This window comes from Rheinheimera baltica (assembly GCF_030731985.1).
Classification (GTDB): domain Bacteria; phylum Pseudomonadota; class Gammaproteobacteria; order Enterobacterales; family Alteromonadaceae; genus Alishewanella; species Alishewanella baltica.
In genome coordinates this window covers 57,672-173,014 of the sequence record NZ_JAPJDY010000006.1, presented here as the reverse complement: position 1 = coordinate 173,014, position 115,343 = coordinate 57,672, and the positions used below count along the sequence as shown (strand labels likewise).

At 45.3% G+C, this 115,343-nt stretch carries 104 protein-coding genes, 2 tRNA genes and 2 pseudogenes (1 of these 108 only partly in view); 36 read left to right on the top strand and 72 right to left on the bottom strand.

What is annotated here, in order from left to right:
- On the bottom strand, nucleotides 1-6 hold the beginning of the coding sequence (locus ORJ00_RS11785) for an acyl-CoA thioesterase (protein ID WP_027672929.1). It extends 393 nt beyond the left edge of the window; only the first 6 of its 399 coding nucleotides appear in the window; it begins with the start codon at nucleotides 4-6; its stop codon lies beyond the left edge, outside the window.
- A 204-nt stretch (nucleotides 7-210) separates the two neighbouring features.
- On the opposite strand from ORJ00_RS11785, the gene ORJ00_RS11780 reads away from it, so the two are divergent.
- On the top strand, nucleotides 211-2,001 hold the full coding sequence (locus tag ORJ00_RS11780; protein ID WP_306125627.1) for a M61 family metallopeptidase: 1,791 nt from the start codon (nucleotides 211-213) through the stop codon (nucleotides 1,999-2,001).
- Here the strand turns inward: ORJ00_RS11780 and ORJ00_RS11775 are convergent.
- The 3 genes from ORJ00_RS11775 to ORJ00_RS11765 all read right to left on the bottom strand — a co-directional run bounded on the left by ORJ00_RS11775 (nucleotide 1,985) and on the right by ORJ00_RS11765 (nucleotide 3,961).
- Nucleotides 1,985-2,806, bottom strand: coding sequence for a M23 family metallopeptidase (locus ORJ00_RS11775; protein WP_306125628.1), 822 nt, complete (start codon nucleotides 2,804-2,806; stop codon nucleotides 1,985-1,987). The genes ORJ00_RS11780 and ORJ00_RS11775 overlap by 17 nt on opposite strands.
- The gene (locus ORJ00_RS11770; protein ID WP_306139948.1) at nucleotides 2,769-3,626 is read right to left on the bottom strand and encodes a 6-carboxytetrahydropterin synthase; all 858 of its coding nucleotides are present in this window, start codon (nucleotides 3,624-3,626) and stop codon (nucleotides 2,769-2,771) included. The genes ORJ00_RS11775 and ORJ00_RS11770 overlap by 38 nt, the downstream gene beginning before the upstream one ends.
- Nucleotides 3,627-3,703: 77 nt before the next feature.
- The gene (locus tag ORJ00_RS11765; protein WP_027672925.1) at nucleotides 3,704-3,961 is read right to left on the bottom strand and encodes a hypothetical protein; all 258 of its coding nucleotides are present in this window, start codon (nucleotides 3,959-3,961) and stop codon (nucleotides 3,704-3,706) included.
- 145 nt (nucleotides 3,962-4,106) lie between these two features.
- On the opposite strand from ORJ00_RS11765, the gene fabA reads away from it, so the two are divergent.
- A complete protein-coding gene (gene fabA / locus ORJ00_RS11760) occupies nucleotides 4,107-4,619 on the top strand; it encodes a bifunctional 3-hydroxydecanoyl-ACP dehydratase/trans-2-decenoyl-ACP isomerase (protein ID WP_027672924.1) in 513 nt (170 codons plus the stop codon).
- Between the two features lie 79 nt (nucleotides 4,620-4,698).
- On the opposite strand, the gene rmf is transcribed toward fabA, so the two are convergent.
- The 5 genes from rmf to rlmKL all read right to left on the bottom strand — a co-directional run bounded on the left by rmf (nucleotide 4,699) and on the right by rlmKL (nucleotide 11,189).
- On the bottom strand, nucleotides 4,699-4,881 hold the full coding sequence (rmf, locus tag ORJ00_RS11755; RefSeq protein ID WP_027672923.1) for a ribosome modulation factor: 183 nt from the start codon (nucleotides 4,879-4,881) through the stop codon (nucleotides 4,699-4,701).
- Between the two features lie 262 nt (nucleotides 4,882-5,143).
- Nucleotides 5,144-6,910 carry a DUF3466 family protein gene (locus ORJ00_RS11750; RefSeq protein ID WP_306125630.1) on the bottom strand — a complete coding sequence of 589 codons (1,767 nt, stop codon included), beginning with the start codon at nucleotides 6,908-6,910 and terminating at the stop codon, nucleotides 5,144-5,146.
- A gap of 23 nt (nucleotides 6,911-6,933) precedes the next feature.
- Nucleotides 6,934-8,835 (bottom strand): ATP-binding cassette ATPase Uup, encoded by a 1,902-nt coding sequence (uup, locus tag ORJ00_RS11745; protein ID WP_306139946.1) that lies wholly within the window; start codon nucleotides 8,833-8,835, stop codon nucleotides 6,934-6,936.
- A complete protein-coding gene (locus ORJ00_RS11740; protein ID WP_027672920.1) occupies nucleotides 8,835-9,071 on the bottom strand; it encodes a glutaredoxin family protein in 237 nt (78 codons plus the stop codon). Before ORJ00_RS11740 ends, uup begins: the two co-directional genes overlap by 1 nt.
- A gap of 3 nt (nucleotides 9,072-9,074) precedes the next feature.
- The gene (gene rlmKL, locus ORJ00_RS11735) at nucleotides 9,075-11,189 is read right to left on the bottom strand and encodes a bifunctional 23S rRNA (guanine(2069)-N(7))-methyltransferase RlmK/23S rRNA (guanine(2445)-N(2))-methyltransferase RlmL (protein WP_306125632.1); all 2,115 of its coding nucleotides are present in this window, start codon (nucleotides 11,187-11,189) and stop codon (nucleotides 9,075-9,077) included.
- 204 nt (nucleotides 11,190-11,393) lie between these two features.
- Here rlmKL and ORJ00_RS11730 point away from each other — a divergent pair.
- The 3 genes from ORJ00_RS11730 (at nucleotide 11,394) to ORJ00_RS11720 (ending at nucleotide 13,369) form a co-directional block, all read left to right on the top strand.
- Nucleotides 11,394-11,470 (top strand) — tRNA-Met (locus tag ORJ00_RS11730).
- Between the two features lie 66 nt (nucleotides 11,471-11,536).
- Nucleotides 11,537-11,613 (top strand) — tRNA-Met (locus tag ORJ00_RS11725).
- 286 nt (nucleotides 11,614-11,899) lie between these two features.
- Complete coding sequence (locus tag ORJ00_RS11720) at nucleotides 11,900-13,369, top strand: protein adenylyltransferase SelO (RefSeq protein ID WP_306139945.1); 1,470 nt, start codon at nucleotides 11,900-11,902, stop codon at nucleotides 13,367-13,369.
- 33 nt (nucleotides 13,370-13,402) lie between these two features.
- Here the strand turns inward: ORJ00_RS11720 and ppsA are convergent, their stop codons facing one another.
- Nucleotides 13,403-15,778: a phosphoenolpyruvate synthase gene (ppsA, locus tag ORJ00_RS11715; RefSeq protein ID WP_306139943.1), complete on the bottom strand. Its 2,376-nt coding sequence runs from the start codon at nucleotides 15,776-15,778 to the stop codon at nucleotides 13,403-13,405.
- 135 nt (nucleotides 15,779-15,913) lie between these two features.
- Between ppsA and ppsR the strand changes: the two genes are divergently transcribed.
- Nucleotides 15,914-16,723, top strand: coding sequence for a posphoenolpyruvate synthetase regulatory kinase/phosphorylase PpsR (gene ppsR / locus ORJ00_RS11710; RefSeq protein WP_306126702.1), 810 nt, complete (start codon nucleotides 15,914-15,916; stop codon nucleotides 16,721-16,723).
- Here the strand turns inward: ppsR and ORJ00_RS11705 are convergent.
- The 3 genes from ORJ00_RS11705 to ORJ00_RS11695 form a co-directional block, all read right to left on the bottom strand.
- Nucleotides 16,720-17,787 (bottom strand): 2-dehydropantoate 2-reductase, encoded by a 1,068-nt coding sequence (locus tag ORJ00_RS11705; RefSeq protein WP_306126701.1) that lies wholly within the window; start codon nucleotides 17,785-17,787, stop codon nucleotides 16,720-16,722. The genes ppsR and ORJ00_RS11705 overlap by 4 nt on opposite strands.
- A gap of 23 nt (nucleotides 17,788-17,810) precedes the next feature.
- A complete protein-coding gene (locus ORJ00_RS11700) occupies nucleotides 17,811-19,160 on the bottom strand; it encodes a class II 3-deoxy-7-phosphoheptulonate synthase (RefSeq protein WP_027672914.1) in 1,350 nt (449 codons plus the stop codon).
- 138 nt (nucleotides 19,161-19,298) lie between these two features.
- Entirely contained in the window at nucleotides 19,299-19,772 is a 474-nt protein-coding gene (locus ORJ00_RS11695; protein WP_027672913.1) for a low molecular weight protein-tyrosine-phosphatase, read from the bottom strand.
- Between the two features lie 127 nt (nucleotides 19,773-19,899).
- Between ORJ00_RS11695 and ORJ00_RS11690 the strand changes: the two genes are divergently transcribed.
- A complete protein-coding gene (locus tag ORJ00_RS11690; RefSeq protein WP_306126700.1) occupies nucleotides 19,900-20,577 on the top strand; it encodes a helix-turn-helix transcriptional regulator in 678 nt (225 codons plus the stop codon).
- Here the strand turns inward: ORJ00_RS11690 and ORJ00_RS11685 are convergent.
- From ORJ00_RS11685 to ORJ00_RS11665, 5 genes are read right to left on the bottom strand one after another with little or no spacing between them, the layout of a single operon-like run.
- Nucleotides 20,544-21,338, bottom strand: a complete 795-nt coding sequence (locus tag ORJ00_RS11685; RefSeq protein WP_306139942.1) for a CsgG/HfaB family protein — start codon at nucleotides 21,336-21,338, stop codon at nucleotides 20,544-20,546. The genes ORJ00_RS11690 and ORJ00_RS11685 overlap by 34 nt on opposite strands.
- A gap of 2 nt (nucleotides 21,339-21,340) precedes the next feature.
- Nucleotides 21,341-21,727: a curli assembly protein CsgF gene (locus ORJ00_RS11680; protein WP_027672910.1), complete on the bottom strand. Its 387-nt coding sequence runs from the start codon at nucleotides 21,725-21,727 to the stop codon at nucleotides 21,341-21,343.
- Nucleotides 21,728-21,741: 14 nt separating this feature from the next.
- Entirely contained in the window at nucleotides 21,742-22,128 is a 387-nt protein-coding gene (locus ORJ00_RS11675; protein WP_306139940.1) for a curli production assembly/transport protein CsgE, read from the bottom strand.
- A 44-nt stretch (nucleotides 22,129-22,172) separates the two neighbouring features.
- Nucleotides 22,173-23,651, bottom strand: coding sequence for a hypothetical protein (locus ORJ00_RS11670; RefSeq protein WP_306139938.1), 1,479 nt, complete (start codon nucleotides 23,649-23,651; stop codon nucleotides 22,173-22,175).
- A gap of 21 nt (nucleotides 23,652-23,672) precedes the next feature.
- On the bottom strand, nucleotides 23,673-24,074 hold the full coding sequence (locus ORJ00_RS11665; RefSeq protein WP_027672907.1) for a minor curlin subunit CsgB, nucleation component of curlin monomers: 402 nt from the start codon (nucleotides 24,072-24,074) through the stop codon (nucleotides 23,673-23,675).
- 284 nt (nucleotides 24,075-24,358) lie between these two features.
- On the opposite strand from ORJ00_RS11665, the gene ORJ00_RS11660 reads away from it, so the two are divergent.
- The 4 genes from ORJ00_RS11660 to ORJ00_RS11645 all read left to right on the top strand — a co-directional run bounded on the left by ORJ00_RS11660 (nucleotide 24,359) and on the right by ORJ00_RS11645 (nucleotide 30,748).
- Complete coding sequence (locus ORJ00_RS11660; RefSeq protein ID WP_306139937.1) at nucleotides 24,359-26,836, top strand: S8 family serine peptidase; 2,478 nt, start codon at nucleotides 24,359-24,361, stop codon at nucleotides 26,834-26,836.
- Between the two features lie 128 nt (nucleotides 26,837-26,964).
- Nucleotides 26,965-27,873, top strand: coding sequence for an AAA family ATPase (locus ORJ00_RS11655; RefSeq protein WP_305974522.1), 909 nt, complete (start codon nucleotides 26,965-26,967; stop codon nucleotides 27,871-27,873).
- On the top strand, nucleotides 27,861-28,811 hold the full coding sequence (locus ORJ00_RS11650; RefSeq protein ID WP_027672904.1) for a DUF58 domain-containing protein: 951 nt from the start codon (nucleotides 27,861-27,863) through the stop codon (nucleotides 28,809-28,811). Before ORJ00_RS11655 ends, ORJ00_RS11650 begins: the two co-directional genes overlap by 13 nt.
- Nucleotides 28,805-30,748, top strand: a complete 1,944-nt coding sequence (locus ORJ00_RS11645; protein ID WP_306139936.1) for a transglutaminase TgpA family protein — start codon at nucleotides 28,805-28,807, stop codon at nucleotides 30,746-30,748. Before ORJ00_RS11650 ends, ORJ00_RS11645 begins: the two co-directional genes overlap by 7 nt.
- Here the strand turns inward: ORJ00_RS11645 and ORJ00_RS11640 are convergent.
- The 3 genes from ORJ00_RS11640 to ORJ00_RS11630 all read right to left on the bottom strand — a co-directional run bounded on the left by ORJ00_RS11640 (nucleotide 30,713) and on the right by ORJ00_RS11630 (nucleotide 35,568).
- Nucleotides 30,713-30,961, bottom strand: a complete 249-nt coding sequence (locus ORJ00_RS11640) for a TIGR02647 family protein (protein ID WP_027672902.1) — start codon at nucleotides 30,959-30,961, stop codon at nucleotides 30,713-30,715. The genes ORJ00_RS11645 and ORJ00_RS11640 overlap by 36 nt on opposite strands.
- Nucleotides 30,962-31,065: 104 nt before the next feature.
- Nucleotides 31,066-34,347 (bottom strand): S41 family peptidase, encoded by a 3,282-nt coding sequence (locus ORJ00_RS11635; protein WP_306139934.1) that lies wholly within the window; start codon nucleotides 34,345-34,347, stop codon nucleotides 31,066-31,068.
- Between the two features lie 90 nt (nucleotides 34,348-34,437).
- The gene (locus tag ORJ00_RS11630; RefSeq protein WP_306139933.1) at nucleotides 34,438-35,568 is read right to left on the bottom strand and encodes a pyridoxal-phosphate-dependent aminotransferase family protein; all 1,131 of its coding nucleotides are present in this window, start codon (nucleotides 35,566-35,568) and stop codon (nucleotides 34,438-34,440) included.
- 168 nt (nucleotides 35,569-35,736) lie between these two features.
- Here ORJ00_RS11630 and ORJ00_RS11625 point away from each other — a divergent pair, with 168 nt between their 5' ends.
- Nucleotides 35,737-36,078: a zinc ribbon domain-containing protein YjdM gene (locus ORJ00_RS11625; protein WP_306139932.1), complete on the top strand. Its 342-nt coding sequence runs from the start codon at nucleotides 35,737-35,739 to the stop codon at nucleotides 36,076-36,078.
- Between the two features lie 55 nt (nucleotides 36,079-36,133).
- Here ORJ00_RS11625 and htpX read toward each other — a convergent pair whose 3' ends face one another.
- Complete coding sequence (gene htpX, locus ORJ00_RS11620) at nucleotides 36,134-36,997, bottom strand: protease HtpX (RefSeq protein ID WP_027672897.1); 864 nt, start codon at nucleotides 36,995-36,997, stop codon at nucleotides 36,134-36,136.
- A gap of 144 nt (nucleotides 36,998-37,141) precedes the next feature.
- Here htpX and pepE point away from each other — a divergent pair, with 144 nt between their 5' ends.
- Nucleotides 37,142-37,846: a dipeptidase PepE gene (gene pepE, locus ORJ00_RS11615; protein ID WP_306139930.1), complete on the top strand. Its 705-nt coding sequence runs from the start codon at nucleotides 37,142-37,144 to the stop codon at nucleotides 37,844-37,846.
- Here the strand turns inward: pepE and bioD are convergent.
- Genes bioD through bioB form a run of 4 tightly spaced genes read right to left on the bottom strand, consistent with a single transcriptional unit; the run spans nucleotide 37,826 to nucleotide 41,491 of the window.
- Nucleotides 37,826-38,509 (bottom strand): dethiobiotin synthase, encoded by a 684-nt coding sequence (bioD, locus tag ORJ00_RS11610; RefSeq protein ID WP_306139928.1) that lies wholly within the window; start codon nucleotides 38,507-38,509, stop codon nucleotides 37,826-37,828. The genes pepE and bioD overlap by 21 nt on opposite strands.
- On the bottom strand, nucleotides 38,502-39,302 hold the full coding sequence (locus tag ORJ00_RS11605; RefSeq protein ID WP_306139927.1) for a methyltransferase domain-containing protein: 801 nt from the start codon (nucleotides 39,300-39,302) through the stop codon (nucleotides 38,502-38,504). The genes bioD and ORJ00_RS11605 overlap by 8 nt, the downstream gene beginning before the upstream one ends.
- Nucleotides 39,299-40,450, bottom strand: a complete 1,152-nt coding sequence (locus ORJ00_RS11600) for an aminotransferase class I/II-fold pyridoxal phosphate-dependent enzyme (protein WP_306139924.1) — start codon at nucleotides 40,448-40,450, stop codon at nucleotides 39,299-39,301. Before ORJ00_RS11600 ends, ORJ00_RS11605 begins: the two co-directional genes overlap by 4 nt.
- Nucleotides 40,451-41,491: a biotin synthase BioB gene (bioB, locus tag ORJ00_RS11595; RefSeq protein WP_027672892.1), complete on the bottom strand. Its 1,041-nt coding sequence runs from the start codon at nucleotides 41,489-41,491 to the stop codon at nucleotides 40,451-40,453. It abuts the gene before it with no gap.
- Between the two features lie 106 nt (nucleotides 41,492-41,597).
- On the opposite strand from bioB, the gene bioA reads away from it, so the two are divergent.
- Complete coding sequence (bioA, locus tag ORJ00_RS11590) at nucleotides 41,598-42,869, top strand: adenosylmethionine--8-amino-7-oxononanoate transaminase (protein ID WP_027672891.1); 1,272 nt, start codon at nucleotides 41,598-41,600, stop codon at nucleotides 42,867-42,869.
- On the opposite strand, the gene ORJ00_RS11585 is transcribed toward bioA, so the two are convergent.
- Nucleotides 42,866-43,249: a hypothetical protein gene (locus tag ORJ00_RS11585; protein WP_306126686.1), complete on the bottom strand. Its 384-nt coding sequence runs from the start codon at nucleotides 43,247-43,249 to the stop codon at nucleotides 42,866-42,868. The two genes, bioA and ORJ00_RS11585, sit on opposite strands and share 4 nt — an antisense overlap.
- A 92-nt stretch (nucleotides 43,250-43,341) precedes the next feature.
- Between ORJ00_RS11585 and asnS the strand changes: the two genes are divergently transcribed.
- On the top strand, nucleotides 43,342-44,742 hold the full coding sequence (asnS, locus tag ORJ00_RS11580) for an asparagine--tRNA ligase (RefSeq protein WP_306139922.1): 1,401 nt from the start codon (nucleotides 43,342-43,344) through the stop codon (nucleotides 44,740-44,742).
- Nucleotides 44,743-44,849: 107 nt separating this feature from the next.
- Here the strand turns inward: asnS and ORJ00_RS11575 are convergent, their stop codons facing one another.
- The 4 genes from ORJ00_RS11575 to ORJ00_RS11560 all read right to left on the bottom strand — a co-directional run bounded on the left by ORJ00_RS11575 (nucleotide 44,850) and on the right by ORJ00_RS11560 (nucleotide 50,441).
- On the bottom strand, nucleotides 44,850-45,407 hold the full coding sequence (locus tag ORJ00_RS11575; RefSeq protein ID WP_306137924.1) for an NAD(P)H nitroreductase: 558 nt from the start codon (nucleotides 45,405-45,407) through the stop codon (nucleotides 44,850-44,852).
- A gap of 115 nt (nucleotides 45,408-45,522) precedes the next feature.
- Nucleotides 45,523-46,935 carry a glycogen synthase gene (locus ORJ00_RS11570; RefSeq protein WP_306139920.1) on the bottom strand — a complete coding sequence of 471 codons (1,413 nt, stop codon included), beginning with the start codon at nucleotides 46,933-46,935 and terminating at the stop codon, nucleotides 45,523-45,525.
- Between the two features lie 25 nt (nucleotides 46,936-46,960).
- Nucleotides 46,961-48,193: a glucose-1-phosphate adenylyltransferase gene (glgC, locus tag ORJ00_RS11565; RefSeq protein ID WP_306126682.1), complete on the bottom strand. Its 1,233-nt coding sequence runs from the start codon at nucleotides 48,191-48,193 to the stop codon at nucleotides 46,961-46,963.
- 229 nt (nucleotides 48,194-48,422) lie between these two features.
- Nucleotides 48,423-50,441, bottom strand: a complete 2,019-nt coding sequence (locus ORJ00_RS11560) for an NADPH-dependent 2,4-dienoyl-CoA reductase (RefSeq protein WP_306126681.1) — start codon at nucleotides 50,439-50,441, stop codon at nucleotides 48,423-48,425.
- 186 nt (nucleotides 50,442-50,627) lie between these two features.
- Here ORJ00_RS11560 and sppA point away from each other — a divergent pair, with 186 nt between their 5' ends.
- A complete protein-coding gene (sppA, locus tag ORJ00_RS11555; protein ID WP_306139919.1) occupies nucleotides 50,628-52,508 on the top strand; it encodes a signal peptide peptidase SppA in 1,881 nt (626 codons plus the stop codon).
- 75 nt (nucleotides 52,509-52,583) lie between these two features.
- Nucleotides 52,584-53,600 carry an asparaginase gene (ansA, locus tag ORJ00_RS11550; protein ID WP_027670671.1) on the top strand — a complete coding sequence of 339 codons (1,017 nt, stop codon included), beginning with the start codon at nucleotides 52,584-52,586 and terminating at the stop codon, nucleotides 53,598-53,600.
- 72 nt (nucleotides 53,601-53,672) lie between these two features.
- Here ansA and ORJ00_RS11545 read toward each other — a convergent pair whose 3' ends face one another.
- The 7 genes from ORJ00_RS11545 to msrB form a co-directional block, all read right to left on the bottom strand.
- Nucleotides 53,673-56,384, bottom strand: coding sequence for a DUF349 domain-containing protein (locus tag ORJ00_RS11545; RefSeq protein WP_306139917.1), 2,712 nt, complete (start codon nucleotides 56,382-56,384; stop codon nucleotides 53,673-53,675).
- Nucleotides 56,374-56,655: a YeaC family protein gene (locus ORJ00_RS11540; protein WP_306139915.1), complete on the bottom strand. Its 282-nt coding sequence runs from the start codon at nucleotides 56,653-56,655 to the stop codon at nucleotides 56,374-56,376. The genes ORJ00_RS11545 and ORJ00_RS11540 overlap by 11 nt, the downstream gene beginning before the upstream one ends.
- 2 nt (nucleotides 56,656-56,657) lie before the next feature.
- A complete protein-coding gene (locus ORJ00_RS11535) occupies nucleotides 56,658-56,984 on the bottom strand; it encodes a hypothetical protein (RefSeq protein ID WP_027670668.1) in 327 nt (108 codons plus the stop codon).
- 36 nt (nucleotides 56,985-57,020) lie between these two features.
- Nucleotides 57,021-58,619 carry a penicillin binding protein PBP4B gene (gene pbp4b / locus ORJ00_RS11530; protein ID WP_306139914.1) on the bottom strand — a complete coding sequence of 533 codons (1,599 nt, stop codon included), beginning with the start codon at nucleotides 58,617-58,619 and terminating at the stop codon, nucleotides 57,021-57,023.
- 74 nt (nucleotides 58,620-58,693) lie between these two features.
- Nucleotides 58,694-59,821, bottom strand: a complete 1,128-nt coding sequence (locus tag ORJ00_RS11525) for a M14 family metallopeptidase (protein ID WP_305974564.1) — start codon at nucleotides 59,819-59,821, stop codon at nucleotides 58,694-58,696.
- Nucleotides 59,822-59,974: 153 nt separating this feature from the next.
- Nucleotides 59,975-61,426 carry a glyceraldehyde-3-phosphate dehydrogenase gene (locus tag ORJ00_RS11520; RefSeq protein WP_027670665.1) on the bottom strand — a complete coding sequence of 484 codons (1,452 nt, stop codon included), beginning with the start codon at nucleotides 61,424-61,426 and terminating at the stop codon, nucleotides 59,975-59,977.
- A 127-nt stretch (nucleotides 61,427-61,553) separates the two neighbouring features.
- Nucleotides 61,554-61,940: a peptide-methionine (R)-S-oxide reductase MsrB gene (msrB, locus tag ORJ00_RS11515; RefSeq protein WP_027670664.1), complete on the bottom strand. Its 387-nt coding sequence runs from the start codon at nucleotides 61,938-61,940 to the stop codon at nucleotides 61,554-61,556.
- 156 nt (nucleotides 61,941-62,096) lie between these two features.
- On the opposite strand from msrB, the gene ORJ00_RS11510 reads away from it, so the two are divergent.
- The gene (locus ORJ00_RS11510; protein WP_306139912.1) at nucleotides 62,097-63,872 is read left to right on the top strand and encodes an alkaline phosphatase D family protein; all 1,776 of its coding nucleotides are present in this window, start codon (nucleotides 62,097-62,099) and stop codon (nucleotides 63,870-63,872) included.
- A 61-nt stretch (nucleotides 63,873-63,933) separates the two neighbouring features.
- On the opposite strand, the gene ORJ00_RS11505 is transcribed toward ORJ00_RS11510, so the two are convergent.
- The 14 genes from ORJ00_RS11505 to malQ form a co-directional block, all read right to left on the bottom strand.
- A complete protein-coding gene (locus ORJ00_RS11505; protein ID WP_156885939.1) occupies nucleotides 63,934-64,449 on the bottom strand; it encodes a hypothetical protein in 516 nt (171 codons plus the stop codon).
- Between the two features lie 84 nt (nucleotides 64,450-64,533).
- Nucleotides 64,534-65,073, bottom strand: a complete 540-nt coding sequence (locus tag ORJ00_RS11500; RefSeq protein ID WP_027670661.1) for a GNAT family N-acetyltransferase — start codon at nucleotides 65,071-65,073, stop codon at nucleotides 64,534-64,536.
- Nucleotide 65,074: 1 nt separating this feature from the next.
- Nucleotides 65,075-65,521 carry a hypothetical protein gene (locus tag ORJ00_RS11495; RefSeq protein ID WP_240474847.1) on the bottom strand — a complete coding sequence of 149 codons (447 nt, stop codon included), beginning with the start codon at nucleotides 65,519-65,521 and terminating at the stop codon, nucleotides 65,075-65,077.
- Between the two features lie 29 nt (nucleotides 65,522-65,550).
- Complete coding sequence (locus tag ORJ00_RS11490; protein ID WP_306126672.1) at nucleotides 65,551-65,958, bottom strand: GFA family protein; 408 nt, start codon at nucleotides 65,956-65,958, stop codon at nucleotides 65,551-65,553.
- Between the two features lie 19 nt (nucleotides 65,959-65,977).
- The gene (locus ORJ00_RS11485; RefSeq protein WP_305974574.1) at nucleotides 65,978-66,427 is read right to left on the bottom strand and encodes a GNAT family N-acetyltransferase; all 450 of its coding nucleotides are present in this window, start codon (nucleotides 66,425-66,427) and stop codon (nucleotides 65,978-65,980) included.
- Between the two features lie 42 nt (nucleotides 66,428-66,469).
- Nucleotides 66,470-66,892, bottom strand: coding sequence for a hypothetical protein (locus ORJ00_RS11480; protein ID WP_156885938.1), 423 nt, complete (start codon nucleotides 66,890-66,892; stop codon nucleotides 66,470-66,472).
- Nucleotides 66,893-66,947: 55 nt separating this feature from the next.
- Nucleotides 66,948-67,766 carry an alpha/beta fold hydrolase gene (locus tag ORJ00_RS11475; protein WP_306139910.1) on the bottom strand — a complete coding sequence of 273 codons (819 nt, stop codon included), beginning with the start codon at nucleotides 67,764-67,766 and terminating at the stop codon, nucleotides 66,948-66,950.
- Between the two features lie 99 nt (nucleotides 67,767-67,865).
- Nucleotides 67,866-68,270, bottom strand: coding sequence for a DoxX-like family protein (locus ORJ00_RS11470; RefSeq protein ID WP_306126705.1), 405 nt, complete (start codon nucleotides 68,268-68,270; stop codon nucleotides 67,866-67,868).
- Nucleotides 68,271-68,302: 32 nt separating this feature from the next.
- Entirely contained in the window at nucleotides 68,303-68,572 is a 270-nt protein-coding gene (locus tag ORJ00_RS11465) for a hypothetical protein (protein ID WP_306139909.1), read from the bottom strand.
- A 137-nt stretch (nucleotides 68,573-68,709) separates the two neighbouring features.
- On the bottom strand, nucleotides 68,710-69,912 hold the full coding sequence (gene purT / locus ORJ00_RS11460) for a formate-dependent phosphoribosylglycinamide formyltransferase (RefSeq protein ID WP_306139908.1): 1,203 nt from the start codon (nucleotides 69,910-69,912) through the stop codon (nucleotides 68,710-68,712).
- A complete protein-coding gene (gene gnd / locus ORJ00_RS11455) occupies nucleotides 69,909-71,438 on the bottom strand; it encodes an NADP-dependent phosphogluconate dehydrogenase (protein WP_306139907.1) in 1,530 nt (509 codons plus the stop codon). The genes purT and gnd overlap by 4 nt, the downstream gene beginning before the upstream one ends.
- A 94-nt stretch (nucleotides 71,439-71,532) precedes the next feature.
- Nucleotides 71,533-73,593 carry a glycogen debranching protein GlgX gene (gene glgX, locus ORJ00_RS11450; protein WP_306139906.1) on the bottom strand — a complete coding sequence of 687 codons (2,061 nt, stop codon included), beginning with the start codon at nucleotides 73,591-73,593 and terminating at the stop codon, nucleotides 71,533-71,535.
- Between the two features lie 39 nt (nucleotides 73,594-73,632).
- Nucleotides 73,633-75,816 carry a 1,4-alpha-glucan branching protein GlgB gene (gene glgB, locus ORJ00_RS11445; RefSeq protein ID WP_306139905.1) on the bottom strand — a complete coding sequence of 728 codons (2,184 nt, stop codon included), beginning with the start codon at nucleotides 75,814-75,816 and terminating at the stop codon, nucleotides 73,633-73,635.
- A gap of 78 nt (nucleotides 75,817-75,894) precedes the next feature.
- On the bottom strand, nucleotides 75,895-78,075 hold the full coding sequence (gene malQ, locus ORJ00_RS11440) for a 4-alpha-glucanotransferase (RefSeq protein WP_306139904.1): 2,181 nt from the start codon (nucleotides 78,073-78,075) through the stop codon (nucleotides 75,895-75,897).
- 197 nt (nucleotides 78,076-78,272) lie between these two features.
- Between malQ and gap the strand changes: the two genes are divergently transcribed.
- Both gap and ORJ00_RS11430 read left to right on the top strand, forming a co-directional pair.
- Entirely contained in the window at nucleotides 78,273-79,283 is a 1,011-nt protein-coding gene (gene gap, locus ORJ00_RS11435; protein WP_027670646.1) for a type I glyceraldehyde-3-phosphate dehydrogenase, read from the top strand.
- A gap of 92 nt (nucleotides 79,284-79,375) precedes the next feature.
- Nucleotides 79,376-80,221 carry a D-hexose-6-phosphate mutarotase gene (locus ORJ00_RS11430; RefSeq protein WP_306139903.1) on the top strand — a complete coding sequence of 282 codons (846 nt, stop codon included), beginning with the start codon at nucleotides 79,376-79,378 and terminating at the stop codon, nucleotides 80,219-80,221.
- Here the strand turns inward: ORJ00_RS11430 and ORJ00_RS11425 are convergent.
- Both ORJ00_RS11425 and ORJ00_RS11420 read right to left on the bottom strand, forming a co-directional pair.
- Nucleotides 80,215-80,409, bottom strand: a complete 195-nt coding sequence (locus ORJ00_RS11425) for a hypothetical protein (RefSeq protein ID WP_027670644.1) — start codon at nucleotides 80,407-80,409, stop codon at nucleotides 80,215-80,217. The two genes, ORJ00_RS11430 and ORJ00_RS11425, sit on opposite strands and share 7 nt — an antisense overlap.
- Nucleotides 80,410-80,484: 75 nt before the next feature.
- Nucleotides 80,485-80,904, bottom strand: coding sequence for a hypothetical protein (locus tag ORJ00_RS11420; protein WP_305974605.1), 420 nt, complete (start codon nucleotides 80,902-80,904; stop codon nucleotides 80,485-80,487).
- A 249-nt stretch (nucleotides 80,905-81,153) separates the two neighbouring features.
- Between ORJ00_RS11420 and ccoN the strand changes: the two genes are divergently transcribed.
- The 11 genes and pseudogenes from ccoN to ttcA all read left to right on the top strand — a co-directional run bounded on the left by ccoN (nucleotide 81,154) and on the right by ttcA (nucleotide 90,947).
- The gene (gene ccoN / locus ORJ00_RS11415; protein ID WP_027670643.1) at nucleotides 81,154-82,581 is read left to right on the top strand and encodes a cytochrome-c oxidase, cbb3-type subunit I; all 1,428 of its coding nucleotides are present in this window, start codon (nucleotides 81,154-81,156) and stop codon (nucleotides 82,579-82,581) included.
- A gap of 9 nt (nucleotides 82,582-82,590) precedes the next feature.
- The gene (ccoO, locus tag ORJ00_RS11410; RefSeq protein ID WP_027670642.1) at nucleotides 82,591-83,202 is read left to right on the top strand and encodes a cytochrome-c oxidase, cbb3-type subunit II; all 612 of its coding nucleotides are present in this window, start codon (nucleotides 82,591-82,593) and stop codon (nucleotides 83,200-83,202) included.
- Between the two features lie 5 nt (nucleotides 83,203-83,207).
- Complete coding sequence (locus ORJ00_RS11405; protein WP_027670641.1) at nucleotides 83,208-83,387, top strand: cbb3-type cytochrome oxidase subunit 3; 180 nt, start codon at nucleotides 83,208-83,210, stop codon at nucleotides 83,385-83,387.
- Entirely contained in the window at nucleotides 83,380-84,360 is a 981-nt protein-coding gene (ccoP, locus tag ORJ00_RS11400; RefSeq protein ID WP_027670640.1) for a cytochrome-c oxidase, cbb3-type subunit III, read from the top strand. The genes ORJ00_RS11405 and ccoP overlap by 8 nt, the downstream gene beginning before the upstream one ends.
- A 68-nt stretch (nucleotides 84,361-84,428) precedes the next feature.
- The gene (locus ORJ00_RS11395) at nucleotides 84,429-84,914 is read left to right on the top strand and encodes a FixH family protein (RefSeq protein ID WP_305974607.1); all 486 of its coding nucleotides are present in this window, start codon (nucleotides 84,429-84,431) and stop codon (nucleotides 84,912-84,914) included.
- Nucleotides 84,915-84,926: 12 nt separating this feature from the next.
- A complete protein-coding gene (locus ORJ00_RS11390; protein WP_306139902.1) occupies nucleotides 84,927-87,308 on the top strand; it encodes a heavy metal translocating P-type ATPase in 2,382 nt (793 codons plus the stop codon).
- Entirely contained in the window at nucleotides 87,305-87,493 is a 189-nt protein-coding gene (gene ccoS, locus ORJ00_RS11385) for a cbb3-type cytochrome oxidase assembly protein CcoS (protein WP_370304645.1), read from the top strand. The genes ORJ00_RS11390 and ccoS overlap by 4 nt, the downstream gene beginning before the upstream one ends.
- Nucleotides 87,438-88,157 (top strand): sulfite exporter TauE/SafE family protein, encoded by a 720-nt coding sequence (locus tag ORJ00_RS11380; protein WP_306139901.1) that lies wholly within the window; start codon nucleotides 87,438-87,440, stop codon nucleotides 88,155-88,157. Before ccoS ends, ORJ00_RS11380 begins: the two co-directional genes overlap by 56 nt.
- Nucleotides 88,158-88,198: 41 nt before the next feature.
- Nucleotides 88,199-88,915 (top strand): annotated as a pseudogene (fnr, locus tag ORJ00_RS11375) (fumarate/nitrate reduction transcriptional regulator Fnr); the annotation flags it as partial.
- A gap of 95 nt (nucleotides 88,916-89,010) precedes the next feature.
- A complete protein-coding gene (uspE, locus tag ORJ00_RS11370) occupies nucleotides 89,011-89,943 on the top strand; it encodes a universal stress protein UspE (RefSeq protein ID WP_305974612.1) in 933 nt (310 codons plus the stop codon).
- Between the two features lie 80 nt (nucleotides 89,944-90,023).
- On the top strand, nucleotides 90,024-90,947 hold the full coding sequence (ttcA, locus tag ORJ00_RS11365) for a tRNA 2-thiocytidine(32) synthetase TtcA (protein WP_027670633.1): 924 nt from the start codon (nucleotides 90,024-90,026) through the stop codon (nucleotides 90,945-90,947).
- Between the two features lie 26 nt (nucleotides 90,948-90,973).
- Here ttcA and ORJ00_RS11360 read toward each other — a convergent pair whose 3' ends face one another.
- Both ORJ00_RS11360 and ORJ00_RS11355 read right to left on the bottom strand, forming a co-directional pair.
- Entirely contained in the window at nucleotides 90,974-91,621 is a 648-nt protein-coding gene (locus tag ORJ00_RS11360) for a DUF2987 domain-containing protein (RefSeq protein ID WP_306139900.1), read from the bottom strand.
- A 1-nt stretch (nucleotide 91,622) separates the two neighbouring features.
- Complete coding sequence (locus ORJ00_RS11355) at nucleotides 91,623-92,486, bottom strand: glucosaminidase domain-containing protein (RefSeq protein ID WP_027670631.1); 864 nt, start codon at nucleotides 92,484-92,486, stop codon at nucleotides 91,623-91,625.
- A 243-nt stretch (nucleotides 92,487-92,729) separates the two neighbouring features.
- Between ORJ00_RS11355 and ORJ00_RS11350 the strand changes: the two genes are divergently transcribed.
- Nucleotides 92,730-93,947 carry a pyridoxal phosphate-dependent aminotransferase gene (locus ORJ00_RS11350; protein WP_306139899.1) on the top strand — a complete coding sequence of 406 codons (1,218 nt, stop codon included), beginning with the start codon at nucleotides 92,730-92,732 and terminating at the stop codon, nucleotides 93,945-93,947.
- A 180-nt stretch (nucleotides 93,948-94,127) separates the two neighbouring features.
- Here the strand turns inward: ORJ00_RS11350 and ORJ00_RS11345 are convergent, their stop codons facing one another.
- Nucleotides 94,128-95,030, bottom strand: a complete 903-nt coding sequence (locus tag ORJ00_RS11345) for a cation diffusion facilitator family transporter (protein WP_027670629.1) — start codon at nucleotides 95,028-95,030, stop codon at nucleotides 94,128-94,130.
- Between the two features lie 164 nt (nucleotides 95,031-95,194).
- Here ORJ00_RS11345 and ORJ00_RS11340 point away from each other — a divergent pair, with 164 nt between their 5' ends.
- Nucleotides 95,195-96,592 carry an alanine/glycine:cation symporter family protein gene (locus ORJ00_RS11340; RefSeq protein WP_027670628.1) on the top strand — a complete coding sequence of 466 codons (1,398 nt, stop codon included), beginning with the start codon at nucleotides 95,195-95,197 and terminating at the stop codon, nucleotides 96,590-96,592.
- Between the two features lie 7 nt (nucleotides 96,593-96,599).
- On the opposite strand, the gene ORJ00_RS11335 is transcribed toward ORJ00_RS11340, so the two are convergent.
- Nucleotides 96,600-96,908 (bottom strand): YebG family protein, encoded by a 309-nt coding sequence (locus ORJ00_RS11335; RefSeq protein WP_370298079.1) that lies wholly within the window; start codon nucleotides 96,906-96,908, stop codon nucleotides 96,600-96,602.
- Between the two features lie 204 nt (nucleotides 96,909-97,112).
- Here ORJ00_RS11335 and ORJ00_RS11330 point away from each other — a divergent pair, with 204 nt between their 5' ends.
- The gene (locus ORJ00_RS11330; RefSeq protein ID WP_306139898.1) at nucleotides 97,113-98,399 is read left to right on the top strand and encodes an anti-phage deoxyguanosine triphosphatase; all 1,287 of its coding nucleotides are present in this window, start codon (nucleotides 97,113-97,115) and stop codon (nucleotides 98,397-98,399) included.
- Nucleotides 98,400-98,424: 25 nt separating this feature from the next.
- Nucleotides 98,425-99,468, top strand: coding sequence for a patatin-like phospholipase family protein (locus ORJ00_RS11325; protein ID WP_306139897.1), 1,044 nt, complete (start codon nucleotides 98,425-98,427; stop codon nucleotides 99,466-99,468).
- Nucleotides 99,469-99,554: 86 nt separating this feature from the next.
- On the opposite strand, the gene ORJ00_RS11320 is transcribed toward ORJ00_RS11325, so the two are convergent.
- Nucleotides 99,555-100,844: a cyanophycinase gene (locus tag ORJ00_RS11320; protein WP_306139896.1), complete on the bottom strand. Its 1,290-nt coding sequence runs from the start codon at nucleotides 100,842-100,844 to the stop codon at nucleotides 99,555-99,557.
- 176 nt (nucleotides 100,845-101,020) lie between these two features.
- Between ORJ00_RS11320 and ORJ00_RS11315 the strand changes: the two genes are divergently transcribed.
- On the top strand, nucleotides 101,021-101,413 hold the full coding sequence (locus tag ORJ00_RS11315) for an MAPEG family protein (protein ID WP_306139895.1): 393 nt from the start codon (nucleotides 101,021-101,023) through the stop codon (nucleotides 101,411-101,413).
- A gap of 152 nt (nucleotides 101,414-101,565) precedes the next feature.
- Here the strand turns inward: ORJ00_RS11315 and ORJ00_RS11310 are convergent, their stop codons facing one another.
- From ORJ00_RS11310 to ORJ00_RS11250, 13 genes and pseudogenes are all read right to left on the bottom strand, one after another.
- Nucleotides 101,566-101,970 (bottom strand): DUF6911 family protein, encoded by a 405-nt coding sequence (locus ORJ00_RS11310; RefSeq protein ID WP_306139894.1) that lies wholly within the window; start codon nucleotides 101,968-101,970, stop codon nucleotides 101,566-101,568.
- Between the two features lie 144 nt (nucleotides 101,971-102,114).
- The gene (locus tag ORJ00_RS11305; RefSeq protein ID WP_306139893.1) at nucleotides 102,115-102,531 is read right to left on the bottom strand and encodes a hypothetical protein; all 417 of its coding nucleotides are present in this window, start codon (nucleotides 102,529-102,531) and stop codon (nucleotides 102,115-102,117) included.
- Nucleotides 102,524-102,766, bottom strand: coding sequence for a hypothetical protein (locus ORJ00_RS11300; protein ID WP_306139892.1), 243 nt, complete (start codon nucleotides 102,764-102,766; stop codon nucleotides 102,524-102,526). The genes ORJ00_RS11305 and ORJ00_RS11300 overlap by 8 nt, the downstream gene beginning before the upstream one ends.
- A 12-nt stretch (nucleotides 102,767-102,778) precedes the next feature.
- Entirely contained in the window at nucleotides 102,779-103,108 is a 330-nt protein-coding gene (locus ORJ00_RS11295; RefSeq protein ID WP_306139891.1) for a hypothetical protein, read from the bottom strand.
- 7 nt (nucleotides 103,109-103,115) lie between these two features.
- Nucleotides 103,116-104,277 (bottom strand): annotated as a pseudogene (locus ORJ00_RS11290) (IS3 family transposase).
- A 54-nt stretch (nucleotides 104,278-104,331) separates the two neighbouring features.
- Nucleotides 104,332-105,444 carry an RHS repeat-associated core domain-containing protein gene (locus ORJ00_RS11285; protein WP_502221311.1) on the bottom strand — a complete coding sequence of 371 codons (1,113 nt, stop codon included), beginning with the start codon at nucleotides 105,442-105,444 and terminating at the stop codon, nucleotides 104,332-104,334.
- 51 nt (nucleotides 105,445-105,495) lie between these two features.
- Nucleotides 105,496-106,185, bottom strand: coding sequence for a GAD-like domain-containing protein (locus ORJ00_RS11280; RefSeq protein ID WP_306139889.1), 690 nt, complete (start codon nucleotides 106,183-106,185; stop codon nucleotides 105,496-105,498).
- Nucleotides 106,185-110,555: a polymorphic toxin type 15 domain-containing protein gene (locus tag ORJ00_RS11275; RefSeq protein ID WP_306139888.1), complete on the bottom strand. Its 4,371-nt coding sequence runs from the start codon at nucleotides 110,553-110,555 to the stop codon at nucleotides 106,185-106,187. Before ORJ00_RS11275 ends, ORJ00_RS11280 begins: the two co-directional genes overlap by 1 nt.
- Nucleotides 110,556-110,559: 4 nt before the next feature.
- On the bottom strand, nucleotides 110,560-111,534 hold the full coding sequence (locus tag ORJ00_RS11270; RefSeq protein ID WP_306139887.1) for a hypothetical protein: 975 nt from the start codon (nucleotides 111,532-111,534) through the stop codon (nucleotides 110,560-110,562).
- Entirely contained in the window at nucleotides 111,531-112,577 is a 1,047-nt protein-coding gene (locus ORJ00_RS11265) for a hypothetical protein (protein WP_306139886.1), read from the bottom strand. The genes ORJ00_RS11270 and ORJ00_RS11265 overlap by 4 nt, the downstream gene beginning before the upstream one ends.
- A gap of 5 nt (nucleotides 112,578-112,582) precedes the next feature.
- Entirely contained in the window at nucleotides 112,583-112,876 is a 294-nt protein-coding gene (locus tag ORJ00_RS11260; RefSeq protein WP_205310509.1) for a PAAR domain-containing protein, read from the bottom strand.
- Nucleotides 112,877-112,914: 38 nt separating this feature from the next.
- Nucleotides 112,915-114,729 (bottom strand): type VI secretion system tip protein TssI/VgrG, encoded by a 1,815-nt coding sequence (gene tssI / locus ORJ00_RS11255; RefSeq protein ID WP_306126649.1) that lies wholly within the window; start codon nucleotides 114,727-114,729, stop codon nucleotides 112,915-112,917.
- Between the two features lie 87 nt (nucleotides 114,730-114,816).
- Complete coding sequence (locus tag ORJ00_RS11250) at nucleotides 114,817-115,296, bottom strand: Hcp family type VI secretion system effector (RefSeq protein ID WP_305973541.1); 480 nt, start codon at nucleotides 115,294-115,296, stop codon at nucleotides 114,817-114,819.
- Between the last annotated feature and the right edge of the window lie 47 nt (nucleotides 115,297-115,343).

The following is a 115,343-nucleotide window of genomic DNA, read 5'->3' as shown; positions in this document are numbered from 1 at the left end:
GCTCATTGTTGTTCTCACTAATGCTTAAAGGCTGCGGATTTTATAAGACTGACCTTTATTTGCAACCGCTACAAGTGTTAATAGCGTCATAGCCTTCTTTTTTATTAATACTTTTGCATGTAGTTAGAAATGCAGATCCGTGCCTTGTCGTTTTCCTTAACTTATTTTAACGGCATAATAGTTATCAAAATGCGAAGCCAAGGCCACATTATGAATTATGTAAACTATCAGTTGGATGTATCTGACATAACTGCTCATCTAATAACAGTCACACTGAGTTTCAAACCTACACAAGCAGTGCATGAGCTCACATTACCAGCGTGGATCCCTGGTAGCTACATGATCCGTGATTTTGCCCGCAACATTGTCTCAATCAACGCATATGATGATGTGGGCTCACTGAAACTGACACAACTGGATAAACAACGTTGGCAGCTAAGTTGTAATAACCACATCATCTACGTGCGCTATCAGGTATATGCCAATGATTTATCTGTCCGCGCAGCCTATATTGATGATGAAGTTGCGGTATTAAACCCAGCCTGCCTTTGCCTGTGCGTTAGCGAACTACAAACATTAGTGCACCATGTAGATGTTATAAAGCCACAAGCAGACGTAGCGGCAAGCTGGCGCTTGGCCACCGGTTTGTCGCGTGCAAGCGACACTCCCTTTGTTGGCTTTGGGCGTTACTACGCTGATAACTATCAAATACTAATTGATAGCCCCTTGCTACTTGGCGTTTTTACCCTATGTGAATTCAGCATCAACGACATTAACCATTATTTGGTAGTAACAGGTTCAAACCTGACCGATTTAACCCGCTTCACCGACGATTTAACCAAAATATGTCAACAACAGCTAAATGTGTTTGGCGCCCTACCCGATGATTTAGACAGTTACTGGTTTTTACTCTGGGTAACAGAAGACGGCTATGGTGGTCTGGAACATTTGAATTCAACACTCTTACTTTGCAGTAGGTTTGATTTACCCACACCTGGCGTAGAATTAGTCGATGAAAACTACCAGAATCTGCTGGCACTTTGCAGCCATGAGTATTTTCATACCTGGTGGGTGAAACGCCTTAAGCCTGCCTGCTTTATGCAATATCAACTTGCAAATGAACAATACACATCACAGCTGTGGTTATATGAAGGTTTTACATCTTACTTTGATGACCTTGCGTTGGTTCACTCGGGACTAATAACTGCGGAAAGTTACATTAAAACGGTAGAAAAACTTATCTCCAGAGTCACGCGTAACCCAAGTGATCAAGTACAAAGCTTAGTAGATAGCAGTTTTACCGCCTGGACTAAATTTTATAAGCAAGACGAAAATGCGGTAAATGCGGTTGTCAGTTATTATGCTAAAGGGGCGTTACTAGCCCTTTGTCTGGAAGCCGCATTACGCCAACGAGGCCTTTCATTGCAGCACGTTGTGCGACAACTATGGCAACGCTTTATCGCAACCGGTACGCCAGATAATGCGTTAAGTGTTGTATTAAATGAGTTGGGATTATCTGAACTGGCAAGCCAATCTGAACAGTGGTTGCATGAAGCCAAGCCATTACCCCTGGCTGATACGCTGGCGAATTTAGGGTTAAAAGTGACGTTAAGGCCGATGCAGCACGGCGATGATTTTGGTGGCGAAATACTAAAAAAATCTTATGGGCCAGCTAACCTTCCGTTTATCGGTGCATTAACTAAAACAGTTAATGGCCAGCTCACCATTAGCCAGGTTTATCACGGCGGTGCGGCGCATCAGGCCGGTTTAATGGTAGGCGATCAACTAATAGCGTTAGATAACCGCAAAATCACCAACAACAACTTTAACCAACTGTTACAACGCTATGAAATTAATAGTGAGACAATCTTACACTTGTTCAGGAAAGATCGTTTATTACAGTGTTCCCTGCAGCTTTGTCAGTCAAACGCACAGGTGGCTATAGTTAATATTTCGGACCAAACGCTATGTGATAACTGGTTAACTATGGATATGGAGTAAGCGGTAAACCAGGTAGCAAGGCCGGATCAAGCCGCTCTTGCTGCCAGTTTATACGCCAATCTAAATGGGGGCCGGTTACCCTGCCCGTCGCTCCAACCTCAGCAATTTTTTGTCCTTGCACCACCATATCACCGACGGCGACATGAAACTTACTCAGGTGCATAAAAGTAGAATTAATGCCAAAACCATGATCAACAATGAGTGTTAAGCCAGAATAGTACAAATCTTTTGCCAGTAACACCGTTCCGCTTAGCGGGGCAATAACAGGAGCGCCAATTGGTGCCGCAACATCAAGACCATAATGCGGGTTACGTGGTTCACCGTTAAATATACGCTGACTACCATAAACACCCGAAATTCGGCCTTGTGCTGGCATTACTGGCTTATCAAAGATATACGGCAAGGTAGATACTGTTTCACGTGCTTTACGTACTTGCACATTATCTTGCTGAATCCGTTCGCTAACATCACTAGGGGGGGTAACGTATTTTTGTGCTACCCCGTTTACCCGCTGGATATCATATTGGCGAGCACTAATAGTAAGTTCAATAACCTGCTCTTCACCAGCGGATTTAATTTTTAATTGATGAGTGAGTTTGGCATCTCGGCCTACACCAAAGACAAAACGACCATCAGCACTAACTATAAGCGCTGCGTCATTAAAATAGACTTCACTGCCAGGGGCTGTTTTTCCCACCAACAAGCTGCCTTGCGTTAACGCACCTATCAGCTCTACTTCAGGTTTTGCTGCAAGAGCACCACTAACACTAACTAAAAGCGATAGCGCCTTTACCCACCCCTTCATAAGCTACAACCTTATATTGTTTCAGATTATCCTGTTGTTTAAGCTCCGCGACAATATAATCAGCTAAACACTCAACAGTGGTATCACACGGCACAATTTCGCAATGTGTTTTGGGCATCGTTAATTCAAACCAGCCTTGCGCAGCCTGATAGCGGAAACTATAGTCGTCGCAACCCGCAGTTATATATTGCAACTCATTAACTGCACAGCAATCTTCAGCGGTACCTAAATAAATATCCTGCCAACGCTCGCTCCAATATTTATTAAGTCGGGGTGACAACATACCATCAGCATAAATCTGAATAGTTGAACGATGGCCATGTGCAATACGCTGACAATTGCCATCATGTTTCTTCAAACCATGGCTATAGTGGTAGTAAAATCCATTGCTCGCTTCAGGGCGTAAGTTAATAACCAGCTTTTGTACATTTGTGGGTAATAACGGCTTTATGCTGTCTTGCAGGAACTCAGTAACGCTTTGTTCATTGATCACTTTAGTAGGAATAGCCACAACGGCTTGTTCCGGTGCGGCCATTTGAATAACGCCACGGTCACTTTGAAATTTAAGCACATTAGTTTGTTCTGTCGCTTGAAGTGATAAAGCGGCAGAGTGAGCCGGAACGGCCAATTTGTGATCGACCAGCTGATCAATGGCCTGTTTGATAACTTTTTTAACCTTACCAAAATCCAGCACCATTGACGTTTGATCCAGCGCGCCATGCAATTCAACATCGGCAATATAGCTTTCGCCTAACATACCCCGTGTTTCGCATAGGTAAGAAAAATCAATAACGGTTAAGTCCCGTACAAACAAAATCATCAGTGGCTCTCTATTACAGTAAACAGCCAGTATTATAACGCTGAACATACCATAACAACACCTTAGCCGACGCTAATTTACCGTTTATGCTCTGTCAACCAACTGTTTAAAATGCCTATTTGGCCGCATTTATGTGCCGCATACATCAGTCGTATTGCATTGCTTAGTAAAGTACTGTCATTCCACTCCGTTTTTTGCTGAATTTCCTCATAACAGCTTAACGCTTCTGGGGTTAAATAGCCGCGCAGCTCTTTTTTACCAGACTGTTTTTGCCGCTCACGGTAACGTTGTTGTTTTTCTGCATTGCTCAGCGCTTTTCCACTTGAATTTGTCATGTTTCACTCTTTAGTAATAACACGGCCATAAACTTAGCCAAGACGGCACTTTTCGACGTAAAAATGGCTGTTTGTACAAATCGGACTTGTCTAGCGTACAAGTGTTCGCTAAAGTGAGCCGGAATTTTCACTGGATTAAACATACATGACTCAGAATAGCTTTACAAAAGAAGATTTAATTGCCTGCGGCAACGGCGACTTGTTTGGCGAGGGCAACAGTCAACTGCCATCAGATAATATGCTGATGATGGACCGCATTGTTCACATCTCAGAAGAAGGCGGCCTTTATGGTAAAGGACAAATTATCGCTGAGCTCGATATTACCCCAGAGCTGTGGTTCTTTGCTTGTCACTTCAAAGGTGATCCGGTAATGCCGGGTTGTTTAGGGCTTGATGCTATGTGGCAATTGGTAGGCTTTTTCTTAGGCTGGTCAGGTGGTCCGGGTAAAGGACGCGCGCTTGGCGTTGGCGAAGTAAAGTTTACCGGTCAAATTCTTCCAACGGCGAAAAAAGTAACTTATACCATCAACATGAAACGCGTTATTAAGCGGAAACTGTTTATGGGTATTGCCGACGGTATTGTTAGCGTTGATGGCCGCGACATTTATGCCGCAACAGATTTAAAAGTCGGTTTGTTTCAGGACACCTCTAGCTTCTGATATTTTCGTAGAATTTAATGGCAAAAGCCCCGCAGAGTTATCTTGACGGGGCTTTTTATCCTATGAAAATGATGGGAAATTACTGACCTTTATTAAACAACCCTACATGGCGGTCTTCAATGGCTTCGCGCCAGCCTCCTAACCATTGTGAGCGCGTATCTAAACCTTGATATGGGCAAATTTCTTTTGAACGTCCAGTTACACCGGCACGATAACCTTGAGCATGAGCACGTTCCAGACGATCACGTTTTTGTCTTTTCATACGGCAGTCTTCCTCAACTTTGCTTGATAATAATAACCACAAAATTGCTTGCGGCTACCCTATAATTGATAGCTGACTACACTAAAAGGTTCAATCCTTTACCGAAAAATTAATCGCTTGACAAAGGCTAACGAGCTGATGTTGTTTAAGATTTGATGACAAAATTATTTATATCTAATTACACTAATAGAATGTTTTTTTATAGCGAATATTAACAACGAGTTGAAAAGCAGAAAAAAAGCTGCCGAAGCAGCTTTTTTAATTAATATTTACGACGCCGCCACCAGATTAAAGCTCCACCAAACAAGAAGGTCCAAACGCCTAGGCTACCACCTTTTCGCTCGTATTCAGACTCACCAGTGTTACAAACATCCACCTCTCCATTAGCAATTGGCTGCAATGTTACCACCGTAGTGACAACTTCCTTTTCTGGATTACCCTGCGCATCGACAACAACATTGCCCAGTAAGTCTCTAGTGTCTCGATTAACCAGGGCGGTGGCAACTATAGTACCATTGCTGTTGATATCACGGCCTTCAACTATGGTATAGGGAGAGTTACAACCTATCAGAGTATTCAGATCGACAAAATTATCACTGCCTACGTCATACATAAAACCATGGATACGTCGGGTTGTTGTGCCAGACGCAATGACTTCGGCGCTACCTACAATAACATTGTCATCGTTTATGGCACGCGGCACAGTACCTGAGCTGTCAAAAAAACCAGTAACAAACGAAGTCGTATTAGTACTGTAATCGTAATAAAACATTTTGTTGCGTGTGTTACCATTTATTACTTTAGAGGCGTAACCTACAGCAATATTATTATTATTGATGCCAACCGATGTACTCGTTAACCAACTGTCAGCATCCACCATTGGCAATGCTTCATTCTCAACAAATAATGTGGCATGCGTAGTGCGGTAAACTTCGTTGGTAAAATAAGGTTTATCTTCATCAGTGTATGACGATACACCAACAGCAATACCTGAGTTGTTAACTGCAAGTGCTTGGCTAAAGTAATTAATAGCCAAAGCGCCTTCTTTGCTATGCTCTAACTGAGTATTTTTTTCACCCAAAAAACCCAAGACAGTAGGCGCTGAAATGTTGCTGCCCTCTATTTGCCAAATCAAGCCACGCTGAGTATAACCAAAAGATGTCAGCGGCTGCCCCCTGGTACCAGGCGTTCTGAGATCAGATGTATATTGTCCATAGAAACATGAATTTATCGGCTGTGATTCCCCGTTACAATTAGTCTCTAAAAGTTCGCTGGCTTCATCTACCAAGCCAATGCTGCCATAACCTGCAATAAAGCCACTATTACTAATAGCCCTTGCACTGCTCATCCCACCACCAAAGTCCTGATAAGGCGGTGGCAAAACAAGCGGTTCACCAGATACAACGGCAACACCTGATAAATACGGTAAATCAGGCACCCATATTTCTACTGTTTCCGGCTCGGTAGTCGCATCATCTTCTGCCACGGGTGTAAAACTTTGCTTGGTAAATGTTGACGTCGCCATGCCCACTGCGATTCCAGCACTGTTAATATCATAGATATATTCACTGTTTGCACGCGCCATAGCGGTGTCACGCAACGTAAAATTTTGGGCTTGCTCTGTGCCGGTTTTTACATAACCAATAGCATTACCAATAACCTGCAAAGCCAGATTATTCGATAATAAAATTGACTGAATATCCGCCGTGATATTACCGCTGTTAATATCCGCTAATTGCTCATCAGTAAAAAATGCTTGAATAATTGAATTTTCAAAATCAATAGCATCCAAATCAACCGGGTAATTAAAATAGGTATAGTCGTAAAGCGGCGCACCTGAACTCGTTGTCCCCCGCTGAACTTTGATTGCGCCATTAAACACGGTATCGCCGCTATCATTAATGCCTGAGGCATAAGTTGACTTTAACTCCGGCACATTGCCAACTTCTACGACGTTATAAACTGCCGCTTGTACAGAACACAGACTTAACAGCGGCAATAACGCCAGGCTGATGCGAGATAACTTCATTCGGGGCCCCTAAATTCTACTTCTTATGCGTCTAATTCTTCCCAGCGCGCGTACGCTTGCGCCAGCTTCGACTCGGTCTGTTGTAATTGGTTCAACGTGTCTTGAGTTTGCTCTGCATTTTGCTTAAAAAACTCAGCACTGTTAACCAAAGCTTGCATGGCTTCAAGTGAGGTTTCGAGCTGCTCTATTAGTGCGGGTAGCAGTTCCAGTTCACGTTTTTCTTTGTATGATAACTTCTTAGAGCTAACAACAGAAGCCTGCACCGGTGTTTCTTCTGTAATGCTTTGTGCTTGTTTTGTCACTTTTTGTGCAGTCACAACTGCTGGAGCCTGCCGTTGTTGATAAGCAATAACGTCGTCGTATCCACCGGCAATTTCAACAATGCGGCCCGCACCGGCAAACAGCAGTGAACTGGTAACCGTATTATTAACAAATTCCCTGTCGTGGCTGACTAGTAATACTGTGCCCTGGTACTGCTGCAAAATATCTTCCAGCAGTTCCAGCGTTTCGACATCCAAATCGTTTGTTGGCTCATCGAGAATTAACAAGTTACTTGGCCGGGCAAATAATTTTGCTAACAATAAACGATTTTTTTCCCCACCTGACAGGGCTTTAACCGGAGTGCGCGCTCTGGCTGGAGGAAACAAAAAGTCTTGCAAGTAACTTAACACATGGCGGGTTTTACCGTTTTGGGTGATCTCTTGCTTACCTTCAGCCACGTTATCCTGCACGGTGGCATTTAAATCCAGTGCCATACGATGTTGATCAAAATAGGCGACTTCAATATTAGTGCCGCGCTTTATATCACCACTGTCGTGTTTATAATCACCCAGCAGCAGTTTAATCAACGTAGATTTGCCTACCCCATTAGGACCGACCAATGCGATACGATCGCCCCGCATGACCAGCAAATCAAGCTTATCAATAATCGTTTTACCGTTAAAACCACAGCTGATGGCCTTGGTTTCAAATACCAATTTACCGGAGCGGTCGGCCTGCTCAATATTAAAATCAACCTTACCAAGCGTTTCTACCCGCTCTGCTCTTTCACGACGTAATGCTTTAAGTGCTCTTACCCGGCCTTCGTTACGCGTACGGCGGGCTTTAATGCCTTGACGGATCCACACTTCTTCTTCAGCCAACTTTTTATCAAACAAGGCATTATGCTGTTGCTCGTCTTCCAGCATTTTTTGTTTGCGATCCAGATATTCCTGATAATTGCCCGGGTGTGATGTCAATTGTCCGCGATCTAAATCGATGATGCGGGTGGCTAGTGCACGAATAAATGCCCTGTCGTGCGAAATAAAGATTATGGCGCCGGAGAAGTTTAGTAAAAACTGCTCAAGCCATTGTATTGCCGCAACGTCTAAGTGGTTAGTCGGTTCGTCCAGTAATAAAATGTCAGGCTTAGCAATAAGCGCACGGGCTAAAGCTGCTTTTCGCAACCAACCACCCGATAAGGTTGCTAAGCTAGCGTTGCCGTCCATTTCAAACTGTTGACATAAATCAACCACACGACTTTCCAAGCCCCAGCCATCACGGGTGTCCATTTCGCTTTGTAGTTGTTCAAATAAACGATAGTCAGCGTCAGTCGCGCCTTCTAAATTTTCTGACAAAGTATAAAATTGCTGTGCCTTTTGGGCTAAATCACCAGCACCTTCGCGAATAAAATCCGCTATTTTCACATCCATCTTCGCTGGCGGATCTTGCTCTAAACGGCTTAGCACCACACCGGTATTCACCACTATCTGGCCATCATCTAAATTTTGTTGACCGGTCAGCAGTTTTAAAAAGGAGGATTTGCCGGCGCCGTTGCGTCCTACCAGACACACCCGCTCACCACTAAATAAACTAAAATCGACATGGTCTAAAATGGGGTGCGTACCAAATGCCAGGCATGCCTGCTGAAAACGTAATAATTCCACTAACTTACTTCCTTAAGCCATGTTACCAGCTGTGCCGCGTCAAACGGCCAGCATAATTCATTGTCACCTGAGCGTAATACCGGGATCATCACACGATAACGCTCAAAGGCTTGTTCATCTTCAACAATATCCACAACCTTAAATGGCTGCGTTAAATCCGCTTGCAGGAGTAACTGCTCAGCTTGCTCACATAAGTGACAGCCCCAGGTACTGTATAAAACTAACTCGGCGCGCATGGCTTACCGGGTTAACTCAAAACACACATGGATATTGGGGTTGCGCTTAAAATCTTCTGGCAAGGTAGCCGCTGAGATGTCTTTAACCTGCCAACCTGCATCGTTAAGTGTTTGCGTATCAATTTTAAACCGACGTTTATTGTTAGAGAAAATCACCTTGCCACCCGGTGCCAGACGCGGTGTTAACATATTAAGTAAATTAACGTGGTCTCGTTGCACATCCCAGCTGTCTTGCATACGCTTAGAGTTTGAGAACGTTGGCGGGTCAACAAATATTAAATCAAACTGTGCACGGCAACGACTTAACCATTGCAAGCAGTCGGCCTGTTCAAATTGGTACTGCTTACCATTCAGGCCATTAATGGTGAAATTACGTTTAGCCCAATCAAGGTAGGTATTTGACATGTCGACCGTTGTGACACTTGTTGCGCCTCCAATAGCGGCATGTACCGAAGCACTGCCAGTGTAAGCAAATAAATTTAATACCGTTTTGCTTTTTGCCTGTTGCTGGATCATACGACGGGTAATGCGGTGATCTAAAAATAAACCGGTATCCAAATAATCGCGCAAATTAACCAGGAACTTAGCGCCGTATTCACTTACTTCTTTATACTGTCCGGCTTTAGCTATGGCTTGGTACTGCGAGCTGCCTTTTTGCTTTTCACGGACTTTTAATATCATCTTGTCAGAACTGATGCCTAGCACCGCAGGTACCTGGTTTACTACATCGAATAAACGCTTTTGCGACACTTGCTCATCCACAGTCGAAGGAGCAGCGTACTCATGCACCACGACTTCACCGTCGTACCAATCAACAGCCACATTGTATTCAGGAATATCGGCATCATATAAGCGATAACAATTTAGGCCTTCCTTTTTCGCCCACTTTTGCAGTTGCTTAAGGTTTTTTGCTAACCGGTTACCAAAAGAGCTACTTTCACTGTAAAACAGTGAAGGTGCGTCGCTACTGACCGCCACTTGTTTCTCTGTTAAATCAAACAACGTGAATTCGCAATCCAACGGGCCATTGGTAAATTTATAGCTCTTGGTTTTAGACAAGCGCAAAGCACGAAGCAAATCGGTGTTTGAAGTAATAATGGCTAAGCGCCAGCCCTGATAATGCTGTTTTAACGCCAGTGAAAATTTACTGTACAGCGGTATCAATGACGGTAAATCGCCTAAACGCTCACCATACGGAGGGTTTGTGACTATTACACCGGCTGTTGCGGTAACGGCAGTTTTTAGAGCAGTTGCATCGGCATAATCAAATTGCACAACAGAGGCAACACCGGCACGTGCGGCGTTTTGTTTTGCTTTTGCCAGGCTGCGTTCATCCGAGTCTGAGCCCCAAAACTGAACAGTCGCAGGCAATGTCAGCTCAGCATCCTTGGCATCTTGCTTTAGTTGTTGCCAGATAGCTTCACGATGGCCTGGCCAACCGGCAAAAGCGAATTTCTCCCGGCTTAAACCAGGCGCCTTATTCAAAGCAATTAATGCCGCTTCAACCACAATAGTGCCACTGCCACAGAAAGGGTCAAACAAGGGTTGGTTAACCTGCCAGCCAGAGCGTTTCAACAAAGCAGCAGCCAGGTGTTCTTTTAAAGGTGCGTCTCCCTGCCCGCTTCTATAACCACGTTGATGCAAAGAGGGGCCCGAGAAGTCCTGTAGAAAGTGGAAATGGTTTTTATCTAACCGCACCTGAAACCGCACGTCTGGATCCATACGGTTTACATCAGGCCGGTTGCCGGTTTCTTCGCGAAACTGGTCAACAATAGCATCTTTTAAACGAATAGCGCCGAATTGGGTGTTGTCTATCTTCGGGTGCTTACCGACACAATCCACCGCCAAACTATTGCGTAACGACATTTGTTGCGGCCAGTCTATTTTACAGGCTACTTGATAAATATCGCTATCTGCAGTTATTGGCTCAGACTGAATTAAGCGCAGAATGCGGGTAGCCAGGCGTGACCATAGACACAGCTGATAGCCGGTGCGTAAGTCAGCACTAAAGCGTACCACCCCCATGGTAACTTTTAACACTTCACCACCGTGTTGACGAACTTCATCCGCCAACAACTCTTCTACCCCTTTAGACGTTAACGCCCAGAATTCCAGCATGCTACCCAACCCTTATCAAAAATGGTCGCTAGTATAGCAGAATGTACTATTTATAAGGTTGAGTTTTTACAATACAGCGAAATTGCTTTATTAAACCGCACTTTGCTTATTAAAGAAGCACTTGAACCAAAGGGAGAAAATAAAAGTAGCTAAAGGCTTGCAAGCCTAAAGTAAAAACACTAAGATGCGCCCCGCAATGACGGACGCGGGATGGAGCAGCCTGGTAGCTCGTCGGGCTCATAACCCGAAGGTCGTCGGTTCAAATCCGGCTCCCGCAACCAACTTTAAAGTTGAAACGGCATTGCAAACAAATACTTAACACACTCTGCTCGGTGTTAAGTTACGGACGCGGGATGGAGCAGCCTGGTAGCTCGTCGGGCTCATAACCCGAAGGTCGTCGGTTCAAATCCGGCTCCCGCAACCAACTAAGCCGACTAATAAAGTCGGTTTTTTTGTGCCTTAAATTCAATACCCCGAAGGTCGTCGGTTCACTCTTCACAAACATCAGGGCTCCCGCAACCAACTAAGCCAACTAATAAAGTCGGTTTTTTTGTGCCTTAAATTCAATACCCCGAAGGTCGTCGGTTCACTCTTCACAAAAGCAGGGCTCCCGCAACCAACATTTAAGCCAGCATTTTGCTGGTTTTTTTGTATCTAAAATCCCCTGTCTGTACACTACCGCGTAATACGTTCAATTGTGGCACTAAAATATGAAGCACTTTTCTGTACAGCATAGCCTGGCCGAACTTGGTCAACCGTTTTCAACTGCTTGCTTACCAACCCCAGTGGCCGCGCCGCAGTGGCTGGCGTTCAACGTTGAACTGGCAACGCAATTACGTTTACCGGAACAGTACTGGCGAAGTGATGAAGGTTTAGCCGTATTTAGTGGAAATGTGATTGCAGACTGGGCAAACCCAGTTGCACATGCGTATGCCGGACATCAATTTGGCCACTTTGTACCGCAGCTTGGCGATGGCCGTGCGTTATTGCTTGCTGAAGTGATTGCCATCGATGAACAGCGTTACGACATACAGTTAAAAGGGGCTGGACGCACACCGTATTCGCGTGGCGGCGATGGCCGCGCCCCGCTCGGTCCGGTACTGCGGGAATACCTAGTCAGTGAAGCAATGTATGCGCTTGGAGTGCCAACAACCAGAGCACTGGCAGCAGTGCTTACCGGTGATTGGTTACAGCGCGATAAAGCAGAGCCAGGCGCCATTATTACCCGCATCGCGAAAAGCCATATTCGAATTGGCAGTTTTCAGTTTATTGCGGCAAAAGGGGATATTGCTCAGCTTAAAACGTTCGCAGACTACGTTATAAAACGGCATTATCCTGAAAGTGCTGCGGCAGAAAATCCTTACCTGACGTTATTAACCAGCGTAATCACTGCGCAGGCACAGCTCATTGCCAAATGGATGAGCATCGGCTTTATTCATGGCGTCATGAATACTGACAATATGAGTATTGCCGGTGAAACCATCGATTATGGTCCCTGCGCTTTTATGGATGCGTTTAATCCGGCGCAAGTTTACAGCTATATCGACAGACAAGGCCGTTATGCCTGGGGCAATCAGCCGAAAATGGCGAGCTGGAACCTGACCCGCTTTGCTGAAACCTTGCTACCACTATTAAGCGCTGAGCCAGAGCAGGCGATAGAACTCGCCACAGCCGCACTGCTGCAGTTTAATGCCGAAAACGAAGCAGCGTTTTTACAGCTGATGGGCGAAAAAATTGGCCTTAAGTCAGCAACAAAAGACGACGAAGTGCTGATCAGAGACTTACTTAATCTGATGAGCGGCAACAGCACAGACTTTAGCCAGACATTTCGCCTTTTAAGCCTGTCAGTGGCCAATACAACGCAGGGTGCTGCACAGCTGTTTGCCGACAGCAGCAACTGGCAGCAGTGGGCTAACCGCTGGCAGACGAGACTGGCTACGCAAGGTTTAGCGCTAAATGAGGTGCAACAACAGATGGATGCCACTAACCCGGCGCTTATCCCGCGTAATCATCAGATAGCCAAAGCGATTGAGCTGGCCAACACTGAAGGTGATTTATCATTGTTTAACAGGCTGCACAAGGCTCTGCAAACGCCTTTCACACTCAGTGGCGAAAATGCCGATTTGGCACAGCCACCAATGCCCGAGCAGTGTATCAGCAACACGTTTTGCGGCACCTGATAAAAAAGCCCCGCGATTTGCGGGGCTTTACATTTACTTACCGTATTTCTCGGCCAGATATAGCCAGGTTTCAAGTACCGTATCCGGGTTTAGCGAAACGCTATCTATACCCTGTTGCATTAACCACGCCGCGAAGTCTTCATGATCTGAAGGCCCCTGCCCGCAAATACCAATATACTTACCTTTGGCTTTACAGGTTTTAATGGCCATCTCTAACAATTTGTAAATGGCGGGGTTACGCTCATCAAACAGATGTGCGATAAGGCCGCTATCACGGTCTAAACCTAGCGTTAACTGCGTTAAATCGTTTGAGCCGATTGAGAAACCATCAAAGTATTCAAGAAACTCTTCTGCCAATAATGCATTGGACGGTAACTCACACATCATAATAACGCGCAAACCATTTTCACCGCGCTTTAAGCCATGCTCGGCAAGTAAATCAATTACGCTACTTGCTTCGCCAAGCGTGCGAACAAACGGGATCATCACTTCAACGTTAGTAAAGCCCATAACGTTTCGAACCCGCTTTAACGCCTCAACTTCAAGCGCAAAGCAGTCGCGGAAGTCTTTAGAGATATAACGAGACGCGCCACGAAAGCCAATCATCGGGTTTTCTTCGTGCGGTTCGTACTGACGTCCACCCACTAAGTTCGCGTATTCATTTGATTTAAAATCTGACATACGCACAATGACTTTTTGCGGTGCAAAGGCACAGGCTAGCGTTGCAATACCCTCTGTTAACTTGGCAATGTAAAACTCGACAGGGTTTTCATAACCGGCAATCATTTCACTAATGGTGGCTTTAAGTTCCGGTGTTTGCGCATCAAAGTTTATTAGCGCTTTAGGATGCACGCCAATCATACGGTTAATAATAAATTCAAGTCGGGCCAGACCTATGCCGGCATGCGGCAATTTAGCGAATGAAAACGCCCGCTCTGGGTTGCCTACGTTCATCATAATTTTTAAGTCAAGCTTGGGCATTTTATCAACACGGCTGCTAACTATTTTGTAGTCTAACTTGCCATCGTAAATAAAGCCGGTATCGCCCTCAGCACAAGATACGGTGACCTGCTGACCTGTTTTAATTTTGCTGGTAGCATCACCACAACCTACTACGGCAGGAATACCCAACTCACGGGCAATAATGGCCGCATGACAAGTTCGGCCACCGCGATTAGTCACAATGGCTGAAGCCCGTTTCATGATGGGTTCCCAGTCGGGATCAGTCATATCGGTAACCAGAACATCACCCGGTTGTATTTGGTCCATTTGCTCAATGCCTCTAAGCACTTTTGCCGTACCACTACCAATACGCTGGCCAATTGCCCGGCCTTCCACTAACACCGGCGCACTACCCTGTAATTGGAAACGCTCCATGCTGTTGCTGTCTTCGCGGCTTTTAACGGTTTCCGGCCGCGCCTGCACAATATAAAGTTTGCCGTCGTTACCGTCTTTGGCCCATTCAATATCCATGGCGCGGCCATAGTGCTGTGCAATTATAACGGCTTGTTTTGCCAGTTCTTCTACTTCGGCGTCGGTTAACGAAAACTTGTGGCTGCGCGCAGTGTCAATATCTACAATTTTTACTTGCTTACCATGGCCCTGTTCGCCGGAGTACACCATCTCTACTTTTTTGCTGCCTAAATTTCGTTTTACCACCGCCGGGCGGCCTGCAGCCAGTGTTGGTTTGTGCACATAGAATTCGTCTGGGTTAACAGCACCTTGCACGACCATCTCACCTAAGCCATAAGATGATGTAATAAATACCACCTCTTCAAAGCCTGATTCAGTATCAATACTGAACATTACGCCAGACGACGCTAAATCGGAGCGCACCATTTTCTGCACGCCGGCAGATAATGCGACACCTCTATGGTCATACCCCTGATGTACCCTGTATGAAATGGCACGGTCATTAAACAACGAGGCAAAAACATGCTTAATGGCAACAATCACGGCATCATAACCGCGAACATTTAAAAATGTTTCTTGCTGTCCGGCAAAAGAGGCGTCGGGCATATCCTCAGCAGTAGCCGAAGAACGCACGGCAAAAGACACATCGTGCGAGGTGTCGGGATGTAATTGCTGATAAGCGTTACGAATAGCTTGTTCTAATTCCGGCTGAAACGGGGTGTCGATAACCCACTGGCGAATTTGCTTACCCGCCTTTGCCAGGGCAGTAACGTCATCGACATCCAGTCCGTCTAACAGCTGATAAATTCGCTCGTTAACACCACTTTGCTCAAGAAATTGGTTAAAGGCATAGGCTGTAGTCGCAAAGCCGCCTGGTACCTGTACACCGGCATTCGCCAGATTACTGATCATCTCACCCAATGACGCATTCTTACCGCCTACACGGTCTACATCATGCATCCCCAGATTTTCGTACCAAATCACAAATTCTTGCACAGTTCGTCTCCATTTTGTTGTGAGGCGTGTAAGCTTACAGCTAGCATTACATAGCAAAACAATTTTACACTGGCGTCAGCATGAATTAAAACCTTAATTTTCAATGTAATTTTATAACAACAAAACGGAGCAACTGTGCGAGCAGCCTTTTATATTTCTGATGGAACCGCTATTACCGCTGAGGTGTTCGGTCATGCCTTACTTACTCTATTTCCAGCACAATTTGAACATATAACCATACCATTTGTTGAAACCAATGAAATGGCAGAGCAAGTGAAGCAACGCATAAACGATCGTTATAAAACCACGGGGGAACGCCCTTTAATTTTTCAAACCTTTGTTGATGACAATCTCAGACAAATTATTAATAGTAGTGACGGCGTCTGCTATGACTTTCTTAATGCCTTTGTAGAACCACTTCAACGCGAGCTTGGCGTAGCACCCGTGCCAAAAACACACCGCACGCACAGTATTCACGAACAAACCTATGACTTTCGTATCGATGCTGTAAACTTTGCTTTGGCGAATGATGATGGTTCTAATTTAAAAAACTATGATCAAGCCGATATCATCCTGGTGGGTGTTAGCCGCTCAGGTAAAACCCCCACTAGCCTGTATTTAGCTTTGCAATATGGCATTAAAGCCGCAAACTATCCGTTTGTTGAAGAAGATATGGAACAATTACACCTGCCCGATGTTTTGCAGCGCAATAAAACTAAGCTATTTGGACTTACCATTACACCAGAGCGTTTAAGCCAAATCCGTGAACAGCGGCGGGCAAACAGTCGTTATGCATCGATGCGACAATGCCAACTTGAACTCAACGAAGTTGAGAAATTATATACCCGTGAGCAAATTCCGTTTTTAAACTCTACCCATCTTTCTATAGAAGAAATATCAGCGAAAATTATCGCTAAAACGGGGCTGAAACGTCGAAAATATTAGGCGTGTTGACGTATTTTTTTCAACAAAGTCTGCGTACTTTGCGGATGAAATGTGCCCATTTCTAACTGTTTTATGTAATCTACCAGCACACTATTTGCCGGTGTGGGCAGATGATAGTGCTGCCCAAGCCGCATTACAGCACCATTTAGAAACATAATTTCAGTCCGTTTTTTTGCTTGTATATCATCCCACATAGACGAGCGCGCAGCAGGATCTATCGCTAACAATACGTGAGCAATACGCTTAAAAATAGATGTAGGCATGCGAAGTAACCACGGCAGCAAAGTATTGGGTAGCAAAGTGTAACGCAATGGCTTTACGCCAGCCTGCGCACAAATGGCCAACCACTCCTGCATAGCAAGGGCTAAGATTAATCGGCTGTCACGGTCTAGCAATTGTTGTTTCAGCGGTATATCAGTTATCGCATTTAAGGCGTTATTTAAATTCAACAGCAGCTTGCCATACTCGGCAGCAGTGATATCGAGACACACGTCTACTGACAATTTTAATCGGTTAAATACAGCAATGACATAATTAACCAACTTATGCGTGTTCTGTTGCCAGATAATGTTGCCAGCAGTTGCCTGCTGAAAATGTCCTGCTTTGGGCTTAATAACATTAAAGGGTATTATGGCGCGTAATATAGGATTGGCGATGTCTTGCGATAGCATTTCAGCAATACCAATACCGTTTTGCATGGCAACGACGGGTATCTCAGGCCGCAAATAGCGTTTTAACTCTAGCAGCATTGGCACTAACGCATTCGCTTTTACCGTTAATAACACCAGATCACATTCAATTAAGCTGCTGAGTGAACTGTAAAATGCGACCGGCTGAGCAAAGTAATGGTGCTGACGATAAGATGAGGCGCGCAAACCATGGGCGGCTAGTTCCAAAGCCATGGTTTCTCTGCCAAAAAATTTTACGTCCAGAGCGCTGTCCTGACATAAATAGGCACCTAAAAAACAACCTATACTGCCAGCACCAACGACGCCAACACAATAACGTTGGCCAGCAGTTGCTTGCTGGCCACGATGATTATCTTGCTGTTGACCTGATTGCACCGGCGCTCCTTGTGAGCGCGTGATTATTTACGCGCTGTGCGCAAAGTATCGGCAATTAAGAAGGCTAATTCCAGTACCTGATCAGCATTTAAACGTGGATCACACTGGGTAAAGTAACGTTTGCCTAAATCATTTTCACTTAAACCATAGGCGCCACCCGTGCACTCGGTAACATGTTCACCGGTCATCTCCAGATGAATTCCACCAGCATGACTGCCTTCGGCTTTGTGAACAGCAAAGAAATTACGGATTTCACGCAATATGGCTTCAAAATCACGGGTTTTATAATCGTTACTGGCTTTTACCGTATTGCCATGCATTGGATCAGAACTCCATACAACTTTGCGCCCTTCTTGTTGTACACGTCGCACTAAAGCAGGTAATTTGTCTGCCAGCTTATCTGCGCCCATGCGCGTAATAAGTGTTAAACGGCCTGCTACGTTGTTGGGGTTTAATGCATCTATTAAACGTATAAGCTCATCCGGTTGCATGCCCGGACCAATTTTCACACCCACTGGATTATGAATTCCTCGAAAGAATTCAATATGTGCGTGATCCAATTGTCGCGTACGCTCACCTATCCACACCATGTGTGCAGAGCAGTCATACCAATCGCCGGTTAATGAATCACGCCGGGTAAGGGCTTCTTCATAATTGAGCAGCAAGGCTTCATGCGAGGTATATAGTTGAGTTTCACGGATTGACGGCGAATTTTGCCCGGTAATACCACAAATCTCCATAAAACGTAGTGCTTCCTGAATTCGCTGTGCTACATCTTGATAGCGCTCTTTCAGCGGGTTGGATTCCACAAAGCCCATATTCCATTTACTGACCTGATGCAAGTCTGCTAGTCCGCCCTGTGCAAAGGCGCGCAATAAGTTCAGTGTAGCCGCAGAATGATGGTAAGCCGTGGTTAACCGGTTTGGATCGGGCTGACGCGCCGCGTCGGTAAACTCAAAGCTGTTGACGATATCACCACGATAGCTAGGTAATTCCACCCCATTAATGGTTTCCATATCGCTGGAGCGGGGCTTGGCATATTGGCCAGCCATTCGCGCCACTTTCACCACGGGTAAACCACCAGCAAACGTCAACACGACAGCCATTTGCAGTAGTACTTTAAACGTGTCGCGAATTTTAGGCGCATTAAAATCGTTAAAGCTTTCGGCGCAATCACCACCTTGCAGTAAAAAACCCTGACCTTCTGCAACTTGTCCAAGCTGACTAAACAAATCCCGCGTTTCTTGAGCAAAAACCAGAGGCGGGTATTTATGTAATTGCTGTTCAACAAGTTGCAACAATTCCCGGTCCTGATAGCTTGGTTGCTGTTGGATCGGAAGGTTGCGCCAGCTTTGAGGCGTCCAGGTGGTCACGATGATGTTCCTTTGTTTAATATAGTGCCAGCAAGTTATAGACTTCTGGACGTAAATTCAATGCCGACTTTAGCATAATCTATGACATTTTCTTATCAGCAAGAATTTCTGTACACGTTTTAGCCAAGTATGCGACATTTAATCTGACTGTTGCTTTAATTGTTGTAGCAAACCATCACAGCCCTGTTCAATTAATTTCAATACCAAGGCAAAGCCTCTACTGCCACCATAATAAGGATCAGGTACCTCGCTGATGGCCGGAAATTCAGGATGATATTGTAAAAACAGTTTGATTTTATGCTGTAGTTCAGCTGGGCAACGTGCTCTAAGGGCTTTCAAATTGTCGTTATCCATAGCAAGTATTACATCGTAATATTCAAAATCGGTATCCTGTACCGGTCTTGACACAATGCCACTAAATACATAACCAGCGGCAACACCTTCTCGCTGACTTCTAGAGTCAGGAGATGCACCACGATGCGAAGCGCTTGTGCCTGCCGATTCTATTTCTACCTGCATATTGTGATCTGTAATTTTTTTTTGCATTACGGCATGTGCCGTAGGTGAACGACAAATGTTCCCCAGGCAAACAAATAGTAATTTAACAGTCATACCAACCCCACGTCTAATTGCCAATTATGCTAGCATGGTTTAAACAAACCGTTAAATGGTTGCATTAAAATTATGCCCGGTACAGTATAGGCACTATCGATATTCGCAGTTCGCAGGAGTATATCTGATGGATAAGTTTATGAAACTTATCGTACTTACCGAGCAAGAGTCACAGCATAGTTTAACCTTGCTGGCACAATCAGTTGGTATTTTGGTTGAACAGAAATCAAAAGTTGAACTGTTATATGGTGGCACCATTAAACCAGGCACCCTGATCGCTTTTCCTTATACTAATATTGACTGGAACAAAAAAGGCATGTCAGCCGAACTACAATACCTGTTGCAAAAATCAGCGGTGTTCTTGTTTCAAACTGAAAGAATGTTAGTAGACCCGCTTCAAGCGTTACACGCAGGACTTAGAGGCGTTATTTATCGTGATGAGCAACTGGACCGCGTGCTCACCGGGCTTAGAACCATGATGCTTGGCGAACTCTATTTTGCCCGCTCTGTTATGTCTCAATTAGTCGATCAGCTTTTGGCTTTAAAAGTAACCGCTAATCAAGATGCACTTAGTCTTCCAGAGAACAGCCTACTGACAAAACAAGAAAAGCGGATTATTCAGTTAGTCGCTGAAGGTGCCCGTAATAAGGAAATAGCGCTAAATTTGAACATCAGTGCACATACCGTTAAAGCACATTTGTCGTCTATATTTCGAAAAACACATGCTAGAAACCGGGTAGAGCTGCTGCGCTGGGTGCAACAGCCGTTTCGTCAAGATCCTTCTGCCCCATTTAGGCTTAACTGATCCTCTGCCCGCCAGAAACTGCGTTTTTGCCCTAGTGCAATGAGTTCAATTACGGCAGATTCCATAGCTTGCTTCACACAATATTGTACAGGCTCGTTGGTTGAGTAACCGGCTTCCACTTCTGCCAGCCTATTTAATGATACGTAGCGAAACAAGCCTGCCCGTAACTCTTGAGAAAACACTTTTTTATTTGCTGACACAGATAATAGTACCTGACCACTATGCACATCTATTACGCGTAAATACACAGTTACTTGATCTTCCCGGTACAATTCCGACGCACCGATGCCAAAATACTCCGCACCAATACCGCCGGTACTCAGGTTGGTTTCATAGCTAATAATCCCGCCTTCAAACAACAACCTCGCTTCTTTTAACGGTGGCAACTCGGTCAATTTTTTGTTTGAGCCGTGAATTTTGCGCTCTGTCAGAAGGTTTTGTAGCCCTTCACGTTCCAATGGCGCAAACCAGCCAGACTCCAGCAAAATTTGAGTTAACACCGATGTAGCGCCCTGAGTTACTGCAGTTGAAAAACTCGAGACATTAGCTTGAGGCTTATATTGTCCGGTTTGATCACGAAATGCATACACCGATACCGGGATCGCAGTTCTTGGACGCCCTTGCTGCTGAAGTTGAGTCATCATAGCGCTTTGTGGATTAATACTAGCAGGTGAAATATTAATATCTGGCTTTGGTAATAAAGAACAGCTACTTAACACTAATGCGACACTGATAAAACAAACGACGTTATGTAATCTCATCGTTAGCCCCCTATCGCAGGAATGGTAATGATGGTGACTTCGCCAGTTTCAAGGTTAGTGATGTTTACAATAACGCTGCCATCTGTGCCGGTATTCACTTCAACCAGAAACTCACCTGTGTTATACACGCCTTCCACTAACTCGCCATCAGCAATACGACGTGTTAGCGAGTTAATGATGTTACGCTCTAAGGCATCCTGAAACTTATCGATAAAAGACAGTCCCACCGTTTCAGCTTTATGAGCGTTCTGACTTTGTGCCTTCTGCAGTAAAAAATTACCATTTAGCGGGTTGCCGCCAAAACTGGGATTAATCGGCGTGTAAACTATTTCAGTTGCACTAACATAATTGCACGCTAATACAGCGGCTAGCAGTGATATCACCTTCATTATTATTCCTTTTACTACTGGTCGTCGACGCTTTCGCCAAGCATTTTACTGGCTTGAATGTTTGCCAATTCATTAATACTTAACAACACCGCTTGTTCAGCCATTTGTTTAACGTCGTTATAACGACGACCAAAATAGGTTTGATAAATGCGTTTTTGGTTCATTTCGACCCAAAGTAAGGTCCCTGATTGAGGGTAAACTTGTTCATAGATAACCACGGTAACGCCCTCAGTTGATGGCATATCCCGCCAGTAACCGGCGTAATAAAAAGTGAAGTCTTTACCAAAACGAGATATAGACCGATCGAGCACCATTCCGCCAAGCTCAATGTCATCTGCCTGAGACGAAAAAGAGCAAGTAAATATCAGTACTGAAAATATGACCTTAGTGAAGTATTTCATAGCATTAATGCATAAAAGCGGCTTGCGCCGCTTTTATGCTTAACTTAGTTCTGAACAACAATGGCGGTATTAAAATCCCCAATTTGAGATACCGACATCATATTTCCATCACCGCCCTGTGCACCCAGCACAAGGTTGTCGCTACCTTGCTGTGTTACAGATAAGCTGCCGTTATTGCCCGACAGTGCAAAATACCCGTCGTCACCGGCAACCCAGTTACCATTACCATTTTGCAGTATATCTAATGTATTACCGTTACCCGCAACCAATAAATCTACCAAATTAATGTCACCGTTCTGTTCCACATCAACGGTACTTCCGGTAACTGCCATTTCGCTGTTAACAAATAAATTGTTTTCATTGCCGCGCTGTTGCACCATGACATTATTGTCGTCACCAATAATTTCAACGACAGCGGTGTTATCGTCACCTACTTGCTGCAGGTTGCCGCTGTTAGAAACCCCGATTAAGGCCAAACCACCAGCGTTATTGTTACCACGGCTATAAATCACGCCAACGTTACCGGAACCTGTCAACAGCATTTCACTACTATTGCCATCTCCACGCTGCTGAATTTCAATGTTATGAGCGTCACCTTCAGTAGCAAACGTTGCAGCGTTTGTATTTCCGCTTTGCCACACATCAACCTGATTGTCGTTACCACTTAACCCCAGCGGGGCTGCAACAACATTGCCATCTCCACGCTGATCAACCAATATCAGGTTCTGCTCACCGGCAAGGGGTTGCAATGTAAATTCGTTGGCATTACCTGTTTGCAAAACATCAACCAAATTGTCATTACCCGCTACGTCTGTCGCAATAAAAACGTTTGCACTACCTTCCTGTGCCACAAAGAAGTTATTGCTGTCGCCAGTTAGACCAACAACCCCCCCGACGTTACCATTTCCCATTTGCTCAGATTCAAATGTATTGCGGTCGCCACTAAGATTGAACATCCCCGCTTCATTGTTATCTCCGGTCTGTTGGCTTAGCAGTTCGTTATCGTTACCCACAAAACCCGCATTAACCCAGTTAGCGTTTCCAAGCTGCTGAATTTCTGTGTTGTTGCCATTACCATCCAGTGAAATTATCGCCTCGTCCTGGTCTCCATTCTGCATAAGTAATGTTGAGTTATTTGCACCATTTAGCGTAAGTTGGGCGTCGTTAAAGAAACCATCTTGTGACAGCGTTACGTTGTTGTCATTGCCGTTAATGTCTAATGAGGCAATGTGCCAGTCTGCAAGTTGGGTAGTGTCAACCTGATTATTGTTACCCGTAACGTTATTGTATGATTCAAGCCAGACACCATCTTGCTGTACAACGTTACTGTTAGCAGAACCATTTTGATTTAAAGAAAGTACATTGATGTCACCGGCTTGGCTAACGTTTGCAATATTGCCTTCCGTTGCTGGCGCTGATGTCTGATTGATAACCACTTCATTATTTGCGGCTAAGGCCGGCGCACTAACAATTAATGCTATTGCCAAACCAAGCATGTGTTTACGTGAAAAATTCCGATTCATAAAATGCTCCCTAGCTTATTTTTAGTATTGAATAACTGAAATTGTGGCACCGACACCTGACTGTTCAATAGTAAAATGTCGGTCACCCCACTGTTCAACCTGAATAAGGTTATTCGCCCCATTTTGAATAACCTCAACAGAGTTGTTATTACCATACTGGGTTATGCCAGCATGGTGCCCAACCCCGGTTTGTTGTACTACGATCTGGTTTAATACACCTTGTTGTAACAGCACAGCATACTGGCCTTGGCCTGACTGCATAACATCAGCAACGTTAAGATCGCCAAGTTGAGTTATGTCAACCCCATTGGCTAATGCATGCCGCTCAAGCAACGACGTTAATTGTACTGAGACCTCTGCATAGCCATGCGAGGCAAAGCCCAACATTGCCAGCATTAGTAACATCTTTATTTTATTAATCACTCAAACACCTTAACGTTGTTGCAACAAATTCTAGGCTAAAGCACCGTAAAAAAGCTGCAATAGGACAAAATAACTATTTTTCAATTCGTAATTAACTAGCATGAATTATTATATATTCAAAAAATCATTATTTTAACCATTACTATTAACATAAACTACACCTTTGTGCTTAATACTTTTGGGTTATTTTCAATCATTTGTTTAACATAAGTTAACATTCGTGCTATCCCTTATTGTGCTAACAAAAAAGGCATATATTTAACAAACCATTAATTGGGGTAATTATGACGCAGAAAAAAACTCTAACACTTGCTATCGCAGCAGCGTTGTTATCTGGTTCAGCACTGGCAGGCACTACTGCTACGGACGATTCAATTTTAGTTATGTTTAAACACGGCGTATCAAAACAAGAGCGACAAGCGCTTATTAAACAAAACGGTGCAAGTTTACGTCAGCTAGACGCTCAGGGTCGCGACGTAAAAATGCGCTATATTGCTGATGGCCGTATTGTAAAAGTATCGGTGCCTAAAGGAGCAGACCGTGCAAGGCTGATAAAAACACTAGCAGCACATCCGGCTGTTGAGGTTGCTGAACCGGATTACCCGTTACATGCACTGGCTATACCGAATGATCCGAGGTTCAATGAATTGTGGGGTTTGAATAACACTGGCCAAAGTGGTGGTACAGCAGGTGCGGATATTAAAGCGGCTGACGCCTGGGATATCTCTACCGGCAGTCATGACATCATTATTGGTATTATCGACACCGGCATGGATTACAATCATCCTGATTTAATTGATAACCGCTGGGTTAACCCTGGTAACTTACCCGGTAGCACCTACGGCTATTCAACACTTAATGATGAGCAAGATCCGATGGATAGTGACAGCCATGGTACTCACGTTGCCGGCACTATTGGCGGTTCAGGTAACAACGGTGTAGGAGTAAGCGGCGTTAACTGGAATGTTACACTGTTGCCATGTCAGTTTCTGGGGCCAGACGGCGGTAGCACAGCCGGAGCTATTGAATGCATCAACTACTTTACTGATCTTAAGCTGAATTATGGTGTTGATATAAAAGCGACAAATAACTCATGGGGCGGCGGCGGCTTCTCTGAAACACTGCGGGCCGCTATTGAATCCGGCGGTGAAGCTGGCATCTTATTTATCGCAGCATCGGGAAATGACGGGGGCAATGCGGACTCTGCTCCTATGTACCCTGCCGCCTATGATCTTGACGTTATCGTGTCTGTAGCATCAACAGATCGAAACGACAACATGTCTGGCTTTTCAAATTACGGTGTAACTTCTGTTGATTTAGGCGCGCCTGGCTCTGATATTTTATCTACTGTACCTGGCAATGGCTATGCAACCTATTCTGGTACATCGATGGCGTCACCCCATGTTGCAGGCGCAGCAGCACTTCTCTGGTCGGTTAATCCGGATCTAACGGCAGATGAAATGAAAACCATTTTGATGGAATCAGGTGACAGCCTGGTTGCTTTAGAAGGTAAAACGGTCTCAGGTAAACGGCTAAATTTAGCCAATGCGATGGTAGAAGCCGATCCAACGCCGTCGTTTAAATTGTCATTGTCACCACGTAATCAACAAATTACTGCTGGCGATGCAGCACAGTATACGCTCAATATCGGCAATGTTGCAGACTGGATGGGCGATGTTGCACTCAGTGTTGACGTTACACCAGCGCTTAGCGGTGTTAGTTTATCTGCAACAACAGCACAACCAGGACAAGCGCTAACATTGGATGTGGTTACATCAGCCAGCACGGCTTGGGGTAGTTATCAGTTCACTGTAACCGGTACTGATATCGCAACAGGTGAACTGGTTAAATCGGTTAATGCAGGTTTAAATGTGCAGCCACAAGGTTTGCAAGACTACCCTTACAACAACGATACCCCAGTCGCAATCCCGGACAATGATCCTACAGGTATTAGTAGTGTCATTAATGTTGCGCAAGAAGGTACAGTATTTGGTACAAATGTTGGCGTTAACATTACGCATACGTGGCAAGGTGATCTATTGGTAACATTACGTTCACCACAAGGCACTGACCATATATTACATAATCGTACTGGCGGCAGTGCAGATGATTTAGTACAAAGCTGGCAAATTGATAGCTTCGACGGTGAGACAATGCAAGGCGACTGGACATTGTTTGTCTCTGATAATGCCGGTGCCGATACGGGTACACTTAATAACTGGAACCTGGTACTGACAGCGCTACCTGATGGTGACACCGGGCCAAATCCTGTTGCCCCTGAGGCAGATTTTAGTTTTGTAACTAGCGGTCTTAACGTTAGCTTTAGCGATCTATCTACCGATGTTAATAATGATATCAGCAGCTGGAGTTGGGAGTTTGGCGATGGCAATGTGTCAACAAGTGCAAGCCCACAACATAGCTATGCAGCCCCAGGTACCTATCAGGTTAGTCTGATGGTTACTGACAGAACCGGCCTTACCGATAGCAGTATGAAAATGGTTAGCGTGACAGAGTCTGACGTTAGCATTGACCTTACTTTACATCGTTCAGTGCGCACCAGAACCGGTTCAACCATTGTAGATTTACGTTGGACAGGAACGGCAGAAACCGTTGACATTTATCGTGACGCTGCACTAATAACTACCACAGATGCTAACGGGAGATATCGTGATCGATTCAACTCGCAAGCCGCTACCACTACGTATAAAATTTGCGTAGCGGGAACAGACAGCTGCTCTGGCGATCTGGTTGTTAATTTTTAACGTATTGTACTAGTACGTAAGGTTAAAGCGGCTTTGGCCGCTTTTTTTTGGGTTGCAGTTCTAAGTCTGCAAGGTACTATAGCTCCCTGCTTTACTGATAAACCATCCCGAAGTAGTAAGGATTAGACATGTTAACTCAGTTACATAACGTTGAACGTAACCTAAATCAGGTCATACTGGGCAAACCACATCAGATCCGGTTGGCGTTATGCTGCCTGTTAGCTGAAGGCCATTTATTGCTTGAAGACCTACCGGGTATGGGTAAAACGACTCTGGCACATGCGTTGGCTGACAGTTTAGGCTTGAGCTATCGTCGGGTTCAGTTTACCAGTGACTTACTGCCAGGTGATTTAGTCGGTATGAATATCTACGACAGCCGATCACAACAATTTCGTTTTCAGGCAGGGCCGGTATTTAGTCAAGTACTGCTTGCTGATGAAATTAATCGCGCCAGCCCCAAAACGCAAAGCGCGTTACTTGAAGCAATGGAAGAAAAACAAGTCTCAATCGATGGCGAAACCCGGGCATTACCGAAGCCGTTTTTTGTTATTGCAACGCAGAACCCGTTGTTTCACGCTGGTACATCTGCCCTGCCTGAATCGCAGCTGGACCGCTTTATGTTTCGTTTATCACTGGGTTTTCCTGATCGTAAAGCTGAACATTTGTTATTGCAGCGTGACAGCAGTAACTCGCGGCTAGAGTTGTTAACTGAAAAGTTAGATTTAGAACAGTTACGCACCTTGCAGCAACAAGTACCGCAAATTAATGCATCGGATAGTTTAATTGACTACTTGTTATCCCTGGTAGAAGCGAGTCGTCAGCGCAATGATATGCTGCCACTATCGCCGCGGGCATCAAAAGCCATATTACGTGCGGCTAAAGCCTTTGCATTAATTAACAACCGTGACTATGTCAATGCTGACGATGTACAACAAGTATTCCCATATGTTGCAGAACACCGTTTAGATCCGACCTCTTCGGCGCAGGAAAGCCGTTTAAGCACCTTGATTCTGAAAGCGACACCATGTTCAATCTAAATTTTAAGCAGCGGTTGTATCAACGATACTGGCAGTTCGTAAGTAATTATTTAGATAAACGGCAACCTGCTGGCAGTACCGTTACCTTGGTGCAAAAGTTAATCTTTATTCTGCCAACCCGCTACGGCTGGTGGTTTTTTCTACTCATTATTCTGATGTATTTATTGGGCACAAATTATCAAAATAATTTAATTTTATTATTGTGCTACTTACTACTTAGTGTTTTTTTACTCAGTATCACAATGTGTTATTTGAATATGAGCGGCCTTACACTATCTACAGCTAAACCTGCAGAAGGCTTTGTTAATAGTGATATTGAACCTGAGATCCTAACTTCTTCGGCTAAACAACATATGATGTTGCAGTTTAGTTTGGTCCAACACAGTCAACTAATTACCATGCCACAACTTGAGCGTAGTGTACGCTTCAGTTTTACCGGCAAAGAGCGTGGTAGATTCGCTTTGCCACGGATAAAAATCAGTAGTCAGTATCCATTTGGTCTATGGCGCGCCTGGAGTTACATTGCACTGGATCAAATATATTGGGTGTACCCAACACCAATGGCACAAATCACAAAAGATAACGACGTTGATATTGATGACAAACCCCAATCGACGGTTCAAAGCGGTGATACATTGACGCCTTATCGCCCGGGAGACAGCATTCGACATATGGTCTGGAAGCGATTGGCGCGCGATCCTTTTAATCCAGTAGTGCGTCAGCAACTTACCTCACCACAGGCGGCACCAAACTGGGTTGTAGTCCCGGCATTGACAGGTGAAGCTCTCGAACGTGCCTTGCGCCAAGCCTGCCAACAATTGCTGACGCTAGAACAGACGGGTAAACGGTACGGCTTGCAGTTACCCCACCAGACATTACCACAGTCCTCTGGTTCGACACATTTACAACGTTGCTTGCAGGAGTTGGCGTTATGCTAATTCCTGCCAGGCTAGTTACCATTTGGGCAGTGTTGCATTTGGGTATTTTACTGCTGTTGCAACAAGCGTTTGCTGTTTGGATGATGGCGCTATTTGCCTCAATGCTGGTCTACAAGTTAATTACCCATCTTAGCGGCAGACCAGCAATCGGGCTGAAACTGGTCAATCTGATAGCTGCTGTCATTGCGATAGCTCTGATGTTTAACCTGCGACAATCAGGCGTTTTGAATTTTATGCTGCAAATACTCCTGCTTGCAGCGATTTGCCGTTTGCTCGCACTTAAACACAGCTATGATGCGCGGCAACTGGTATGGGTGCACTATTTTTTGATTGGAAGCTGTTTTGTTATGCACCAAGACATGCTCGTTGCGTTGATTATATTCTTTGCCTTTACAGTAAATTTATACAGTCACTTTTATTTATTCGCGCCATCTGCCGTTAAGGTGCAATGGCATCAAACCGGGCGCAGTTTGCTAATTATATTACCTTTATGGCTTGGTATGTTTTTACTGTTTCCACGCGTACCGCCATTTTGGCAAATACCTAATGCTAAAATTGCCAGCTCTGGCCTAAGTGACACATTGGATCCCGGAAGTATTGAACAACTGGTACGGGATGACAGCTTAGCCTTTAGAGCCGAATTTGACGGTGCACCACCAAGTCAGGATCAACTTTACTGGCGGTCATACTTGTATGAAGATTTTGATGGCCGCCGTTGGCAAGTCAACGCAGTGCGTAAAAATAGAAACAGAATGCCGAATATTACTGCAACGGGTAACACCGATAATATGCAGTATCGTATTATCGCGGAAGCCAGTCGGCAGTACAATTTGTTTGCGCTAGCACTGCCCTCTAAAGTCAATAACGACGTATATATTGGCTCCGGCGGCTTAATAAAAAGCAATAAACCTGTTAGTCAACGCATAAGTTATCAGGTAACTGGTGCGAATACATTGATTGCTCAGGCAACGGATAATGAACGCGACATTAACCTTGATGTAGCCGAGGGCAATGCTGAAACACTGAACTTTGCCCGCCAGTTGGCTAAACAGCATAGTACGCCTGCCGCTCTGGTACAGGCAATCTCAGCACATTTTAATCAACAAGATTATTATTACAGCCTTACACCACCTATGCTTGGCAGTAATAGTATCGATGAGTTTTTGTTTGATACCCGTACTGGATTTTGTAGTCACTACGCGTCTGCAACCGCACTTATATTGCGTGCAGCAGGCGTTCCTGCACGCGTCGTTGGTGGCTATCAGGGCGGTGTCTGGCATCCACAACAAGGTTATTTAGCCGTGCGCCAGCGCGAAGCACATGCCTGGGTAGAATATTTGTATGAAGATCAGTGGCATTTATATGATCCCACTGCCGCCGTCGCACCTGAACGGATCCTTGATAGTCTGGAATCAGCCTTAACTTTAGAACAACAGCAAATGCTGATGTCGGGTTGGCTAGAGCTGGAATTGCTGCAAAACCTGCGTCTGCAGTTAATGCACCTGGACTACTACTGGTCTGTGTGGGTATTGGGATTTAATGATAACAACCAGCAGGCGATTTGGCGCAATTTACGCCAGCATATCACCCTTATTGCGATAACGTTCACAACGCTCTTAGCATTGATCTTTGCCGGTTTTGTTTTTTCCTGGTGGCGAAATCGACCGCTAAACAGCACGCACGCAGCAACGTTGTTGATACAACGTCAATTAGGCAAGTTATTGCAATCTAAAGCGGCTAACCAGTCAATGTCAGCTTTCTTGCGGCAATTGTCAGCCCAACATCCAACACAACGTGATTGGTTAATCCTGCTGACGCTTAGCTATGAGCAAGCCGTTTTTAATAACGATACACATGCACTTAAGTCGTTGCAGAAACAACTTAAGTGCAATAGTAAACGCCTAAAGATCCTGCGCCGAAGTATTAAGAATACGTAGAGCGGTTTGTAAATGTTCGGCACAATGAATGCCCAGATCGGTAAGGTAGCCACCATCAGCCTGTGTCACCAAACCTTTTTCGTACAAACGTTTAATGGCGTCCAAGGTGTCAGCGTCTGCAGTTTGATGAACTTTTATCCCCTCCATCGCACTATCAAGGTTAAACAAAGTAAGCACACGAATTTCTGCGTTTAGTATTGGTGATATTGGCATATTAAACTTCCTGCTCTGATTGTTGTACTCAACATAGCTGGCATTGGCCCAAATGCAAAGCACTAATAAAAAAAAGCCCGGCAGGTTTTGTCCGGGCTGTAGTGTTAGGGTTTAATATCTGCCGCTTGCGGCAACTTAACTGACTGTGCATCCAACTCCAATATGGGTTGTTGTTGCAATCTTTGCTGAAGATATGCCAAAGCGGCATCAAGCTGTGCATCATGTCCGTTAAATCGAGCGTACGGTAAGTTATCTACTTCAGTATCCGGCACAACACCATATCCTTCGATGATCCAACGCCCATCGGCAGCAAATTGTGCAGTCTCAGCAACACGCGCCATACCGTTATCCGACAATCTATTGCGCCCAGATAACCAAACGCCAGCTCCTGCCGTACGCTTACCAATTAATGGCCCCAGGCCCAGCGCTTTTACGCCAGCAGAAAAAGTTTCACCGTCGGAATACGTAAGTTGGTCGGTCAGTACCACTAAATGACCACGAAACGTTTGTTGCATATTAGTGTAGGGCTTTCCTTGAGTGGGTTGCCAAAACGCCCAACTGCGACGTAGCAATTTTTCGATGATCCAACTATCAATATTGCCACCACGGTTGCGTCTTACATCAATAATTAAGCCTTCTTTGTCATATTGAGCGTAAAATTCCCGGGCAAAGTTAGCAATGTCACCAGCCCCCATCGCGTAGAGGTGTAAGTAACCAAACCGCTCATTACTTGCTTGCTCAACGGCATGTTGATTTGCAGTTACCCAATCCTGATAACGCATCAAGCTGTCACGACCGGTTGTTATGGGCTCAACCACGGTATTAATTTGTTGCTTTGCTCGCTCTAAGGTAAGCAGTACTTGCTTCCCTGCTTGATTACTAAGTGCCTGAGTTAACTGCGCTAAGTCGTTTACTTTCTGTCCGTTTATTGCTATCAATTTATCGTTTATTTGCACATCAACGCCTGGTTGAACCAGCGGTGATGCCTGTTCAGGTAACTCTGGATCTGTCCGATAAATATGACGAATAATAATATGCCCTGCGATAACATCAAATTCAGCCCCCAAACTAGCGGCTTTCCCCGCTAAATTATCGTCGCGATAATCTCCGCCGCGAACTTGAGAATGCAGCGCATTTAACTCCCCCATCATTTGCGCCAGAATGTCGTCTAATTCAAATCTGTCTGTCACCCGAGCCAACAATGGTTGATATTTTTGTTTAGTGGCAGCCCAGTCTAAACCACGCATGCCTTTATCAAACAGAAAATCGCGGTGCAAACGCCAGGCATCGGCAAACATTTGCTGCCATTCATCAACCGGATTAATTTTTAACTGCCAGCTATCAATGTTTAATTTATGCTTACCCAGATCAGAAGGTAACTTATCACCAGCCTCGACAACATACATTGCTCCGGCCCCATTGTTACCAGATTTACGGATGAATAACGTCTTGCCATCTGCAGACAGCTGGTGATCCACAATGTCACTGACAACCTGTTCTACTTTTGCTCCAGTGCGGCTGAACTCTATATGACCTAACGCACTCTTGCTGCCTGGCGCACTGTCGCGTTGCAACAGGTATATTCGTTTGTCATTTACCACTAACTTTGCATAATTGCCTGCCGGTACCGGCACTTGCCACAAACGCGTGTTAAGTGCTTGCCAGTCAACTAAACTGCCCTTTTTATCACTGCGGTTTGCGCTTGCTATGCTGTCATCACACTGTTCCAGCTCTTGTTCTGGTCTAAAAGCAAAGCAAGCTTGTTGTTTCAGGCTAACCGCAAACAGCTGAGTGCGCCGGTCAAACATTGGGCCCAGGTTTCTGTCACCCCAAGGATGCCCCGGCGTTGCAGTAAACTGTCTATCAGATGCGAAATACAACCAGAGGCCATCAGGGCTAAATGCTGGTGAAAATGACGGATACTTGTCAGATGTTATCAGTGCGCTTTGCTTATCGTCCAGATTATACAAAGCAACACGCGGGCGTTCATTTAATGCACCGTTGAAGGTGAATGCCAGCAATTTACTGTCAGCAGACCAGGTAATATCTTCATATTCTGACAGCCCAATACCGCCGGTGTATATCTTGGTATTTTTACCCGTACTTAACTGTAGTAACCACAAATCTCCGTTTTTATCATCATGGGCAAGGTACTCACCGTCTGGGGATAAACGTAACTGCCAACGATGAACACGCTCATCTTTGGTTAATTGTTTAGCCTTATTGCTACCATCAGCAGCAAATTGCCAAATTTCCTGCTCACCGGTTTGATCATTAATGGCATACACCCATTTACCATCTTTAGACAGTATGGCTTCACGAGAGCGGCTATTGGCTGGCGTATCAATTTGCACCAGTCGTTGTTTACCGGTCATTGTTAGTGCTATCTGGCCCCGGGCTGTAACAACAGCTTTATTGCTACTGCTTTGTTGAGCATGAAAATACGCCGAATTAAAGAACTGTAACGGCTTTTCAACCAATCGCTCTCGTTGCTGCACTAGATCAGATGTTAGCTGCAGCGGCAATGTCGCCGTGCTTTTATTGCTGATGTGTAACACCTGCAAATCGGCGCCTAGTTGGTATACAACTTTGCCAGCCGACACACTTATTCTGCCAATACGCCAGTCTTTATGTTGCGTTAGCTGTGTAAGCTCGTTGCCATCTGTATCGGTCGACCAAATATTGCTGTTACCGTCAGCGTCGCTAACAAAATACAGCCGATTTTCATAATACACGGGCTGACTAATACTGCCTTTATGGGCTTTGCTCAGTTGGCTCGCTTCGTCTTTACTGTTAAGTTTCCAGCGCCATAGCTCCCCCATGGCACCGCCTCGATATACTTGGGTGTTATCGCCGGTTAGTTGCAGACCAAAGCGGCTAAAATACAGCATGCCGTGTTGCTCATCGATGTAGCCTGCTGACGCATCAGCCAAGGGCAACTTTTCGGTATTAAGATTGTCGGGACTGACCAGCTTAAGCAGCCAGTAATTTGAAGGTCCTGCCGCACTGTCGGTGGCATATAAAATGCGCCCGTCTGCAAGCCACTGTTGAATGCGTATACGACTATTTTCAAATGTAACCCGCTTAGCAACACCACCTGAAAGTGGCATCGTATAAATTTCACTGGCTCCTTCATAGTTAGCAACAAAAGCCAGATTTTTTCCATCGGGAGACAATAACGGCTGAGTTTCTTCCGCCAGATGAGAGGTAATTCGTCGAGCCGGCTCGCTGTTTAGCGAGCTCAACCATAGATCGCCTTCAGCGGTAAATACCAGATTATCCTGCTGCAATACCGCAGAGCGATAATAGCCCTGAACGGCTTGCAAAGGTAAAGAAAGCATGCCCACTAAGGCGGTGGTAAGCATAGAATAACGCAGTTTCATCATAGCCTCGTTATTGTCGGTTATTTGTCGCCACAACTTAGCAGAAGCAGCAACTCTCGCCAAACAAAAACGGCCAATCTCCTGTTTAGGCTGTTAAGCTAGTACGTTTTCTAAGGCTTTAATACACAAGACAATATTTTCCCGCCGCGCCGCGTAACCCATTAAACCAATACGCCATGCTTTTCCGGCAAACTCGCCAAGGCCAGCGCCAATTTCCAGGTTATATTGTACTAACAATTGTTTGCGAATAGCCGCATCATCAACACCTTTAGGAATATATACGGTATTTAACTGCGGCAAACGTGACTCTTCAGCAACCACAAACTCTAGCCCAAGTCTTTGCAGCTCTTGTTTTAATATCTTGTGCATATCGCGATGGCGCTGCCAGGCATTCTCCAATCCTTCTTGCGCCAATAATCTTAACGACTCATGCAGTGCATAAAGCGTATTCACAGGTGCAGTATGGTGATAACTGCGTTTTGCACCGCCGCTCCAGTAATTCATCACCAGGCTTTGATCTAAAAACCAGCTTTGAACAACTGTTTTACGTTGTTTAATTTTTTCTACCGCTGCAGGTGAGAATGACACCGGTGATAAACCCGGGACACAGGATAAGCATTTCTGGCTACCAGAATAGATAGCATCAATGCCCCACTCATCTACTTTAAGTTCAACACCGCCCAAAGAAGTAACGGCATCGACAATGGATAAACAACCAAACTTTCGTGCTAATGCGCATAATGTTTTAGCGTCAGATAGCGCACCGGTTGACGTTTCTGCATGCACAAATGCCAGGTACTTCGCTTTGGGGTTTGCAACCAATGCCGCCTCTACAGCATGCGGATCTACCGGCTCGCCCCATGCATTGTCAACCACTATGGCTTCAGCACCACAGCGTTCAACATTTTGCCGCATTCGATCGCCAAACACGCCGTTGCGACAGACGATAACGGTATCACCCGGCTCCAGTAAATTTACAAAACACGTTTCCATACCAGCACTGCCGGGTGCAGACACGGCTAAAGTCATGTCATTTTTAGTTTGAAAGGCATATTGCAAAAGCGATTTCAGTTCATCCATCATGCCAATAAACAGTGGATCTAAATGCCCGATTGTTGGCCTGGACTGAGCTGCAAGTACCTGTGGATACACATCAGATGGCCCGGGGCCCATTAGAATGCGCTTAGGAGGAAAAAAAATGTCGGTTTTAGGTGGCGGTAACATAACAACTCCGTTTTAGCCAAATGTGGTTACCTTAGCAAAAAATAGCCTATTAACCATAGAGACTACTGAATTGTGACTATTCAACAGATCAATAGTCACAGATTGAGCATACTTTGCGTTATAATTTGCGTTTTTGTGCTCCTGCGCACCCTATTTCAGGAAATATCAATGAATACCTTGCCTGCCTGTCCAAAATGTCAATCTGTCTATACTTACGAAGATGGCGCCTTATTAAACTGCCCAGAGTGTGGCCACGAATGGGCTGCTAGTGACGAAATAGACAACAACGGTCAGCAAATACGCGACAGTGCAGGCAATGTACTGCAGGATGGCGATACGGTTACCGTAATTAAAGATCTTAAAGTAAAAGGTTCATCGTCTGTGGTAAAAATTGGCACCAAGGTGAAGAATATCCGTCTGGTGGAAGGTGATCACGACATTGATTGCAAGATAGAGGGCTTTGGTGCCATGAGCTTAAAATCAGAATTTGTCCGCAAGGTACAGGATTAAGCGCCATTCCAGGTGAAGCTCGTTTCAGCCCGTAAGGGCTGAAACGGAACACGTATTATAACTGACCACGTAAAGCCGCTATACGCTTTTCCAGTGGTGGGTGGCTTAAAAATAGTTCAGACTTCGCAGCGCCACCGGCAATACCAAATGCCATCATGCTGCCTTCTAACCGGCTTTCATGGTTATGCTTCAAACGCTCTAAAGCAGCTACCATTTTGTTTGGTCCGCCTTCAAGTTTAGCTGCACCGGCATCTGCACGATATTCACGCTGACGTGAGAACCACATGACAATAATACTGGCCAGTACGCCAAACACCATTTCCAACACAATTACTGTGGCGAAGTAGGCAATACCACCGCCCTGATTATTGTTACCATTGTTATTCAACATACCGGCAATTAAACGCGCAAGGAAAATAACAAAGGTATTTACCACTCCCTGGATCAGCGTTAGTGTCACCATATCACCATTTGCAATATGCGATACCTCATGTGCCAGCACCGCCTCTACCTCGTCTTCACGCATATTACGTAATAACCCGGTGCTTACAGCGACCAGCGCGTTGTTACGGTTCATGCCTGTGGCAAAGGCGTTCATCTCAGGCGAGTCGTATACTGCAACCTCTGGCATACCAATACCAGCAGCTTTTGCCTGCCGGGCAACGGTAGTCATTAACCACTGCTCAGTGGCATTACGCGGCTGCTCAATAACCACAGCCCCCGTTGAACGCTTGGCCATCCATTTAGATATTGCCAGTGAAATAAATGAACCACCAAACCCAAATATCGCAGCAAATACCAATAACCCACTAATACTACTGCGATCAACGCCAAGAAAACTGAACACAATGTTGAGTACGATACTCAACACAAGGATCACCGCCAGGTTAGTTGCTAAAAATAAAAATATGCGTTTCATACTGCTTTACCTCAATTGGCTTACTGCTTTGAATTATGTGGGCTCGGGCTAGGAATTCAATTGCCACCACAACGATAATTTGTAAGAAAAGGTGTCGACAAAGAAAGTCTTCGTTACAATAGCGCACTTATTACGGGAGTTATCATGCAATTACTATTACTGAGCAGTTCACGGGTAAATAACAGCGACTATCTTGCGCCATATATGCCATGGGTGAAACAAGCACTGCAGGGTATAAACGAGCTGCTTTTCATTCCTTATGCCGGTGTTCGCTCAAGCTACGACGAATATCTGTTAAAAGTACAACAGGCTTTCAAATCGACCGGGATTATTGTTAGCAGTATTCATCAGCATACAAACCCCAAAACTGCATTACAAAACGCTCAAGCTATCTGTGTGGGAGGTGGTAATACGTTTCACTTACTTTATCAACTATATCAGTTAGATATAATTGACACCATTAAGGAACGCGTAACCAATGGCATACCCTATATCGGCTGGAGTGCAGGCGCAAACATTGCTGGTGCCAGTATCAAAACAACCAACGATATGCCAATAATTCAACCCGCTTCATTTGACGCGTTAGGCTTTTTGCCATGGCAATTAAACCCGCATTACCAAAATTTTTCACCGGAAGGTTTTCACGGTGAAACGCGCGATATGCGTCTAGCCGAGTTTATGCATCTTAATCCAACAACGCCTATTATTGGCTTACCAGAAGGTTCAGCGCTGCACTGTAGCGACAATAAACTTACGCTGCTGGGTACTGCTGGAGGTTACCTGTTTCAGGGCGGGACTAAAACGGTACTTGCTGAAAACATCGTACTATCAGACATGTTGGCACAATAGTAGTTTTCTTGCTAAATCTATCGCTAATTGTTTTGATGTAGTGTTATCCGGCGCATTTGGCACTACCGCTAAACAAGGTGCAGTTATTCGTTGACACAGATCAGCAATATTTTGCTCAAGTAGCGCCATATCAGGGTCAATGCAATTTGCTACCCAGCCCACCAGCTTACAGCCACTTCGTGCAATTTCGCGTACCGTTAGCATGGCATGGTTTAAACAACCTAACTTCATCCCTACTACCATTATCACCGGTAGCTGTTGTTCTGCGACCCAATCGGCTAAATAGCGGTTGTCACTTAATGGCAGTAGCCAGCCTCCCGCGCCTTCAATAAGTAACTGATTGGCAGGCAACTGTTGCCAGTTTGCCATACTGCCAGACAGCAAGGCTTCATCAATATCCTGGTTTTCATTAAATGCCGCTAAATGCGGGGCTACAGCCGCATGAAAACAGATTGGATTTATCACATCATAGGGTAACGCGATACCAGAGTGTTGTTGCAATAGTAACGCGTCACTATTTCGTCCCTGCTCGTCTGCGCCAGCTGCGATGGGCTTTACACCTATGGCTTTGTCACCTAGTTGATTAAAACCGTTAAGTAACATAACACTTATAAAGGTTTTTCCGGCATCGGTGTCAGTTGCGGTAATAAAATAGCTATTCATTATTTGTTTTATAGCCCATGATGATGAGTACCTGATAAGTCGCGGGCAACCCCAGCAAACCACGCTTTGTCTCGTAGGCTTCTGCCAGTTGCCGCCAATAATTTTTGCCGGTAAGCCCTTGCCTTACCCGCTCTGAAACCTGATTTGCCCCCAGTGCTTTTAATTCCCGCGCCAGGCTTTGCACATCTGGGTAATACAATACATAGCTGCGACGTTCAAATTGCCAGTGCATACCGGTTGCAGCAAGTGCTGCAGCCATCACCTGTTGCTCGCGTAAAAAAGCATTTACATGCTGACGGTTGTCCATGTTGGAAAATGCCTGCTTTAGCTCCGCCAGCGTGCCATCTAGCAGTGTAGTCATCACAACACGCCCACCCGGCGCAAGCACCCGGCTCACTTCAGCAAAAACCGCGTCAGGTGCAGGGCACCACTGCAACATCAAGCTGGAGAATATTTTATCAATGCTGCAATCAGGTATTGGTAGCGATGCAGCATTGGCTTGAATATAGTTTTCTGCCAGGCCCTGCTGTGCGGCTTTGTTTAACATACCAGAGCTTAAATCTACTGCGCTAAAACTGGCGCTGAAGTGACAAAAACGCGGATGGATCCAGCCTGGTCCACAGCCGATATCCAGCAACTTACCTTGCTGATCTGATGGCAAGCGGGTTAATGCATCTAATGCTACCTGTTGTTGCAGGCGCGCAGCAGAAAAGTAGCTGTCGCACGCCTTACTAAAACTGTCAGCAACCTGGGATAAAAAACCGTCTGTGCTATGTCGAATTAGGGCTGTCATAACGATTGCCTTAGTGTTTGCACCAGCAATTTAATGTCGGCCTCTTCATGTTGCGCGCTGAGGGTTATACGCAAACGGGCGCTGCCTTGAGGCACTGTCGGCGGGCGAATAGCGCTAAGCCAAATGCCGGCAGTTTTGAGCTTTTGGCTAAGTGCCAGTGCTTTTTCACTGCTACCCAGTACAAGGCCCTGAATTGCGCTGCTTGACGCAAGTAAGGGGAGATCAGAAGCTAAACGGCGAAACAGACTAATATTGCAATGCAGCTTGTCACGGCGCCAGTTATCGGCACGACACAAGTGGATACTTGCTATTACCGCTGCGCATAACGCTGGCGATAATGCAGTGCTGTAGACGTAATGCCGGCCAAATTGCTCCAGATAATCGATCACCGTTTTGCTACCGGCCACAAAAGCCCCGCCAACCCCTAGTGCTTTACCAAAATTTGCCATTGTGCAAAATACTTCAGCGCGGCGAACACCTTGTTCAGCCGCTGTGCCCCGCCCCTCAGTGCCAAACACACCTAAACCGTGCGCGTCATCAAGCAGCAGCATTGCCCCGTTTTTTTGACACAGATTACTTACCGTATTCAGATCCGGGCTATCACCATCCATACTGAACACGCCCTCTGTCACCACCATTGCGCCAGCATGGCGTTGCAATAAGGTCGAAAGCCCGGCGTAATCATTGTGCGCAAAGCGTTTGAACAGCGCACTGCTATGTAAGGCGCCATCAATTAGCGACGCGTGACTCAGCTTGTCTAACAGCAGCGTGTCGTGTTTATCGCACAAGGTTGTTAGCATAGCGTGGTTAGCGGAAAAGCCGGATGAGAACAGCAATACCCGCTCTGCACCAAGCCACTCGCACAGCTGCTCGGATAACTGCTGATGTACATCGTGCTGGCCTGTAACTAAGGGCGAACCCGTGCTACCTGCACCGTATTTCAGTGCACCGTCAGCATAAGCCTGTAGTACCTGTGGCGCTGTCGCAAGGCCCAGATAATCATTACCGCAAAAATTGAGGTAGTCATTATCGGCAACCGTTACCACGCGCCCATTGTATTGTTGCAGCGTTTGCGGCGTGCGCAACAAATGCTGTTCTGCACGCGCATCAAGCGCCTGTTTAAGGCGCTGTAACTTTAACGTCTGCATTTAGCCTGCGGCGTGAAATAATGGCGGGTTGGCTTGCTCATTGATAGCATCGGCCAATGCTAGTTCATGCGCTTCATCTGACACATCGTGGCGCTGTTCTGGCTTAATTCCAAGTTTAGCAAACAACAGCATATCCGCATCGGCTTCGGGGTTATCAGTGGTAAGCAGTTTATCACCATAGAAAATCGAGTTTGCACCAGCAAAGAAGCACAACGCCTGCATTTGTTCATTCATCCGTGAACGCCCCGCAGATAAGCGTACATGGCTTTGCGGCAGCATAATACGTGCTACAGCAATAGTGCGGATGAACTCAAACGCATCTAAATCGTCGACATTTTCAAGTGGTGTACCCGCGACTTTAACCAGCATATTAATTGGTACACTTTGTGGGTGCTCTGGTAAGTTCGCTAGCTGCATTAGCAGGGCTGAGCGGTCATTAGCACTTTCGCCCATACCTAAAATACCGCCACAGCATACTTTCATGCCCGCATCGCGAACATGCGTTAAGGTATCAAGCCGGTCTTGATAGGTGCGGGTAGTGATAATTTCACCATAAAACTCAGGTGAGGTATCCAAATTGTGATTGTAGAAATCCAATCCGGCCTGTGCCAGAGTTTGCGCCTGCTCACCACTTAACATGCCCAGTGTCATACAGGTTTCCAATCCCATGTTTTTAACACCCTGCACCATTTCAATAATATAAGGCATGTCGCGCTGCTTAGGGTTGGTCCAGGCCGCGCCCATGCAAAAGCGCGTCGCACCTTTGTCTTTTGCTGCTTTGGCTTGAGTAAGTACTTTTTCTACTTCCAGCAAACGTTCACGTTCCAGGCCAGTATTGTAATGGCCACTTTGCGGACAGTATTTGCAGTCCTCAGCACAGGCACCGGTTTTAATGGACAACAACGTACTTACCTGCACTTCGTTGGGCGTAAAGTGTTGACGATGCACGGTTTGCGCTTGAAATAATAAGTCGTTAAACGGTAATGCATACAAAGCGTTAACTTGCGCAAGGGTCCAGTCGTGTCGTACATCAGCCGGCATATTAATCCCTGTTCAGATTGAGGTTATAAAGGTTTTCGGCTAGTCTAACCGCCGGCAATGCATTGTCAACGCTGACCAGCAATAAAACTTTACTACAGGTTAAATAATGAGCATAAATATCGCTTTTGATCGCGAACATATCTGGCATCCATACACCTCTATGATCGACCCACTGCCGGTTTATCCTGTTGTAGCGGCCGAGCGATGCGAATTAATTCTGGAAAACGGCCAGCGCTTAGTTGATGGCACTGCCTCCTGGTGGTCAGCAGTACATGGTTATAACCACCCGATACTTAATAACGCTGTTACCACACAGCTAAGCAAAATGGCCCACGTTATGTTTGGCGGTATTACTCATCCACCCGCGGTGGAGTTGTGCCAACGCTTATTGCAAATGGTGCCGCAAAATTTAACCAAGGTATTTCTGGCTGACAGCGGTTCAATCGCTGTTGAAGTCGCCATTAAGATGGCATTGCAGTATTGGATGGAAAGCGCCACGCCAGAGAAACAAAAATTGATTAGCCTGCGTAAGGGCTACCACGGTGATACTTTTGCAACGATGGCAGTGTGTGATCCGGTTGATGGCATGCATGACATGTTTTCCAGCTTGCTGCCCCAACATTACTTTTTACCTGCACCTCAAAGCCGGTTTGATGGCGAGTTTATCGAAAGCGACATTACCCCATTGGAAGAATTGCTGGTGGAGCATCACAGTGAAGTTGCAGCGTTAATTGTTGAGCCTATTGTTCAAGGTTATGGCGGTATGCGCTTTTACCATCCAGAGTTTTTACGCCGCGCGCGCGCACTATGTGATCAGTATCAGGTACTGTTAATTTGTGATGAAATAGCAACAGGTTTTGGCCGCACTGGTAAGCTATTTGCCTGCGAGCATGCCGATATTGCACCAGATATAATGTGTGTTGGTAAAGCACTAAGCGCAGGCTATATCACGCTGGCAGCAACACTGTGCACCGATGAAGTTGCCCGTGGCATTAGCTTAAGTGCCGCCGGCGGCTTAATGCATGGGCCTACATTTATGGCTAACCCGCTGGCATGTGCAGTTGCAAATGCCAGCCTGCAGCTTATTGAACAAGGCCACTGGCAACAAAAGGTTGCCATGATTGAGGCGCAATTAAAACAAGAACTTGCTCCTTGTCGTTTCTCCTCACAAGTAAAAGACGTGCGGGTATTGGGCGCAATTGGTGTACTGGAAATGCACAGCAAAGTCGACGTCGCTGCACTGCAACAGCAATTTGTTGAACTGGGTGTCTGGATCAGGCCATTTAACAACCTGATCTATATCATGCCGCCATTTATAATAAGCCCTGACGAGCTAAGCAAACTAACTGCGGCCATGCGAATTGTAACCAGTAGTTAAACCTGCAAATACAAATACAGCAACAAGCCAATGCTGCCCAGTAGCAGCATGACAATATTAAAATGCAAATGATCACCACGTCGTCTTAAGCGCGCTCTATTTAGCACTAAGCTAATAGCGCTGACAATCGCCGCTGCCCAAAGCAAATATTGCAAATATGCGGTTAAGCGCGGATGCCAAACACTTCGAATGTCGATGTCCCAATAGCGTACCAGCCCGGTATCCAACTCCGGGCTGGCATAATGCGCGACAACCATACCTGCAATAAACAGTAGCCAGCCCAATACCGCTAAAATGCTAAAAGCCCGACACAGTAAATCGGGTCCTTGGCGCCGCTCATATTTTTCTGCTTTTTTCTGCTCAGCCGTCAATTTTATCATCCTGATAATTTTTACTTGTGTTGTGCGCTTGGCTCAGTATCATTACAGGCTTTACGCAGTTTTCTAAGTTTACACCCTCTGGAGTTTGTTGCATGACGCACGCCGTTATTAAAGATGTTTTAGCTGGTCGCTATGCCATCGGTGACACTGTCACCGTTAAAGGCTGGATCCGCACCCGCCGCGATTCAAAAGCTGGCATTTCCTTTTTAGCTATACATGATGGCAGCTGCTTCGATGCTGTGCAGGCGGTTGTACCGTCTGAATTATCGAATTATGAGTCTGAAGTAAAACGGTTGACCACTTCGTGCTCTGTTGCTGTAAGCGGTGTAATAGCCCGCTCTGAAGGTCAGGGCCAGGCTTTTGAACTCCAGGCGAGCAAGGTTGACGTGTTGGGCTGGGTAGAAAACCCGGATACCTACCCTATGGCGCCAAAACGCCACAGTATGGAATATCTGCGTGAGCATGCACACTTGCGTCCGCGTACCAACATAATGGGCGCTGTTACCCGGGTGCGCCACTGTTTGGCGCAAGCTGTACATCGTTTCTTTCATGAGCAAGGTTACTACTGGATCAGTACACCTATAATTACTGGCTCCGACGCTGAAGGCGCGGGCGAAATGTTCCGCGTTAGCACACTTGATATGGAAAACCTGCCGCGCACAGACAAAGGCGTCATCGATTACAGTCAGGATTTTTTCGGTAAAGAAACCTTCTTAACCGTATCTGGCCAGTTAAACGGCGAAACCTACGCTTGTGCAATGTCAAAAATTTATACCTTTGGCCCCACCTTTCGTGCTGAGAACTCTAACACAAGCCGTCACTTAGCTGAGTTTTGGATGATTGAACCTGAAGTGGCCTTTGCTGAGTTAAAAGACATCGCGCAGCTGGCTGAAGACATGCTGAAATACGTATGTAAAGCCGTGCTGACCGAGCGTGCCGATGACATGGCATTTTTTGCTGAGCGTATCGACCCTACGGCAGTCACTCGCTTACAACAGCTAGTTGATTCATCTTTCGTGCGTATGGACTATACCGACGCCATTGAAATATTAAAAAGCTGTGGCAAAAAATTCGAATACCCGGTTGAATGGGGTGTCGATTTACAATCTGAGCACGAACGTTACCTGGCCGAAGAGCATGTTGGCGCGCCAATCATTATGCAAAACTACCCGAAAGACATTAAAGCGTTTTACATGCGCTTAAATGACGATGGTAAAACAGTTGCTGCTATGGACGTTTTAGCACCCGGTATAGGTGAAATCATCGGTGGTAGCCAGCGTGAAGAGCGCCTGGAAGCATTCGATGCGCGTTTAGATGAAATGGGCTTAGATAAAGAAGATTATGGCTGGTATCGTGACTTGCGCCGCTTTGGCACCGTGCCTCATGCTGGCTTCGGTTTAGGCTTTGAGCGTCTGGTATCTTACGTTACTGGTATTGGCAATATCCGCGATGTTATCGCCTTCCCACGTACACCGGGTAACGCTGATTTCTAAAAGCGAATCCAATAAAAAACCCAATAAAAAAGGAGCAATAAGCTCCTTTTTTATTGCAAAACTTCATGGAAAAACCATTAACCTATTAGTTAGTAGGTAAAACCTGACTATAGGCTAGAAAAAAACTCTGTCGGATCGGCGGTGTGCCGTTTTGCTGGTTCGCCGCTGGGTGTACCCAGATATAAAAAACCAACAATTTCGTCGTCTTCACCCAACTCCAACGCTTGTTTAACAAAGTCTAGTTGTGCATAAGCGCCTGTGCGCCATATACCACCAAATCCCTGCGCAAAAGCCGCTTGTTGCATCGCCATTACCGCACAAGCAGCCGACTGCAGTTGTTCAGCTAACGGAATTTTTGCATGCTCTACCACTTTAGCTATACACACAATGACCATAGGAGCACGCAGTGGTAATTGCCGTGCGCGCTCTAATAGCTCGTTAGCAATGGCAGGATCGTCCTCCACTGCTGCTTCAGCAAATATATCGCCTAAACGGCATAATGCCTGACGGCCGTGTGCAATAACAAAACGCCATGGCCTTAAATTGCCATGATCAGGTACCTGCAGCGCAGCGCGTTTAATATTGTCCAATACGTCACCAGACGGTGCTGGCTCGGTTAAACGTGCAGAAGAAAAACGGGTGGTAAGTAACGTCAATGCATCCATAAAAAAACCCCGATGATATAAGCTGCTTGCAGCCTAGCAAATTAATCCTAACCTTTACATCATATTATGACAAGGTAGCGCCCGTATGACGGGCTTTCAACCAGTTTGCTGAAATTTAACCCGCTTTTGCTTCTATCGCCTGTTGATACAAGGCTAGATAGTGTTCGCCCGATTGTGACCAACTAAAATTTTGTACCATACCGTTTTTTTGCACACGCGCGTAGCTGTCGGTTTTGCTATATAACAATTGCGCTTGTTGTAATGCCGCTAAAGTTGCGTTGACGTCAGGTTCAACAAAGCCAATACCCGTAGCTCCACGTGCTGGCCAGGGTTTTACTGTGTCTTTTAATCCACCGGTTAACCGTACCAGCGGTACCGTACCATAGCGTAAACTATATAACTGGTTTAACCCGCAGGGTTCAAATAACGATGGCATTAGGAAAAAGTCACCAGCTGCTTCTAACTGATGCGCTAACGCATCACTGAAGCCCTGAATAAAGCGAAATTTGTGCGGAAAATCCCATTGTAGGGTTTCAAGTGCGAGGCAGTATTTTGCCTCACCCGTGCCCATAATAACAACCTGCGCCTCTGCAGAGGCCAACCATTGACGTAGTGCAGGAACAAGATAATCATAACCCTTTTGTCCAGTAAGACGGCTAACGCCAACAAACAATGGCTGTGAGGTGGGCGCAAGATGAAAGTGTTTTAAGATAGCAATCTTACAAGCCTGTTTACCTTGCATGTCACCAACATCAAAAGGCTCAGCTAAGTGCTGATCATACTGCGGATGCCAAATATTATAATCGCACCCGTTTAAAATACCGATAAAGTCTGCTTTACGCTGCTGATATAAAGCAGACAAGCCCTCACCTGCTGGCTCATGCATCAACTCATCACGATAGCCACAACTGACAGTGTTAAGTTTGTCCGCACATTCTATTGCGGTTGCCAGAAAGTTAAGCTCATCATACCGCTGTGGCGCTATATCAAGTTCGCCCCGCCAGTGGGCAGCACACTTTTCCTGATAAGCCCCATTGTGAATGCTAAAAACAAATGCAGCATTAGCCAAATGGCTATTGCCATAGTGATGCTTTAAATAGTATGCACTAGCCGCGCTTTGCCAATCATGGCCATGAATAATGTCAAAGCTTTGCTCGGTTTGAAGTGCCCATTCAAGGGTCGCTTTACAAAAAAAGCTAAATCGCAGCGGGTTGTCAGTATAGCCCCGCTCACCATCATCATAAGGGCGGGCACGCTGAAAGAAATCGTCATGCTCAATAAGTGCAATATCAACCCCCTCATGTCGGGCATGCCGAACAGCGCAACCAAACTGGCGGCCAGCTAACTGAAAATATACTGACTGCCAATCTGATATAGGTAACTGATACAATCCTGCGTAACGCGGCAACGCCACTGTTACCTGATGACCAGCAGCCACCAGGCTCTGCGCTAAACCTTTACAGGCGTCGGCGAGACCGCCAGTCTTAATCAGTCCTTCGTATTCACTACAAATAAACAGTATCCGCACTACGTGTCCTTAACATGGTACTGGGCTAATCAAACCCAATCTTTGCACCTTTGGCAATAACGATCACGCCATTTGCAGACACATGAAACCGCTGCTTGTCCAAAATTGGATCTTCACCAATGATGGTGCCGGGCGCAATCTTTACATCTTTATCAATAATAGCGCGTCTTATTCTGCAACCACGGCCAATATCGTTATTCCCCATCAGTACACATTTTTCAATATAACTGTGGCTATGCACATGGACGTTAAAACCTAAAATAGAATGATACACGATAGACCCGCTGACAATACAACCAGACGCGACCATAGAACTTATTGCCTGCCCGGTTCGGTTTGCCTCATCATGCACAAACTTTGCTGGCGGTACAGGAGGCGTATAACCACGAAGCGGCCAGTATTTATTGTATAAATCGAACGGAGGTTCTACAGAAATTAAATCCATGTTGGCTTCATAGTACGAATCTATCGTACCTACGTCACGCCAGTAACCGCTGCTACGAGCATTTTCGCCCCGGATAGTGTTAGATGAAAAATCATACACGTACACATCACCCGAAGGGTAAAGTTGTGGAATGATATTATGGCCAAAGTCATGTTTTGAGTCAGGTTGTATAGCGTCCTCTTCTAACACATTAACCAGGGTTTTTGCTTCGAAGATGTAGTTACCCATTGACGCCAACACAAAGCCTGGCTTTCCGGGAATAGTCTTAGGGTTCGTTTTGGGTTTCTCTTCAAAACCAATCATTTTACCGTTGTTATCAACTTCAATCACACCAAACTCATGGGCTTGCTCAACAGGCACGGGAATAGCCGCGACGGTTAAACGCGCATTGTGATGCCGGTGAAAATCAAGCATCTGACGTACATCCATTTTGTAAATGTGGTCACCACCAAAAACGCAAACATGTTCTGGGTCTAATCCATGTATTAAATGTAAATTTTGATATATTGCATCAGCAGTGCCCAAATACCAGTGTTTACCAGTTTGCATTTGCGCCGGGATCGGGTCAATAAAACGATTGGTTAAGCCGGTAACTCGCCAAGCCCGACTTAAATGTTTCATCAGTGAATGCGATTTAAATTGTGTAATAACAAATATTTGAAGTAAATCTGAGTTAACAAAATTATTTAAAACAAAATCTATTATGCGGTAGTTGCCACCAAATGGCACGGCTGGTTTTGCTCTAACACCAGTTAAAGGTGCTAAGCGCGTGCCTTCGCCACCAGCGAGAATCATCGTTAATACCCCGGACATAAAAACTCCCTGTTGAACATTTAGTCTGTTTTTTTCTTTTTGTTTGCAAAGCTGATACCACAATAGCAGCAGCTGTTGCTAAATGGCTAGTGATCGTGATGAATAAGGCACTTGCACCGACTAAAGTAGAAGATATTCATGACTAAGATATGACAAAGGCACCAAATTGGTGCCTTTGTTAAAATGGCGTACTATTTTGGTGCAATCAAGCACCAAGGCGGCACTGTAATTATATACTTGCAGCTAGTTCAGCACCTTGTCGTATTGCGCGTTTGGCATCAAGCTCAGCCGCCACATCTGCCCCGCCAATTAAATGAGCTTTTACACCATGTTGTTGCAAGCCTGCAACCAATGCTCTAAAAGGCTCTTGTCCGGCACAAATAATAACATTGTCGACATTTAGGCAACGCTCTTCACCGCCGATTTCAATCCAAAGTCCATCGTCATCTACTTTGATATAGTTAACACCGGCTATCATTTCGACACCTTTTTTCTTTAACGATGCGCGATGGATCCAGCCAGTTGTTTTACCTAACCCTGCGCCTACCTTACTGGCTTTACGCTGTAACAGGTAAATTTTTCGGTCTGCTGGCGGCGTTACACTATCGGGTAACAATGCCCCTCGGGCTTGATAACTTTTATCAATACCCCAGTCTTTTAACCAAGCGTCAGGTTGCAGCGTTAGTGAATGAGGTTCGGTTAAGTACTCTGCCACATCAAAACCTATACCCCCGGCACCAATAATGGCGACATGTTTACCCACCGCTTTGTGATCTCGTAATACATCTAAATAACTCAGTACTTTAGGATGATCACTACCGGCAAGCCCGATATCACGAGGCACAATACCACTGGCTAATACGACATCATCAAAACCACCTTGCGCTAAACTTTCAACCGTTTGCTCACTGTTTAAAAACAGCTTAACGGCGTGCAGCTCCAGCATACGCCCATAATAACGCAGTGTTTCATGAAACTCTTCTTTGCCGGGTATCTGTTTGGCGTAGTTAAACTGCCCACCAATTTGATGTGATTTATCAAACAAATGCACTTCATGCCCACGCTGAGCAGCATAAACACTAAATGCTAAACCCGCTGGCCCCGCACCTACTACAGCAATTTTCTTGCGCTGCTTTGCCGGCGTAAAGTTAAGTTCGGTTTCATAACAGGCACGTGGATTAACCAGACAGCTGGCGCGCTTATTTTGAAAAACGTGATCAAGACATGCCTGATTACAGGCTATACAGGTGTTAATTAAGTCGGCCTGATTTGCTGCGGCTTTATTGACAAAATCAGCATCTGCTAAAAATGGCCGCGCCATACACACCATATCAGCTTGACCGTTAGCCAAAATATCTTCAGCAACCTGCGGATCGTTTATGCGGTTGGTCGCAATTACCGGAATATTCACTTCGGCTTTTACTCGTTCAGTTATCCAACTAAAAGCGGCGCGCGGTACCATAGTGCCGATGGTTGGAACCCGGGCTTCGTGCCAGCCAATACCAGTATTGAGTAACGTGGCACCCGCGGCGGCAATCTGTTTTGCTAATGCCAAAACTTCATCATAACTGTTGCCATCTTCAACCAGGTCTAACATGGACAAACGATAAACAATAATAAAGTCGTCGCCACAAGCAGCACGCACTGCGTTAACCGTTTCTATTGCAAAGCGGCAACGCTTTTCAAAACTACCGCCCCACTCATCTGAGCGCTGGTTGGTTCTGGCACAAATAAACTGGTTAATCAGATAACCTTCAGATCCCATCACTTCAACACCATCATAGCCTGCCTTTTTAGCCAGCTTAGCTGCGTTGGCGAAGTCTTTAATGGTACTTCTAACCTGACGAGCTGACATCTGCGAAGGTTTAAACGGCGTGATAGGCGATTTAATATTACTTGGGGCCACACTAAATGGATGGTAACCATAACGGCCAGCGTGTAACAACTGTAAGCAAATCTTCGCACCATGCTCATGCACAGCTTGTGTAACTTGCTTATGTTTACCGGTTTGCCACCAAAAACTTAGCTGGCTACCAAACGGCACCAAATTACCGCGGAAATTAGGACTAATACCGCCAGTAATGATTAGGCCGACGCCGCCTTTAGCGCGTTCGGCATAAAATGCGGCAAGCTTTGAAAAACCCTGTTTTTCTTCTTCTAAGCCGGTATGCATTGAACCCATAATGACGCGGTTTTTCAGCGTTGTGAAACCCAAGTCCAGTGGTTGTAATAATTTTTGGTAAGCCACTTCACCCTCTCTGGTCGTACCTGTTGTTTGTGGCAGACTTTAGCTGCTTTGTGATTGGATAGCAAGTCACGCCTATTATCAGCAGAAGTGTTACACATTTACTTACAAATTCCACTTAGCCTTTAGCGTCAAATTGTTTAGCATACCAACATGACCAATTTGTATTTGTTTTAACAGGAAGTCTTTATGACCGATAAAAAGTCAGGCCCTATCCGCCGATTGTTTAGCACACTTAGCCGCATTTATCGTGGCTTTCGCTCTATCATTTTAAATTTGCTCTTTATTGTTATAGTGGCCGTTTTGGCGGTGTCAATTTTTAGTGGCGATGATAAGGTTGAAGTGCCACCAACAGCTGCTCTAATTCTTAATTTGACTGGGGATTTGGTCGAAGAAAAACGCTGGGCTGATCCTATAGCAACCGCCATTAATGAAAGCCTGGGCGGTCAGGAAGAATCACCAGAGGTTTTGGTTAGCGATGTTGTAAATGTGGTAAAAAAAGCGACCAAAGATAACCGTATCCAGGCCATGGTGCTGGATTTATCGATGTTAGGCGGTGGTTCACTGGATAAAATGAAGCTAATAGGTAGCGCCATTGAAGATTTCAAAGCGGCAGGCAAAAAGGTGTTTGCTTTTGGCGGTTACTATGGTCAAGGTCAGTACTTTCTTGCCAGCTACGCTGACGAAATTCATTTAAGCCCTATGGGCGCGGTGATTTTGGAAGGTTATGGCAGCTATCCAATGTATTATAAAAATGCCTTGGAAAAGCTGAAAATAAATACCCATGTATTTCGCGTTGGTACATACAAATCGGCGGTGGAGCCGTTTTTACGCAACGACATGTCTGATGCCGCAAAAGAAGCTAACATTGCCTGGCTCACTGAGTTATGGAACAACTACAAATCACAAGTTGCAGCCCGTCGTGGCTTTGACGTAACTAACTTTGACGAAACCTACGCTGCCCTGTTAGAAAAACTACAGGCTGCTGAAGGTGATTTAAGTAAGTATGCACTAAATGCGGGTTTAGTTGACCATATCAACACCAAAGAAGCATTTCGCCGCAACCTGGTTGCCATTGTTGGCGAGAACGATGAGCATACTTATAATCATGTAACCTTTAATGACTATGCAGATTTAGTTATTCCAGCACAACAATTTGACAATCCTCTGACTGATAAAGTAGGTGTAGTCGTTGCACGCGGTGTGATTGTCGATGGTCAAGCTAAAGCCGGATCCATCGGTGGTGACTCTACGGCAGCCTTGTTACGCCAAGCCAGACACGACGATAAAATTAAAGCTGTTGTGCTGCGTATTGATAGCCCTGGCGGTAGCGCTTATGCTTCTGAAGTCATTGCGCAGGAAATTCGCTTACTGCGTGAAGCCGGTAAACCCGTAATAGCGTCTATGGGCTCAGTTGCAGCATCAGGCGGTTATTGGATAGCAGCACCAACCAACGAAATTTGGGCGGCGCCTACCACGATCACCGGTTCTATTGGTATTTTTGGTTTACTGCATACCGCTGAAAATGTGTTGCCAACTCTAGGGCTAAATGTAGATGGTGTAGGTACCACTGAATTAGCCGGTATGTCGGGTGGCTTACCCTTATTTAAAGGGCTGGACGACAAAGCAAAAGATCTTTTCCAGTTATTAATTGAACGCGGCTATACCGAGTTTCTTACCATGGTAGGTGAAAACCGCAATATGTCAGTAACTGACGTAGATAAAGTAGCTCAGGGTCGGGTATGGACCGGCAGTAAAGCCCTGGAGCTTGGTCTGGTCGATAAACTTGGCACTTTTGATGACGCTGTAAAAGCCGCGGCGGAGAAAGCAGGTTTAAGTCAGTACGACGTAAAAGTGGTGAAGCAATCACTTACGCCAAGTGAACAAATGATCAAAGAGTTACTGGGTGAGGCGAAAGCACAGGGTTGGTTACCTCAGACGCATGTTAGTCCTGAGCAAAAATTATTGGGTAAATTCACTCAACAGTTAAAACAAGATTTTGTACTTCTTAACCAGTTTAATGATCCTAACGGTGTCTATTCATACTGCGTTGGCTGCAGCATTAACTGACAGCGTTAACGAAGTCTATTACAATGCCCGGTACGTAACCGGGCATTTTTATTTGCATAGCATTATTTGAATATTATGAGCAGAAAACGTATTTATGTCGCTTATACCGGCGGCACCATTGGTATGCAGCATTCCGAGCAGGGCTTTGTTCCTGTACCAGGCTTTTTAACCGATACGGTAAAAAAAATGCCGGAATTTTATCGGTCTGAAATGCCCGAGTTTGATATTCATGAATATCATCCTGTTATCGACTCTTCCGATATGACACCTGAACATTGGCGACATATCGCTGAAGATATTCAACAGCACTACCTGAATTACGATGGTTTTGTCGTATTGCATGGTACAGACACCATGGCCTATACCGCCTCTGCGTTGTCTTTTATGCTGGAGAACTTACAAAAACCGGTAATTATAACTGGCTCACAAATTCCGCTGGCGCAAATGCGTTCTGATGGTCAGGTTAATCTACTCAATGCACTGTATCTTGCAGCTAATTACCCCATTGCTGAAGTTGCTTTATTTTTTAATAATCAATTATTTCGCGGTAATCGCGCAACGAAAGCGGATGCCAGTGGTTTTAATGCGTTTGCTTCACCCAATTTTCCGCCATTACTCGAAGCCGGTATTCATATCAATTTAATCGCAGGCCAGTTAAACCAGACAATAGATGCCGATCCATTGACGTTGGCATCAGTGGTGCCACAACCTATCAGCGTGGTGACACTGTATCCGGGGATCAGCACAGATGTAATACGTAATATGACAACGGCGCCAGTACGTGCCTTAATTATCAAATCATTTGGCGTAGGTAATGCCCCACAGCGGCCAGAGTTATTACAAATACTCTCTGATGCAAGTGCTCGCGGACTCATTATCGTTAATTGCACGCAGTGCTTTAAAGGTAAGGTTAATATGCAGGGCTATGCTACAGGTAATGCGTTAAAACAATCTGGTGTCATTAGCGGTTATGATATGACATTGGAGGCCACCCTAACCAAATTACATTATCTGCTGAGCAAACCTTTGAATCCAGACGCTATTCGCCAACAAATGCAGCAAGATTTACGCGGAGAGCTGACAGCAGATTAAGTCTGCTGTCAGACAATACTTTGTTAAACGTTTTGCAAGAAGGATTGTTAAAAGCTTTGTAAAAAAGCGGCTTTATTCAAACAGTGCTTTAACACGGGCTAACAACGGCAGCTCTGCCTCTACAACGGCACCAAACTGTAACCAACGCTTAAACAACGTGTGTTTATCTAGCACATTGCCTTGGTTGTGCTTATCCGATAGCAGTAGCAGTTGCACTTGCTGACGTGCCGGTTGCATTTCTATGGGCGAAGCAACATCGCAAATAATTTCCAGAGCCAGTGTAAGCTGTGCGCGAGTTAACTGTTGCTCCTGTCCCTGGGCAAAGCTATCGCGATACTTAGTGGGTAACTGTTCCGCGGTCAACGCAGGATTTGCTAGCAGGTTAAACATCTCGACAACGTCTCGCTGTTGTTGTTGTTGTTGCCAACTAATAAGTTTTTGAGCAAGTGTATCCCGTAACTGCCTTACCACTTGCTGAGCAGCGCCGTTTTGCGGCTGTAACCCTTCAACCTGCTGTTGCAAGGCACTTAGTTCAGCGCCACTGCTTGCTTGTTGTATCGCGGTTTTTAATTCAGACAGCGTTGCATCAAACTGCTGCAACTCAGCTTGTTCAGCCAATTGCTGCTGTTGTGCTTGCTCTACACGTGCATTAAAAAAACCATCACAAACGGCCCTAAATTCAAGCCACAACGACTGATCTTGTTTACGCGCAGCCTGCCCCAACGTCTTCCATTGCTGCTGACATTCTTTAAGAATTTTTGCCGTGACGTTTGCCTCACTTAACGAAATGGCAGACTGTGCTTTTGCAATAAGTTGCTGCTTTGCGTCCACCACCTGTTGCTGCGCGGCCAGTAACCCCTCGCGCAAAGGCGTTAATGCCTGAGTAAAGGCATCATTTAATACTGAAAACTGCTGCTTATCCACCGCACCAGCTTGTTGCCAGGCTTGTTTTAACTGATTCAACTGCTTATCCAGTGTTTTAACGTCCAGATTTTGTTGTTGTAATAAAACAGCTTGCTGAATCAGTTGCTCTCGTTGTTTAACGTGTTCAGCACGCTGTGCATCTAACGCGGCAAAATAAACGCGACACGGGGCAAACGCTTGCTCACACGCCACATCAAATGCATTATTTAACTGCGCTTCCATGGTCGCATCAGCTTTGCCTAAACTGTTCCACTGTGCACGAGCCTGTTTTACCTCATCTGCACGCTGGCGGATTTGATTATCAGGTACCTCAGCACTTAACTGCTGCATCTGCGCCAGTAATTGTTGCTTACGCGGTGTGGCAATATATTCCTGCCAATCTGCCAGCTCTGTCATTTTGTCACGGGCAAACTCGTAATCTTTACTTAGCTGAGCACGTTGCTGTTCAGTAAGTTGTTGATAATCTTCTTCAATGCCTTTAAAAAGACCAAAAAGCACCTTGTACTTACCGGCATTGTATAGCCTGCGATACTGCGCTAATTTACTGCGACACTGACGTTGAATTTTTTCACTTTCTGCATCAAAAGACTTTGCCAGGTCCTGCCACTGTTGAGACAGTGCGGTTTTAGCTTCAAGTAAACTTGCTGGCACCGCAATAACCATCGCTTTAGTTAAACGACGCCACTCTTGCTGCCATAGAGTTAACTGCGTCGTATGCTGTTGGTACTGCTCTGCGGTTGTTGGAGCAGTTAACGCAGCCCAGTCAGCAACTATGCGGGTTAATTGTGCTAATTGTTCGGCCAACAGCGGTAATTGTGCTAAACGCTGTTGTAACTGTGATATACCTTTAGCCAAACTCGCCCGGTTAGCGACATCAGCGTCAGCTAACTTAGCCGACAACTCCTGTAACTGCTGCTCCAACTGCTGCGCCGCATTAATATCCGTATTTAATAGCGTTTGTTGCAGCTGCTGCTCTAGTGTAACCAATTCCTGCTGCAATGCGTGTTGTTGTTGAGCCTGAGCTGCATTTTTCGCCTGCTCTGCCTGAATACTCTCTAACTCAGCCAAGCGTGGCGCCAACCAGTGTTGTAACTGCTGAACTATTTTGTCGTATTTGGCCTGATATTCAGCAGCTTCTTCGCCAAGGCAAGCCAGCTCTGGTGTTAATTCTTGCCAATGAGTTTGATATTCCCCAAGCTGCTGCGGGATGTCAGACAATGTTACTCGCTCACGTATGGCATTAAGTTTGGCCAGTAATAACGTAAGCTGCTTACGCAGCAATAACGGTTTTTGTTTTTGTTCGTGGCAATATTGTAATTTTTGCACCACGTCAGTTTGTAACTCACCATCTAGCTGTTTCGCCAGTTTCTCCAGCGTCTTTTCATCATTTATTTGAGCCAGCAATTCTCGTTTTTGTGCTAACTGCAATACCGGATCTTGTAGCGCTTTCTGATTAAGCTCGGCTTTATTTAGCCGCTGCAACAAACCAAATTTAATACCGGCGTCTGTTTCAGTTTGCGCTAGTTGCTCAAGAATGCTGCTGCGGTTGCACTGAGCAATAAACTGTTGTTTGAGCTTCGGCTCAACTTTATTTTGTAATAATTGACTGATCAACGTTTGCTCAGCCAACTGTTGTAAACGCTCGGCGCTATCATGTTTACTCGCCTGCCACCATAATGCGAAATCGTTTAGTTTTAGCAAAGCGGCTTTGCGAACAGCTTCAGCCCCGTCGTTAAATGCCAGCTCATGCAAAACAGATTTGTGTTCCTGATCATCTTGGTTCAGATCCGCTATAGCTAACTGTCGCACAGCGGCATCGGCATGTTGCCACTTAGGTTTAAAAAAACGTTTAAAGATCATCGTGCGAGAACCTTGCAATAGACGGCTGAGTGTCGAACTGTTTTTTTAGTTCGGCTTTAGATTTGTGTACCATTTGACCATCGGCACCAATGGTAAAAAGTTCTTCAGATTTAAGAACTTGTGCCTGATACGCCATAACCAACTGCAGACTTTGTTCACGCTGGCTTTCGTCCATCGCATTGCCATCTGCCCAACGGCCGGTCGCAACAGCATCGGCCAATTTTTCATAAGTATCAGGCGTCATGGCCTGAACGAGTGCAGTAAAATTCATTTTTATTTACGCTTTTTCATAAACATGATGCGGGCACGGCTAATCATATACCAACAAAAGCCGATACCGATTGCGCCGCCGGCGACATATTGCTGATAACTACCAGCTTGAGGGTCCCACCAGTACATTAAACCAAAGCCGGCTAAAAATAACAGTAAAGCAAACATAGAATGATTAACTAAGCTTTGCGCTTTATCCAATGCTTTATTACGCTCTAGCGAGTCACGCTTTTCCGGTGTTAAACCTGCAATATCACCGTTACATTTTGAGCATATCGCACTTTTATCAGAAATTTTTTGCCCACAAAATGGGCAGGAAATAATAGCCATAGTACCCCAATATAAATTTGGCTGCGTTTCAGCCGCCTACTGCATTGCTTCGTATATTTTACTCATGATGCTGCCATACATGCCAGTTTCAAACCTGTCTCCGGCAAAATAATAGCCATTTTCACCTTCAGCCAACACCGGGCTGTGTTTTTTATTGGTCAGTAACACCACAATCAAGCCATAATAAGGGTCAATTAAGGTTGCAGTTCCTGTCCAACCGGTATGGCCAAAGGCATATGCACTTGCATACGGGCCAAAGTGCCAGTTTAGATCGCCACCCGTTGCTGTACGCCATCCCAAGCCAACCGTATGATCCGACACTGACGGACGCACAAATTGCTGTAACACCTCAGAACTAAATACCGGTGTCAGCGCGTATCCACCTTGCAATGCCAGCATGGCTAAACTGGCTGTTTCTCTGGCTGTAGAAAATAACCCCGCATGCCCTGCTACACCATCAAAAGCATAATGCGCCTTTTCATCATGAACATTACCACGTACTACGCCACGCGTGTCTGCTGGAAATATAACCCTACCACCTCGACTATTACCGTCCAGCTCTGTCGCAGCGATGCGTTTTGCCGGTATACCCTTTCGTAGTGGGTTAAAAACGGTGCTACGCAACCCCATAGGTTGATACAGGGTATGCTCTAAGTAATCATCTTGTGTTTTGCCAGTAATACGTTCGATTAGCAAGCCTAACAACATGTAATCAATGTCGCTGTACACTGCTTTGCCGCCACGGGCACGTTCAAAAGGCACTTTAGTCGCGACAAGCTGCATACTTCGGTTACGATCCAGTGAATAGAACTGCTCGCCATGTCGATTATCGGGTCGATGAAAATGCACCTCTGGTGGATAACCCGCGTTATGGTAAAGCAAATCACTCACCAGACGTTGCTCGCGACCATCCCCAACATACTCGGTAATATACTGTTGCACGGGCAAATTGATGTCTAACAATCCCTGACTAACCAAATGCATAATAGCGTAATTGGTCGCATACATTTTAGTGTTAGAGGCCAAGTCAAATAGCGTGTCTGTACGCATTTTTTCAGGTTGCGTCAGCATATTACCGCTACTATCAAAACGGCTGGCAAAACCGTAAGCTGTTTCTTTGATCACTTTGCCATTTTTAGCAATTAATAAAACTGCGCCTGGAAAACCTTGTGCAACTTCACGGTTAATTAACTGATCCAGTTCATCAAGCACCGCCGAAGAAAAGCCTGCTTGCTCGGGTGTGCCAGCTTGTAATTCAGGATAAGGCAAAACTAACCGTACTTTGGCACCTAAAGGCTTTAAATTTAGCAGCGCTAATTGATTAAGCCCGTTGCGGGTATACTGGCTAATATCAAATACTAAATGCTGCCCCAGGTTAGCGTCCGGTGTCAGCATAAACGCTTTGCCATTAATATTTAACGTTAGAGTTTGGGCTGTAGCCAATTCAACCAGTAGCTTACCCTGCCCCTTGTAGCCCATGAAACTGGCACGGTTATTCACCAGTGCCCGTTTACTGCTGTTTTCTGGCCAACTCACATCAAGCTGACCTGATGATATGCCTTGGCTCAATGCCAACCGTTGCTGAGCATTTTGCTTCGTGACAGGTAGCGGCGATACAGCAAGCCATTGCTGCACCGAAACACAACCTGTGAGCAAAAGCAGCGCTGATATCAGCACTGCTTTTGTTATTGTGTTAAGCACATTCAAACTTAACCCAGCTTGTTAACAACGGCTAACACAGCGGGCAGCATGTCTTGGCCCAGTTTCATTGAGCGAACATCGGACCAACCGTAGGCTTCATCGGGTAAGTTGGCATTGTCTTTAAATGGCATTTCAACAGTGTATGCCAGACATTTAAACTGCTCACCCACCCATGCCGTTGCCACGGTCATATTGGCCTGACCCGGTGCATCCAAATCATAACCAAACTCGGTTTGAAACTCTGGCGTTACCGCTAACAACGTTTGCTTAAACACATCTTCCAGCATCTTAATCCGGTCGTTGTATGATGGAACACCTTCTGTTCCAGCGACAAAGTTATAAGGTAAATTTTCATCACCGTGCATATCTAAAAACAGGTCAACACCGGTTTCGAGCATTTTTTGTCTAACCAAGTACACTTCAGGACTTTTTTCCATCGAGGGTGCTAACCACTCGCGGTTTAGATTCATGCCAGCGGCGTTGGTGCGCAAATGGCCACGGACCGAGCCATCTGGGTTCATGTTGGGCACTATGTAAAACACCGCTTTATCTAACAGTGCGCGAGCAACACCATCGTCTTCATCTAACAGCCTATCCAGTAACCCTTCAATCAGCCACTCGGCCATAGACTCACCCGGATGTTGGCGTGCCGTAATCCATACTTTCTTTTTGCCTGCTTCGGGCTCACCAACAATTAACAAACTCATATCGCGGCCATCTAAGGTTTCACCCAGCTCAACCAGTTGACAGTTATAATCTGACTGCGCCTGATGTAGTAAATCCATATGACGCTCGTAGCTATACGGCGCGAAATAAGCAAAATATACCGATTCTGCTTCAGGGAAATGCTTAATCGTTAATGCTTTACCATCATATTCCGTTTCAACACGAAACCAGGTTTGACGATCGTAAGATGCCACGGCTTGATACTCTTTCCAACCGTCCGGATAGGCCGAGTCACCGGCATTGGTAATAGTAAGAGTATGCTCCTGGGCATGTTCGGTACTTAAACGAAAGTGAAACCATTGATAGAAATCTGATTGATTGTCTTTGCGGATGGCCAATTGAATGTTATCAGGGGTATCTGCCTGAATGACGTCAATGTTACCGCTGTCAAAATTGCTGGTGATTTTCATAAAGTAAACCCAATGCCGATAAAAAGAAAAAACTAGCACAGCATTAATCATGCTTAAAAGTACGCTGTATGCCAGTTGTTGGTGAACAGGATTCTAACAGGTTAGCGCCAAAGAAAAAGCCGCTTAAAAGCGGCTTTTCGATGAAGTAACGAATTAACGCGCTACCGGCAACGTTGGGTACTTAATACCGGCCATATCGTTCATCACACGAATAACCTGAGTACTGTAACCGAATTCGTTGTCATACCATACGTACAACACACAACGATCACCATCAACAATAGTCGCTTGAGAGTCAACTACACCCGCATAACGCGAACCAACTAAATCTGATGATACGATCTCAGTAGAGGCGGTAAAGTCAATTTGGTCCTGTAATTCAGAGAATAACGACGTTCGCTGTAAAAAGTCATTCATCTCTTCGCGACTGGTTTCACGGTTTAAGTTCAGTGACAAAATGGCCATAGACACGTTTGGCGTCGGCACCCGAATAGCATTCCCCGTCAACTTGCCTTTTAACTGAGGCAAGGCTTTAGCCACAGCACTGGCTGCACCTGTTGATGTTAGCACCATATTCAGTGGCGCTGCACGACCGCGCCGCTCTGCGCTGTGGAAGTTATCAATCAGGTTTTGGTCATTTGTGTAAGAATGCACGGTTTCAACGTGGCCGTTACGAATACCAAATTCATCTTCTAAGGCTTTTAACACCGGCGTAATGGCATTGGTAGTACAGCTGGCAGCTGACACAATCTTGTGTTCCGGCAGAATCATATGCTGATTTACACCGTAAACAATATTGGGAACTTCGCCTTTAGCTGGCGCCGTTAACAGCACCTTAGCGCTGCCTTTGCTTTTAAAATGAATACTCAGTTCTTTGTCATCTTTCCAGATCCCGGTGTTATCAACCACCAGTGCATCATGAATACCGTATTGCGTATAATCCACTAGCTCAGGAGAATTAGCGTAAATTACCTTAATAAAGGTACCATTGGCTTTAATACCTTGATTTTCTTCATCAATGGTAATACTTCCATTGAACGGGCCATGAATTGAGTCACGGCGCAATAAGCTGGCACGCTTCTCCAAATCACCCTTTTTACCACCACGCACAACAATTGCGCGTAAACGTAATTTGCTGCTAGGCCCTGAGCGCTCTAACATCAGGCGCGCTAACAAACGGCCAATACGGCCAAAACCGTAAAGCACAACATCAACTGGTTTTACTTGATCTTCACGATCAAGAATATCGGACAGTTCAGCTGCTAAATACTCTTCCAATGCGATGCCATTCGCCGCATTTTTATAGATGAAACCATAAGCCAGCTTGCCAATATCAACACGACCCGGTGCTATATTCATTTTGCTAATCGCATCTAGCACAGGAAAACATTCGCGCAGGCGCAACTTTTGCCCTTCAAAACGCTCAACGCTTTTATGTGCTTTTATAATATCGATTGTTGTCGCATTCACGAGTGGGCGGCCATACACCACCACTTCAATGCCTTTGTTGCGATACAGTCTGCCAATAATTGGCTGCATGTTTTCGGCATATTCTTGGCGCTCTTGCCAGCTCTTCTGATACATTTCTTCGTGCGATAGGGTCATGTGTGTAGGCCTTTTACTTCATTAAGATGAATTAATCGGGTGTTAAAGTGAGGTCTGCGCCGCTAATTGCTTTAACGGCGCGTATTGTAATAGAAGTTGAAAGGCTACGACAACAGTTACAGCTTTTTTATTCATTTTCAGCTGTAAAGCTTAACGAAACCGAGTTTACACAATAGCGGGTTCCTGTAGGCGCCGGTCCATCATTAAACACATGCCCCAAATGCGCATCACAATTTGCACACAATATTTCAGTTCTTGTCATACCATGGGTATTATCAGGCTGATACTTTACCTTATCTGCAACTGCTTGATAAAAGCTTGGCCAGCCACAGCCTGCATCAAATTTAGTGTTTGAGCTAAATAATTTGTTATTACAACAAATACAGTGATATGTCCCCTGCTGTTCATTATGGAGCAGTTCTCCGCTAAAAGGATACTCAGTACCTTTAAGGCGAGTAACCCGATACTGTTCATCAGTTAACTGCTCACGCCATTGTTGCTCTGTCTGTTTCATCTAATTTGTTTCCTTAATAAAGTGCGCTGTTATACCTGCTTAAACTACATAATGCTGTATACGTAAAAAACTGCCTCATAGTGTTTTTTTTCTAGCAATTCACATTGTTGTCATGAATTTTTGTTTCACTGCGCTGGTCGAACCAGGAGAATATTAATGACCAGACTAACCCGCCGTGATTTTCTTTTTGCCTCAGCTGCGACCATTGGCAGCGTGGTAATCTCTACCAGCCTAACAGGTTGTAGCAGTGATGAACCAGCGCCGCAACCACTGCCCTATAATGTTGAATTCTCACACGGAGTAGCCTGTGGCGACCCAACAGCTGATGCGCTATTACTATGGACCCGCGTAACTGCTGATGCAGCAGAAGTGCCGCTAGAGTGGCAATTGGCGCTGGATAAAGAATTTAGTCAACTTGTTCGTTCCGGTGAAACAACAACGTCTGCCGCCAGCGACTATACCGTTAAAATTGATGTGCGTGATTTATCGGCCGGGAGTGAATATTTCTATCGCTTTAGGGCGGGGACACAATATTCAGCAATAGGACGGGGTAAAACGTTACCTACTGGCGATGTTAACCAGGTAAAACTGGCAGTATTTTCCTGCGCAAACTATCCGGCCGGTTATTTCCATGTTTACGCTAAAGCAACTGAAATAAGCAACTTAGATGCAACGATTCATTTAGGTGACTACCTTTATGAATACGGCGTTGGTGGCTATGCCAGCGAAGATGCCGCAGCACTGGGTCGTGAAGTGCAACCGGTTAACGAAATGGTGAGCTTGGCTGATTATCGCCAACGCTATGGGCAATACCGCACAGATACCGCTTTGCAGCAACTTCATGCTGCAGCGCCTATGATTGCCGTTTGGGATGATCATGAAGTTACTAATGACACCTGGCGTGACGGTGCTGAAAATCATCAACCCAATGAAGGCGATTTCACCGAGCGAAAACGCGCTGCACTTCAAGCCTACTTTGAATGGATGCCAATACGCCCACTTTCGGCGAATGACGAAGAAACCATTTATCGTCAGTTTGAGTTTGGCAACCTGGTTAATTTACTTATGCTCGATACACGGGTTATTGGCAGAGACAAACAGCTTGAATATGCCCAATACATTGACCCGGTAAGCGGTCAACTTGATGAAACTCGCTTTAGCGCTGATTTAACCCAAAGCAACCGCACTATACTAGGCAATGAACAGCTGCAATGGCTACAAGATAAACTAAGTCAGAATGATGCTCGTTGGCAAATACTTGGCCAGCAAGTACTGATGGGGCGTATGTTGTTACCTGGTGCTGTTGCGTTACAGCAATTAAGTATTACGGATTTCGCCGAGCTGGCTACACTTGCACAATTGGCTGCGCGGGCACAGGCAGGCGATCCTTCGTTAACTGCAGAGCAACTGGCTTATTTGCAAGCAAATCAGCAACGCTTAACCCCTCAGGTTATCGCACTTTTGCAATTACCCGCCATGCCTTACAACCTTGATGCGTGGGATGGTTACCCTGCAGAGCGTGAAGCCATACTGGCCAATGTTGCTGCGAACCAGAAAAAACTGCTGGTGCTAGCCGGTGACACGCATAATGGTTGGGCTAACCATCTTGACCTGGCTGATGGCACCCCGGTAGGGGTAGAGCTTGCAACGTCATCCGTTACATCACCCGGTCTAGAGCAATATATTAATCTGCCAGACCGAGCATCAGCCGTTGCAACAGAGCAGGCTCTGGTACAACTCATCAGTGGATTACAATATGCCAACCTTTACGATAGAGGCTTTATGGTGTTAACAGTCAGCCCGGAAACCGTTAATTGTCAGTGGCTCTATGTAGATACCATCAAGCAAGCTGAACATCGGTTGCTTAATGAACGTCAACAAAACGCAAAAATTGATTGGACTGATTCAGCAACCCGCCTAACCTTAATTTAATAAAAACAACTTTATTAAAAGCAGCTTAAATAAGGCAGCGTTAATAAAAGTGAATACCAAGCTATTCAGCAAATAGCTTGGTTATATTGCGGTAATAGTGTGTAGCAACTTTGCGCTTAGGAAATTGTAACGCATCCGTTATTTGGCGAAAATGTGCATCGTTATCCGCTAAAACAAAGCTGTAACCACCGGTTTTAGAGGTAAGTATTGTCATACTTAATTGCGTAGAACCGTCACCACTACGAATATAATTAAGACTATCCCTTACCGGATACTTATCAATGCTAAAATTAAAAAATTGAAGGGCATATTCAATTTGCTGATAAGACGTTGGAAACTCGGTACGAGCCGAAAAATAACGGCTATAGGCACGGGATATTTCATCGCGCGGAGCAAATTTCAGCTCCGTTTTTTCAAGTCGCTCAAAATGCAACTTACAATGCCCTACCGTTTTCTGCTCAATCATTTTCCAGCAAGGTTTATTCTGCTCAGCTGAAAAATCTACTGCTGGCTTAGCATATAAAGCGCTGCTAAAAACCATCGCTGTTATCAGACATATTCCTATACGGACTGACATAATTTCTCCCTGACATCATTATCAAACACAGCTAAAACAGGCAGTGCGAACATTATATATAGACTTAAAACACTATTAATTCAATTAATTATTTTCAAGAAAATAACCGTTACCTACTGTGTTATTAACTAAACCATATCGCAAATCATCAACAAAAACACCGTTAATTTCAGTATTATTTTTCAACCGTTCCTCAAGTTGAAACCCTTGTTTTTGAAGTAACGCTACCGAAGCACTATTTTCAGCTGCACAGACGGCAACCAGCTTATGTAAATTCAATACTGAAAACGCCTGTTTACAAAGCAATCCAAGGGCTTGCGATGCGTAGCCCTTGCCTTGCGCGTCAGATAACAACATAAAACCCACTTCCGCTACAGCCGCCTGGTGGTCAATTATCTTTAAGCCAATAGTGCCTACTTTTTTTTCTGTTACGGTTTCAACAAGGGTGTAGCTTAACCAACCGCTACTTTTGTGATGCCACGGTACAAGTCGCTCAGCAAACAATTTAGCCGCCTGCGTGACAGTTAAAGGTGTATACACATACTGCATAATAGTTTGGTTGGTGCACAGTGCAATAAATAACGTTTTATCGCTGGCCACTAGAGGCGCAATACGAATAGCCAATTTAAAACTTGTCCGATGTAATACTTAAATAATGCCAGGCTTTAACTGTACCCAACGCGAAGAGTGCACCAATAAATAAACAAATGGTTGAACTTACCAGCCAAAATAACACACTGTTCTCCGGAAACAGCGGCATAATGGCAACAAAGGCCAGCCCGCGCAGCAGAAAAATAGCCGATATAACACACAGTGCCGTTCGTAGTAATGGTAAGCGCCGTATTATCCCCGCGCCAGATAAAGCATAAAGCGCCCATAGCATTAATATCAGCACCAAAATAGTGGTAACAATGGTGGGGTGCCAATCGCCCCGCTCAGCCATCAGTGCCATCTGCTCGCCGGCACCAAAAAAGCGATACCAGTCTGCGCCAAAGACAATACAACCCAAATGCGCTAATGCTGCCAGTGCGCAACATAACGCAGCGCCAGTAAGATAATTGCTTTTTGCCAAGTGCAGTGCTTCCCCTAATATTTTTTGCGTTATTCACGTCCAGGCTCAAAGCGGTTGTAACGCGGTAAATCAGCATCTAAATCTTCCCAGTTGGCTTTTGAACTGTAAAAGTTATGTGATAGTGGCCGCTCGATAATATCGCTGTTTAAAATACCCAGCCGAATGCGAAACCGCGTCGGGTCGTCGGCATTGCTGCTGTATACTGGCGAGCCGCAGTTGCGGCAAAAATGCCTAAGCCGGCCAGGTTTAAAAGCAAAATGGCTTAACTGCGCTTCGCCTTTTACTACTGTAAAATCTGTACTATTCACAAAGCCATTAGTGGCAAAGGCGGTACCGCTGGACTTTCTACACAGCGAGCAATGACAATGAATAATGCTACTGATAGGCCCTGTAATTTCAACCTCAATTTCACCACACAAACAAGATCCCCGGTACATGCGACACTCCAGTTAAATGTTAAACAGCTTTAAGTGTGATACTGGCCAACATATCTTCGCCTTCATCATCCAGCCCTTGTTCAATAAAACCAAAGCTACCATAAAAGTTTTTTGCTACCGGATTTTGTGGGTTGTAACAAATTTCAATTTGCTTAATGTCAGTATCTTGTTTGATTTGCGCTAACGCCAATGTCATCGCTTTGCGCCCAATACCTTGATGCTGGAATTGCTTATCCACCATAAAACGCCAAATGGAAATAAGTTCCGGCGTTTCTTTTACCCACATAAAAAACCCCACCGGCTGATCCCCTTGGTAAATAGCTCTGCAGGTGTGGCCATCGTTGTAGGCCGCCTCAACCAAAGACCACATATTGCAAGCCACAAAGGGCTCTTGTTGCTTAGTGACATCCAGCTCACATACCGCTTCATAGTTTTCGTGGTTTACGTCACGTAATGAAATATTCAACATTGCTCCTTGATAAATAGATGCTTCTTGAAAAAGAGCTGCCAATTAAAACTGCCAGACAATCTCATTGCGCAGCTCTTCAACTGCTTTTTTCTGCTGGCCGGCAACCGCCACATAAACAAAACTACCTTTATCAAGCGCAACACACTTAATTGCAGCACGGTTTTGCAGGTAGTTACCATATACATAGTTGCCGTTTTGAACCACAGAGCCAAACTGCATGGTTTCAAGCACCGCTTTGCCTTTAACTGCGCATTGCTCAGCAGACAACGTGAGCACCTTATGGCCAGACCATAGTTTGGGGGTATAAGGTTGGCTGGTGTATGTTGTTTTGTTTACCACCTTAGCAGGCGCAGTATCTTGCGCTATGGTCTGTTCCACCGGCTGCACCGCGACAGGTTTAACTGCACAGGCTGATAACAACAACGTTGACACCAGCAGCGAAGCTTTACACATTACATATTGCACAGTTTCATTCCTTTGGTTTGATTAACGCAGCGGGGTTCAGTTTTGCCGCACTTAATCACTTGTGTTTAGTTTTATTTAGTTTTGTAATCAAGCGTTGCAATTCTGTCAGCACCAAATTCGGCTCATCAAACTGTACAAAGTGCCCGCTTTTATCGGTTAATACCGCCCGCCCCTGCGGAAAATCTGCGGCCCAGTTGTGCCAGTGTTCACCCCAAAGCTTACGGCCCTGGTCGGTGAAAAATAAATTGGCCGGGTTTTCTGTCTTTTTAACTGAAGCAATAACCGTGACCGGCATATCCTTAATTTTCGGATAATCCGGTAATGGCCGTTTGCTCCAAAAATCTAAATAGTTATTCGACATGCCATTTTTCATGTCATCCAGCTTAATAGCTGCAATTTCTTTATTGCCTTGCTCCAGATCTATGGCACGCAGTACATCAACGTCATGTTCAGATGACGGGTCTAGCATTAGCAAGGCTTTAACTTTGTCCGGGTAAGCGGCGGCAAAATCCCGCGCTATACTGCCACCATAAGAGTGCGCAACTAATATTACCGGTTTAGCTACCTGCAGTTTATCCAACAGTTCGCTGGCGTAATCAGCATAATCGCGCGAGGTAAAATGGCGTTTAACTTGGGTTGAATTACCGTTGCCAACGCGGGAATAACGAATAACAGTAGCTTGCTCTGCAAACTGGCTAAACACAGGGTCCCAGTCGGTCATTGCCGAACTAGCACCCGCTTCTAATAAAACGGTGTGTTTGCCATTACCAGCAATTTCGTACTCCAGCTCGAACTCATTAACATTAATAAACTGACTTTGGCTGGCACCAAGGGTAAAAGACAGTGCCGCAAAAATTGAGACTACAACTTTCAAAATAGCTCCTGATGAGAAAACAAAATAACAGATTCACATAATGCTTTAATCAATGACGGCATTTAACCTTCTAAATTGGTGTAAATATTCAAACGTGGTTTATTCTTGCTGAAAACGATTTTTGTTATCCTTTTCCGTGTAACCGTTGCTATCCAGTTGCCTGACCATGTAATACCCCAATACGATTAACGGTACATTAGTGGTTATAGGATTAAAAGCTTCAAGCAGAATAAAAGGCGTCATTATGGCAGCGAATATTAACAAGCCAACTAAACCAATAAGGTTTAATAGCTGAACCATCCTCAGCCGGTAGCAGCAAATAAATACCAGGCCAAAAATCACTTCTGCCACGCCGGCAGTTTTCACCAGATAATATGTAATGTCGTCAGAAAAACCCAAACTTCCGGTCATTGCCTGCTCCAGCGGGGCAATTTGCAATAGTTTTGGGAAGATACCGTGGTAAATCCAGGTTAAACCAATTACATAACGCGCTATTTGTACCATGTTCAAAATTCGACATTCCCTATCGTAAGCGTTTAATGATTAGTCTTTTTTTGCAATCGGGATTTCTCCTGCGTCAGCATGAGTATTTTGTATGTTCCCCAAAGCATAATTGCTGCACCGACAAAGATAATGCTGTTAACCACAGCTTGATCTTGCAATATGGGCAGTATTGATGCGCCATCGTCAGTAAATTTAGCGTACAACCCCACGCCAAATAGCAAGCTGCCAGGTGCTTCAAATAAGGTAATTTTAATAACCTGTTTATCAATGTCTTTAATTCGCTGCTGATGTTGCTGCTGCATGCGTCTATACCTGTTTTAAATGATGACCAACAGGCGTTGATGCTAGTGGATTTTATTAGCAAAGTGAACAACTTATTTACAAAAGCAGGCATAAAAAAACCACCCTCAGGTGGTTTTTATGCAGCATTATAACAATCTTATTTCAGTGTCACTCTTAGTTTGCTAATCACATTAAGCGCTTTTTGCGTTGCCGCTTCTACAGTGTCACTTAACGCCAGTGCTACGCCCATCCGGCGCTCGCCTTGTACTTCGGGTTTAGCAAAAATACGTAATTCGGTATCTGGCTCGGCTAAAGCATCGGCTAAACCATGATACTGAATATCGGCACTGTTGCCTGGCACTAACAACACGGCAGAGGCTGCCGGGCCGTATTGTTTAATCTGTGGAATAGGTAAGCATAAAATAGCGCGGGCATGCAAAGCAAACTCACTTAATTGCTGGGATATCAAGGTGACCATGCCGGTATCGTGTGGTCTGGGTGATACCTCAGAAAAGTACACGCTATCACCTTTAATAAACAGCTCTACGCCGAATAAACCATAACCACCTAAAGCCTCTACCACCGCTTTCGCGTAGCTTTTTGCCGTTTCAAAGGCGACACTGCTCATGGCCTGTGGCTGCCAGCTTTCACGATAATCGCCTTTTTCCTGCCGATGGCCTATCGGTGCACAATATTGAATACCGGACACCGAATTTACCGTTAACAGCGTAATTTCGTAGTCGAAGTCGACAAAGCCTTCTACTATAACCCTACCCTTACCGGCGCGTCCGCCTTCCTGAGCGTAAACCCAGGCCGCGTCCAAATCAGCGTCCGAACGAAGCACGCTCTGCCCTTTACCACTGGATGACATGATGGGTTTAACTACGCAAGGGTAGCCAATGGTGTTAACCGCAGCGATAAAGCTGTCTTTATCACTGGCAAAAACAAAAGGTGACGTAGCCAACTTTAATTCTTCCGCGGCTAAGCGGCGGATGCCTTCCCGATTCATCGTCAAATTCACAGCTTTTGCACTGGGTACCACATTGAAACCGCAGTCTTCCAGTTCAAGCAATACCGAGGTAGCGATAGCTTCCAGCTCTGGCACAATTAACGCAGGTTTTTCAGTGATCACCAATTGACGCAGTGCAGCGTTATCTAGCATAGACATGACTACGGCTTTGTCTGCAACTTGCATGGCAGGTGCATTAGGGTAACGATCTACTGCTATCACCTCACAGCCATAACGCTTTAGTTCGATACACAGTTCTTTACCTAATTCACCAGCGCCTAATAACAGCACCTTAGTGCTGCTAGCGGTACCCGGAGTACCAATATGTTGTATGTTATGCTGAGTTGTCATTTTACTTTCACCATCGGCCGGTCTTTTTGGCTCCATTCTACGTGAAACATTTTGCCCTTGGCCTTGTCGGTACGTTCGAAGGTATGCGCGCCAAAATAATCGCGCTGGCCCTGCAATAAATTAGCAGGTAACACTGCCGTGCGATATGAGTCGTAGTAACTAAGCGCCGAGCTTAATGCGGCTACAGGAATACCCGCTAAGGTGGCGTTAGCTACCGCTTTGCGCCAATTTTGTTGGTAAACAGAAATTTGTTTGGCGAAGAAGGGATCTAATAACAAATTCTCTAATTCATCGTTACGTTCATACGCTTCGGTAATTGACTGTAAAAACACAGCACGAATAATACAACCAGCGCGCCAGATTTTAGCAATTTCGGCAAAGTTTAACTGCCAGCCATGCTCATCCGCGGCGGTTTTCATTAAATGAAAGCCCTGTGCATAAACGCATATTTTGGCGCAATACAGCGCATCGTGTAGTGCCTGGATAATGTCTTCTTTTTGCTCAGGAGAAATTAAGCTTTGCGCCGGGCCTGCCAATACTGTAGCCGCCTTTACCCGTTCATGCTTAAGCGCTGATAACGAGCGAGCATACACCGCTTCAGCAATTGTTGGTGACGGACTTCCCAGTTGCAAACTACTAACAGCTGTCCACAAGCCGGTGCCTTTTTGGCCAGCCTTGTCCATAATGACATCAACTAACGGCAAGCCTGTTTCAGAGTCTTTGGTTGCCAGTACATCGGCGCTTATACCAATTAAATAGCTATGTAACTTGCCTTCATTCCAGCTTTTAAACACCTCTGCAATTTCTGCAGCAGGCATACCAAGAATATCGCGCATCACCTGATAGGCTTCACAGATAAGCTGCATGTCAGCATATTCAATGCCGTTGTGAACCATTTTTACATAGTGGCCAGAGCCACTTGGGCCAATATAAGTTGCACAGGGCTCACCTTCCGTAACAGGATTGCCAGGCTCAAATCGTTCAATGGGTTTACCGGTAGCAGGGTCTACTTTCGCGGCAATCGCCTGCCACAATGGTTTAATGCGTGTCCACGCGTATGGGTCGCCACTTGGCATAAGTGACGGGCCAAAACGTGCTCCCACTTCGCCACCGGATACAGCGGTTGAAAAGAAAATAAACTTACCTTCAAAATCTTTTTCGCGCGCAACGGTATCTGTCCACAAACTATTACCGGTATCAACAATAATATCGTCGGCCTGAATACCAGCATCAATCAGCTTGTGGCAAACATCGTCAACCGGCTTACCTGCCGGGACGGACAACACAATAAGATGAGGTGCTGACAAACGCGACAGCAATTCAGTGTAAGAGCTGCAAGCAATAACGCGGGCCGGTTTATCGCCACGCTCCGCTTTATCCTGCGCCAGTACCGATTCTAATTTCTGATGGTCCAGGTCAAAGGCGGCAACACGGTAACCGTTATCGGCGAGGTTCAAAATAAGATTTTTGCCCATCACACCGGCGCCGACAAACCCGATATCACAAAGTGCTGCTGTGTCTGTCATCTGACATTCCTTCATTATTGTTGCCCCGCTACGCCTTCGATGAAGGCTGCGGCATTCAAATGGCGCGCATTATACTGAAAAGGCAGCAATAAACCTACTGCCAGACTGAGATACTCTGTGCACTCTGTTGATACTGACTTACCCGATTAGCGTCTTCTTGTTGCAGCCCTTTGTCGATACTGGTATCAAACAGCAACTGCCATTGTCGCTTAGGCATACTGATATTAAGCGGCGTCTCTGCAGCATTGAAAACGAACAACAAACTGACTTTAGACACTTTATTGCTGATTTGGAAAATACAACCAGACCGCTGAGGGTCGTGCCAGTCATGCTCTTGCTTTTCACTTCCATCGGGCAAAAACCAGGTGATTTGGTGTTTATCACCATGCAACTGATAACTGTCATCAAGTAGTGATAACTGCTGCAAACAGGCATATTTACGTCGAAATGCCAGCATCTGGCGAACAAACTGCAAAAAGTCATCTTCATCGCTGTCTAAATGCCAGTCCAACCAGCTAATGTCGTTGTCCTGACAATAGGCATTGTTATTGCCACGCTGAGTATGGCTAAGCTCATCCCCACCTAACCAGTGGATCATGCCCTGACTAAGCAGTAAAGTCGCCACCAGATTGCGTTTATGCTGGTATCGATTAGCGATGACCAGCGGGTCTTTCGTTGCCCCCTCCACACCATGATTACTGCTTAGGTTATGGCTATGTCCATCACGATTTTCTTCACCATTAAGCCAATTGTGTTTATCGTTATAACTGACAACATCATGTAGCGTAAAACCATCGTGATAAGTTAAATAGTTCACACTACAGCATGCGGGTCTATGGTGTTTTTGGAAAATATCCCGCGATCCCAATAACCGGGTGGTAAATTCGGGTAACACGCCTTGGTCGCCACGCCAAAATGCACGAAAAGTATCACGACACTTGTCATTTAGCTCTGACCATTGCGCAGGGAATTGACCTAATTGATAGCCCATTGGGCCAACATCCCATGGTTCAGCTATCAACTTGACGCCAGACAGCACAGGGTCTTGTGCGATGATTTGAAAAAACGCAGCGTAAGGGTTAAATCGCTTGTGCTCCCGGGCGAGTGTTGTGGCCAAATCAAACCGGAAGCCATCAACCTGCATTTCTGTAACCCAATAGCGCAGTGCATCCATTACCAATTTTTGTACCATTGGATGCGCAACGTTTAGCGTATTACCACAGCCGGTATAATTACAAGGCTGGCTAAAATCGGTAATGTCGGCATGACTTTCAAATAAGTAGTAATGTTTATTTGCCAAACCACGGAAACTCAGAACCGGGCCATCCTCTCCGGCTTCAGCCGTATGGTTAAATACAACATCTAAAATGACTTCAATACCGGCTTGATGATAGCTGCGTACCATCGTTTTAAACTCAGATACGGCATCATTAACCTGATAACGTGGTTCTGGTGCAAATAAGCTTACCGGATTATATCCCCAGTAATTACTCAGTTGCAGTGCGTTAAGTCTTGGCTCACTTAAAAATGCCGCTACAGGCAGTAACTGCAATGTAGTAATACCTAACTGCTGTAAATGGCTTATAACCGCAGGATGACACAAGCCAAGATAGGTACCACGCAATGGTGGTGGCACCTCAGGGTGAAGCATGGTTATGCCTTTGACATGCGCTTCGTAAATAACAGTTTTTTCGCGAGGAACCTGCGGTTTAACACTGCCTTGCCAATCAAACTGCTGCGGTTTAAGTACACCTTTGGCCAGCATATAGTGGCTTTTAGTTTGATACAGCCGTTGATTAAAACTTAAACTACGGTTCAGCTGTTTCACATAGGGATCCAGCACAACACGCTCAGCATCAAAAGCCAAACCTAGCTCTCGGTTATCTGCGCCTGCCGCTTTAAACGCATACAAGGTGCCGCTATCAATTCCGTCTACCTGCAGATGCCACACAGGCCCAGTGCGGCCACTAAAGTTAAACTCACCAAGCAACTCCTCGGTGTCAGGTAAATACAGGCATAACGTTAACGCAGAGGCATCAGGTGCAAAAACCGCGAAGTTCCAGCTGGTAACGCCTGCTTCTTCAGACACCAACGTAGCACCAAGTGGAGCGGCGCTACCTAAAGACATCTTCAATAACGGTATCTGATTACTCATTGCCTTAGTTCACTCATTGTTTGTCGTTCGTGTAAATCATTAAACTCTTTTTCGTATATACAGTGTTGCCAGGGGGGGTAACTGCAAACAGATACACTGCGTCATTCCCTGATAAGCATGGTTTTGCGTAACAAGCCCGCCACCAACATCAAAATTACTGCCCCAATAGTAAGTGCTATCGGTATTAAGAATAACTTCGTACTCTCCAGCTTGCTCTACACCCAACAAAAAGTTTTGACGTGGCAGTGGGGTAAAATTGCACACAACATAAATGACGTTACCCGCTTTATCACGACGCAGAAAGCTCAAAGTACTGTTATCTGCATCCTGATGATCTAACCAACGAAATCCATCTTGCGAATAATCCAACTGATAAAGTGGCGCCAGACGGCGGTAACAGTGGTTTAAATCACGACATAATTGTTGCATACCGCGGTGTTTATCGTAATCCAGCAAGTGCCAATCCAAACTTTGCATGTGGCTCCATTCACGGCCCTGTGCAAACTCATTGCCCATAAAGTTCAGTTTCTTGCCAGGATGCGCAAACATAAAAGCATAATACGCACGCAAATTCGCAGTTTGTTGCCATTCATCACCGGGCATTTTGTTCAGTAAACTGCCTTTACCATGCACTACTTCGTCATGTGACAGCGGTAAAATAAAGTTTTCGTTATAGGCGTACACCATAGAAAATGTCAGGTCGTTATGATGATAACGTCGGTACGCCGGATCCTTACTGATATAACGTAAGCTGTCATTCATCCAACCCATGTTCCATTTAAAACCAAAGCCTAACCCCCCCATATCAACCGGTCGTGACACCATAGGAAATGAAGTAGATTCTTCGGCTATAGTAATTGCCTGTGGGAACTTGCTATACACTTCGGTATTAAACCAGCGGAAAAAGCTAATAGCTTCATAATTGTGGTTACCACCGTCAATATTTGGGATCCACTCACCTTCCTGGCGTGAATAATCCCAGTACAACATTGACGCAACAGCATCTACCCTTAAGCCATCAATGTGAAAATGCTCTAGCCAATACAAGGCACTGGCAATTAAAAACTGGCGAACATAGTCTTTACCGTAATCATAAATGCAAGAGTTCCAGTCTGGATGCCAACCACGACGCGGGTCTTCGTATTCATATAAATGGCTACCATCGAAACGGGCTAAACCATGGCCATCTTCCGGGAAGTGAGCCGGAACCCAATCTAAAATAACGCTGATACCAGCCTGATGGCAGGCATCAACAAAATACTTAAAGTCATCTGGTGAACCAAACCGTGAAGATGGTGCAAACAAGCCCAGTGGCTGATAGCCCCAGGAGCCATCAAACGGATGTTCCATCACCGGTAGCAGCTCTATATGGGTATAGCCCATGTCCAACACATATGGAATTAATTTGTCGGCCAACGCCCGGTATGTTAACGGCTGATTATCCAGATCGCGACACCAGGAACCCACTTGCAGCTCATAAATACTCATGGGACTGGTTAATGGGTCAGTTACGGCTCTGTTGCGCCAGGTTGCATCTTGCCACTGGTATTGATTGTGGTCATAGACTAAAGAGGCATGCGACGGGTATTGCTCCGCGAAAAATGCCATAGGATCAGATTTGTGTGGCAATAAATGACCATGACTATCTTTGATTTCAAATTTATAGCGCACGCCGCTTGCAACCTCCGGCAACACTAGCACCCAATGCCCGCAGTGGGTGCGTTGCATCGGATGCACCCGACCATCCCAATTATTCATATCGCCAATCAAACTTACATTGCTAGCATTTGGTGCATATACCGCAAACCGACAGGCATTAACTTGTTTCCCACCTACATTAAGGCTAATGAGTTGCGCGCCAAGTTGGCGATATAGATTTTCTGGCTGACTACCAACATAGTGCACGGCGTAAAATGCTTCGTCCGTAAACTGATAAGGGTCGAACAACTGATACTCAAAACTACCGCTCTTCACCGTTAGGATGTATGGCTCTGTAACACGTTTTTTCGGTAACGATAATTCAAACACACCAGAATAAAGACTATTGGCCGTTAGCTCACCCAAGGACTTGCCCGTTTTGGCCGACACGGCACTCACCGCTAAAGCATCCGGTAAATAAACCCGCAGTATTAAGCCTACCCGACTGTCCGCTTTGAGCTGTTGCCAGCCAAGCACGGAAAATGGTTCTGCACACTTTACCTGTTGTAATAGCGCTAAGCTCATAGTCTATCCTTATTATTGCTTTTTTTCGTTGCCTGCCAGTTTTACCGCAATCAGTGTTTTAGCTATTGGAAACACCTTTTAGCTATTGCGTCGCTTAGTAATGTCTTTAAACAGCTCAGTCATACCACTTTTTTGCCGCCACTGCTCGATTGGCTGTGACAATTTACGCCGCCAGTTTGGGTATTCTGTGCAAGTGCCGGGAATATTGACTGGCTGCGTCATCTCCAGGGCATCTTCCAATTGCAGGCACAATAACTGGCTGCTGGTCACGGCAAGATGCCGTTGCATGGCAAAATTCAGCGTAGTATCCATGCCCAGATGGTCAACACTGCGGGTATAATCAGCCGGAAGCACATGATGACCATGCAAAGAGTCTAGGATACGTTGTTTATTATTATGCCGTTGCGCATACAAGCCCTGTAGCTGGTTCTCATCCTTGTAAAGCCCCAGCTCTTTACCCAGGCGTAAATCTTCGCAATGCCAAAAACCGATTAAAGTAGGTAAATCATGTGTTGTTAATGTCGCCATCGCCTGTCGGGGGTAATGTGCTGGCGAGATATAGCCACCGTCAGCGGCGGTTTCAAAGAAAAATACGCGGTAAGAATATACGCCATACTGCGCCAGCATCTCGCGGATACCATCAGGCACGGTGCCCAAATCTTCACCAATTATCACCGCACTATTGCGCTGGCTTTCTAACGCCAAAATACCCAGTAAATCCATAATAGGATAGTAAACATAAGCACCTCCACCAGCATTGTCCGCTTGTTTAGGTACCCACCATAGACGCAGCAACGCCATTACATGGTCGATACGTAACGCACCAGCATGCAGCATATTAGCGCGCAGCAAATCTATAATGGGTTGGTAGCCCTGTTTATATAATTCGAAAGGATACATCGGGGGTAAGCCCCAATTTTGCCCCGCAGGGCCAAGCGGATCCGGCGGAGCGCCCACACTGGCGTCCCGACAATACAACTGCGGATTTCCCCAAATCTCAGTCGATGCTTCACTTACGCCTACGGCTAAATCACGATACAACCCCAACAACATACCGGCATCCTTTGCAACCTGTTGAGCAGATGCCAATTGTTGTTGTGCGATAAATTGAAGATAACAGTAAAACTCCAGCTCTGCTTTATGTGATTTAGCAAACGCAACTACAGCAGGAGATTGCGGTTGACGATATTCGTCAGGCCAATTTGGCCAGCCCCAGTTCATACTGTCTTGCTGGTATAAATGGGCGTGTAAGGCGTCATACAGTGCCAACTGCTGTAAGCTGGCCCCTCCTGCCTTTTTAAATTGCTTATAGGATTTACTCAGTGCTTTTGCTGTGGTTTTCTCATTCTCAACAAACCATTGAAACGCGCTTTTCATCACTGGCAGTTTTAATTGCATTACACCGCTGTAGTCAACAAAGTCTTTATCACGCTGCGCACTGAGCTGTGCCTCAAATGTTGGTGCTGTTACCAGACTTTGCGTTCGGCTACACTGAGCGAAACCAGGCATTGCGCTGACATCAATATAAGCAATATTTAGCCAGCGTCTGGATGACGGGCTATACGGACTGGCACTTTCTGGCATTGCCGGATACAACGCGTGAATGGGGTTTAACCCAACAAAATCGGCGCCCATATCGGCTAAGTAGCGTACTGTATTACCAAGGTCGGTAAAATCACCAATACCCCAATTTCGCTCTGAGCGCAGGCCATAAAGTTGCAACGATATGCCCCATTGCTGTTTATGTTTAAACATTTCCGGCTCAAAACAATGGCCCGGTGTAATAATTAATGATTGCTGCATCGTATCGTTATTGCGCTGCAACTTATGATATCCCGGTGCAAGCGATAACGGCAGCGGGTGCTGGTACTGATGATACTCAACTTCATCTAATACAGTAACCTGGACTAACTCGCCATCAACAGGTATCAATGTAAAGGGGTATTCAACACCATCTTCGCTGGTTAATAAAAAAGTCCAGGTCTCATTAGCCTGTTCCAGCGTTACGTTAAGTAACAGTTGCAGCTGTTCATCCATTCTTTGAACTGACACCGGTTGCAGTGGCTGCTGCCAGAAATCAAGTTGACGCGACAATAGCTGCAAACGCGCGGTGTCATCATCGTCAATGTCAAAGCCCTGTGCACTAAGCAGCGCCAACCGGTGCTGTTCACTCACTCTGGTGGGTTGGCCCCAGGCATCATTAAATTCTGTTTCAATACCACAAAAGGCTATGAGTTCAGCCAGTAAGGTAGCGTCCATGAAAAATCCCCAGTCTTGTCAGTTGGCTATCGCATATTCTAGGCGGCATTGCCAGTAAAGTCATTGTTCATTTATGTCATTTAATTACATAAATATCAGTTTTTACGCGTTTAAAACTTGAAATAACCGACAATTAATGTAATTTTACTACATAATGTTTTTACTCAATTTCAGATTATCTATTAAACGGGGTTAATATGACTATTCGTGTCGCGATTAACGGCTTTGGCCGCATTGGCCGTAATGTGCTGCGTGCATTGTATGAAAGTAGCAAAAATTACGATATTAAAGTGGTTGCTATTAATGATTTAGGCGACGCAGCTATTAACGCTCACTTACTAAAGTATGACACAGCTCATGGTATTTTTGCCGCCAACGTTGAACATAATGATAAAGCTATTTATGTTAACCAGGATGAAATTATCACATTAAGTGAACGCAATCCGGCCAATTTGCCATGGCAGCAACTTAATGTTGATGTGGTATTAGAATGTACTGGCTTATTTACCGATCGTAAGAGTGCAGGCGCGCATCTGACAGCTGGCGCGAAAAAAGTGATTATTTCCGCCCCGGCAAAAGATGTAGACGCTACTATCGTATATGGCGTTAATCATCAAATTTTAACGCCTCAAATGAACATTATTTCTAATGCATCCTGCACTACAAACTGTCTAGCGCCTATCGCAAAGCCATTAAACGATGCCCTGGGTATCGAGTCAGGTTTAATGACAACCATTCACGCTTACACAAATGATCAACGTTTAAGCGATGTGTATCATACTGATGTGCGCCGAGCTCGTGCTGCGGCTATGTCTATGATCCCTACAAAAACAGGGGCTGCAGCGGCTGTTGGTTTAGTTGTGCCAGAGCTGGTAGGTAAATTTGATGGTTTAGCGGTTAGGGTACCAACGCTTAATGTCTCGCTGGTTGATTTAACCTTTATCGCCGGTCGTAATACATCAATTGAAGAAGTAAATGACATTATTCGCACAGCCAGTCTATCAACTGAGATGGCAGATGTTTTAGCCGTTAATGATTTACCGCTGGTGTCAGTAGATTTTAATCATAACCCTAAATCATCAATTTTTGATGCTACTGAGACCCGTGTAAATGGCCGCTTGGTAAAAGTGATGAGCTGGTATGACAATGAATGGGGCTTTAGTAACCGTATGCTCGATAACACGGTTGAGTTTATGAAGCACGCATAAATCTATTTGTAATAAAACAGCCAGCATTTTGCTGGCTGTTTTATTTTAATCTGACGCATAATAAAAACATGAATGACACACAGGGAGGCAACATGGTGAACGAAAGGATTAGTCATCAAATAGGCTTTAATCATCTATGCGACCTCCCCTGCATCAAATTGCAGTTTGGCAATGCAAGCGCCGTTATTTCGCTATATGGCGGTCAAGTGCTGTCATATGTGCCAAAAGCAGAAGAAGTACTTTGGCTCTCACCAAAAGCAACATGGCATAACAATACCCCTATTCGAGGCGGCGTGCCCGTATGCTGGCCTTGGTTTGGTCCTGCAGAGAGCAGGCTAAATCCTATGCAGATGTCGCTGCCTAACCACGGCGTAGTAAGAACGATGTTATGGCAGTTAACTGAGCAACGATGCAACAATAAATACACCCGTGTCGTATTAGCTGTTACCGTCAACGGCTTACCTTATCATAGTGACAGCGTTACCCTGCAGCTTACTGTTACCCTAAGCGATACTCTCAGTATCGATATTGCCTGTGCTGACAAACTACTCCAGCAAGTGGCACTGCACAGTTACTTTAACATACCTATGCTAGAGCAAACGTTAGTGCAACCACTGCCACAGCATTACCTGGATAAAGTTAGCGGTAAAAGCATGATGGGGACAACAACGACGGCTGAGTTTACAAGTGAAGTAGACCGGATATATCAACAACCGGCCGACGATATACATATTATCAGTGCCAATACCCGTGTGCATATTAAGCAACACGGGCATGACGCCACTATTGTTTGGAACCCTTGGCAGGATAAAAGCAGGCATATTAATGATCTGGCAGACAACAACTATCTGGAATTTGTTTGCGTCGAAACTGCCCGTTTACAGCTCGACACTGAGGCTCCACTGCAACTTAACCAAACACTGATAGCCGGTTATTGATAGACGCCTTTTAGAAATTGTTTAAGATCCTGTTGGGGATAACCTAATTGCCCAAGCAAGCCTGGCAGTTCGTCCATCGGCATATAAACATTTTCAAAATGCTCAACAATGCAATTTAAGTCAGCACCTTGTTCTTTAAGACGCTGGGCTGTTGCTAAGTGGATATTACGGACAAACTCACTGGTCATGCGCTTTACTCCAACAAAAAATGCCCAGCGATAATGGCTATTTTTCAACCACCCTTCAAGCTAATTTTTCTCTCTTTATCGCCAACTCGACTGAAACTGTTGTTTTATTGAGCGTTTTTTTTCATCTGCATAAGACAACTCTAGCGAGAGTTGCCACACCATCTTTGGATCAGAACAAGCGCCGAGCAAAAATTCAGCCTGCCAGCCTTCGTTTGTTTTAGAAAACGTTAATGGCACACGCCCCATATACATTGAGACACCAGTCAATTCACCCGTAACTTTTTCCACATCAACAACACTAAGCTTTAGCAACAAAGGGGTTTCCACTGGCGCATTACCGGGATCCAACTGCAGTACTAACTCCGTATCATTAACTAAGACTAAAGCGGGGCTGTGCATATTTTGCTGTGGTTTACAGCCAATAACAGTGAACAACAGTAAATAAATCAGATAAATTAGTCGCATAAAGCCGTTATTTAACAGAAATGTAGTCATATTGTACGCGGTTTTACAGAAAAGCTTCAAACACCGTCTACACTTGATTACTAAGTAACCAACGACTTTGTTCTAAATCATAAAATGGGCTGTTTTACCTATCTTTTCAGTAGGAAAACCCTTAATATGCAGCGCAAATTTGACAGAGGAATCACTTGATTAATTAGGGTGTATTTTTCTGTCTATAACAAGAACGGCTGGCTTTACAGCCGGTATCAGTAACCAGCACAAACTGCAGCGGAACTCAACATGAGCCATACCAATTCGTTAAATGTTGACTACAACTATAGCGTTGTCCGCCTCTTTGCCTTAACCACCGTTCTTTGGGGGATTGTAGGCATGGCGGTGGGCGTGTTAATTGCAGCCCAGTTATACTGGCCAGCATTAAACTTCGACACTCCCTGGTTGACCTATAGTCGTCTTCGTCCATTACACACCAACGCGGTAATATTCGCCTTTGGTACCAGCGCATTGTTTGCGACCAGTTATTATATTGTTCAGCGTACTTGCCAGGTACGGTTGTTCGCCGAAAAGCTGGCCATGTTTACATTCTGGGGTTGGCAAGCGGTTATAATCTCTGCTGTTGTCACCTTGCCGCTGGGTTTAACGAGTAGCAAAGAATATGCTGAGCTGGAATGGCCAATTGATATTCTGATTACCCTAGTCTGGATATCTTACGCCATCGTATTCTTCGGCACCTTAGTGAAGCGTAAAACCAGCCATATTTATGTTGCTAACTGGTTCTTGGGCGGCTTTATTCTTACGGTTGCAGCGCTGCACATTGTTAATAGCATGGCTATCCCGGTGAGCGCGTTTAAATCGTATTCTATTTATGCCGGTGCTGTAGATGCAATGATCCAGTGGTGGTACGGCCACAACGCGGTAGGCTTTCTGTTAACCGCCGGTTTCTTAGGCATGATGTACTACTTTGTACCCAAACAAGCTGGACGGCCGGTGTATTCTTATCGGTTGTCAGTTGTGCATTTCTGGGCGCTAATTGCCTTGTATATTTGGGCGGGCCCGCACCACTTGCATTACACTGCCCTACCAGACTGGACGCAATCTTTAGGTATGGTGATGTCTGTTGTATTGTTTGTTCCTAGCTGGGGCGGCATGATAAACGGCATTATGACCTTATCTGGTGCTTGGCATAAGCTTAAAACAGACCCAATCTTGCGCTTCTTAATTGTTTCGCTGTCATTCTACGGCATGTCGACTTTCGAAGGCCCGATGATGGCAATTAAGTCAGTTAATGCGTTATCACATTATACTGACTGGACTATAGGTCATGTGCATTCTGGCGCCCTAGGGTGGGTGGCTATGATTTCAATTGGTGCTATCTATCACCTGATCCCAGTACTTTATAACCAAGGCCGTATGTACAGTATTTCACTGATTAATACCCACTTCTGGTTACATACTATTGGTGTTGTGTTGTATATCGTAGCTATGTGGATATCAGGCATTACTCAAGGCATGATGTGGCGCGCGGTTAATACCGACGGCACCCTGACCTACAGTTTTGTACAGAGTCTGGAAGCTTCAATGCCGTTCTATCTAATGCGGTTTATCGGTGGTGTGTTTGTGGTATCGGGTATGTTGTTAATGGCATACAACGTATATAAAACAGTACGCGCTAAAGAACAAACGTTACAACCTGTGCCAGAAGCAGCGTAAGAGGTAATTATGTCTAATAAGAATCATCATGACAAAATTGAGCGTAGCGTTGGCCTATTAGCCGTTTTAACGATTGTTGCGATAAGTTTTGGTACTTTAGTACTTATCACACCCCTGTTTTTTATGGACGAAACAACACAACCTGTTGATGGCATGATGCCCTACACTGCATTGCAGTTAGAAGGCCGCGACATCTACATCCGCGAAGGTTGTGTGGGTTGTCACAGCCAAATGATCCGTCCATTTCGTGCTGAAGTTGAACGTTATGGCCACTATTCAGTCGCGGGCGAAAGCGTGTGGGACCATCCGTTCCTGTGGGGTTCTAAGCGCACAGGGCCTGATCTGGCGCGTGTTGGTCAGCGTTATAGTGACGACTGGCACCATGCACACTTAATTGATCCTCGCTCCGTTGTGCCGCAGTCGAATATGCCGGGCTTCCCTTGGCTGGACAAAAACGTGCTTGACGGCAAATATACTGCGAAGAAAATGGAAGTTTTGCGTCAATATGGTGTGCCTTATACCGATGAAGACATTGCTGGCGCAGCTGTTGCCGTTCAGAATAAAACTGAAATGCAGGCGCTGATAGCATATTTGCAGTCGCTTGGCACGCACCTGAAGTAATACTCATGGAATACTCAACTATTCATAGCATTTTTACCGTGGTTTTGTTCGTTGGTTTTATCTCTTTTGTTATTTGGGCTTACAGTAAAAAGCGCAAAACTGACTTTGATAAAGCAGCAAACCTAGTGTTTGACGACGAACAAACAGCACAACAAAAAACCAAACAGGAGTCAGATCATGAGTAGCTTTTGGAGTGCTTGGATCATAGTGTTAACCCTTCCGGTATTAATCGGCTGTGCGCTGCTGCTACGCTGGAACCTGAAGAATTATGTCGGTGTGGCGGAAGATCAAAATACCGGCCACGTGATAGATGGCATTGAAGAGATAAATAACCCTCTACCACGCTGGTGGACTTACATGTTTGTGCTGACGCTGGTGTGGTCGGTGTTTTATCTTGCAGCTTACCCAGGTTTGGGAAATTGGCAGGGGTTCTTAGGGTGGACCAGCTCAAATCAAGGCATAAAATCATTAGAAGAGTCTCGTTTGGCAGTAGAAGAGAACCGTGCTGATGGCAAGATGGTTGAGTTAGATCGCGAGATGCTGCGTGCAGAAGAAGTTTATGGCCCAGTGTTTCAGCAGTTCGCTAAACGCGATGTATTAGACTTAGCTTACGACGATGCGGCAATAAAAATTGGTCAGCGTTTGTTTTTGCAAAACTGTGCGCTGTGCCATGGCTCAGATGCGCGCGGTCAGCATGGCTTTCCTAACCTGACGGACAACGACTGGTTGTACGGCGGCTCACCTGACAAAATTAAAGAAACGCTATTATATGGCCGTAAAGCAGCAATGCCAGGCTGGTTTGACGCAATGGGTGAGCAAGGTATTAAAGAAATGACCGCCTATGTATTGAGCTTATCAGGCAGAACTGTAAACGACCGTGACGCTGCAGCCGGCAAGGTAAAATTTGCGCTGTGCGCGGCTTGCCATGGTGCTGACGGCAAGGGCAGCTTAGCGCATAATTTACCCTTTGGCGCACCAAACCTTACCGATAACATTTGGTTATATGGCAGCTCTGCCGGTGCGGTGACAGAAACATTAACAAAAGGTCGCAACGGTCAAATGCCTGCGTTTAAACAAACGCTAGGCGAGGACAAAGTGCATATATTAACTGCATATGTTTACCGATTAGCGAATCCGGATAAAGCTGAACAACAGTAAGTTGTTATTTAATATAAATTAATAAGCCCCTTTTTGGGGCTTATTACTATATTTTTATTGAGGTTGTTATGCAGCAAAATACTAAACCTTGGTACAAGCAGTTGTGGCCCTGGTTGTTAATCGCAATACCGGTATTTACTCTGATTAAAGCAGTGCACACCGTCATTATTATGCAACAACACTCTCCAGACTTAGTGGTTGATGACTATTATAAAGCCGGGCGAGCTATTAACATGCAGTTGGCAAAATACCGCGAAGCTGCACTGCGCAACTTACAAGCGTCCATATTAATCGCAGGCAATAAAGCGATTGTTCGCTTTGCAGACAGTGCTGTATTAGAAGGTGCTGTCCATCTCGATTTCTACCACCCCACTTTAGCCGCAAAAGATTTTGCTTTAGATGCTGAACGAAGTGGAGAATTACTTTATGTGGCTACCCTACCCGTTACACCTGATGGTAAATGGCAGCTGGTAGTATCTGATGCGTCTAAACAATGGAAACTAAGAGCCACGCTGGAATTACCCGCGACAACTGAAATTAAACTTGGTTACTAACAGGGCTTCAACGTGAGCGCCAGCCGCTGTTTTCATTGTAATGAACCTATCCCTCCAGAGTTTAACTTTACGTTAGATTTTGACGGCAAACCACGTCAATTTTGCTGCGCAGGCTGTCTTGCGGTTGCGGATACTATTATTGACAGCAATTTAGCAGATTATTATCGCTTTCGTACCGAACCGGCAAGCAAAGCTAATGCAATGCCAGCCGATCTCACTGCCACGTTAAGTGAATTTGATGCACCAGATGTACTGGCAGACATCAGTCAGCCAGTTGGGGAGTTAACGGAAATTGAACTTTCAATAGCCGGTATCAGCTGCGCTGCCTGTGCTTGGTTAATCGAAAAACAACTACGCCAACTTCCTGCCGTTAAACAGGTTAATGTAAATTCCGCTACCCAACGTTGTCACTTAACCTGGCACGCTGCACAACAGCCATTAAGTGAAATACTCTCCGGTTTGGCAAAAATTGGCTATCAGGCGAGCCCCTTTATTGCTGATCAAGAAGAACAACAGTTTAAAACTGAGTTAAACCACTTTCTAAAACGACTGGCTGTGTCCGGTATCATGTCCATGCAAGTGATGATGTTGGCAGTGGCGTTATACTTTGGTGACTACACAGGTATTGAAGCATCTCATCAGGGATATTTACGTTGGATAAGCTTTTTTCTAAGCCTGCCTGTTGTGTTGTATGCCGCTTTACCCTTTGTTAAAAGTGCCTGGCGCGGAGTTAAAGCGAAACAGCTTAATATGGACGTGCCGGTAAGCTTAGCTATCTATTACACCTTCTTTGCTTCGGCATATGCCACCTTATTTAATACTGGTGAAGTGTATTTTGAGTCGGTATGTATGTTTACCTTTCTACTGCAATTGGGTAAGTTTTTTGAGTACAGAGCCCGCTCAAGAGCACGAGATGCAACCAGTAACCTTTTAAAAATTATGCCGGTAAGTGCAACCCGGCTTATCGCTGAACAACAACAAACTGTCTCAGCGAGGCGACTAAATGTTGATGATGTGATTTTGGTGAAGCCGGGTGAAACCTTTGCCGCAGATGGTGATATTGTCTATGGCCAAAGTTCTGCGGATGAATCCATGCTAACCGGTGAATATATCGCTATCGCCAAGACAGTTGGCGATAGCGTTCTGGCGGGTAGCGTGAATCATGACGGATTGCTGCACGTAACAGTTCGTCAGCCTCTGGCGTCATCACGTTTAGGCCAAATTATTACTCTGCAGCAACGTACGCTTAGCCAAAAACCGGCGGTACTGCAAAAAACGGACGCGTTGGCGCGTTATTTTGTTGAGCGACTGCTATTGATCGCGGTCGCAACATTTATACTGTGGTATGTCTGGCTTGATCCTGAACGGGCTTTTTGGGTGACATTGTCGGTATTGGTTGCGACTTGTCCATGCGCGCTTAGTCTCGCCGCCCCAACAGCTGTAACATGCGCACTTGCCCGGCTTAATCGCAGCGGCGTGTTAATAAAGAATGCCGCCGTATTAGATGTATTACCTGACCTTACCCATATTATATTTGATAAAACGGGCACATTAACCGAAGGGCGATTTTCAGTAGATAAGGTAGATATATTTGACAGTAAGTATAACGAACCTGAATTACTAAATATTATTGCCAATCTGGAGTCGTATTCTGAGCACCCAATAGCACGAGCCTTTAGTAATTATCTTACGCAACCACAACCACTGGAACACATTAGTATTGAAGTGGGTGCAGGTATTAGTGCGCACTATAATGGCCAGCAGATTAAAGTCGGTAGCGCTAGTTTTTGCCAACAACAGCTTGCTGGCAGTGCCCAGGTGTTTTTGAATATCGACGAGGTTAATGTTGCTGCAATCAGTTTAAAAGATGCTGTACGGGCAGAAGTGCCTATATTGATCAATAACTTACGCCAACAGGGTTATCATTTAACGATGTTAACTGGCGATAGTTCAGTACAAGCCGAGCAACTTCAGTCCGTTCTTCAATTTAATCATATGGTTAAAGGCTGTACCCCTGAGCAAAAAGTAACTGAAATAAATAAATTCGTGAATGCGGGCCATAAAGTATTAATGCTGGGTGATGGTATAAATGACAACCCCGGTTTTCATGCAGCTCATGTCTCGGTAACACTGGAAACCGGTAGTGATTTGTCAAAGAATCAGGCCGATGTGGTATTGTTACAACCTAGCATTAAATTACTGGCGGATTTGCTGCAAGGTAGTGCAGCCGCACAGCGCGTTATTAAACAAAATTTATACTGGGCTGCGGGCTATAACCTGTTAATAATTCCTTTAGCTATTGCAGGTTGGGTATCACCTTATATCGCTGTAATAGGCATGTCGTTCAGTTCGTTATTAGTCGTATCTAACTCACTAAGGTTGCTGAAAAAATGAGTGTAATATACATGCTTATCCCAATTGCTATCCTTTTTGTTATCATAGGTTTAGCAGTTTTTTTCTGGGCCGTACGCAGTAAACAATTTGAAGATTTAGATAAAGAAGGCTTCAGTATTTTATTTGAAGATGACACTGCAACACCAACTGATAAAAATCCACGACATCAGAAGAATGATTACTGATCTGCTTGCAGCTTTGCTAATAGGCTTAATTGGCAGTAGTCACTGCCTGGTAATGTGCGGCGGTATCGCAGCGGCATTACAGTTATCAATGCCGACACAAAACTTGCTACGTAAGATGCAACTACAAAGCTTATTAAGTATCGGTCGCCTGACTACCTATAGCTTGTTTGGCGCAGCTGTTGGCTATTTTGGTGCAAGTGCAATGCAATTTGCCGGTGTGTCACTCTTATGGTTGCGTTTAATAGCAGGTATTTTATTGTTAATGATGGCCATGTATATTAGCCGGCTATGGTTTGGCTTAATACAGCTGGAAAAACTGGGCCAGTCGTTATGGCGTTATGTGCAGCCTGTGGCAAAAAAACTGCTACCGCTGGATTCCCCCGCTAAAGCTTATAGCTATGGCTTGTGCTGGGGAGCCTTACCTTGCGGCTTAGTTTACAGCACGCTTAGCTGGAGTTTAGCCAGCGGAGGATTAGTGCAAGGCGGCCTCATTATGTTGAGCTTTGGTATTGGCACCCTACCCGCTATATTGTTAACTGGTAGCGCAGCAAACATGTTGACTAAACTGAAAAATATGCAGCTATTTCGCTATATATCTGCAACTATACTTTCTATTTATGCCCTATATACCATTTGGAACGCTATCCATCGCTTGGTTTATTAATCTGTTAATGTGTATACAATTTAGAAAAACTCAAGGACGCCGTTATGCAACGCTCTGCTATCAATTGTCAGGACTGTGGTTTTAGTCAGCTTTGTTTACCGTTTTCGCTGAATGATACTGAGCTAACCCGACTGGATGATATTATTCAACGCAAAAAACCATTGCACAAAGCTGATATGCTTTTCGAAGCGGGTCAGGCACAACGTTGTTTATATGCTATTCGAACAGGGTCGTTTAAAACATTTACCCTTACTGACCAGGGGGAACAGCAAATAACCGGTTTTCATCTGCCAGGCGACATTGTAGGTTTTGATGGTCTGAGTAAACAGCTGCACCCAAGCTATGCTGAAGCACTCGAAACCGCTATGGTGTGTGAAATTCCGTTGCAAAACCTTGACGTTTTATTGGACCAGTTGCCCCGATTGCGTCAGCAAATGATGCGACTGATGAGCGAAGATATTCAAGCTGATCAGCAAATGATGTTACTGTTAAACCGTAAAACGGCTGAGCAAAAATTAGCCACGTTTTTATCACAACTAGGGCAGCGCTATGCAAGCCGTGGTTTTTCTGCCAGTCAGTTTCGTTTAACCATGACACGCAGTGATATTGGCAACTACCTCGGCTTAACGGTAGAAACAATCAGTCGTTTACTAAGTAAATTAGACAAAGAAAACTTGATAAAAGTGGAAGGTAAGCTAATAAGCATCCTTGATCAGGCTGCACTGTCTAAATTGGCGGCATTAACAGCGCACTGCTAATTCCGACATACTTGTTTGCGCCAGCGCAAGTTAGGTTCATGCAATCCAGGCTAGATTGACTACACTTAATGCATGATTCGCAGCGGGAGTAGCCTATGTCAGCGTACAACCACATATTAGTTGTTTTAGATCCTAGTGTTGAAAAGCAAAAAGCCCTTAATCGTGCAATTGAATTAGTTCGATTACAAGGCGGTAAACTTACTGCCTTTTTGTCTGTCTACGATTTTTCTTACGAAATGACCACCATGTTATCCGGTGATGAACGCGAGTCTATGCGCCTGGCCGTTATTAAAGACCGAGAACTTTGGATCAGTGATTATCTGGCGGCACCGAAGGCCGGTGGCATTGAAATTGATATTAAAGTTGTTTGGCATAGCCGGCCTTTTGAAGCTGTGATACATGCCGTACTGGAAGACAGCTACGATTTGGTTATTAAAGGCACTCATGATCATGACGTGCTTAAATCCATGATTTTCACGCCCACTGATTGGCATATTTTACGTAAATGTCCCTGCCCGGTATTGTTGGTGAAAGATCACGACTGGCCGCAAGGCGGTAACATCATTGCCGCTGTCAATGCCGGCAGCGAGCAGGAGCATCATCTATCGCTTAATCAACGTGTAACTAAGACCGCGTTAAAGATGTCGGCTCTTTTAAAGGCTCAAACACACTTGGTTAATGCTTATCCGGGAACACCAGTTAACATCGCCATTGAAATTCCGGAATTTAACCCGCAGGAATACAATGATACGATGAAATTGCATCACGTTGATGCCGTTGCCGCCTTGGCAGAACAGTTTGATATTGCGGCTGAAAACCGTCATGTCAAAGAAGGTATGCCTGAGGACGTGTTACCTGAAGTAGCCAAAATACTGGATGCTGAAATGGTGATAATTGGTACTATTGGCCGTACGGGTTTATCTGCCGCTATTATTGGCAATACCGCAGAACATGTTATAGATAGGCTAGATTGCGATGTTTTAGCCATAAAACCGGAAAACTTTATCTCTCCAATGCAGAAAGACTGACATTTAACATCGCACTGCTTTGGTATTGGCGCACGCTTAGCTATAATGTGCGCCATTTTGTTTAGTGGTACACCTGTTTTATGACTCATGCAGCACAAGCCAAAGCGCAATATAGTTTGAATAAACTGCACAAACGACTACGCCGTGGCGTTGGTCAGGCTATTGCCGACTTTAATATGATTGAAGAAGGCGATAAGATCATGGTGTGTTTATCCGGGGGTAAAGACTCATACACCCTGCTGGATATCTTACTGAATCTGCAACAATCTGCCCCGATAAATTTTGCCATTATTGCCGTGAATCTTGACCAAAAACAGCCCGGATTTCCGGCTGAGGTGTTGCCACAGTATTTAACAAGCATTGGCGTAGATTATAAAATCGTTACAGAAGATACCTACTCCATCGTCAAAGACAAAATTCCCGAGGGTAAAACTACTTGTTCCCTCTGCTCAAGGCTGCGCCGTGGTATTTTGTATCGCACCGCAAAAGAATTGGGCGCCACTAAAATTGCATTAGGCCACCACCGCGATGACATGCTCGAAACGATGTTTTTGAATATGTTTTATGGTGGCAAAATGAAATCTATGCCACCTAAGCTGGTTAGCGACAATGGCGAACATATTGTGATTAGGCCGTTAGCGTATTGCCGGGAAAAAGACATAGAGAAATACTCTGTTGCCCGAGCGTTCCCAATAATCCCATGCAACCTTTGCGGCTCTCAAGACGGCTTACAGCGCCAGGTCGTAAAAGAGATGCTACAAGATTGGGATAAACGCTTCCCTGGCCGCATAGAAACCATGTTTCAGGCGATGCAAAACATTGTCCCGTCTCACATGATTGATAAGAATTTATTTAATTTTGCCGCACTAACCAAAGACACCCAGCTGAGTGAGCGCGATACCGCCTTTGATAAGGACGCTGTGCCAACGATACCTGTAGGACTGATTGCCGATGACGACAATCACCCTCAAGATTCGCCAGTGCAGATTATTGCGTTAAGCTAACGCAATAATCTGCTGCAAGGCAGCGTTTACTTAACGCTGCCTTGCAGCAATGGTAATAAATAACTGGGGCGCGCGGCAAATCGCCACTGAATATTTACGGGTAAAGTGTCAACTAATTCAATATTGCACCGGTTAGCCTCACAAAGAGTAACGTCGCTTTGCTCGTTGCTCAAATCAACCGCTATAGCTGCCTGTGGAAATTCAACAATCACTCCTATGACATCAGGTAACCAGTATTTGCTTACCCCGGCCATATCATCAAGCAATTGCTTAAATTGATGACGATAATGCAGCAGTGTTTCAATACTAATATCGCTTGGCAAGCGCATACGGCTTCGCAAACGAAATTGCACCTGACATGGCTCGGAATTATCAGCCTGAAGCACCGTTAATACTGCATTGGCGTTTTTTAGCGCTTCATCATAAGGTAAGCTAATTTCACCATTGCCAGCAATATCCACATCAAAATCATGCTGATCACTTACTAATTTTAAACTATAAAATTTACATGGCTTTCCACTTCGTTCACCCGTCAATGCAAATGCCAACGTAATATCACTGTATTCTGGCTGTTGAAGCTTCTTCATCCGACCGTAAAATCCGTGATAACTCATCACTAAATCGGCAAAAGCTGGCGGGCCCCACAACAGTAGGCTTAACAGTATAAAACGCATATTATTCTTCCAGTAACTTACGGTTGAAGCGGATCATGCCGCTTATCTCACTAATATATTCTTCGCCACGTTCAGAATAGGCCACTAAGCCTGAGGCTAATGCTTCGCCGCGAACGGGTTTACCTTCATGGCGTAACTGCGCGCGGATCTGACGCAGTGGTTCATAAGTATGGAAAGTATTCAGATTGTAAAAATAGCTATTAATACTCGCTGCCGGATTTTCAAACTTTGCAACCTCGTGGTACTGCCCTTCACCTCTTTCCATTGGCACTAAACCACAGCCCTCGCGAAAACACCACTGGCCAAAAAAATTATATCCTTCAACCGCAAAACGGCTTGTTCCCCAAGCTGATTCATTTGCCGCTTGCATTAACACTAACGCTTCAGGGATAACATCAACACGCTTTAGCAGCTCCGCTAACATGATTTCATCCGTTTCGGCTACGTCCATGCGAAACTCATCATATAAACTGTATAAAAATGCATATTCCTCTAATGATAAGCGCATCCGCTTTTGCTTTTTCTCTTGAATATCGAGCAATTGCTGACGCAAAGCGCGTATACGCGCATTCTCTCGTTTGACATAAGGCCTTAAGTAACTAAAAAATTGCCGTTTTTTTTCGGTAGTATTGCTAATTTGATTGAAGTCCGGCAAAGGGATTTTGCGGGGTAACGGCTGTGTATACGCCAGACGCTGTAACACTTTTTTCTGATCGGCCTGGCTTAACGCAGTAATTCGGCCTGGTTTTTGCCAATCTTCAAGCGAGTCCAACTGTTTTACCGGCTCAAGCTCGGTAAAAGGGCTGAGGGCTGCAACACCCACCAGCAACCAAAATACGAATACAGCAAATTTCTTTAATAACATCTATCACCTACAGGTTACGTGTGTACTCTGGAACTTTTACCAAGGCAGTAACCAATTTATTACGTTGAGACTACGCTATTTTACCTGTAGCGCTTACGTAATACGATTAAAAAGTGTTTTAGTGCTTTTATTTCAGAAAACCCGCGGCCATCCATTGCAAACAGACCGCAGTTATGTAAAAACTATTGCTTGTAGCAATATAGCTATCTGGACGTTTAAAATGGAGACAGTAAGGTCGTTGTTATGAAACCAATAGAGCGCTCAACTAAATTAGATGGTGTCTGTTATGACATCCGCGGCCCTGTCGCAAAAGAAGCAAAACGCATGGAAGAAGAAGGACATCGGATCCTCAAGCTTAATATTGGCAATCCTGCGCCCTTTGGTTTTGAAGCACCGGATGAAATTCTCAAACACGTGATGCACAACTTGCCAACAGCGCAAGGGTATTCTGACTCGCAAGGTATTTACCCGGCACGTGTTGCAGTTGCACAGTACTATCAACAACGCGGGATCCCCAGCGCAGATGCAGATGATGTTTATATTGGCAACGGGGTATCAGAGCTTATTCTTATGTCTTTGCAAGCATTGCTAAACAATGCTGATGAAGTACTGGTTCCGTCACCTGATTACCCGTTGTGGACAGCCGCTGTTAATCTGGCAGGCGGTAAAGCAGTGCATTATCGTTGTGATGAACAACAAGACTGGTATCCAGACCTTGATGATATTAAAGCAAAAATCAGCAAAAGAACTAAAGCGATAGTGTTAATCAATCCTAATAACCCAACCGGTGCTGTGTACAGTAAAGCCTTTTTATTGGAACTGTTAAAAATTGCCCGCGAACATAGTTTGGTAGTGTTGAGCGACGAAATTTATGACAAAGTGCTTTACGACGGTACAGAGCATGTAAGTACCGCTTCGCTGGCAAATGATTTGGTAATGCTTACCTTTGGTGGCTTGTCGAAAAATTACCGCATTGCAGGCTTTCGTGTAGGTTGGCTGTTTATATCCGGTGCTAAACAACTGGCGCGACACTATATTGAAGGGTTGAACATATTGGCATCAATGCGACTGTGCGCCAACGTGCCCTGTCAGCATGCGGTACAAACAGCGTTAGGCGGTTACCAAAGCATTAACGAGCTGGTGGTGCCAGGCGGACGCCTATATGACCAAATGGATCTCGCGCACAAGCTGGTAACAGAAATTGACGGTATTAGCTGCATGCGCCCTAAAGGTGCCATGTACTTGTTTCCTAAAATTGACCGAAAAAAATTCCGCATCAAAGATGATGAACTCTTTGTATTGGATTTTCTGCGGCAACATAAGGTGTTGTTGGTGCATGGCCGCGCGTTTAATTGGCCAGAGCCGGACCACTTTCGTATTGTCTTTTTACCGCATAAAGATCAATTATCCGCGGCTATTGGCAAACTCGCACAGTTTTTACCCGGTTACAGCCAGTCTTAGTAACGAAAAAGGCAGCGAGCTTAATGCGAGTTTGTTAAGTTGTCAGCTGCCATCCAGATTGCCCACGCTAACACGCCGTAAACCCAACCGTGGTGGCTCGTTTCAGCCCATCCAGGGCTTCAACGGTTAGCTTAGGGCAATCCGATTCTGCTTAATTCGTTTACTATATATACTCATTTATTAGTGTTGATCCCGGCAACGCTCCCCTGCCAGCTCAAATTCAACTGTCGTGTGGCTAAGTTTATACGGCGCAAGTAACTGTGCAATCTGTTGTTTGTAAGCCAACTGCTGGGCTAAATCCGAGGGGGTGTTAATTTCAACGTGCATCGTAAGCACATGTTGTTCACCATCTAGAGACCACAAATGTAAATGGTGAACCGACGCAACAAACTCTAACTGTGATAATTTTTGAAAAATATCCTGCTGTAACGCAGGATCAGGGCTAACCTGCAAAAACAGTGCAAGTGTTTGCTTTAAACTCTTTACCACATTCACCAGTATAAAAAGTGTAAAAGCAATACATAGCGCCGGGTCTAACCATGCCCAACCGGTAAAGTACATTAATATTGAACCCAAGAGCACGGCAACCCATCCCAATACATCCTCTAATAGATGCCAACTAAGTACTTTTTCATTTTGCGTTTTACCACGGCGCAAACGCAGCACTGCGGCACCATTTACCGCAATACCCAAAATTGCCAACACAAACATGCCACCGGTATGCGGTAACTGCGGTTGCAACAATCTTGGAATGGCCTCTGTTAAAACCCAAGCAGAACCAAATAACAAAATGGCGCTGCTGATTAACGCCGACAATAAAGACCAACGCCGGTAGCCATAACTATAACGTTGCGTAGGCTTTTTGTTTGCTATTTTACTGGCAACCCAGGCAAAACCTATCGCCATACTGTCACCTAGGTCATGAATGGCATCAGCGATTATCGCCACACTATTGGTGAGTATTCCACCAACAATCTCCAGTAATGCGAAACCAAAATTAAGCCAAAACGCCAACGCAATATTACTGCTTTCGCTATGGTTCGCATGATGATGACTATGATCATGATGATGATGTTTATGCACAGGGGTTATCGCATTAAGTGTGATACTGGATACTTGCCAGCATATGAAGAAAACACCACGGTTACAATGCACAATGATGAACAACAGATAATTTCTTGTTTCTACATCAATTACACAGTAATCTTGCGAAAAACATTAGCCATCCATACTGCTGAAGTAATTTAATGAATAACGACTTTTCTTTTCAACAGGCCTTTGAGAACCTGACATCTCATCTTGCTGCGGCAGTTTTTTATGCTTTTGATGTCAATGGAGTAAGTATACCGCTGGTATTAATTTGGCTGGTGAGTGGTGCCTTGGTCTTTACCTGCTATTTAGGCTTCATTAATGTTAGGGGCTTTGGTCACGCTATCCGTTTATTAAAAAACAATAAAACTGGTACTGCAGCGGGAGAAATTACACCATTTCAAGCACTAAGTACCGCCCTATCCGGTACTGTTGGCACAGGCAACATTGCTGGTGTGGCTATTGCTATCAGTCTGGGCGGCCCGGGAGCGACATTTTGGATGATTGTTGCCGGTCTGCTAGGCATGTCGACTAAATTTGTTGAATGTACACTGGCGGTAAAGTATCGCCAGTTAAATGCAGATGGTAGCGTGTCGGGCGGCCCTATGTATTACATTAAAGCCGCACTGGATAAAGTTAACCTGCCATTACTTGGTACGGTTCTCGCCATGGCGTTTTCGGTGTTTGTCATTTTTGGCTCGGCAGGATTTGTTCATGTTAATCAAGGCTTTGTGCAGGTTAAGACCGTAACTGGTTTTGACAACGCTTGGCTGTTTGGTGTTATTTATGCTTTGTTAGTTGCTGCTGTAATTATCGGTGGCTTAAAAAGCATTGCGCGGGTTACCAGTAAATTAGTGCCGTTAATGTGCGGCGTTTATCTGTTGGCATCGGTTATTGTTATGTTGCATCACGCTAGCGCGATACCCGCAGCGTTGTGGTTAATCGTACAAGGCGCGTTTACCCCCGAAGCCAGTTATGGCGGCTTTATTGGGGTACTCATTCAGGGGTTTCGCCGGGCGGCCTATTCTAACGAAGCCGGTATTGGTTCCTCCCCTATTGCCCATGCTGCAGCACAGGTAAAAGATCCGGTAAGCCAAGGGTTTGTTGGTCTTTTAGAGCCCTTTATTGATACAGTAGTAATTTGTACCATTACCGCCTTGGTCATCATTCTGACTGGCGCTTACCAAACGCCGGGGTTAGACGGTGTGCAAATTACATCAGGCGCGTTCGCCTCGGTATTCAGCTGGTTTCCCTGGATACTCATGGTAGCACTGCTGTTATTTGGTTTTTCTACCGTTATCAGCTGGTCTTACTATGGACTAACCGGTTGGCGTTACTTGGTGGGCCACAATGAACGGTTAACCCAGCTCTATAAAGTGTTTTTTTGCATCATTGTGTCTATGGGCGCAGTCCCCAATGTCATGGCGGTATTTGATTTCATTGATTCAATGATTTTCTTAATGGCAGTACCTAACATTCTGGCACTGTATCTGCTTTTACCTGAGGTAAAAGCAGATCTACGCACTTATTGGCAGCAGCGGCACCTAAGCCGCTAATCAGTCGTTAAGCTGCGCGTTCTACCGCAGCAATACTGGCTTTAGTTGTTTTATCACCTTTAGCAGTTTTATCGGTTTTAGCGGCTGGCTTTTTTGCGCCCAACGCAACTAGTAGCTCATCTTTTTGCTGCGCCATATACAACGCTAATGTTTCGCTTAATTGTTCGTCAGTAATTAAGGTGCTAGCGGCTAAAAAACGCGATAGTTCATCAGCAGTATCCAGCATTTTATCGTATGCATCTGCTTCTGCTTTAGAAGTAAAAGTCATTTTTTCTGCTCCGTTACGTTCTACTACATACTTGATGATCACAGCCATGGTGTTTTCCCCTGATTAATTTACTGTTCTTTTATACAGTATCATTTATCTACTGTCGACTGCTTTTTGCTGGTCAGCATAATAATAGACAAGACTAAGGTAGCGCTCGAACTTTTATGCTAGTTGGCGTAAGATAAACAACTAGTCTTATTGCGGCACTTCAGATTGGACGCTATTTAGCGCTTTGAATTAACAAGGAATTTTATGCCAGACTCACTATGGTCTCAACGCCGCTCTTCAACAAGTATTAGCAGACCAGGCGATCAACGTAGCCCTTGGCAACGTGATCGGGCCAGAATTCTTCACTCTGCTGCTTTTCGTCGTTTACAGTCTAAAACGCAAATCTTAGGTATTGGACAAAATGACTTTTACCGCACCCGATTAACACACTCTTTGGAAGCGGCGCAGATTGGCACTGGACTGGTTAGCCAACTCAGAGCAAAAGTTACCTCAGCAGAGCGCGTTTTTTTACCGGATGACAGCCTGATGGAGGCGCTATGTCTGGCACATGATATCGGCCATCCGCCTTTTGGCCATGGTGGTGAAACCGCACTTAATTATAAAATGTTGCATGCTGGTGGCTTTGAAGGCAATGGCCAGACACTGCGGATAGTTGCTAAATTGGAACCATACACCCAGCACCATGGTATGGATTTATCCCGACGTACTTTGCTTGGTTTATTAAAATATCCCGTACTTCAGCCTGATTTTAGCCAGGAAGTATTAGCCGCAACCAACCCGTTAAATTTAACACCATGGAAGCCTGCGAAAGCCATATTCAATGATGATGCCGATATCCTGGACTGGATACTGGCACCCTTATCTTCCAATGATAAAACTTTATTTCAAACCACTGAAACACTGAATGCATCACCCTATATTAAAGCCTGCTATAAATCGTTAGATGCGTCAATTATGGAGCTTGCTGACGACATTGCGTATGGTGTTCACGATTTAGAAGACGCCATTGTGCTGGGCAATATTAGCCAGGAACAGTGGCAGCAACATACTGCCGCAGACTGGGCTGTGCTACCCAACACACTGCAAAAACTTATGCAGCGAATTAGCGCGGATCTTTTTAGCAACCAGCATCATCTTCGCAAAGATGCTATTGGCTCATTGGTTAACCTGTTGATCAGCTCAGTAAGCATGTATCAAGTTTTACCGCATGCCGAGGAGCCACTAATTCGCTACAATGCTAAACTGGACGACGCACCACAGGCTATTTTGCAGTGCCTTAAGCAAGTGGTTTACCGCTGCGTTATTTCTAAACCAGATATTCAGCAGTCGCGTTTTCGTTGTCAAAACATGCTGATGGCGTTATTTGACGCCTTTAATTCAGATCCGTCACGTTTATTACCAGCCAATACACAACAACGCTGGAGCCAGGCTGAAGCACCGCTTAAAAGCCGAGTCATTTGTGACTATATTTCCGGTATGACAGATGATTATGCCGAGCATATGTATCGTCGGCTCTATGCCAGCAGTTAAGTGATTTAAAACAGGTAGTTGTATTTTGACACACTCAGTATTACGCGTATTAGCCGGTGAAACAGCCTTGCGCCATATTCAGCAACATGGCCTGAATCAAGCGGATTTTAATGTGATGGTTGGCGCCAGCGGCGGACCAAAATGGTTTTGTTTGTTTGGTTTGGATCAATATCTGTTTGGTGAGTTTTTCCGCCAACGTAGCACTGCATTACATATCCTTGGGAGCTCAGCCGGTGCCTGGCGCTTTGCCTGCTTTGCGCAAGCCGACCCCGCTGCCGCATCTAGGCGGTTTTGTCAGGCGTATGCGAATATTACTTTCGCCAAAAATGCCAGTACCGCTGAAATAACGGCACGTTCGGCTGCAGTAATCGATGATGTATTTCCAACGGAACAACACTTGCAACAAGTGTTGGACAATCCGATGATTAAGCTTAGTTTTGTTGTAGCAAAAGCACGACGCTTGTCATTAGCCAGGTCGAAATTATTACAAGCCGGCAGTTTGACGTTAGCCGCCGGCGCAAACCTTATCGGCCGCAAAAACCTACAGTACTTTTTTCAACGGGTTTTATTTCATGTCGCTGGCGAACCGTCACCGTTTCACTATGCCGGCACCTTGCCAACTCAACATGTTAGCTTAACAACGGCCAACCTAAAGCAAGCCATACTGGCAAGTGGCTCAATTCCAATGGTGTTAAATCCAGTAGAGAATATCACCGGTGCCGGGGCAGGTTTATATTACGATGGCGGAGTAACAGACTATCATTTTGATTTACCCTTTAGTGATAAAGGCTTGGTGCTTTACCCACATTTTTATACCAGCTTAACCCCAGGCTGGTTCGACAAAGCGTTAAAATGGCGCAAAGCCAACCCAGCTCACTTACACAATGTGGTAATGCTGTGCCCCAGTGAAGCTTGGGTTAAGTCGTTGCCGTTTGGTAAAATACCAGACCGTAATGATTTTAAACTGCCAGACCAGATACGTATAAATTATTGGCAGCAAGTGATTCACCGTTCACATGAACTGGCAGACGCCTTAAAGCAAGGCGACTACCAACTAGAAGCGCTTTGAACAAAAGGCGTGTTAAAAAACTCGTGGTTACGCCGCGTAACTAACTGTATAAAAGCGGCGTAACACATTGCACAATCGAGCAAAACTTAAGGGGCAAGTTCTGTCACACTAAAGCGGCTTGGCGTAATGCTAAGTTTAACATTGTAAGCACTGCCATTATCCTTTAAACCGTCCAGGTATTGCCAGTAACCCTGCGTTTGCTCATCTTGACTAAAACGCAAGGTAAACCCTATACCCTCGCCTTGCATTAAATAGCTTACAACCTCTGAGGCCCCTTTGTTGTCGACCAAGTCGAAGGTTAGCATGTCTTTTAACCGCGTATTGCGGCTAAATACACCAGACACCACCGGTTTTGCAATATTCAGATACTCGCTGCCGACGGTAGCCAACTTGTCTGGTTGCGGTTCAAACTGCCTTGTCGTCAGATCAAACATATCACCGCCCTGCAAAATGCTAAGCCGAACATTATTTATCTGGTAGCCCTGCGAGTTTTCGATCTTTTGCGCTTGCGAGACATCAACTAAAGTTACAGCCCCATTGCCAATGGCCTCTAGCTTTTTCGACGCAGCATCAAACACTAAAGCGCTGTCTTCATCAATGCCAAAACCCAGAGGAAAACGAGCCTTGTTTAGCTCTGTTGCCACAATAAGCCGCCCAAAACGGGCTTTTCTATCAAAGTGCTGATCAATAATGCCATGACTAAAAAAACCTAAGCCTCGGCTTAGCATCAACGGGCCATTTTCCTGATCTTGCATACCGTTATAACTGTCAGTAAGGCCTTGTGTTAAAGCGCCCCAGGAGTCGCCGGCGGCTATCATCACTTCACTCATTATTGCAGCACCTGCACTGGTGCCGCCAATAACCCCACCGCGTTGGTATAACGCGTGTATAGCAGTTAGCAATGGTGTATCGATGTCGTCTTTTCTCAGCGCGGCGGTAATATTCAGCTGATCCCCGCCTAAAAACCACACCGCTGTATAGGACGACAAATCATCTGCAAGCGCTTGTTTCATCGCATTATCGCGCCATGTACTTTCATCTTGATCTGGTGTTGATTTATCGTCCGATAACGCAACAGGCATTAAGGTGACGCGCTCTGGTGCTACACCATAGCGAACCATATCGCTTATAAATTGTTTAAAATATTTAACCGGCTGGCCACTTGCTGCAGGTATCACGGCAATTTTAGCGGCCTTGTCTCCTGCTAAACTGATAAAACGCTGGTATACCACTGCATTTGAACTACTTAACGCTCCACCAACCATCACCAAGGAGCCTGCAGCGCTTTTAGGCTGAACAGGCTCTGCCACAGGTGCTGCATCAGAGCAGCCCGATAATACGGCGAGTGCCGCCAACGTAACAACATATTGCTTCAATTTTTTATGCTCCATTTTTGTTTATAACATACGGTTTTATTATTTTTGTTCCGCAGGCCCAGAGTATCAGAATTACACTGGTAACGTCAGCTACGAACCAGTAAGCTAACGCTATAACCTTATCAAACACACTTTATTCCGTAACGGCTATTTCTACTTCAACGGAGACACGTTTAATGCTATCGGCACTACTTCTGACATTATTTATCGCGATGTTGTTACCCTATTTGGCTAAAGCGCCATTGGCGTTTGCCATGCAAAAAAGCGGCGGTTACGACAACAATAACCCCAGGGTGCAGCAAGCGGCGCTGCAAGGCTTTGGCCAGAGGGCAAATGCGGCGCATTACAATAGCTTTGAAGCGCTATTAATTTACGCCTGTGCTGTTTTTACCGTGATGGGATTAAATGCTGTAGACGAGGCAACCGTGTTAATGGGTTGGACTTTTATTGCCAGCCGGGTCGCGTATCTGTTTTGCTATTGGCTGAACTATGCCACAGCCCGCTCGTTAGTTTGGGCAGTGGCAATGATAGCAGCGCTAAGCATGGCTGGCAGAGCGCTACTGCTCTAGCGTTGTTCTTGATGGGTATTGTATTGCTGGTGCGCAGTTAACAGAGCGCATGTTTTTGGATGCGGAGTTAGTGCCTGGAGGCTAATGAGTGAACCTATAGCTCCTATAATCGAAGCAGATATCAGCAATAAAATAGGCTGGTAATTGTGTGACTAACTCATTAATAACTCGGGAACGTTACCTGTATCGGCAAACTCTTTAAAAATTGAACAAACAACTTGGAAATCACGGGTTATCAATTTTGCAGAATATAAATCTCCCAAAATCGGTATTAGCGTGCTATCGGAGCTAGTATTACTAATAGCCCTTACACCACTATCGCCGTCGTCATCATACTCATTGAGCATAATTAGATAATTACCTTTATCACAGTGCAAAGTTAATTCGTATGGCCCAACTTCCGGCTCGGGAACAGCCCTAAGCACAACTACACTGTCTACTCCCTTTAAAGATAAAAGTGTGTCTTCAATGGCGCGATAATTTGGATCAGATATTGTTGGCAGTTGTTGGCGTTCAAAATCAACGCCCATGATATAGCCGCCTAATATTATACTCATGGTTTCACCTTATTCGACTGTCTTGGTGTCGCCTTCCCATATAGAATCAGTGCGGCCAGTGGCGGTTATATTGGGGCGGCGTCGGCCACAGGAGTTATAACACAGCTACTTCAACTTCACTGCCCCTATTGATTCATGCTATCTCTATCTATTACGTAGAAAAAATAATGCATTATGATATTTCTCTATTCGCAATAAATCATCTGAACGCACTGTATCTAAACGAGTTATATCAAGATTGTGCGTCAAATCTTCAATTTTCACTCTAGTCGCAATTAAGTTTTCTGAAATCCTACTTATGAAGTCAACGTAATCCTCGTGCGATTTTTTAGTAAGAGCATCCAACGCATCAACAACAGATTTTGAAAAGCCTAATTCAGACAAATATTCTAAGGTAATTTCACTATCCTCAATAACATCATGTAATATTGAAACTATTTGTAACTCCTCCTCACTAAACTTCAACATCAAATTTAAAGGGTGAAGGATATAAGGTTTACCTGCCTTATCTAGCTGACCTGTATGTGCATAAACTGCTAACTTTATTGCTAAATCAAGCATTAAAATTCTCTATATTATTTGTTATGTTCTTAGCCTCTTCAGGACTTATTCTGGTATTTTCTGTAATATCCCCTTTCATTTTCATAAGCATGACATCCTTATCCTCAATCCAGCCTCGCCTAACGACATATCTCTCGGCCATTTTATTCTGGTCGTTGAAAAATCGAAATACTGTAGTTGGCTTAGACCTGCCTGGTATTATTCCTGCGTAATAAATAACGTTTTCAACATTCATGTCATTACCCCATCAATTTGATGGCCTATAGTTATTGATAAGTTCCACACCACTTGGCTGTGGAATCTTTGCCGAATTTAGAAGCATTTGATCGTTCAACTCGGAGACTCGTTTTATAGACGTTGAAAGCAACCTAGCCTCTTCATATAAAGTATGATTAATATTTTGCTTCACATCAAAGCTATCTGATGTATGGAATTGTAGTTCGAATAACTGCCCCTCAGGAGTTTCAAAAGTGGCATTAACTCCCTTGTAAGATGCCGATTCATCCAGAAAAGTATTAGTTACCCACTTTTTCTTATGTCCAGCATCTTCTAGTGACTCGAAAACATCAACTAACATGTAGTGGTCAACTAATTCCGGACAGTAAATTAGATAGATCCTCAGCTTTTGCCGGTGGCACACCATCGTTGAATTGATGTGGCCTGCGCCAGTTGTAATAATCCATCAGGTAAAAACTAATATCACGCTGTGCTTCTGCTTTACTCATATAACCGGTTACCGGCACCCACTCAGACTTTAAGCTTCTGAACAGTCGTTCCATGGGGGCATTATCCCAACAATTTCCGCGACGACTCATACTTTGAGTCATGCGATAACGCCATAATCTTTGGCGGAATAAGCGGCTGGCATACTGGCAACCCTGGTCAGAATGGAACATCACACCTTGTGGCCTGCCTCGTTGCTCATACGCCATATCCAGTGCTTTAACCGCCAACTCTGCATCCGGTTTGGCCGATAAGGCCCAGCCAACAACACGACGACGGTACAAATCTAAAACCACAGCTAAATAGTGCCAGCGGCCTTCTGCCCAGATGTAGGTAATATCACCGCACCACACGCTATCAGGTGCGCTGACATCAAATTCCCTGTCGAGATGATAGGGATGTCCGGTCGTTCAACTTGCGCTGTTTTATAGCGATGAGGGCCAGGTTGCTTGCTCGCTATCCCGGCCTCTCTCATCAGGCTCATGACTTTAAAACGGCCTATCTGATAACCCAGCTCACGCATCATGCCGAGCAGGCTTCTGCTGCCGGCAGAGTTCCGGCTCGCTTTAAACAAGGCTTTGACTTTACTGCGCTGCTCTAAGCGCTCAACATTGATTTGCTTGCTAAGCTGCTTATGCTCGTAATAGCTGCTCGTGGGCACATCAAACATGTCACAGACCATGTCTACCGCTTCATGTTCTCTTAACTGGTCTATCAGCGTGTACGTTCGAGCTCGTCTGACATTAAGAGTGCGGTAGCCTTTTTTAATATGGCTTTTTCCCGCTCCAGCCTGTTCACTCTGGCTTCCAGCTCCTGAATCCGCTGCTGCTCCGGCGTCAGAGCTTTAGCCTTGGGGGTTACTCCACCGCGTTCTTGCTCAAGCTGCTCTACCCAGCGGCGAAGTGCACTCTCACCAACACCAAGTGACTTAACTGCTTGTACAATACTATAGCCCTGGTCAAGCACCAGACCTGCAGCATCACGCTTAAATTCTGTTGAAAACGTACGACGTTGTTTTGCCATTGAACACCTCTCCTAACGTGGTAATCTTACCACCTAAAATGGTGTCCGGTTTTATTAGACCACTACAACATTTTTGCCAAAAGATTTGGAGTCCAAAATCATGGTATATCTTAATGCATCATTAATATCCGCAGCAGCTTCTGCTAAGGAGAGATTATATTTTTCACTAACGGTACTAATTTTTCTTGATAGTGAAGCTTCAGATTTAAGTGCAAAGTCTAACCCCTCTAACCTTCCACCTACAGCTTGTGATAGGTCAGAAAGAAATGAAGTAACTTCAAGTTCAGCTTGGGATGCTTTATTTAAAACAGCTCTCGCAAAATTGTCTGCGGAGTCGGGTACAACCTTAGCACCATTTTTAAGCGATTTCCCGACAGCACCCGCCCCCAGCACAGTGCCGACTAATTCTACTGACTTATGCGCTGCCATGGCAAGCAGTGGAGAGGCGGTCGCTTCCAGTGTTGCGTCACCCAGCGCGGCCATATTTTGCTCGTAGTATTTATCGACTACTGGTGCAACAACAGCTGCGACTTTTTCGCCCGCGTCTGTCAGCGGCCCTATTTGCTTTTCTTGCACACTTTCTATGGTATGAGCAGCCGCACCAACATCGCCACCGGAAATGGCCAAAGTAACTAAGCCTGCGCCACCAGCTACAATGTCTACGCCGGTATTTAGTATCCCGGTCACCACTAAATCTGCCGTACCAACGATACCATCTAATAAACCAACAGAACCATCCTCTTTGGCACACAACCCCAGCGGATCTATCCAGTTAATATGATTCGGTGCGTACTGGTAGTGGTTTATGCTACCCAACAACCCTATTGGGTCTTGGCTAATAAAACGGCCAGTTTGGGGGGCATAGTACCTGAAGTGGTTGTAATGTAACCCGCTTTCGCTGTCATAGTACTGGCCCTGAAAGCGGATTGGGTTGTCGATTTTATTAACCGTTACTGTGGCTTTACCGAATACTGAATAGTTAGCCTGCCAAACAATGTTGTTGTCGCTGTCGGTTAGGCTTAGCGGTGTGCCCAGTTGGTCTAATTGGTAAAAATACAGTTGGCCTTGTTTAACCAACGCCAAAGGCTTGTTGCTGTTAGGCTCGTAAATATACCAGCTAAATTCGCCCTGGCAGTATTCTCCGGTAAGGGTGTTGCCTTCCCACAGGTCATCGTCGCGTCAGGCCGACGGTAGGCCTTAACCAATTTTAAGAAGTTTCTATTTGTTATGCGGCAACGCGTTAGATAACGCAACAATATCAGCCATTACGCGTTTTTCGCCCAACTCAGCTAAAAAATTAAGGTGCTCAATTATCTTTACTTTTTGTAGGTTTTCTAACTTATTCGTACCACCTAAAGCTAAAGCAGGCACAAAAGCGTACATTTCATCGGCTTCTAGAGGTCCTAATTTAGCCATCGCTCTGTCAAACAAGTTTTTTTTATCCAGATCTTTTTCGTCCATTGAATCTTTAGACTTATTAGCAAAATATAATTCTATAGAACGCTCTTCACCTCTTTTTCTGAGATTGTCAGTATTGTCTGTTGGTAACAACATTCCATAACTTGGATTTATTTTAATGCTTTGCCCAGAAGTCTTTCCCCATACAAATAAACGACCAAATGCTCCCCTACCAATGACAAAATATTCATCAATACCGTTTTGTTCTCTTCGCTCAAATTCTGTGCCTTGCAGCCAAGTTTGAAGAACATCATGATAATCTGCCGGATTTACGGTCCAAAAGATGCCATCACCCCAACCACAAAAACCATATTCTTGCCAATATTCGAGTAACCGTGCAGGCAGCTTATCTTTGTAAAAGGACAGCACTTCCTTACTTGACATTTCCGCTTTAATGGCCGGACCAAAACCAGCAAAATTATAAAATTCATCGAAAAATTTGTTCATCATTAACACCTGTGTAAATTCACATTCATCTTGGCATCCGGCCCAAGCTCTTTCAAGGCTTTTTCAGCTTGTGTATCCATTAACGCCACTCTGCTTAATGGAGGTTTTTTACCCAGCTCATCCACACCTGTGTTTTTCCACTGCGAGCCAATAGATTGATTGACACTGGAATCCCCTAAATCAACAACAGTGTCATAGCCCCCTGCAATCATATCCGGGTTATGTAAGGCATTCAGGGTTTTCATATCTTTGGCGGCTAACTCAGTCGCTTTATCAATAGCCTCTTGGCCGAAATATTCTCCACTGTCTCTTAACTCATCTCTATATTTGTTAACCAGTTCTTCTTTAAAATCATCTCTAGCTCTTTGTTGTGCTGCACCAGTACCTTTCCGGCCTATTTCTTTATAGGAATCGCGGTTATCAAGGTATTCTTTTACGGTCATATTGTTTATGCCGTCCTGCTGACCTTTTAACTGACGGTCATATTCCACAGCAGAACCTTTTGCGTTCTTCTTAAAGCAAGCTACTTTATGAAGATCCATTTCTCTGGCTATTTTCTTAGAGCCTTGCAATGCTACTGATTTTGCAGCGTCAGCAACATCATCTAACTTCTTAACTACAGGGTCTAGGACTTTATCGGCTAGCTTACCCGGTATCAGTGCAATTGCGGCTGTGGCGGCGCCTGCCAAAGTCACGCCGGTGTCAAGCATTTCACCAACCGCCGTTACCGCATCAGCTATTCCCTCTAGCGCCCATTCAATGGGTAAAATCGTAACAGGCTGTATTGCGCCGGACATAGGATCATGAAGGTCAAATGCTGGCCCTTGAATAACTTGAGTTTCCTTACAACTCAACCCCAGCGGGTCTATCCAGTTAATATGATTCGGCGCGTATTGGTAGTGGTTTATGCCACCGAGCAGCCCTATTGGGTCTTGGCTGATAAAACGGCCAGTTTGTGGGTCGTAGTATCTAAAATGGTTGTAGTGTAACCCGCTTTCGCTGTCATAATACTGGCCTTGAAAGCGGATTGGGTTGTCGATTTTATTAACCGTTACTGTGGCTTTACCGAATACTGAATAGTTAGCCTGCCAAACGATATTGTTGTCGCTGTCGGTCAGGCTTAGCGGTGTGCCCAGTTGGTCTAATTTGTAAAAATACAACTGGCCTTGTTTAACCATCGCCAACGGTTTATTGCTATTTGGCTCGTAAATGTACCAGCTAAATTCGCCTTGGCTGTATTCGCCGGTTAGAGTGTTGCCTTCCCATAAATAATCAAGGCGGCCAGTGGCGGTTATCTTGGCACTACGTCGGCCAAAGGCGTCATATTCGTAACGCGTTACGCCATTATGATTGCGTAAACTGCTTAGTTGGTTAAAACCATTATATTCACGCAGCTCACGCTTACCTGGTGCGGTGGCACTTAACTGGTTGCCACTGTCGTCGTACTGGTACTGGTTGTCGTGGTAGCGCAGCAGGCGGTCTTGTTTAACATCAACCTCATCACCTGCAGGGTTACCAAAGCTGTCCCACTGATGCTGCTCGTTTTGGCTGGGCTCGGTGCTGTGCGTTTTGCTTACCAGCTGGTCCAGGGCATTGTATTGATAGCTTGTGTCACCATGTTGGTTATCCGTTACGTTTAGCAACTGATGTAAGGCGCTGTAGCGATAGTGTCGCTGATGCGCGCTGCTGCTATTTGTACCGTGTTGCCACTGCTGGGTAGTTAACCGGTTAAAGCTGTCGAACTGCTGGCTTAACTGTAAGCCACTGGCATATTCCCTTGCCGTTTCACGGCCTGCATTGTCAAAGCTACGCCACAATATGGGCTGCTGGTTTAACGCTAATTGCGACAGCTGGCCTTGTTCGTTATAGCGATAATCCAGCACTGTACCATCAGGCAATATCGTGCTGGCACGACGGCCATGGGTGTCATATTGGTATAGCGTGCGCCAGTCATCGCGCCATTGCTCGTTTAACTGGCCATTAGCATGATAAGCAAAACGCAATTTACACTGGGCATTACTGGCTCTTAAAGGCCGGCCAATTTTATCGTAGTGAAAGTGATTACTGGTTAGTTGCTGCTGATACAGCGCCTGCTGCTCAATAATACGGCCGCGGCTGTCGCGCCGAAGTTTGATTTGGCGCTGCTCACCGTCACGTACGGTATTAACATGGCCATTAATGTCATACTGGTACTGCTGAGTACGACCATCAAAGCCTTGCAACGCTATTGGCCGTTCCTGACCGTCATAATCTAACTGATAACGGGCACCGTCGCTGCGCATAATAGCGGTAAGATTACGCTCTTTATCGTATTCATAATGCAAAGCGCTGCCATCGGGTTGTAACTGTTTTACCGGCTGACTTAGCCCCTCATATTCCCATTGTGTCGCATCGCCCAGTCTGTTCTGTTTATGGGTAAGTCGCCCGGCACTGTCGTACGACAAAAGCTCAGTGTGCACCTTATCTGGCTCACTTTGGGCATATTGGCGTAACGCGACAATTTGGCCAGCATTGTTACGTTGATACTCGGTCACTAAACCGGACGCATCTACCGTGCCATTTAACCGGCCCAGGGTGTCATAACTAAACCGGGTTACCGCCTCGCCTTGCTTGCGGGCTAGTAGCTGGCCTTCGCTGTCCCACAAATAATGCTCAATATTGCCATTGGCCTGTTTTAGGGTGGTTAACTTCCCATCCTGATTGTACTCATATTGGCTTATGGTGCCGTCAGGGTGCTGCTCTGATTTAAGTAAGCCACCTGCGGTGTAATCACGCTGCCAATGCGCGCCTTCGGCATCAGTAAAGCCACAGCGCTGCCCCAGCGAATTGTACTGAAAATGGCTAATAGCGCCGTCGGCTTGCTCTACCGTTATGAGTTGCCCTACCTCATTAAAGTAGTAACGCGTAACGCCGCCATCGGGCGCCGTTTCCGCACTTTTCTTGCCCAGGCTGTTCCAGCTGTAAAGCCAGGTAGCGCCATCGGGCGCGACTTTTTTAATCAACTGATTACGTTCGTTGTGGAAATACTGCCAGCATTGGCCGCGGCTATCTGTGCTGGTTGCGGTGCGCGAGGCTTCATCGTACGTAAACTGGTAATCGTAATTACCGTCGTCGCCCCAGTTGCGGCTACAACGCGCGGTCGGTCCATCGCCTAACCAACTAAAAAAATGTTTAAAACCACTGGCACGCTGACGCACCGTAATTAAGTGTGCTTGATAGTTATACTGTTCAGTTTGTCCGGCCTGATTTGTCGCAGTAACAAGATCGCGCTGCTCGTCATATTGATACTGCGCCAGCGTCACATCTAACTTTGCTAACCCGGTATCGGTTTTTTGCACCACGGCTATATGACTTAACAACCCGGCGTTATTGTAGTAAAGCTCTACACCGCGCTTGCGGGTGTAGTCTATGCGGCTTAACCGGTTGGCACGGTCATAATACAGTTGTAAGTAGTTACCCAAACTGTCAAAAATTTGATGTAGTGCCCAGCGCTTAGCTTGCTTAGGGTTGTCTGATGCCACCGGCACAAACACCCAATGAGTGTTATCTTGCTTTAACAACACCAGGCTGCCATTGTCCTCATGCCGTAGTGCCAGCCCTTCGCTTAGCTGATAACTGGTTTGCCCTACTGCTACAGGTTTAAAGCTTAAACGGCGCCCTTCTTCATTGTGTAACACCAACAACGGTTCGTCGTCATCAGTTAATGTGCTGACAATTTGCAAATGAAAATTACTGCGCCAACCAAAGCCCAAACCCACGTTTTCATGACACTGACTGGAACGGTAAGTACGCTTAAACTGCAGCGGTAATGGACCTGGTAGTTCAAAATCGACCAGCTCCAGAATTTCCTCACCGGTACACATCGACACAGGATCGCCTTCTTTAGCAACATCTGCATTTTGAGGTGTGGCGATATCCGCGGCATTGCTACCAGAGGCGTCAGAAACAACCGCTGTTGTATCAGCATCAGACACATTGCTGTTAGCACTGTCATCCCTGCCACCCGGGTTTAGCGGTTTTTCCGAGCCGGCGGCAGAGCTGCTTAACACCGGTGACGATTCAATCTGTGGTACAGGTTTGGGTAAGGCAAACACAAACAACTTACCATTAACAATGGCATCGGCCAACGCCGCAAAAACAGTGGTTCTATGCTCCACCACCTGCATAGAAAGCGCTGCCCCACCAAACCAACCGTAAACCTGAACGATGTTACCGCCAGCGGTAACTGCATCAGGGAAATTAGCTTTTAGAAACTGCGCCGCATCGGCTGCCGAGCTAAACGACTTCAAACTGCCTTTTGATGTGGTTTTGGTGGTGCTAAATGCAAACACCTCAGCATAACGACTTTTTAATTCAATTAAATTCGCTGCCATGTTGCTATACTTCCTTGTTATTTACTAAAGTACCGGCCTGGGAAAACACGGCAACAGCACGATACAACGCCGGTGATAACTCGCATTGCAAGGTTAAGCCCTGTAAATAACCACGCTGATAACCGCGATAAACATGCAGTAATCGATATAAACCGCCACAAGCCCCTAATTCACCAGTGGCATAAGACGCTAAGACATGTTCGGTATCTTGATTAACCGCACCATGTAAATAGTGATATTGCGCTAACCAGCGCTCTGTTGCGTTAACATCACCACAGTCGGGTAAATACAGCTGGTTTAATGTTGCTGGTAAATTTGCCGCAACGTCCTGAAATAACGCTGCCATGGCCGGCTCAGGCTCGGCACTACTGGCCGGTGACGCATCGCTAGCAATAGCATGCACGGCAACAACCGCATTAGTGCGGCTTAACCGCAGTGCTATGGCACCTTCGGACGGCTCGCCCGCTAGCTCTGCTGTCGCGTAACACTGCAATACCTCATCCAGCGCCTGCGTATCAACTGCCAATAACCATACCGTCGCATTCGCATCTTGCTGTAACTGCTGTTGCGCCATTGATAGCGCCATTAAGGCCCCTGCACTGCCATAAGGAAATACCCTGCAGGTATCTGACAGTAGTAAACTGGGAAAATGGCGCATTAGATGCTGTAACAACGCATTAAGTTGCTGGTTATCTACTCCGGGAAACTCAGGCAAGACTAAATAAACGGTTTCATTAACTAATTCGTCGTCCATCTGAGCAAATAACATAGTTAGCAACGCCGTTAGTCGCTCAGTAAGGGTCTCTTTGGCTTTAACCGGTAACACAAAAGACGCCGCAAGATGATGCTGCTGCCAAGTTATGTACTGCTGCTCTGGCGGCAGAATATCCAGGTTTAACGCCGCTTGCGTATTTACAGCCTTGCCCAACAACATGCAAATCCGATCAATACAAAAGCCTTGAGTGTATTGCTGGCTCATACTGCCCCCAACAATGAATGCGTGTTTAATAGTGGTATGTCTGCTTGTGCCAAGCAACGGTAACAGGCCACCAACTGCCGTTGTAGCTGATTACCACTTCGCCAAAGGTGTGCCAGTTGCGGCTCACTCATGTCTTCTCCGCAAATTTGCCGACTACTGTGGCGTTGCAATAACACGCGCTGAAGTGCTTTTGGCTCGTCAAGCAAGCTGTCTGTCGCCATTACCCCTAACAACATATCTAATGCGGATATCGCAACATCCTTACTACTGCTTTGCTGGGCAAGTTCAGCCAGTAACGGAACAAATTTTAACTGGCCACTAAAACCCATGGCCATCATCGCCAACGCCATATTGGCTTCGGTACGGGCTAATAAATTTATCATGCTGGCTTTTGCTGGTTCGGCGGCCCCCACTATGAGCACCATAAGCTGTTCAGCCGTTAGCTGCTCAGACGCTAACAACTTTTCACACAAGCTGGTTTCATCGCTTTTCTGCCCCCAAAGGTACATTGCAAGTTCAATATGTAATTGCAACGGTGCATCTGTGGCAAGTTGCTGCTTAAATGCCAACAACGATGGCAACAATTGCAGCTGTGCACTGCCCCCCAGGTACCACAATGACGCAGCTGAAAGCCCGGTTTCATGTGTAAATGGGTTTAACGTTAACTGCAGACTGTTAGCCAGTTGCCAATGTAACGGCGCCAACTGCGTATCAGCCTCTGGCATCATTAATTGCATTGCATCAAGTTGAGGAAACAAACGCAGTTTTAACTGCTTGAGCAACAACCATGCAGCCTCAGGAAAAGCGAAATCTTGCGTGTCGGACAAATTCAGTACTGTTTGATGGTTATTACCGCACAGCCACATTGCCCACGCAGGGAGCGCACTAGCAGGGTCTGCCGGTAGCAGTAATCGGGCACAGTCTATTAACTGTCTATCATGTTGCTGAAGTTGTTTTAAGCTGGTGTATCGCCCTAACACTAATTGCAAACGTTGATCCAATAACAGCTGCACTTGCTGCAGCACAGCGTTAACTGAAGTCATCTGGCTTAACCACCAATAAATACGGTAGGCACACCCACGATAATCTTGCCACCATGAGAGGTATCATCGCCAAGCCTGGCCGCATTTTTACCATTAATAAATACCGTGCCAGATCCGCCGCTAATGCTGTCAGGTGGCCCGATACAAACCAACTTATCGCCCTTGCGTGCAGCTGGAATACCGCAAATTGACACATTGGGTGAGCCCTGGATGACTGGCCCGCCGATATGCGGTTTAGGGCCTGGATCTATCTTTGGGCAAAGATGCATACAACCGATTACTGCAGCGGGTTTTGCCATTTTATTTCGTCCTTAAAGGCTTAAAACTGCAACAGCAGTTAATTAATACTGACTTTGCTGCCTTTTATGGTGACATTGACACCTTTGATATCAATAGAGCCATCACTCTTCATAGAGATAGATGCTGCCCCCGTTTTAATGGTGATAGCGTCGCCGGCATTGATCACGAGTTTTTTACCCACTTTTAGGGTGTCACTGCCATCTACTGTATTCTTACGGTCTTTATTAACCGTTTCGGTATCATTACCTTTAACGGTTGTCAGCCGGTCTTTACCAACCATATCGGTTTGGTTATTTTCAACTTGCAGCTCAAAGTCTTTTTCAGCGTGAAGGTAAAGTAACTCCTCACCCTTTTTATCTTCAAAACGTAATTCGTTAAAGTTAGCTGCACCGCCGCCTTTACTGGAGCGGGTTTTAATACCACTTTGTGTTTTGTCATCAGGTAAGGTGTAAGGTGGCATATTATCTGAGTTGTATACTGCACCAATAATAATTGGTTGGTCTGGGTCGCCATTTAAAAACTCAACCAGTACTTCCTGATCGCGTCGCGGAAAGAAAAATGCGCCCCAATTTTTACCCGCCCAATTTTGGCTAACCCGGATAGGACATGAGCTTTCGTTGTCGGTAATATCGCTGCGATCCCAGTGAAATTTCACCGTGACACGACCAAGTGCATCTACTGAAATTTCCTCGCCACCTTTACAGGTAACCGTAGCGCTTTGAACGCCGGAAATAAGCGGCTTAGCGATGGTAAGTTGTGGCCGGTACGCTACTTCTTTAGGCACACAATAAAAACTATTACTGATCTGTTGTTCCACTGACTTGCTGGCGCCAGTTTGGCTGGCAATAGCGGCAGTAAGTACCACCTCAGTTAACACATATTGCTTACCTGCTTCAGCTTTGTCTTCATGCTCACTAAGCGTAAAGGTTTTACCAATGCTAAATGTGCGGCAGTTACTGGCACCTTTACGACGTTCAATATCACGCTGCAACGCATCTAAACGCAAACCGGCAATGCTTTTACCGCGTGGATGAAATTCTGACTCAGCATCATAATTAAATACTTCGTAACTTGCATGACCACTGACGAGTTTGCCTTTGTTAGCCTCTGCGGTGGGCAACGCCTTGGGTTTATTTAAGTCGTATCCGCGTTGCACATATTTACCCGGCGCCATAACTAAAGCACGCTGCCAGTGATGTATATGTGACTCTGACAAACTACCATTAAAGTATTTTACACTTGATTCAGCACAAGGCTCATAGGCGGTGGCCTTATCAGCCAGTATTAACTTATGACTACTCTGACTATGGTCAAAATAATAAAATATACCTTCTTGCTGCAATAAACGCTGAACAAAGGCTAAATCACTTTCTTCATACTGTACTTTAAAGTCATAGTCTGGATAACTGCCTTGAATTTTCGAAGTGACGTCGATTTTAACACCGTGCTCACCGGCAATTTTTTCGACTATTTTCAATACGTTTTTTGCACGAAAAATACGGCTATTTACTCTATGCTGCATATACCAGGCGCTGGCAACCAGATGCAAGCTGTAATCCCGATGCTCTGCACCTGCCGAGTCTTTTGTCGCCCGGGTACCCAGTGCCGTAACATCGGCGACAACAGCATGAATATAACGTTGCTTTTTTTTACCTAATTCCAGCGTAATAGTGACTTCTTTACCTATCAGCTCATCTGGGCTAACACTCTGGCCATTGCCATACACTTCTGCTTTAACGCTAAACAGTTGTGACAACGCTTCGCGAAATACAAACCGGGTTAAAATCAGTGCATCTTTGCCAAGTGGCGTATCAATTTTGATGCTGTTCTTGTCCTGGGTTGCCTTTTGCATCCGTTGACCTCAATTGGTATTGATTAAGATGATGGGTAAAAACACTAGGTGTAGGTTGGTGTGGCAAGCCACACCAACCTGATTAGCTTAAAGCTTGGTGCCTTTAACACCGCTGTAACCGTATACCAACGGAGCAACGATACTGTTTTTATCGTCAGATGGTTTAACGGTCATCATCAATTCGGTGTAGCTGATAACGATAGTTTCAATTGGACGGTCACCTGAAACTGACATCTGATAGCTGCTGATCATCGCATCAGTCAGTTCAATTTTCATGATCTCTTCCACTTTATCGCCTTGTTTGGTGATGTGGAAAACAGCTTTTTGACCTTTACCGATAGTTGCTTCTTTGAACAGATCCGGTGAAGCATTGTCTTGCAGTTTAGTGATAACGATATCGTTCAAACGAGTTGAACTGGCTTCACGGTCCATAGCGGTACCGGTATATGAAGACAGCTCACGCTGAGTACCCCAGTCCATAGACAAGATGGTGATCATGTCTTTGAAATCTTCAGCGGTGGTTTCGCCTTTGATAGAACCGTACTTCAGGTAGGTATTTGCTTGCATGCTATGCTCCTTTTGCATATTAAAACTGCTGCCCGATATTGGACATC

What these genes read in the sequence shown, in the direction of transcription:
- ORJ00_RS11605 (WP_306139927.1), bottom strand. Translation starts at nt 39,302, where the DNA reads ATGACAGCCCTAATTCGACATAGCACAGACGGTTTTTTATCCCAGGTT.
- ansA (WP_027670671.1), top strand. Translation starts at nt 52,584, where the DNA reads ATGAGCAGAAAACGTATTTATGTCGCTTATACCGGCGGCACCATTGGT.
- msrB (WP_027670664.1), bottom strand. Translation starts at nt 61,940, where the DNA reads ATGAAACAGACAGAGCAACAATGGCGTGAGCAGTTAACTGATGAACAG.
- ORJ00_RS11360 (WP_306139900.1), bottom strand. Translation starts at nt 91,621, where the DNA reads ATGCGTTTTATACTGTTAAGCCTACTGTTGTGGGGCCCGCCAGCTTTT.
- ORJ00_RS11545 (WP_306139917.1), bottom strand. Translation starts at nt 56,384, where the DNA reads ATGATCTTTAAACGTTTTTTTAAACCTAAGTGGCAACATGCCGATGCC.
- purT (WP_306139908.1), bottom strand. Translation starts at nt 69,912, where the DNA reads ATGACAACTCAGCATAACATACAACATATTGGTACTCCGGGTACCGCT.
- ORJ00_RS11690 (WP_306126700.1), top strand. Translation starts at nt 19,900, where the DNA reads ATGGATAAGTTTATGAAACTTATCGTACTTACCGAGCAAGAGTCACAG.
- ORJ00_RS11310 (WP_306139894.1), bottom strand. Translation starts at nt 101,970, where the DNA reads ATGAGTATAATATTAGGCGGCTATATCATGGGCGTTGATTTTGAACGC.
- rlmKL (WP_306125632.1), bottom strand. Translation starts at nt 11,189, where the DNA reads ATGCTGGAATTCTGGGCGTTAACGTCTAAAGGGGTAGAAGAGTTGTTG.
- ORJ00_RS11670 (WP_306139938.1), bottom strand. Translation starts at nt 23,651, where the DNA reads ATGAATCGGAATTTTTCACGTAAACACATGCTTGGTTTGGCAATAGCA.
- ORJ00_RS11675 (WP_306139940.1), bottom strand. Translation starts at nt 22,128, where the DNA reads ATGAAATACTTCACTAAGGTCATATTTTCAGTACTGATATTTACTTGC.
- ORJ00_RS11270 (WP_306139887.1), bottom strand. Translation starts at nt 111,534, where the DNA reads ATGAGCCAGCAATACACTCAAGGCTTTTGTATTGATCGGATTTGCATG.
- ORJ00_RS11775 (WP_306125628.1), bottom strand. Translation starts at nt 2,806, where the DNA reads ATGAAGGGGTGGGTAAAGGCGCTATCGCTTTTAGTTAGTGTTAGTGGT.
- glgB (WP_306139905.1), bottom strand. Translation starts at nt 75,816, where the DNA reads ATGAGCTTAGCGCTATTACAACAGGTAAAGTGTGCAGAACCATTTTCC.
- ORJ00_RS11305 (WP_306139893.1), bottom strand. Translation starts at nt 102,531, where the DNA reads ATGCTTGATTTAGCAATAAAGTTAGCAGTTTATGCACATACAGGTCAG.
- ORJ00_RS11315 (WP_306139895.1), top strand. Translation starts at nt 101,021, where the DNA reads ATGCTATCGGCACTACTTCTGACATTATTTATCGCGATGTTGTTACCC.
- ORJ00_RS11405 (WP_027670641.1), top strand. Translation starts at nt 83,208, where the DNA reads ATGGAATACTCAACTATTCATAGCATTTTTACCGTGGTTTTGTTCGTT.
- ORJ00_RS11420 (WP_305974605.1), bottom strand. Translation starts at nt 80,904, where the DNA reads ATGACTACATTTCTGTTAAATAACGGCTTTATGCGACTAATTTATCTG.
- ORJ00_RS11600 (WP_306139924.1), bottom strand. Translation starts at nt 40,450, where the DNA reads ATGCAGACGTTAAAGTTACAGCGCCTTAAACAGGCGCTTGATGCGCGT.
- ORJ00_RS11585 (WP_306126686.1), bottom strand. Translation starts at nt 43,249, where the DNA reads ATGATAAAATTGACGGCTGAGCAGAAAAAAGCAGAAAAATATGAGCGG.
- ccoN (WP_027670643.1), top strand. Translation starts at nt 81,154, where the DNA reads ATGAGCCATACCAATTCGTTAAATGTTGACTACAACTATAGCGTTGTC.
- ttcA (WP_027670633.1), top strand. Translation starts at nt 90,024, where the DNA reads ATGACTCATGCAGCACAAGCCAAAGCGCAATATAGTTTGAATAAACTG.
- rmf (WP_027672923.1), bottom strand. Translation starts at nt 4,881, where the DNA reads ATGAAAAGACAAAAACGTGATCGTCTGGAACGTGCTCATGCTCAAGGT.
- ORJ00_RS11470 (WP_306126705.1), bottom strand. Translation starts at nt 68,270, where the DNA reads ATGGTACAAATAGCGCGTTATGTAATTGGTTTAACCTGGATTTACCAC.
- asnS (WP_306139922.1), top strand. Translation starts at nt 43,342, where the DNA reads ATGACGCACGCCGTTATTAAAGATGTTTTAGCTGGTCGCTATGCCATC.
- ORJ00_RS11650 (WP_027672904.1), top strand. Translation starts at nt 27,861, where the DNA reads ATGTTCAATCTAAATTTTAAGCAGCGGTTGTATCAACGATACTGGCAG.
- tssI (WP_306126649.1), bottom strand. Translation starts at nt 114,729, where the DNA reads ATGCAAAAGGCAACCCAGGACAAGAACAGCATCAAAATTGATACGCCA.
- ORJ00_RS11425 (WP_027670644.1), bottom strand. Translation starts at nt 80,409, where the DNA reads ATGACCAGTGAGTTTGTCCGTAATATCCACTTAGCAACAGCCCAGCGT.
- ORJ00_RS11750 (WP_306125630.1), bottom strand. Translation starts at nt 6,910, where the DNA reads ATGAAGTTATCTCGCATCAGCCTGGCGTTATTGCCGCTGTTAAGTCTG.
- ORJ00_RS11490 (WP_306126672.1), bottom strand. Translation starts at nt 65,958, where the DNA reads ATGTACCGGGGATCTTGTTTGTGTGGTGAAATTGAGGTTGAAATTACA.
- ORJ00_RS11380 (WP_306139901.1), top strand. Translation starts at nt 87,438, where the DNA reads ATGACACTGCAACACCAACTGATAAAAATCCACGACATCAGAAGAATG.
- ORJ00_RS11395 (WP_305974607.1), top strand. Translation starts at nt 84,429, where the DNA reads ATGCAGCAAAATACTAAACCTTGGTACAAGCAGTTGTGGCCCTGGTTG.
- ORJ00_RS11780 (WP_306125627.1), top strand. Translation starts at nt 211, where the DNA reads ATGAATTATGTAAACTATCAGTTGGATGTATCTGACATAACTGCTCAT.
- ccoP (WP_027670640.1), top strand. Translation starts at nt 83,380, where the DNA reads ATGAGTAGCTTTTGGAGTGCTTGGATCATAGTGTTAACCCTTCCGGTA.
- ORJ00_RS11695 (WP_027672913.1), bottom strand. Translation starts at nt 19,772, where the DNA reads ATGACTGTTAAATTACTATTTGTTTGCCTGGGGAACATTTGTCGTTCA.
- ORJ00_RS11330 (WP_306139898.1), top strand. Translation starts at nt 97,113, where the DNA reads ATGCCAGACTCACTATGGTCTCAACGCCGCTCTTCAACAAGTATTAGC.
- uspE (WP_305974612.1), top strand. Translation starts at nt 89,011, where the DNA reads ATGTCAGCGTACAACCACATATTAGTTGTTTTAGATCCTAGTGTTGAA.
- ORJ00_RS11655 (WP_305974522.1), top strand. Translation starts at nt 26,965, where the DNA reads ATGTTAACTCAGTTACATAACGTTGAACGTAACCTAAATCAGGTCATA.
- ORJ00_RS11525 (WP_305974564.1), bottom strand. Translation starts at nt 59,821, where the DNA reads ATGAAAATCACCAGCAATTTTGACAGCGGTAACATTGACGTCATTCAG.
- glgX (WP_306139906.1), bottom strand. Translation starts at nt 73,593, where the DNA reads ATGAGTAATCAGATACCGTTATTGAAGATGTCTTTAGGTAGCGCCGCT.
- ORJ00_RS11250 (WP_305973541.1), bottom strand. Translation starts at nt 115,296, where the DNA reads ATGCAAGCAAATACCTACCTGAAGTACGGTTCTATCAAAGGCGAAACC.
- htpX (WP_027672897.1), bottom strand. Translation starts at nt 36,997, where the DNA reads ATGAAACGCATATTTTTATTTTTAGCAACTAACCTGGCGGTGATCCTT.
- ORJ00_RS11505 (WP_156885939.1), bottom strand. Translation starts at nt 64,449, where the DNA reads ATGTCAGTCCGTATAGGAATATGTCTGATAACAGCGATGGTTTTTAGC.
- ORJ00_RS11640 (WP_027672902.1), bottom strand. Translation starts at nt 30,961, where the DNA reads ATGCCAATATCACCAATACTAAACGCAGAAATTCGTGTGCTTACTTTG.
- ORJ00_RS11575 (WP_306137924.1), bottom strand. Translation starts at nt 45,407, where the DNA reads ATGGATGCATTGACGTTACTTACCACCCGTTTTTCTTCTGCACGTTTA.
- ORJ00_RS11335 (WP_370298079.1), bottom strand. Translation starts at nt 96,908, where the DNA reads ATGGCTGTGATCATCAAGTATGTAGTAGAACGTAACGGAGCAGAAAAA.
- sppA (WP_306139919.1), top strand. Translation starts at nt 50,628, where the DNA reads ATGACCGATAAAAAGTCAGGCCCTATCCGCCGATTGTTTAGCACACTT.
- bioD (WP_306139928.1), bottom strand. Translation starts at nt 38,509, where the DNA reads ATGAATAGCTATTTTATTACCGCAACTGACACCGATGCCGGAAAAACC.
- fabA (WP_027672924.1), top strand. Translation starts at nt 4,107, where the DNA reads ATGACTCAGAATAGCTTTACAAAAGAAGATTTAATTGCCTGCGGCAAC.
- ORJ00_RS11265 (WP_306139886.1), bottom strand. Translation starts at nt 112,577, where the DNA reads ATGACTTCAGTTAACGCTGTGCTGCAGCAAGTGCAGCTGTTATTGGAT.
- ORJ00_RS11680 (WP_027672910.1), bottom strand. Translation starts at nt 21,727, where the DNA reads ATGAAGGTGATATCACTGCTAGCCGCTGTATTAGCGTGCAATTATGTT.
- ccoS (WP_370304645.1), top strand. Translation starts at nt 87,305, where the DNA reads ATGAGTGTAATATACATGCTTATCCCAATTGCTATCCTTTTTGTTATC.
- ORJ00_RS11720 (WP_306139945.1), top strand. Translation starts at nt 11,900, where the DNA reads ATGAAGCACTTTTCTGTACAGCATAGCCTGGCCGAACTTGGTCAACCG.
- ORJ00_RS11630 (WP_306139933.1), bottom strand. Translation starts at nt 35,568, where the DNA reads ATGTTACCGCCACCTAAAACCGACATTTTTTTTCCTCCTAAGCGCATT.
- glgC (WP_306126682.1), bottom strand. Translation starts at nt 48,193, where the DNA reads ATGTCCGGGGTATTAACGATGATTCTCGCTGGTGGCGAAGGCACGCGC.
- ORJ00_RS11685 (WP_306139942.1), bottom strand. Translation starts at nt 21,338, where the DNA reads ATGAGATTACATAACGTCGTTTGTTTTATCAGTGTCGCATTAGTGTTA.
- bioA (WP_027672891.1), top strand. Translation starts at nt 41,598, where the DNA reads ATGAGCATAAATATCGCTTTTGATCGCGAACATATCTGGCATCCATAC.
- bioB (WP_027672892.1), bottom strand. Translation starts at nt 41,491, where the DNA reads ATGCCGGCTGATGTACGACACGACTGGACCCTTGCGCAAGTTAACGCT.
- ORJ00_RS11765 (WP_027672925.1), bottom strand. Translation starts at nt 3,961, where the DNA reads ATGACAAATTCAAGTGGAAAAGCGCTGAGCAATGCAGAAAAACAACAA.
- malQ (WP_306139904.1), bottom strand. Translation starts at nt 78,075, where the DNA reads ATGGACGCTACCTTACTGGCTGAACTCATAGCCTTTTGTGGTATTGAA.
- ORJ00_RS11295 (WP_306139891.1), bottom strand. Translation starts at nt 103,108, where the DNA reads ATGTTAGTTGATGTTTTCGAGTCACTAGAAGATGCTGGACATAAGAAA.
- ORJ00_RS11275 (WP_306139888.1), bottom strand. Translation starts at nt 110,555, where the DNA reads ATGGCAGCGAATTTAATTGAATTAAAAAGTCGTTATGCTGAGGTGTTT.
- ORJ00_RS11510 (WP_306139912.1), top strand. Translation starts at nt 62,097, where the DNA reads ATGACCAGACTAACCCGCCGTGATTTTCTTTTTGCCTCAGCTGCGACC.
- ORJ00_RS11660 (WP_306139937.1), top strand. Translation starts at nt 24,359, where the DNA reads ATGACGCAGAAAAAAACTCTAACACTTGCTATCGCAGCAGCGTTGTTA.
- ORJ00_RS11350 (WP_306139899.1), top strand. Translation starts at nt 92,730, where the DNA reads ATGAAACCAATAGAGCGCTCAACTAAATTAGATGGTGTCTGTTATGAC.
- ORJ00_RS11625 (WP_306139932.1), top strand. Translation starts at nt 35,737, where the DNA reads ATGAATACCTTGCCTGCCTGTCCAAAATGTCAATCTGTCTATACTTAC.
- ORJ00_RS11430 (WP_306139903.1), top strand. Translation starts at nt 79,376, where the DNA reads ATGGTGAACGAAAGGATTAGTCATCAAATAGGCTTTAATCATCTATGC.
- ORJ00_RS11635 (WP_306139934.1), bottom strand. Translation starts at nt 34,347, where the DNA reads ATGATGAAACTGCGTTATTCTATGCTTACCACCGCCTTAGTGGGCATG.
- ORJ00_RS11465 (WP_306139909.1), bottom strand. Translation starts at nt 68,572, where the DNA reads ATGCAGCAGCAACATCAGCAGCGAATTAAAGACATTGATAAACAGGTT.
- ORJ00_RS11540 (WP_306139915.1), bottom strand. Translation starts at nt 56,655, where the DNA reads ATGAATTTTACTGCACTCGTTCAGGCCATGACGCCTGATACTTATGAA.
- ORJ00_RS11535 (WP_027670668.1), bottom strand. Translation starts at nt 56,984, where the DNA reads ATGGCTATTATTTCCTGCCCATTTTGTGGGCAAAAAATTTCTGATAAA.
- ORJ00_RS11770 (WP_306139948.1), bottom strand. Translation starts at nt 3,626, where the DNA reads ATGATTTTGTTTGTACGGGACTTAACCGTTATTGATTTTTCTTACCTA.
- ORJ00_RS11740 (WP_027672920.1), bottom strand. Translation starts at nt 9,071, where the DNA reads ATGCGCGCCGAGTTAGTTTTATACAGTACCTGGGGCTGTCACTTATGT.
- gnd (WP_306139907.1), bottom strand. Translation starts at nt 71,438, where the DNA reads ATGACAGACACAGCAGCACTTTGTGATATCGGGTTTGTCGGCGCCGGT.
- ccoO (WP_027670642.1), top strand. Translation starts at nt 82,591, where the DNA reads ATGTCTAATAAGAATCATCATGACAAAATTGAGCGTAGCGTTGGCCTA.
- ORJ00_RS11340 (WP_027670628.1), top strand. Translation starts at nt 95,195, where the DNA reads ATGAATAACGACTTTTCTTTTCAACAGGCCTTTGAGAACCTGACATCT.
- ORJ00_RS11485 (WP_305974574.1), bottom strand. Translation starts at nt 66,427, where the DNA reads ATGTTGAATATTTCATTACGTGACGTAAACCACGAAAACTATGAAGCG.
- ORJ00_RS11355 (WP_027670631.1), bottom strand. Translation starts at nt 92,486, where the DNA reads ATGTTATTAAAGAAATTTGCTGTATTCGTATTTTGGTTGCTGGTGGGT.
- ORJ00_RS11280 (WP_306139889.1), bottom strand. Translation starts at nt 106,185, where the DNA reads ATGATGAACAAATTTTTCGATGAATTTTATAATTTTGCTGGTTTTGGT.
- ORJ00_RS11645 (WP_306139936.1), top strand. Translation starts at nt 28,805, where the DNA reads ATGCTAATTCCTGCCAGGCTAGTTACCATTTGGGCAGTGTTGCATTTG.
- ORJ00_RS11520 (WP_027670665.1), bottom strand. Translation starts at nt 61,426, where the DNA reads ATGACCCTATCGCACGAAGAAATGTATCAGAAGAGCTGGCAAGAGCGC.
- ORJ00_RS11300 (WP_306139892.1), bottom strand. Translation starts at nt 102,766, where the DNA reads ATGAATGTTGAAAACGTTATTTATTACGCAGGAATAATACCAGGCAGG.
- pepE (WP_306139930.1), top strand. Translation starts at nt 37,142, where the DNA reads ATGCAATTACTATTACTGAGCAGTTCACGGGTAAATAACAGCGACTAT.
- gap (WP_027670646.1), top strand. Translation starts at nt 78,273, where the DNA reads ATGACTATTCGTGTCGCGATTAACGGCTTTGGCCGCATTGGCCGTAAT.
- ORJ00_RS11260 (WP_205310509.1), bottom strand. Translation starts at nt 112,876, where the DNA reads ATGGCAAAACCCGCTGCAGTAATCGGTTGTATGCATCTTTGCCCAAAG.